Genomic DNA, 100,652 nt, shown 5'->3' with positions numbered 1-100,652 from the left:
GAGTTCTCAAGAAACGGACGCGTACCCCAAACCCGGAAACCCGCAGGTCCCTCACCCGGAGGCGTTCATTTCGTTATGCCCTAATTCTTTCAGCCGTTCAAGTCTCTGTCAAATTGACCCGACTCGCTCAACCTGCGGAAATTAAGTCGCGTCCCGATCCGGGACAACCCCTCAAACTTACCAGCCCATCCGAGCAGACGCGAACGTCTCACCGGAGTGGAAGTGTCTGGAGGTCGTCCCCGAGTGAGCCCGGCGATCATCGCCGTCCTCGCGGGACTGCTGAACTCTATGTACGCCTCCCGGAACCGTCAAATCGATGGTTCGCCCGTCCGCCGGGGGTAGGTACCGGGCGTGCGAGATCAACCAGTCCCCAGGGCGCTCATCATCCTGGTGGGCATCGCCGCCGCGGTGGTCGTCCTCTTCGGCATTCGAGAGGTCGCCTCGATCGTCGGCCCCGTGGTGCTGGCCCTCGTGCTCGTCATCGCCGTCGCCCCGGTCCGCGGCTGGCTCGACGTCAGGAAGGCTCCCATCTGGCTCCAGGTCGCGGTGCCGTTCCTCATCGTCCTGCTGGTGCTCCTGGGCATGGCCGGCATCCTGACCATCTCGGCCACCCAACTCGCCGCGCTGCTGCCGACGTACACCGGCCAGTTCCAGCAGCTCCTCACCGACGCGCAGCAGTGGGCCACCACGCACGGCCTCAGCAACGAGGTGCTCGACAGAGCGATGCAGGCGTTCGATCCCGGCAAGATCCTCGGATTGGCGCAGAGCCTGCTCGGCGGTTTGATCGGAGTTCTCTCCGGGCTCTTTCTCATTGTCGTGGTTTTGCTGGCGATGTGCCTTGACGCGCCCGTGACCGCGAAAATCCTGGCGGACGGTGAGGGGAGCAGGCCGCGACTGGTGACCGCGCTCGGCGTGTTCGCGCACAAAACCAGGCGTTATCTCATCGTCTCCACCGTCTTCGGGCTGATGAACGCGATACTCGACGTCATCGCCCTGTCATTGCTGGATGTGCCGCTGCCGCTGCTCTGGGGTGTGCTCGCGCTCATCGCCAACTACATCCCCAACATCGGTTTCGTCATCGCCCTGCTGCCGCCCGCCATGCTCGCCCTGCTGGACGGCGGTGTGCGGACAATGTTGCTCGTCATCGCCGCGTATATCGTCATCAACGTCGTCACCCAATCGCTCATCCTGCCCAAATTCCTGGGTGACGCCGTGGGTTTGTCGACGACGATGACGTTCATCTCGCTGATTGTCTGGACTTTCGTGCTGGGGCCGCTGGGCGCCATTCTCGCCATTCCGCTGAGCCTGCTGACGCGGGCGTTGCTGGTGGACAGCGATCCGAGCGCCAAGTGGGCGCAGGCGCTCATTTCAGGCAAGCTCCCGAACGGGTGAGACGAGGCTGCTCATCGGCACCCCGCTGAGCCGCTTGACGTCGTGGGACAGGTGCGCCTGGTCGGTGTAGCCCGCCGTGACGGCCACCTCGGCCAGCGGGACGCCGGCGCGGGCCAGCCGCAGCGCACGCTGGAAGCGGACGATGCGCTGGAGGGTCTTCGGGGCGTAGCCGAAGGCCGTCAGGCTGCGGCGCTGGAGCTGGCGTTCGCTGAGGCCGAGATCCCAGGCCACCGCTCCGACCGTGTGGCCCCCGCGCAGTGCCGTGGCGATGGCGGGGGCGGCCGGGTCGACGGAGGCTGACCGGCTCAGACGCCCTCTGACGGCCGAGCGCATGCCGTCGAGGCGTGACCGCATGACGGTCTCACGGCCCGCGGCGTCGAGGCGTGAAGGGATGGTGGTCTCAGGACCCGCGGGATCGAGCCAGAGCCTGAGGGCTGGGAGGTCGGACACGGAGACGCGTTGATCGCGCAGTTCCTGGAGCGGCACTCCGAAGACGTCGCCTGCCACGCCCGGTTTGAAGCGGATGCCCACGAAGGTGTCGCCCGCTCTCATGGGCGTGGGCATGGGCCCCGTGTCTGGCCCGGCCACGAACAGGCCCTCGGGACCCCAGATGAGGTCGACGCAGGCGTCGGGCACCACGAGCTGGGTGGTGTCCGCCTCGGCGACCTGGTGCCACACGCAGGCGACGCGCCCGGCGAGATCCTGGTCGGGAGGTCGTTCGAGGTACATGCCCCCAACGTACGCCTCCTCACCGACAGAGCCACCTCAGGGCAGCCGACCATACGCGCGCAGCGTCCTGAGCCTCTGTACGGTGACGTAGCCGCCCCATTCGTGCTCCACCAGCGGCGTCCACATCGGCCAGTTGCCGTTCCAGCCCCCGTCGGCGGACTGGGCGGCGGCGAGCGCGTCGAGGTGGACGTCCAGCACCTCCTGGCTGAACAGCGGCAGCCGCAGCGGCGAGGGCGCGAAGTCCAGCGGGAAGTGCGCCTCGCCCGCCTCGTCCGGGTCGAGGGCGACGGTCGCCAGGATGGCGTCACGCAGCCGGGCGAACTCCGCCTCCGCCCGGCCCCGGTCCGGCACCAGGTCCAGGAACGTCACCACGGAGCGAGCCTCGTACGGACTGGTCTCGCTCAGCGCGGCGATCCGCGACCAGCAGAAGTCAGTGGCGGTCGCCAGCCACGGATGCGTGCTGCCGTGTTTGTGCAGCAGCCCCGCGACCGACGCGGTGGGAATGAGGGTGCCCGGCGGGTCGTCGTCGGTCTGCCACCACGGCGCGCGCGGCGTGTCGCGGACGGACGGCAGGACGAACGGCACGCCGCCGTCCGAGGCGCTGACGCGGGCCAGGTAGTCGCAGGCGGCGGGCACCATCGGCGAGTCGAAGGCGTCGAGCTCGTCCAGGATCCAGAACGCCACCTCGACCGGCTCCGGCTGGCTGCCCGCGCCGCGCAGGTCGGGCTCCAGCGCGTTGCCGAACCCGCCGTCGGCGTTCTGGTAGCAGCGCAGGACGTCGAGCACCCGCTCGCGCGGCCCGTCCGCGAACAGCGCCGCGAAGCGCATCCTGTCGATCAGCCTGCCGTGAAGCTGCAGATATCTCTCTGCCCGGTCCAGCACATCCATGTCAGCGGGATCCTTCTCAAGGGGAAAGCCGGTTCTCACGGCGAAGCTATCCCCCAGCCCGCGCCGTTCTCTTGTAACAATCGGACATGTGGAGCAGGTTCACGGGCGTGAGTGACGCGGCGGCGATGTTGCCCGCCGTGCCGGGCTGTGAGGTGCTGGGCGAGCGGCTGCTACGAGGTGCGGGCGCGTGATGCCCGGCGACCCTCCGGGGATCTTCAAGTCGCACGGGCATCTCGTCAGGATCATCGTGGTCACGGAGTAGCCAGGGCCTCCGTCGGCGACATGCGCGCGGCGCGTACCGCCGGGTAGAAGCCTGCGATGCCGCCGATGATCAAGGTGGCGAAGACGCCGCCGAGCATTGCCCAGACCGGCACGATCGCGGGCCAGGTCTGGAAGCTGGCGTACGCGGCGGTGACGCCGATGCCGAGCAGCACGCCGCCGACGCCCCCGATGGCCGACAGCAGCAGCGACTCGGCCAGGAACTGGATGCGGATCTGCCCGCGCGTGGCGCCCAGCGAGCGGCGCAGGCCGATCTCCGCGCGGCGCTCCAGCACCGAGATGACCATCGTGTTGGCCACGCCCACGCCGCCGACCAGTAGCGCGACCCCGCCGAGACCGAGCAGGAGCGCGTTCAGCGTGGCGTCGGTGGCCTGCTTGGCGGCCAGCACGTCCGACGGCCTGGAGACCTCGACCTCGCTGGGTGACTCCGGGTTGGCGGTGGCGGCGAGCACGTCGCGGACCGCGACGACCGACGCTTCCTGCGCCCTGGCGTAGATCGTGGTGGCGTACCCGTCGAAGCCCAGCCGTTCCTCCGCGACCGGCCAGCCGACCAGGGCGGCCGTGTCGAGCTCGGGGGCCAGCGGCGCGGGGGCGAGCACGCCGACGACGGTGAACCACTGCCCGCCCAGCCAGACCCGCTGCTCGGGTCCCGCCTGGACGACGCCGAGCCGGTCGGCCGCCTTGGCGCCGAGCACGGTGGCGGGGTAGCGGTGGGTGGCCTCGTTCAGCCAGGCGCCGCTGACTAGGCCGGCGCCGACGTCCTTGGGCAGGTCGAGGCGGGCGGCGGTGACGGAGATGCTGCCCGTCTCCGCCTCCGGGATGTGGTCGTTGCGGTAGACCTTGGCGGGGGTGGTGCCGGTCGCGGTGACCGCGGTGACGGGGGCGATCTGGCCGATCATGCCCTCGGACTCCTCGGGCAGGTGCGACCCCTCGCCGAACAGGGTCTGGCCCGGCGACACGGTCAGCAGGTTCGTGCCGAGCGCTGCGAGTTGCCGGTTGAGGTCCTCCTGGCTGGAGGCGGAGATGCCGACGACGCCGAGCATGGCGGCGATGCCGATGGCGATGCCGAGCGCCGACAGGAACACCCGCAGCGGCCTGGCCCGCAGGCCCGACCCGCCGACCCTGATCACGTCTCGAGGTCGCATCCGGGCCGATACCAACACCGTCATATCCGCACCCCGTCCACCCGAGTCGTATTGCGCGCCTCCTGCACGACACTGCCGTCGAGCATCTCGACCTGCCGGGGCAGCGAGGCGGCGATGTCGCGGTCGTGGGTGATGATGACCACGGTGGTGCCGCCCGCGTTCAGCTCGCGCAGCAGGTCCATCACCCCGGCTCCGGAGCGGGAGTCGAGGTTGCCCGTCGGCTCGTCGGCCAGCAGGAGTTGCGGCTCGCCGACCACGGCGCGGGCGATGGCGACGCGCTGCCGCTCGCCGCCGGACAACTCGTGCGGGCGATGGCCGAGCCGGTGCCCGAGCCCCACGCGTTCCAGGGCGTCGTACGCGCGCAGCCGCCGTTCGCGCAGGGACGGGCCCGCGTACAGCAGGCCGTCGGCCACGTTGTCCAGGGCGGGCACCCCGGCGGCGAGGTGGAACTGCTGGAAGACGAAGCCGATGGCGTTCGCGCGCAGGGCGGACAGCTGCTTGTCGGTGAGCGAGAGCACGTCGTGCCCGGCGATCCGGACCAGGCCGCCGGACGGGCGGTCGAGGGTGCCGATCATGTTGAGCATGGTCGATTTGCCCGAGCCCGACGGGCCGACGATGCCGACGAGCTCGCCGTAGCCGATGCCCATCGAGACCCCGCGCAGCGCGGCGACCTCGCCGTACTCCTTGCTCACGTCGTGCAGTTCGACGATCACTTGGGCACCGCCACGGTCATGCCCTCGTCCACGCCGGTGACCTCGACCTTGCCGTCGGCGAACATGCCGGTCTCGACCGCGACGTAGCGGGTGGCGGCGCCCTCCACGACCTGTACGCCGTAGCCGCCCTCGGCCAGTGCGACCAGCGCTCCGACGGGTACGGCCAGCACGTCCTCACGCTGGTCCGAGACGATGGTGACGTCCACGGGCGCGGCGTCGAACGACTTCTTCAGCCCGCTCACCGAGACCTTCACCTCGACCGTGGTGGTGGTGTCGTTGCCGCTGGTGGTCTCGGTGGCGACCTTGCCGACGCTCGTGACCTTGCCGTTCACCGTGCTGCCGTCGGGGAGCTCGACGGTGGCCTTCATGCCCTTCCTGACCAGGTGCTCGTCGGCCACGTCGAGGTTGACGAGCACCTCGCGGGTGGTGCCGGTGGCGGAGAGCACCTGCCCGCTCGCCGCGTCGCCGAGGGTCTTCTTGAGCTCGGCGACGCGGATCTGGCCGTCGGCGACCACGACGTCGCCGGGCTGCACCTTGCCGGTGACGTCGAGCCCGAGGTCCTCCTGCCAGTCCTCGACCGCTTCCCTGGTGGTCCAGGTGAACTCGTTGTCCACGTCGAAGCCGGTGTAGCCGAGCTTGTCCAGGTTGCGTTCGAGCAGCTCGACGTCCCTGCCTTCGACGCCGTCCTCCAGGGTGCGGTAGAGGGGCATGGTGCCGTACAGGAGGGGGCGGCGGTCGGCGTCCACGCTGTAGACGCCGTGGCCCCTGGTGATGGTGGAGCCCTCTCCGGGGAGCCAGGTGATCGTGCCCTGGGATTTGCCGGTGACGGTCAAGGTGTCGCCGTAGCCGAGGGTGCCGTCCACGGTCTTGGTCGCGGTGAGGGTCGTGCGGGTCACCTTCGCGGTGGCGGGGGCTGTGCGAGTGGCGACGGCCGTACCCGTGCCGTTGCCGCCGAAGCCCACGGCGGCGGCCGCGACGGCGGCGGCGAGCAGCGCGGCGCCGCCCGTCCACGCCAGGACCCGCAGCGGGCTGCGGCGGCGTGGCGGCAACGCGCGCACGGCCCGCTCGTTCTTCTCCTTCACCTGCGTCACTTGCCCCCTCCCATCCTGGGGAACTTCTTGTTGCAGGCTTCCAGCGCCTTCTGGAACTTGGGGTCGTTGCGGTTGAGCTTGCCCACGGTGCCGTTGGCGAAGCTGCCGTCGGGGTTGGGGTCGGGCATGTTCACGCCGTTCTCGCGCATGCACTGGGCGAACTGGCGGAGCTTTTCGACGTCCTCCGGTTTGAGGTCGGCGCGGTCCTTGAACGGGGCGTAGGCCCGGCAGGCCTCGGCGGCCTCCTGGACCTTCTTCTTGTCGACGCCCTGGCCGATCGTGGTGAGACCGCCGCCGCCGTTGGGGTCGGGGTCCTCCATGGGGACGCCGTGCTCGCGCATGCACTGGGCGAACTTCCTGCCCTGCTCCTGCGGGTCGGCCGTGGTGCTCGGCGACGCGCTGGCGGAGGGCTTGGCCGAGCTCCCGGCCGCTACGGAGGCGACTCCGGTGCCGCTCTGCTGACCGCCGCAGCCGGTCAGGGCGAACGCGGCCAGTAGCCCGGTGGCGATAAGTGTCCTTCTCATGCTCCGAATGTGCCGAGCGCCGTTCAATGTGAGCTGGGAACCGCCTGGGAGTCCGGTAGGAGCACGCGGAAGGTCGCGCCCTCGCCGGGTGCGGTGTCCAGTTCGACGCGGCCGCCGTGCGCGCGGACGATCGCGGAGACGATGGCCAGGCCGAGCCCGGCGCCGCCGTCGGCCCTGGATCTGCCCGGGCTGACGCGGTAGAGGCGGTCGAACAGGCGCGGCACGTGCTCGGGCGGCACGCCCGGCCCGGTGTCCGACACCTCCAGTACGCCCATGCTGCCCGACCTGCCCACCTTGATGGAGATGGCGGCTTCGTGGGGCGTGTGGCAGAGCGCGTTGGCGACGAGGTTGGCGGCCACCTGGCGCAGGCGGGCCTCGTCGCCCACGATCGACACGGGCGCGAGCTGGTCGCCCAGGCCGGCGAGCTTGACCTGCCGGTCCGGCACGCGTACGCGGGCGTCGCGGATCGTGTCGGCGGCCACTTCCAGCAGGTCCACGGGGCGGCGGTCGAGTGGGCGTTCCTCGTCGAGCTGGGCCAGCGTGAGCAGGTCGTTGACGAGCACGCCCATCCTGGCCGCCTCGTGCTCGATCCTGCGCATCGTCTCGTCGGTGTCGCCGCCGCCCCTGCGGTGCAGCTCGGCGAAGCCGCGTACGGACGTGAGCGGGGTGCGCAGCTCGTGCGAGGCGTCGGCGAGGAAACGCCGCATCCGGGACTCGGAGTCGGTCCTGGCTGCGATCTCGGACTGGAGGCGGTCGAGCATGACGTTCATGGCTCCGGCCAGGCGGCCCGGCTCCGTGTGCGGGTCGGAGGCATGGACCCGGCGGTCGAAGTCACCGCGGGCGATGTGGCCCGCCGTGGCCTCCATCCTGGTCAGGGGCCGCAGGCCGAGGCGTACGACGGCGTCGGCGGCCAGGCCTAGCAGGAGCAGCACCAACGCGCTGACCGCGACGGCGATGCCCATGGCCGAGGTCTGGGTCTGCTCCAGCTCGGCGAGCGACTGGGCGAACACCAGGGTGCCGCCCTGGGGCAGTTCGGCGGCGCGGACCCGCCACGAGGCTCCCGAGGTGCCCGGGACGGTGTAGGAGACGCCGGTCCTGATCTCGTCGAGGACAGGGGCGGGCTGGGCCCGGTCGTCGGCGGACTTGAACTGCAGCGTGCCGTCGGGGTTGTAGACCATGACCCGCTGGATCGCCGCGAACCGCTTGGCGAGCACGTCGTTGAAGTCCGGGACGGTCGGCTTCGGGGCGAGCGCCAGGAAGCTCTTCTGCCCCGCGATCTTGGTGAGCTGCTGCAACTGCTCGTCCACGCGGCTCATCATGTTGTCGCGCAGCAGCATGACGCCGACCACGTTGGACAGCACGAGCCCGATCGTGGCGAGGCCGAGGATGGCCATGACCAGCCGGGTGCGCAGGGTCCAGGTAGCGGGCCTCATCGCGGGCTCCTCAGCGTGTAGCCGACGCCGCGCACGGTGTGGATGAGCTGCGGCTCCCATTTGTCGATCTTCTTGCGCAGGTAGTAGACGTACGACTCGACGATGCTGGAGTCGCCGTCGAAGTCGTAGCGCCAGACGCTGTCGAGGATCTGCGCCTTGCTCACCACCCGGCCGGCGTTCGTCAGCAGGTATTCGAGCAGGTTGAACTCGGTGGGCGACAGGTCGACCGGTACGCCGGCCCGGCGTACCTCGTGGGCCTGCACGTCCAGCTCCAGGTCGGCGTAGCGCAGGACGTCGTCCTGGGGTTTGGCCCCGCTGCGCCGCAGGATGGCGCGGATGCGCAACACGACCTCCTCCAGGCTGAACGGCTTGGCCACGTAGTCGTCGGCGCCCAGCGTGAGGCCCTGCACGCGGTCCTCGACCCCGTCGCGGGCGGTCAGGAACAGCACCGGGATGCGCTCGCCGAGCCGCCTGGCCACCTCGAAGCCGTCGAAGTCCTCCAGCATCACGTCGAGCACCACGATGTCGGGCTGGAACTCCCTGGCGGCCGTCACCGCCTCCGCGCCGGTGGCCGCGGTCCTGACCTCGAACGAGACCAGTCGCAGGGTCTGCGAGAGCAGGGCGCGGATGTTCGGCTCGTCGTCGACGACGAGCACCCTGGCCGGTCGGTCCATGGTTAAAGGTCTACCCGAGCCAGCTCAATGCCAGCTCAAAGCGTTTATTGCGTTGCCCGCCCCAGAAGGCGCCGCCTACAGTGACGCGCATGACATGCATGTGCTCCTGCCCGATGTTCATCCGCATCCGCCACGGCCGGGCTCTGGCCCGCTAGCGGACGCGTAACACCTGAGGCTGAGCGTCCGCACGCGCGCCCAGGGCCCTTCGAGACCTGTCAATCTCGAGGACCCGAAAGGGCAGTGCTGTGGCGCAGAATTTCGCGCACGGAAACTATTCACACACTCAGAAGAAGGCCAGGAACAGCGGTGGCGGCCGCACGCCCGCGGATCGGGCGCGACGCGCGCTGTCGCAGAATTTCCTGGTCGACAGGCATGCCGTCGACCTGGTGGTGAAGGCCGCCGCTCCGGAAGGGCTCGTGCTGGAGCCCGGCGCGGGCGAAGGCGTGCTCACCTTGGCACTGGCCGAGGCGGGCGCGCGGGTCGTCGGCTACGAGATCGATCCGCGGCTGGCCGGCCGGCTGGCCTCGCGCACCCGCGAAGATCCCAGGATCGATGTGGTCAGGGGTGACTTCACGGCCGCGCGGGCGCCGCGTGAGCCGTTCGCGGTCGTGGGCAACATCCCTTACTCGATCACGTCGAAGATCGTGGACTGGTGCCTGCGGGCGCCGGCCCTGACCTCGGCGACGCTGCTCACGCAGCGGGAGTACGCCCGTAAGCGCTCGGGCGACTACGGCCGCTGGAGCCTGGTCACGGTGGAGTCGTGGCCGTGGTTCAGCTGGCGGCTCGGCGACACGATCGGCCGGGACAGCTTCCGGCCCGTCCCGTCCGTCGACTCGGCGATCCTGCGCCTCCAGCGCAGGCCCGCGCCGCTCGTCCACGGGTCGCTCAAACACGGGCGCCGCTCGTACCAGGAGCTGGTCGAGCTGGGCTTCGGCGGGGTGGGCGGCTCGGTGCGCGCGTCGCTGAAGACCCGCTACCAAGGGGTGGACGCCGCGCTGGCAGCCGCGGGCGTCGCCCGCGACACCGTCGTGGGATACGTCCACCCCGACCAGTGGATCACGCTGTGGGGGCGCCTATGCCGTTGACTTGACCCTGGCCTGCTCGGAGGGCCCGACGATGGGAGCCAGTCCTGGGGCCGCGACCGCGATGCGGCGGCCCCAGGGCATGGCCAGCGCCAGGATCGGCAGCAGCACGATCGACGCCCTCGACCAGTAGGAGTGCTGCAGCCACCACGTGTTGACGTCGAACTGCGTCATGAAGAGATAGCCGTAGGCCGCCCAGAAGGACGCGCCGATGATGGCCGGCCAGGCGAACCTGGTGGGCCTGGCGACCAGGAACGGCATGAACCACAGCAGGTATTGGGCCCCGAGCCGGGGCGTCATGACCATGAAGACGAGCAGGATGGCCGTGGTCATGTCGACGGGGTCGGCGCGCCGCCAGTAGAGCACGACGGCCACGACGCTGAGGTAGATCAGGTTCGTGCCGAACGACGCCAGATCCGTGCGCAGGGCCCAGTCGCCGCCGGTGAACCATGGCGTCCAGCCGTACTCGCCGACGATCGGCCTGATGTCCTGGATGGTGTGGATGACCTGCGGGATCTGCTGGAGCGAGGTGCCCGCGAAGATCGGCAGCGTGACCAGGAAGAAGAGCGGCACCAGCCCCGTGGTGAACAGGGCGGCGACCCGGGAGCGCAGGTTGGGCAGGAGCAGCAGCATGCCGGGGATCAGCCAGATCGGCCAGCTCTTCGCGCACAGCGCCAGGCCCATCAGCAGGCCCGCCAGCGCGCCCCGCTTCAGACCGGCCGCGTCGTCGTCACCGGGCAGCAGGGCCCGGTGCAGCATGCCGCCCCGGCCGATCACCCGCCGGACCGAGGCACGGGCGCCGTACGCCGCCACGCCCCTGCGTACCTTGGCCACCACCTCGGTCGTCATGCCGGGACGCTCGGGCGAGCCGGGTCCGCGGGCAACCACGAAGGCGGCCACGCCGAACACGAGCGCGACCGGCTCGACCTGGCCGTGGACCGAGGCGATCAGCAGGGCCAGCGGGTTGAGCGCGTACTGGAGGGCGCGCAGCGAGGCCTTGGGCCCGCCGGCCAGCTTGGCCACCAGCGGGATCAGCACGATGTCGGCGACCACGGTGACCAGGCGGCCCGCGTATTCCCACGGGATGCCGAGCCACAGCAGGATGCCGTAGACGTAGGGGATGGTCGGCAGGAAGTGCCAGCCGCCGTCGCTGGCCAGGACCGGGTCCTGGCCCCTGAGCACGGCCTCGCCGGCGGGCTTGAAGCTCTCCATGAAGTCGACGGGCTGCCACGAGTCGATGGCCGACGTGTACATGATCAGCACGCGAACGGCCACGCCCACGAGGATCGCGACGAGAAGAGGCGGGCGCCAGTCACGCCATTGCGCGACGAGAGCGAGCACGACACCGGCGACGAGGACTATCCCCGTGAGAACTGCGTAATCCATGGCGGCCTCTAGCCTGCCGCACCGGGAGGAGTGCCGCCACCAGGGGTTCCCATTCTTATCCCCGACATGCCGACACGTAAGGCACTAGAACGTCACCGTCTGTGTTGAACTTTTTCCATGGGGGGATCGCAGGTCAACCGGGCACTGGTCAGTCTCTACTACGAGGTGCGGAATGGGCTGCGCGACCCGGTCGCGGCCTGGGCGAAACTCACAGGGAACTCACAGCAATATCGGCCGGTGAGAGGCGAGCGGCGGGTGCCGCTGGACGACGCCACGGCGGCCGAGCTGGCGGCGGCCGCGATCGTGCACACCACTGCGCGGCACGGGGCGGACCGGGTGGCGGCGCTGGCCACCTCGCCGCTGGCGCGGCTGGTCGGCGGGCTCGGTGGCGCGGTGCTGACCGAGCACCCGTGCGCGCCCGAGCAGGTGCTGGGGCCGCGCTTCTCGGGTCCGGGCGCCGACGACTGGGCGCGGGCGGCCTACGTGCTGCTGTGGGGCGAGAACAACAGGCTGGTACGCACGGCGGACACGCCCTGGGTGATCGCCGGGCGCTACAAGGGGCAGAAGGTGGTCGCGATCGGCACGCACCCGACGCGGCTGTCGGACGAGACGCTGGTCGTGCGGCCCGGCACGGACGGGGCCCTGGCCATGGCCATGGGGCACGTGCTGCTCAAGGAGTTCTTCCTGGATCGCACGCCGTTCGCGCGGCACGCCGCCGAGCGTACCGACCTGCCGTTCCTGGTGCGGTTGCGGGCCCGCGAGGAGGCGTACGTGCCGGGGAGGCTGCTGGGGCGGGTGTGCGACCGGCTGAGCGTGTACGGGGGCGAGGCGGTGGAGGTGCTGCTGCCGCGCTTCGACGACGGGCCGGGGGTGCTGCGCCGGGGCGTTCCGGTGCTGCGCGACGGCGACGAGCTGGTGACGACCGTGTTCGACCTGCTGCTGGCCGTCTACGGGGTGGCGCGGCCCGGGCTGCCGGGCGTCTGGCCCACCGGGTACGAGGACCGGCGCGAGCCGTACACGCCTGCCTGGCAGGAGTACTACACCGGCGTGGCCGCGTCGCGCACGTTGAAGATCGCGCGGGAGCTGGGCGTGACGGCCGAGAAGACCGGCGGGCGGTGCGTGATCGTGCCGGGCCGGCTGGAGACGCCGCACGCCGACACCGCCTACCGGGCGATGCTGGCGTTGCTGGTGCTCACCGGGTGCGGCAGCGGCTGGGCGCAGGCGGGCGGCGCGGGGATCCCGCTGGTGCCGTACCTGTGCCTGCACGCCTGCGGCGAGGACCGGTCCGACGTGGGCGCGCTGAGCTGGGCGTTGTCCGACGGGCTGTTCGCGAGCAGGACGTCGCGCTCGGTGCTGCTGGAGGCGGTGCGCGACGGATGGCCGATGGCGCCCTCGCCGCGCGTGCTCGCCCTGCCGCGGCCGATCTACCCGCTGCCGCCCGACGTGGATCTGCTCATCGGGCCCGACGACCACTGCGACCTGTCACCGCCGGACGCGGAGCTGGTGGCCGCCGCGGTGACGCGGCTGGCCGGCCGGGCGGCGCCGGTGGAGCCCGGCGCCGCCCCGGGGGACGGCCGCATGCGGCTGCTGGTGGACCACGCCTGGATGCACGAGTACGGCGAGGCGCTGCCCACCTACCGCCCGCCAGGGCTGGGCATCCCGCTCAAACCCACCCAGCTGGTACGCGTCACGTGAGCCCGTTCATGCGGCCCGCCCCCGGCAAGGGGGCGGGCCGCTCAGCGGGTCAGAAGCCGGCGGTGGTCCTGGTGAACTCCCAGTCGGCCTGGGCGATGCCGCTGCAGTTCGAGACCACGCCGCCGCCCGGGCAGGGACGGTCGCGGTTGACGGCCCAGTAGGCGAGCCTGGTCAGGCCCCTGGAGTTGGCGTAGTCGCGGATCTGCGTCCAGGTGGACGGGGAGGTCAGCTCCTGCTGGTCGGACAGGCCGTTCATGCCCGAGATGCCCATGTGCGCGTACGCCTGGGCGTCGCTCCAGCCGAACGCGCTCTTCAACGCGTTCTTCAGACCCTCGGAGGCGTTGACCGTGTCCTGGTACATGTTCGTGCCGCCGAAGTCGAACGGCATGATCGTGTAGTTGTCGATCGGCACGCCCAGCGCCTTGGACTGGTTGATGAGCCGGATGCCGGGAGCGCTCGGTCCCGTCTTCGTGGTGCCGAACGTGACGACGACCTTGACGTTCGGGTTGCTCTGCTTGACGATCTTGAGGCCGTTCAGGATGCGGTCCTGGACGGTGTTGTTCTCGAACTCGTCGGTGTTCTCGATGTCGAAGTCCACGACGGCGGGGCCGACGGCGTTGATGACCTGCTGCACCGCGCCCGCGAACGCCTGCGGCGTCGAGCAGTTGGGGCCGAGCTTGTTCCCGGACCAGCCGCCGAACGAGATCTGGACGCTGCCGCCCTTCGACTTGATCGTGTTGATCGCCTGCTGATCGGCGCCGCCGGTCAGCGGGCGGTTCCCGTCCCACGCCGGGTTGCAGCCGCCGCTGGCCAGGATGAACGCCATCGTGAACGACCTGACCCCGGTCGCGTCCATGACGGTGCCCGGGTTAGGCGGGTTGCCCCAGCCCATATAGAGGTAGGGAGCGCCGGGCATCTTGGAGGGGTTGCTGCACCCGGTGGTCGTGGCGGTGGCGTCCCGGCCGGCCGACTCGCCGACCGAGTTGTACGCCCGCACGCTGTAGGTGTGCGTCGTGCACGCGCCGAGCCCGGAGACGGTCGCGCTGGTGCCGGTGACCTGGGCCCGCTGGGTCGAGCCCTCGTAGACGCGGTAGCCGGTCACCGTGCCCGACGAGGCTCCCCAGCTGAGCGAGATGCTGGAGCTCGTGGCCGACGTGCTCACCGTGCCCGGCTGGCCGGGGGCGCCGGTGCCGCCCGAGGTGGTGGCCGTGACCGAGTTGCTGACGCCCGAGAGGTTCCCGGCCGCGTCGCGGGCGCGGACGGTGTAGGTGTAGCTGGTGCTCGCGGCGCGGCCCGTGTCCGTGTAGCCGGTGCCGGTCGCGGTGGTGACCAGGGTGCCGCCGCGGTAGACGTTGTAGCCGGTGACGCCCACGTTGTCGGTGGAGGCGTTCCAGGCCAGCGAGACGCTGCTGGAGGTGACTCCGGTCGAGCGGAGGTTGCCGGGCACGGAGGGCACCGTGGTGTCGGTGCCGCCGCCCGTGCCGGGCTTCCAGAGGGCGGGCACGTTCGGCGGCTCCCAGCCGGGCTGAGAGGTGTGGGCCTGGAGGCACACGTAGTCGACGCCGTTGTAGGTGACGACCGCGCCGGTGGCGTACGCGGTCCACGGGGCCCAGGCGGCGGCCAGCTGCTGCACCGCGCCGTAGGCCGCGGGCGCGCTGGTCACGAGGCCGGCTCCGGTCAGGGCGAGGGCCAGGCTTGCCGCTAAAGCGGTGAGTTTGCTGCGAAATTTCATGGCATTCCCTGGAGGTGCGGCTTGACGGTCTTGGAGAACGACCAGTTGTTGCTGGCGTCCCAGTTGATGGACCAGGTCATCGCGCCCCTGATGTCGGGGTAGGCGCGCGGTGGCACGAAGGTCCCGCAGCTGGTCCGCTTGGCCAGGCAGTCAAGCGCCTGGTTGACGAGGGCGGGCGAGACGACGCCGCTGCCCGCAGCGCCCGGTCCGGCGGGCAGGCCCAGCGCCACCTGGTCGGGGCGCAGGCCGTTCTCGAGCTGGATGCAGGCCAGCGCGGTCATGAAGTTGACCGAGCCCTGCGCGTACGCCTGGGCCTGGTCGCAGCCGAGCATGGAGCCGGAGTTGTAGAACTGCGTGTGGACGACGGTGAGGATGTCCTTGATGGACAGGGCGAGCTTGAAGTACTCCATCCCGGTCGACTGCATGTCGATGGTCTGCGGGGCCATGGTGATGATCAGTCCGGAGCCGGCCTTCGAGCGCAGCGACCTCAGGGCCTGGGCCATGTAGGTGGCGTTGAGGCCGTTCTCCAGGTCGATGTCCACGCCGTCGAAGCCGTAGCTCTGCATCAGCGCGTACACGGAGTCGGCGAACTTCGTCGCGGCCGCCGCGCCGGCGACCTGCACGCGCCCGGCCTCGCCGCCGACGGACAGGATGACCTTCTTGCCCCGCTGGTGCAGGGCCTGCACGTCGGCCTTGAACTGGGCGTCGGTGTACCCGCCCACCGCGCTGGCCAGCTCGGGGTCGAGCCCGAAGACGACCTCTCCGGCCGTGGCGGTGGCCTCGCCGAACGCGACGGCGATCAGGTCGTACTCGTTGGGGACGGCCGACAGCTTGAGCTCGACGGCGGGGTTGACGAAGTTGTGCCAGTAGCCGGTGAGGAAGTGCTTGGGCAGCGTCCCGCCGCCGCCCGTGCAGCCGGTGGTGGTGGCGGTCACCGGGTCGCCTGCCGACTCGCCCTGCGCGTTGTACGCCTTGACGGTGTACGTGTGGGTCTCGCAGGCGCCGAGCCCGCCGATCGTGGTCGTGGTGCCCGTGACCGTGGCCTTGACAACCGTGCCCTCGTAGACGCGGTAACCGGTCACCGTGCCCGAGGACGCTCCCCAGGAGAGGGTGATGGCGCTACCGGTCGTGGTGGCGGTGGCGGCGCCCGGCTTGCCGGGGACCCCGGCCGACGAGCCGCCGCAGGAGGCGCCGTTCAGCGTGCAGCCGCTGATGCCGGGGAAGTTGCCCGGGCTGCCGTTGAAGCCGAAACTGGCGCTGGCCCCGGCCGCGAGCGTGGACGCCCAGCTCGGATTGGTGAACGTGTAGTGCTGGCCGCTCCTCGACATGACCGCGTCCCAGGCGGACGGGATCGAGAAGCCCGCGGGGACGTCGAACTGGACGTTCCAGCCGGTCATGGCCGTGGTGGTGCCGTTGGTGACGGTGACCTTGCCCTCGAAACCGGAGCCCCAGTCGGAGACTTTGACGAAGGTCGCGGTGGCCGAGGCGGCCTGGGCGGGCAGGGCGTACAGGCTGAGTGCGAGGGTCGCGAGCGCTAGGAGGATCGCGCGAAGTCTCACGGGTGCTTCCTTTGGGGGGCTGGCGTGCCGTACGGCTTGCACCGGGGGGTGAGAGCGCAAGCCGTACGGCACGGGGGCCCGTGGAGGTGAGCACGGGCCCCTTCGGGGGGTGGACGCGCGGTGAGTGGCTTTGCGGGGGTTGTAAGTATTTGTCCGATTGATGATTACTTTTAGGAAAGTTTCCTAAGAGTTGTCGTGATCGTAGCTTTGACAACGCGTGCTTACAAGACCCAATCCGGTGACCCCCGGACACGGCTCCGCCGTACAAGATTGCGATCTTGTACGGCGGAGTGCGGCTCGGTTTACGGTTGCTGGGTGATTCTGACGTCGTCGACGCCCGCCTCGACCAGGGAGGCTCCTGAGGCGTCGGCCGCGTCGATGAGGATGCGGACCGTCTGGCCCGCGAAGGCGTTCAGGCCGGCGGTCGCCGTGGCCCAGGCGCCGTTGCGGTTGGTGGCCGCGCCGGCCTGGTTGAACACGGTGGTCGTGGTGTTGCCTGCCACGCGGACCCGGAAGTAGTCGGCGCTGGAGGCGTTCGAGCCGTGTGCCAGGTACCACGACAGCGACAGGTTCAGCGCGCCCGTCGATGGTAGCGTGATCGGGGGCGACTGGATCGTGGTGATGCCGCCGTCGAGGTCGAAGTCACCGGCGGCCGAGCCCGCCAGGCGGCCCGTGACCAGGTCGTTCGTGCCGCTGACCGTGGTGCCGAGCTGCTTGCCCCCCGACGACGTGGTGGCCTCGGGGTCACCGCGTTCCCAGGCGCCGGTGGTGGCGGTGTCGGTGGCGCTCGGGTTCACGGTCCAGCCCGTGGCCGTCTCGAACGTGTCGGAGTAGACGGTCACCGGCGGGGTGCCGGTGCCGCAGTACTGGGCCTCCTTGCCGATGATCCGGTAGACGCAGTCCGAGTATTCGAGGAAGCGCAGCACGGCCTCCCTGTTGCGGGTGGTCTGGGGGACGATCTGCTCGTCCGGCGGGTAGAAGCCGGGGCTGGAGCCGGTCGGGTACATCTCGAACGTGAAGCTGAAGATCTTGTAGACGCCCCACATCCAGTCGTCGATGGTCCCGTCGGTGATGTAGAGGTCGCTGGCCTGCTCGGGCGTGTAGTTGTTGGTCGAGGCCATGTTCTGGCCGAGTGTGGCGTGCGCGTCCCGGTCGTCCTGGGTCAGGCCGGGCGCGGTGTCGTTGAAGGTGTAGCCGTAGGGCCACAGGACCAGTTCGCTGTAGGTGTGCCAGTCGAGGTTCGTCTTGATCTGCTGCACGCCGCCGACGACGCGGCTGCGTACCCAGTTGGCCGCCGCCCTGATCTCGGGCGCCGACTCCGCGCTCGCGCCACGGTAGGTCTCGCTGGAGGTCGAGCTCGATGAGCCGCCGCAGCAGCCCCACTGGTAGGCCCAGTTGCGGTTCAGGTCGGTGCCGACGGCCGGGGAGCCGGAGTTCGGCTGCCTGTTCTTGCGCCAGGAGCGGTAGGAGCCGGCGGCGATGTCGTACTCGCCGCCGTCGGGGTTGAGGTCCGGCATGATCCAGATTTCCCTGGTGTTGACCAGGTTCGTGATCCTGGAGTCCGTGCCGTAGTTGTCGGCCAGCAGGTGCATGATGTAGAGCGACATCTCGACCGTGAGGTGCTCGCGGGCGTGCTGGTGCGCGGTGAAGAGCACCTCGGGCTCGGTCTCGTCCGTGCCCACGTTGTCGCTGATCTTGATCAGGCGCAGCGCCCTGCCCTCGTACGAGGTGCCGAACGTCGTCTGGCTGACGATGTTCGGATGGGCCGCGACCAGGGCGTTGATGTCCGCGGTCATCTCCGCGAAGTTGTGGTAGGCGGAGTCCGCCGGCGGGAAGTCAAGCGCCCCGACGGCGGACGGGGGTGTCGGGCGCGGCGCCTCCGACACCCGGTAGCCGAGCCGCTTGATGGCGGCGACCTCGGCTTCCGTGGCCGTGACCAGGACCGAGTCCTTGGTCACCTCCTCGATGGCCGCACCGGTGGCGGCGACGGCGCTGCGCTGTTGCGCGTTGGCCGGACCCGCCACTCGATACTGCTTGTTGGCGGGTGGCTCGGCGGAGGCCCCCGCCCCTGTCATGCCGGTCAGGCAGATCAGGCCCAGGGCGGCCAGCAGGATGACTAATCGGTGTCTCACCTTGTCTCCTCAGGCGCTCGGGATCGGGTATTGACCGGCGCCTGAACTGAGAGTGAAGACGTTGCATTCTCCAGGAAAGGCCCAAATTTCCGGACATGTCCGGACCAGCGGTTTCCGCTGGCTGACAGGTCGCGGCCCGCGCGGCCACCCCTAGCCGCGCGGGCCGTTCTCACCTACAAGCGGCGAAGCCCGCTACGCCGCCAGCCACAGCGCGAACAGCAGGTCCACCAGATTCCATGGTAAACCACTAGGGTTTAGGGGTAAAGCTCAGACCTGAACCAGGGTGATGACACCAGCGGCGACGAGGGCCGCCGCCCACATCCGGTCCACGTTGAACCAGGCGCGCCGGAGCACCGCCAGCCCGGCCACCTTGTAGACGATCACCGCGATCCCCCCGGCCACCAGGAACATGGCCAGCGTGTGGTAGGCCGCCACGGCCAGCCCTCCCGACACCGCGTGCCCCGCGTGGCCCTGGGCGCTCATTCCGGTGAACACGGGCAGCAACATCAGGCCGGCCCCGTGCGCCGACGACATCAGGAACGACCAGCCGGCCAGCTGCCACAACGACAGGCGCATGCCCACCCAGCGGAAGTGGCGGGTCGAGAGCAGCCGCCACAGGCCGAAGGCCACCAGGACCAGCCCGCCGGCCACGGAGAGCACGGTCCCGGTGACCAGGGAGCCGGTGGCGGCAACGACGAGCGCCACCAGGGCCACCGACGCCAGGTGGCCCAGGGCGATCGCCGGGATCGACTGGAGCAGCCGGTCCAGGCTGCGTTCCTGCAGGCCGCGGGCCACCGCGAAGAGCCAGCCCATGGCGGGGTTCAGGCCGTGGAAGGCCCCGAGCAGGAGCACCGCGGTCAGGGTCACGGGTAGCAGTAGGAGTCGGAGGAGGCGTCACCGCCCTGGAGGCGCACCTGGTGCGGGCGCAGGCCGCGGAAGGCGTCGCCATGCGGGAAGAAATGGGTGTCGAAGGTGAGCGTGTCCGTGTCGATCTTGGCCATCCAGGCGCCCACGCCGTCGGGGTAGAACTGGTCGTCCCAGGAGCCGTACAGGGAGTTGGTGAGGTACACGCGGCGGCCGTCGCGGCTCACCTCGACCATCTGCGGGCCGCCGCGCGGCACGAACCCGGGCTCCGCCGGGTGCGGCGTCTGCCGCACGATGCCGCCGATCCGCAACGAGGCCAGCTCGACCGGCTTGTACGGATCCGAAACGTCGTACTGCTTGAGCTCGCCGGTGCCCCAGCAGGAGACGTAGAGCCGCTGGTCGTCCACCGACAGGGCCAGGTCGGTCACCAGCGGCGGCACCGCACCGAACGGCTTGAGGACGGGCGGCAGGAGATCGGCGTCGGCCGGCTCGGCGGGGATGGAGATGACCTTGCGCGCCTGCCAGCGACCGTCCTCGTGGAACCAGGTCCAGACCGACGCCGACAGGTCCTCGACGCTGGCGACCACCCCGACGAAGCCGTACAGGCGGGTCGGGTCGTGGGCGGGGCGCAGCTCCAGCGGCATCTGGTGCTCGTCGCCCAGATCCACTTCCTGGAGGTGCGTACGCTTGCGCAGGTCCCAGAAGTGCAGCTTATGGCCGTATTTCCGGCCGAGCAGCAGCTCCCCCACCACCCCGTCCTCGACCATCGACGGCGTGCCCCACTCCGAGGTCACCAGCACGTCGTGGTTGATGTGCCACCAGAAGTCGTAGGCGAGGTACTGCGGCCCCCTGTCCACCTCCCACTGCCCGACCACCTCGAACGAGGTGTGGTCGAGCACCGCGATCCCGCCCGGCCCTTCGTGGCCGTCGGCGCCGCCGAGCGCGGACACGTACAGGCCCTCGGGGCCGCAGTGCACGGTGTGCGGGCGCGAGTAGCCGGCGCGACGGGCCAGCGTCTCCGGTTCGACGACCTTGACCAGCTCCGGGCTGGTCCGGTCCTTGGTGTCGTAGATGTGGATGCGCGAGGAGCGCAGCCCCGGCACGACGAGGTAGCGCCTTTCGACGTGCGGGTGCGGCGCGTTGGGGCACAGGGCGCTGCTGCAGGCGTTCCAGCCGAAGTGGTGCAGCTCGTCGCCCGTGTTCGGCAGGTCCGTCCAGCCCACGACCGTGCCGTAGCCAGGCGAGGACGGATCGGTGTCGAGTACGGCCAGCGCGTCGGGACGCTCGGCGGCCCGGTCGAAGGCGGCGACGTACGCCAGCTTCTCGGCGGGGGCGTCGGCCGCGTCCCGAGGGGACGGGTAGAACGTGGGATCCGGAGTCCAGAGGCTCATCTCTCCACATATAGACCGATTCCCTACACGGTCAATAGGTATTGCGCCCCCGGATTTCTTGTCGCTGGAGTTGACCCTCCGGGCGGCGGAAAGTCATCGTTTACCCGCCCTCCCTTCCGTGATGGATTCGGGAAATGACCGTGCAAGGCACTTGTGATCCCCGGTTCTCCCAGGTCGCGGCGGAGTTCGAGGCCAACCTGGCCACCCGCGGCGAGGTGAGCGCGTCGGTGTGCGTGATCGTCGGCGGCGAGGTCGTCGCCGACCTGTGGGGCGGCCAGGCCGCGCCCGGCGTCCCCTGGACGAGCGACACGATCGGGCACGTCTGGTCGTGCACGAAGGGGGCGACCGCGCTCTGCGCCCACATCCTCGCCTCGCGCGGCGAGCTCGACCTGGACGCGCCGGACGCCGCATACCGGGCGCTCGGCTACAAGCAGGTCTATGGGGGGATCTGGTACGCACCAGGCGATTAATCGCGCGATACCGTGAGCGCCATGTTCTTCGGTATCACCGATTTCTGGGCCTACGTGATCGGCGCCTTCCTGATCATCCTCCTGCCCGGCCCGAACTCCCTGTACGTCCTCAGCTTCGCCGCCCAGCACGGCGTCCGCCGGGGCTACCGGGCCGCGGCCGGCGTCTTCGTCGGCGACAGCGTGCTGATGTTCCTGGCCGCCGCAGGCGCCGCGTCCCTGCTCCGCTCGAACCCGCTGCTCTTCACCATCGTCAAGTACGCGGGCGCCGCCTACCTGGCCTGGATCGGCTTCCAGATGATCAGAGGCGCATGGCGGGCCTGGCGCATCAAGGTGACGGTCACGGAGGAGGCTCAGGCCGTGGAGCTCCAGTCGCGCCCGTTCCGCAAGGCCCTGACGATCAGTCTGCTGAACCCGAAGGCGATCCTGTTCTTCGTCTCGTTCTTCGTCCAGTTCGTGGACCCGGGCTACGCCACTCCCGCGTTGTCGTTCCTGATCTTGGGTGCGGTGATCCAGCTCTTCAGCTTCCTCTACCTGACGGCCCTGATCCTCGGCGGCACTTTCCTGGCGAGCCAGTTCCGCCGCCACAGGCGGCTCAGCGCCGGTCTGACCTCAGGCGTCGGCGCCGTCTTCCTCGGCTTCGGCGCAAAGTTGGCCACCACGTCACTCGGTTGAAACCCGGGTTCAAGGGTGTGCTGATTTGGTTGGCAACAGATGGAACGAGTCAAAAGAGGCAGTCGCACCACCCCGCCTCGGGTACGGTAGGCCACCGGCGTGCTTCCCGGGATTTCGGTGATGCCGTGCTGGTTACGGCGAGCGATCCATCTGGAAAGCCTGGTCCCCCGAAGCCCGGGTAGACGCTAGATCGTCGGCCTATCTGCGGAGCAGCCTTGAATCACCCTCCGGTCACCCTCCCACGCCTCACCGCGCTCGCCCGGCAGGCGGCCCCTCGGCTGCTCGAAGGCGTAGTCGCGCCCCTGGCCGTGTTCTACCTGGCCATGGTCGTCCTCGGCTTCAAGGGGGCGCTCGTCGCCACCGTCGCGTGGGTCTATTTGGGAGTGGGCTGGCGGCTGGTCAGGCGGGTCAAGGTGCCCGCCACCATGTATCTGGCGGCGTTCGCGATCACCGTACGCGCCCTCGTGGGGTTCTGGACCGGCACGTGGATGTGGTTCTTCATCCAGCCGGAGATGGGCACCATCTGCATCAGCATGGCCTTCCTCGCCTCCGTCCGGCTGAACAAGCCGATCGTGCAGAAGCTCACGCTCGACTACATCCACCTGCCGTCGGCGGTGCTCAAGCATGAGCGGGTACGCAGGTTCTTCGCCAGGATCACGTTGCTGTGGGCGTTCGTGCTCCTGGCGAATTCGACGGTGAGCATCCTGCTGGCGGTCTACGAGTCGCTGGCCGGGTCGCTGGGCTCGTTCATGGTGCTGCGGACCTCAGCGGTGGCCGTGATCAGCGGACTGGCGATCACGGTCTCGATCTTCGCCTTCAAGCGCCTCCTGCGGCGGCTGCACGTCGCCCACGCCTGACCGCTCGGCCAGCAGGAACGCCCCGCACATCCCCATGACCAGCCCGGCCAGCAGGCCGAACAGGTCCACCAACGCCACCGCGCCGCTCGCCTCCGTGCATCGACGGGTCGCGCATCAGGTTGGGACCGGTGACCCCGATGGAGCTCCCGGTCATTTGTTGGTCTTTGGGGGGAACGCGGGGGGCTCGCCCCCTGCGGGGAGGATCACGGCCAGCTCGAAGCCGTCGTCCGCCGGTCCCGCGGTCAAAGTGCCGCCCGCGAGCCGTACCCGCTCGCGCAGACCCGCCAGCCCCAGGCCGCCGGGCAGCGCGGTGGGCCGGGAGCGCGGCGGCCCGTTGCGCACGGCCACGCGCTGCGGCGAGACCGTGACCTCGACGGCGGCCCCCGGCGCGTGCTTGGCGGCGTTCGTGAGCCCCTCCTGCACCACGGCCCGGGCCAGGTCGGGCACCGGCCCCGGAGCCAGGTCCAGGGTGATCGACATGCCCGAGTCCCCGGCCCGGCGCACCAGTTCGGCCACGTCTTCGCCGACGGGGGACAGCGGTGACGCGTCCGAGTCCTCGCGCAGCAGCCCGATGATCTGGCGCAGCCGCTCGGTGGCGTCCGCCGCCGCGATCCGCAACTCCCCCGCCGCCTTGACCTGCGCGGAGCCGAGTCCGGGAGCCAGCTCCAGCCCGGCCGCCCGGACCGCGATCAGGGCCAGGTCGTGGCCGAGCGAGTCGTGCATGTCCCGCGCGATCCTGGCCCGCTCACGCAGCCTGGCCTGCGCCTCGACCGACAGCCTGGTCTGCCGCCGCTGCTGCAGCAGCCTGCGCCTGAGCAGCCCGAACAGGTACGGCACGAGGTAGGTGCCGACGAGCGCGGTGCCCATGGACACCCACAGGGCCAGATCGCCGCCCATGGTCAGCACCACGGTCACGCCGACGACCGCGATCAGGCAGAACGCCGCCAGGGCAGGCCGGATCCTGGGCAGACGGCGTCCGGTCAGGTAGGCGTACCAGATGATGAACGGCGACGTGGGCAGGAGCGGGAAGATCTTCACGTCGCGCCTGGGCAGCAGCCAGCTCAGGTCCACGGTCGCGAACCCCTCGCTGAACCGCCACGGCCCCAGCGGCAGCAGCAGCACCAGCGCGGCCAGCGGCCAGGGCCTGCCGACCAGCACGGCCACCGCGGCGAGCGCGATCCTGGGCGCGGTCACCATGCCGAACGCGGCCGGATCCACGAACGGATCGGGTCCCATGGCGGCGATGAAGATGCCGAGCCCGGCCCAGAGCAGCAGGTCGTAGACCACCTGGCGGCGGCTTTCCCGGCGGAGACGGCGCAGACCCTTCACCGCACCGACGGTATCCGGCCCCCGGGGCGAGGACCTCCGTCCAGAGCCGATCGTCAGGGTGGGGTGTGGTGCACCCTCACGGTAGGGCTAGCTCTACCTCGAAAGCGCCTATCTCCACTCCTGTGTTCGCCCGCGGAAACCGGTTTGATCGATGGTGTCACCCGGAGGTCGCAGCCTCTCCCCTGACGAAAGTAGGGGGTGGTGCCTGCCGATCGCCCGATGTGGCGTGACCTGCGGAGTTTCTACCTTCATGGGGAACCGGCCCTGACCCGCATAGGGGAAGTGTCCGCGTTCGACCCGGGGCATCCCCGATGTCCTCGGGCCCCTCGCACCGACACGCTGTGTGAGTGCCCTAACGATCGGAGTACACGCTTATGTCGCACGCCATCCTCGACCTGGTCGAACAGGTGATGTCGTCGCCGTGGTTGTACGTGGCGCTGTTCGCCCTGGCGCTGCTCGACGGGTTCTTCCCCGTCGTGCCCGCCGAGACGGCGGTGATCACCGCGGCGGTGTTCGCCGCGTCCGGCGACACGAACCTGCCTCTGGTCATCGTGGTCGCGGCTCTCGGCGCGTTCGCGGGTGACCACATCTCCTACCTGATCGGCAACAGGTCGGCAGGCAGGCTCCGTGGCAAGAAGGCGTTCGTCTGGGCTCGCCAGGCCCTGGCGGAGCGGGGCGGGCTCGTCCTCGTGGTAGCCAGGTACATCCCCGGCGGGCGGACCGCGACCACCCTGACCATGGGCGCGGTGCGGTATCCGCGGCGCTCGTTCACGTTCTTCGACGCGATCGCGGCGAGCTCGTGGGCGGTGTACTCGGGGCTGATCGGGTTCTTCGGCGGGATGGCCTTCGAGCACGATCCGATCAAGGGCCTGCTGCTCGGCCTGGGCATCGCGCTGTCCATCACCGCGGTCGTGGAGATCGTGAGATGGGTCAGGAAGCGACGCGCCATCCAGGCTTCCCCAGAACGTCTTCCTGCGGACACGTCCGTTTGACCCTACCTGGCAACTATCCGTCTGAAAGGAGGGCGCATGACTGTGCTGGCCGCGGTGATCGCCCTGGTCGGTTCGCTGTTCTTCGCGCTCGGAGCCGCCCTCCAGCAGTTCGAGGCGGTCGGCACCGCCAAGCCGGGGCTGCTCGCGCTGCTGCGGAAGCCGCGCTGGCTGCTCGGCGGCGCGTCCATCGTGGCGGGTGGCGGCCTGCACGTCGTCGCGCTCGGTCTCGGCCCGCTGACCATCGTCCAGCCGATGGGCGTGGCCAGCCTGCTGTTCGCGCTGCCCATCGCCGCCGGACTGCACGGCCGCCGGCCGACCCGCAAGGAGCTGTCGGCGGCGGGCATCGTGGCGGCCGGGCTGATCGGCCTGGTGCTGCTGGTCCCCGCGTCCGACGGCCCCACCCATCTCGACCCCAGCGGCGTGCTCACACTGCTCGGCGTGGCCGGCATCGCGGCGGTGCTGCTGTGGGCGGGCTCGCAGGCGGCCTCGCCCGCCGGCCGGGCGGCACTGCTGGCGACCAGCTCAGGCGTCCTGTACGGCGCCACCGCCACGCTCATGCGCGTGCTGGTGGACGGCGCCTGGAACTGGTGGTACCTGCTGGCGCTGCCGGTGCCCCTGCTGCTGGCGCTGATGATGCTCCAGCGGGCCTACGCCGTCGGGCACTTCGGCGTCTCGTTCGCCTCGCTGCAGATCGCCGACCCGCTGACGGCGGTGGCGTTCGGCGCGCTGCTGCTCGGCGAGCCGCTGCCGACCGGGATCCTGCCGATCGCGGCGGCCGCGCTGACCGCCGCGGGCACTGTCGCCCTGGCCAGGACCACGCCGCTGGAGGCCCGCCACTGATGACCTCTGTTGATCCCCGTCCGCCCTACCCGTTCTCTACCGGGCCCTCCCCTGGCCCTCGTGAAATTGGAGTCACCGTCATGGCCATGCCCCTGCACCGCGTTTCCGACGTCGCCGACCTGAACCCCACTCCCGAACCCGAGCGTCCCCGCCGCGTCCTGATCTCGACCGACACCTATCCCCCCGACGTGAACGGCGCCGCCTACTTCACCCATCGCCTGGCCGCCGGGCTGGCCGCGCGCGGCAACGAGGTGCACGTGGTCTGCCAGTCGGACGTGGGCCGGGCCAGCGCCGACGTGGTGGACGGCGTGGTCGTGCACCGGCTGCGCTCGGCGCCGATTCCGGTCCACCCCACCATGCGCTTCACCGTGCCGGCCAGGCTCGACCGGCTGGTCGCCGACATCAAGCCCGACGTGCTGCACACCCAGGGTCACTTCGTCGTCGGCCGGGCCGCCATGTCCGCCGCCCGCCGCGCCGGCGTGCCCATCGTGGCCACCAACCACTTCATGCCCGACAACCTCTTCCAGTTCTGCCACATCCCCGACCGGCTGCGCGCCAGGGCCGGCCGGCTGGCCTGGCGCGACTTCAGCCGGATCTTCAAGCGGGCCGACCACGTCACCACGCCCACCCAGCTGGCCGCCAAGCTCCTGGCCGACCAGGGCTTCGCCCTCGACGTGGAGGCCGTCTCCTGCGGGATCGACCTGGCCAGGTTTCACCCGCACGCCGAGCCCAAGGCGTGGGCGCGCAAGTTGTTCGACCTGCCCGACCGGCCCACCGCCCTGTTCGTCGGCCGCCTGGACGAGGAGAAGCGCCTGGACGAGCTCGTACGCGCGCTGCCCCTCGTGCTCAACGAGACCGACGCCCAGGTGGCGATCGTCGGCAAGGGCAACCAGCGGGCGGAGCTGGAGCGGCTGGCCAGGCGCATCGGCGTGGGCGACCGGGTGTTCTTCCTCGGCTTCGTGCCCGACGAGAGCATGCCCCAGGCGTACGCCGCCGCCGACGTGTTCGCCATGCCGGGCATCGCCGAGCTGCAGAGCATCGCCACGCTGGAGGCCATGGCCACGGGGCTGCCCGTGGTGGCCGCGGACGCGATGGCGCTACCGCACCTGGTAGCCGGCAACGGGTACCTGTTCCAGCCGGGCGACGTGGTCTCGCTGGCCAAGCACCTGACGGGCATCCTGGCCGACGACGACCTGCGGGCCAGGCTCTCCAAGGCCAGCAGGGAGCTGGCGCTCACCCACGACGACCAGTCCTCGCTCGCCCGGTTCGAGCGGATCTACGATGAGGTGACTCAATGACCCCACGGCAAAGCGTCTGGGGCACGGTGGCGGCCACGGGGGTGTCCGCGGGCGCGCTGGCGTACGCGCAGGTCGCCCTGCCCGCGCAGCCGCTGCTCAGCGACTACGCGCTGGTATCCGGCGGGCTGCTGCCGGTGCTCATCGGGATGCTGGCACTGGCGGGGGCGTGCCTGTGTCTCGCGTACGGGCTGGCGGCCGGCGACCCGGCGCGCACCGCGGCCACCAGGGTGTTGTTGCTGGCCGGGGCGGCGGGCCTGATGATGAGCGCGATCTTCCCGACCGACCCGGGCATGGCAGGCCTCAAATCGCTGTCCGGCGAGATCCACCGCTGGTCGGCGGCGATCGTCTTCACCTCGCTGCCGGTCGCCGGCTGGGTCCTGGCCAGGGGCCGGGGGGTGGCGCCCCGGTGGAACGCGGTCAGGGCCATGAGCGTGACGTCCGCGGTGACGCTGGCGGTGTACCTGGCGGCGCACCCGGCCACCTTCACCTCGCCGCTGATCAACGGCGCGGGCTACTACGGGCTGCTGGAGCGGGCTGTGGTGCTGGCCGAGATGGTCCTCATCATGGTCATGGCGCTGGCGTCCGGCGAGGGCCGTCCTGCGGTGAAGACCGAGGTGTCCCCGACGGAAACCACCGAAGCCGCGCAGCCGGACCGGCCGGAGCGACTCGCCGCCTGACACGCGCACACTTCGGCCATCGGCGAAGGAATGGCGTCCTAGCGTGAGGACATGCTGATCACACGCCATGCCGAAGCCCAGGCTGTGCTCGCCGACGCCAGGTACGTCCCGGCTCCCGTACGCCAGGACGGCAGGGAGGGGACGCTCGCCTGGCTGCGCGCCCGGGTATCCAGGTTCAGCACCGGCGAGACGCACGCGGAGCGGCGGCGCCTCCTGGTGGAGCGGCTGACCGCGCTGGACCCCGCCGAGCTGAGATCGGCCGCCAGGGCCATGACCGCGGAGCGGGACGGAGACTGGCGAGGCGTGCCCACGGCCGTGCTCGGTGCCGCGCTCGGCGTCAAGGACACGAGCGCCGTGCCCGCCGCCGCGACCGGTTACCTGTCCGGCGAGGAGAGCCCCGAGGCCGATGCCGCCGTCGCCGAGCTGCTCGCGCTGGCCGACCTACCCGCGATCACGCTGCTGCTGCAGGGGCATGCCGCCACGGAGGCGCTCATCGAGACCGCGCTGAACCACGCCGCCACGGAAGCGACCACCGAGACCCCGCTCACGCACGCCGCAGCCGGTGACGACGTCGACGCGCTGCTCCAGGAGACGCTCAGGCAGGACCCGCCGCTCAAGGCCACCCGCAGGCTCGACACCCGGACGGGCGACGAGGTGACGATCGACCTGGTGGCGGCCAACCGCGACCCGGAGGTGTTCGCGGAACCCGAGCGCTTCGACCCCTCCCGCGACCCGGCCCCGCACCTGACCTTCGGGTACGGCCTGCGCCCCTGCCCCGCGCCCGCCCACGCGCTGGCCCTGGCCGCGGGCGTGCTCGAAGCCCTGCTCGACGGGGGCCACCGATGAACTTCCACGACCTGCACCGAACGGACGACCCGCTGCTGCTGCCGAACGCCTGGGACTACGGCTCCGCCGCCGTCCTGGCCGCGCAGGGGTTCCCGGCGATCGGCACGACCAGCCTCGGCGTGGCCGCCGTGTACGGCAGGCCGGACGCGGCCGGCGTGACGAAGGCCGAGACGATCGAGCTCGCGGAAGCGATCAAGGACCTCGGCGTCATGGTCACGGTGGACGTCGAGGGCGGGTTCAGCGACGACCCGGCCGAGGTGTCCGACCTGGTCGCGAGTCTGGCAGCGCTCGGCGTGGCCGGCGTCAACCTGGAGGACGGCCGCCCGGACGGCTCGCTGCGCCCGATCGAGCTGCACCAGCGGATCATCGAAGCGGCCAAGGGGCACGGTGTGTTCGTCAACGCCCGTACCGACACGTACTGGCTGAAGACCGGCGACACCCGGGAACGGGTCAGCGCCTACGGCCACGCGGACGGGATCTTCGTACCGGGACTGAGCGATCTCGGCGAGATCGCGGAGGTGGCGGCGCGCACGCCGTTGCCGCTCAACGTGCTCTACCAGCCGGACGGCCCCACCCTGGCCCAGCTCGGCGCGGCCGGGGTGGCCAGGGTGAGCACCGGGTCGCTGCTCTACCGCGCCTCGTTCCAAGGGGCGCTCGCGACCGTGCTGGCCGCCCAGGGCAAGCCGGCACCCCAGGTGCCGACATATGGGGAGATAGCCGCGATCTTGCCGCAGCCGCGATAATCGAGACATGCGCTTCCAGATCCTCGGGCCCACCAACGTGCTGGGCGAGGACGGCGAGCCGATCGCGCTCGGCGGCCCCCGGGTGCGTGCCCTGCTCACGCTGCTCGCGCTGCACGCCGGCCACATCGTGGGCGCGGAGCAGCTCGTGGACGGCATGTACGGCCCCAGGCCCCCTGAAGGCGTGGCCAACGCGCTGCAGTCGCAGGTGTCCAGGCTGCGCCGGGCGCTGGGCAGGGATCTGGTGGAGTTCCACCCGGCCGGTTACCGGCTGGTGGCCGATCCGCAGGACGTGGACGCGCGCAGGTTCGAGCTCCTGACGCAGGCGGGCAGGCAGGCGCTGGCCGGCGGCGACCCCCACGAGGCGGCCACCCTGCTGCGCGAGGCGCTGGAGCTGTGGCGAGGCGCCGGAGCTCGGCCGCTTTCGGACGCCCCGCACGCCGAGGCCGCCGCGGCGGCGCTGGCGGAGCTGCGGCTGGCCGCCACGGAAGACCGCGTGCAGGCGGACCTCGACCTGGGCGGGCACCGCGAGCTGGTCGCCGAGCTGAGCCAGCTCACCGCCGCCCACCCGCTGCGCGAGCGGCTGCGGGCCCAGCTCATGCGCGCCCTGTACGGCAGCGGCCGCCAGGCGGAGGCGCTGACCGTCTACGACGAGGCCAGGAAGCTGCTGGACGAGGAGCTGGGCGTCGAGCCAGGAGCCGAGCTGGCCGCCGCGCACCTGGCCGTGTTGCGGGCCGACCCGGCCCTCGGCGCCCCAGCGGCTCCATCCGGGCCGAGATCGAGGCAGGGGTTGCGGGCGCAGCTCACCAGCTTCGTCGGCCGGGCGGAGGAGCTGGCGCAGGTGGGCGACCGGCTGCTGGCGAGCAGGCTCGTCACGCTGATCGGCCCCGGCGGCGCGGGCAAGACGCGGCTCGCGACCGAGGCGGCCGAGCATGCGCCGGGCGACGTGTGCTTCGTGCCGCTCGCGCCGGTCTCGGACGGCGCCGACGTGCCCAGGGCCGTGCTGGCCGCGCTCGACATCCGTGACGCCCTGCTGCACACGCCCGACCGGCCCACGGTGGGCCCGGTCACCCGCCTGGTCACCGCGCTGGCCGACCGCGAGCTGCTGCTGGTCCTGGACAACTGCGAGCATCTCGTCGCGGCCACGGCCGAGCTGACGGACCTGCTGCTGGCCTCCTGCCCCGGGTTGCGGGTGCTGGCGACCGGGCGCGAGGCGCTCGGCATCACCGGCGAGTCCATCCTGCCCGTGGCGCCGTTGCGGCTGCCGCCGCCGGAGGCGGGCAACCCGCTGGACTATCCCGCCGTCCGGCTGTTCGCCGATCGGGCCGCCGCCGTGCGGCAGGGGTTCGCGGTCGACGCGGGCAACCTCGCGCACGTGGTGGGCATCTGCCGGGCGCTCGACGGGCTGCCGCTGGCCATCGAGCTGGCCGCGGCGCGGCTGCGTACGTTGTCGGTGTCCGACATCGCGGCGCGGCTCGACGACCGGTTCAGGTTGCTGACGCGTGGCAGCCGTACGGCGCTGCCCAGGCACCAGACGTTGCGCGCGGTCGTGGCGTGGAGCTGGGACCTGCTGGACGAGAGCGAGCAGCGGCTGGCCAGGCGGCTGACGGTGTTCGTGGGCGGCGCGCGGCCCGAGGCTGCCGAGCGGGTGTGCGGACTGCCGGAGGAGGTGCTGTTCTCGCTGGCGGAGAAGTCGCTGGTGGAATTCGTGGACGGGCGTTACCGGATGCTCGAGACGATCCGGGCGTTCTGCGCCGAGCGGCTGGCGGAGTCCGGCGAGGTGGCCGCGATCCGCGACGCGCACGCCGACCACTACCTCGACCTGGTCATGCTGGCCGACCCGCGGCTGCGCACCGATGCGCAACTGGAGTGGCTGGCCAGGCTCGACGAGGAGAGCGACGACCTCAACGCGGCCGCGCGCTGGGCGACCGAGTCGGGGCGGCTGGAGCTGGGGCTGCGGCTGGTGGCCCACAGCGCCTGCTACTGGTGGATGCGCGGCCACCGCGTCACCAGCGCGAACCTGGCCGCCGACCTGCTGGACACGCTCGGCCCCACCCGGTTGGAGGGCCTGGACGAGGAGTACGTCATGTGCGTGCTCATCACCGGCTGGACCGGCGACGCCGACCGCTTGTCGCGCGAGCGGCTGGCGGAGGTGCGAGACCTGCTTCCGGTGACTTACCTGCCGGTGCGGGTGGAGTTCCTGATGATGTTGTTGTCGATGTTCACGGGGCCGCCCAGCGACTTGGACGAGGCTTACGAGCTTCTCATGAGTACCGTGGATCGGCTCCCGCCCTGGCAGCGGGCGTTGGCGTTCAGCGGCGCGGCGTTCGTGTCGCAGGTCGTCGGGCGGATCGACGAGGCGCTGGCCCAGTTCGAGCGGAGCCGGGCCGCGTTCAAGGTCATCGGCGAGCGCTGGGGCATGGTGCTGGTGTTGTCCGGGCTCGGGACCCTGTCCTACGAGCAGCGCGACTACGAGAGCGCGTACGCGCTGGCCGACGAGTCGCTGGTCCTGGCGCGGGAGCTGGGCGCGAAGACCGAGATCGCCGAAGCGCTGTGCCGGCGAGGTGACGCCCTGTTCGTCCTGGGCGACGTGACGGGCGCGCGGGCCGACTACGTGCTGGCGGCCGAGCTGTCGCGCCGGAACGGCTCGATGGAGACGCTGGCCTGGGCGCATCTCGGCCTGGGCGAGGTGGCGCTGGCCGGCGGCGACCTGGACGAGGCGCGGACCCTCCTGACCCAGGCACGCGACGAGTGCCCCGGCGACTGGTACAGCACCACGGACACCCGCACCCGCATCGACGCCGGCCTGACCGAGGTCGGCCGCCTGGCGGGCGACCGGTAGGCGGCTCGGTCAGCGAACGGTACGCGGGCCGTCAGCCGCGTTCCGGACAGTGGTCGGCATGAAGAACAAATGGTCCTGCCTGGCCATCGCCTGCCTGGCGACCCTCCTGCTCTCGCTCGACCTCACGGTCCTGCACCTGGCCCTGCCCAGGCTGGTGACCGACCTCGGCGCGAGCTCCACGCAGCTGCTCTGGATCGGCGACATGTACGGCTTCGCGCTGGCCGGCCTGCTCGTCACCATGGGCAACCTCGGCGACCGCATCGGCCGCAAGCGCCTGCTGCTGATCGGCGCGGCCGCGTTCGGCGCCGCCTCGGTGGTCACCGCGTACGCGCCGAACGCCGAGCTCCTGATCGCCGCCAGGGCGCTGCTCGGCGTGGCCGGCGCCACGATCATGCCGTCCACCCTGTCGATCATCCGCAACATGTTCACCGACCCCGGCGAGCGCACCGCGGCCATCGGCATCTGGAGCGGGATGAGCGCCGCGGGATTCGCCGTGGGCCCGATCGTCGGCGGCCTGCTGCTGGACCACTTCTGGTGGGGCTCGGTCTTCCTGATCAACGTGCCGATCATGGTGCTGGTGCTGGTGGGCGGGGCGCTGGTGCTGCCCGAGTCGCGCAACCCGCACGCGGGCCGGCTCGACCTCATCAGCGTCGCCCTGTCCTTCACCGGTGTCGTGACCGCCATCTACGCCGTCAAGGAGGCCGCGCACAAGGGGCTCGAACATGCCGACGTGCTGGTGACGGGCGTGGCCGGGGTGCTGCTGCTGGGGCTGTTCGTCTGGCGGCAGACGCGGCTGGCCGAGCCGCTGATCGACGTGCGGCTGTTCGGGCGCAGGGCCTTCAGCGCCTCCATCGTCACGAACATGCTGGCGATCTTCGCGATGTCCGCCATGATGCTGATGTTCGCCTGGTACCTGCAGCTCGTGCTCGGCTGGTCGCCGCTCCAGGCGGGCCTGGCCCAGCTCCCCGGCGGGCTGAGCGGCGCGGTGGGCGGGATCCTGGCCGCCAGGCTCATCCAGCACCTCGGCAGGAACGGCGTGGTCGCGCTGGGCCTGGCCATGAACGCGGGCACGTTCCTGTACTACAGCACGCTCGGGACCGAGCTGAACTACCTCATGCTGCTGCCCATCATGATCATCGGTGGCATGGGCGTCGGGTTCGCCTTCACGGTCAACAACGACAACGTGCTGGCCACCGCGCCCGTCCAGCGGGCCGGTGCCGCGGCCGCGGTGTCGGAGACGGCGTTCGAGCTGGGCGGGGCGCTCGGGATCGCGATCCTGGGCACCGTGCTGAACAGCGCCTACCGGGCCAACCTGGTGCTGCCCGCCGGGGTGCCGGGCGGGGCCGCGCGGGAGTCGATCGCCGGCGCGGTGAGCACGGCCGCGGCCCTGCCTCCGGACCAGGCCGAGCAGCTGGTACGGGCGGCGCAGACGGCGTTCGTCGAGGGCGTGCACCTCACCTCGCTCGTCACGGCCGGCCTGCTGGCGGTGGTGGCCCTGCTCGCCCTGGTGGGGCTGCGCGGCGTGCCGAAGGTCATCCCGGACGAGGTCCTGGCCCGCGCCCACTCCTGAGCCCGCCTGTAACGGCTTGACTTAATTCACTTCTCGTTGACTTCAACGCCGTTGAGATTTACCGTCGTGTTCAGGAGGCGGTCATGGAAATGATCCGGAAATTTGCTGATATCGACGGTTCGATGCTCGCGAAGGTCGGCGGCAAGGCGGCCAACCTCGGCGTCCTCACCAGGGCCGGGTTACCGGTCCCGCCAGGGTTCTGCGTGACAACGGAGGCGTACCGCAGGATCACCGCTGACCTCGGCGACGTGACAGACGCCGCCCTGGCCCGCAAGCACATCATCGATACTCCGATCCCCGAGGACATCGCCCGCGCCGTGGTGTCCGCCCTGCCCGAGGGCCCCGTCGCGGTCCGCTCGTCGGCCACCGCCGAGGACCTGCCGTACGCGAGCTTCGCCGGCCAGCAGGACACCTACCTCAACGTGGTCGGCGCGGAGGCGGTGCTCGACGCCGTACGCCGCTGCTGGGCCTCGCTCTGGACCGACCGGGCGGTGGCCTACCGCGACTCGAACGGCATCGACCACGGCTCCGTCCGGCTCGCCGTCGTCGTACAGGAGATGGTGCAGTCGGCGACGGCGGGCGTGCTGTTCACCGCGAACCCGGTCACCGGCCGCCGCAGGCAGGCCGTCATCGACGCCGCTCCCGGGCTCGGCGAGTCCGTGGTGTCGGGCGCGGTCAACCCCGACCACTTCACCGTGGACCCGGACACGGGCAAGATCCTCGAAAGGCGGCTCGGTGACAAGCTGCTGGCCGTGCGCTCGCTCCCGGGCGGCGGCGTCGAGCACGTCACCGGCGGCACCAACGAGCCCTGCCTGACGGACGCCCAGCTCCGCGAGCTGGGCGCGCTCGGCGCGAGGGTGGAGGCCCTGTACGGCGCGCCGCAGGACACCGAGTGGGCCTACGACGAGTCGGGCAGGCTCTGGCTCACCCAGGCCAGGCCGATCACGACCCTGTTCCCGCTGCCGGGAGAGCAGCATGACGGGCTGCGGGTCTACTTCTGCTTCAGCGTGGCCCAAGGCGTCTTCAGGCCGTTCACACCGATGGGGATGGCGGCGACCCGGGCGCTGTCCTCGGGCGTGTCGGACCTGTTCGGCTTCCCGGTCGCCGCGCCGCTGGCCGGCGCGCCGGCGTTCGCGGAGGCGGGTGGACGGCTGTTCGTCGACGTCACGGGCGTGTTGCGGAGCCGGGTCGGGCGGGCGATCGTGCCGAGGGTGTTCGACCTCATGGAGGCCAGGTCGGCGCGGATCCTGCGCGGGCTGTTCGACGACCCGCGGCTGAGCGTCACCAATCCGTCCAGGCGCCCGTTCGTGCGCCGCCTGGCCCGGATCATGACTCGCTACGGGGTCCCGATCACGCTGCTCCGCGCGCTGGCCGACCCGGTCGCCGCCGAGCGCCGCGTACGCGTGCAGGCCGACCGGCACCTCGCCAAGCTGACGCCGCCACCCGGCGCGACGGTGGCCGAGCGCATCGACCACGTGGCGACAACGCTGGTCAAGCACACGGTACCGATCGCGCCGCAGGTCATGCCGGTGGCCGCGGCCGCACTGCCCATGCTGCTGCTCGCCTCGCGACTGCTGAAGGGCCGGGCGACTCCCGAAGAACTGCAGGTCGTGCTGCGCGGCGCACCCCGCAACGTGACCACGGAGATGGACCTGGCGCTGTGGACGCTGGCGCAACGGCTGCGGCGCGACCCCGAGGTCGCGGCGCGCCTGCTCAGCGCGCCTCCGGAGGTGCTGGCCCGCGAGCCGCTGCCGGCCGGGGTGCGGGAGTTCCTGGACCTGTACGGCCACCGCGCCGTGGCCGAGATCGACCTCGGGCTGCCGCGCTGGTCGGAGGATCCCACGCACGTCATCGGCATGATCGCCAACTACCTGCGCCTGGAGGACCCGAAACTGGCTCCCGACGCGCTCTTCGCCAAGGGCGCCGCCGAGGCCGAGAACATGGTCGAGGAGCTGGCCGGACGGGCCGGCGGGCTGCGGGGCAGGCTGGTGCGCTTCGCCCTGGGCCGCGCCAGGGAGTTGGTCGGGGTGCGGGAGCTGCCGAAGTTCCTGATCGTACGGATCTTCGCCGCCCTGCGGGCGCAACTGCTGGACGTGGGCCGGGACCTGGCGGCGCAAGGACTGCTGGCCGCGCCCGAGGACGTCTTCTTCGTGACGCTGGCGGAGGCGAAGTCGGGCCGGGACCTGCGCGACCTGGTCGCCGCCCGGCGCGAGCGCCACGAGCGGGAGTTGCGGCGCAGGCACGTGCCGCGGGTCCTGCTCTCCGACGGAACGGAACCGGAGGCAGTGGCGTCCGCAGACGTGGCCGAGGGCGCGCTGACCGGCTCACCCGCGTCGCCGGGGCAGGTCACGGGCGTGGCCAGAGTGGTGCTGGACCCGGTCGGGGCGCACCTGGAGCCGGGCGAGATCCTGGTCTGCCCGTCCACCGATCCCGGATGGACACCGTTGTTCCTGACGGCGAGCGGGCTGGTCATGGAAATGGGCGGGCCGAACTCGCACGGAGCGGTCGTGGCCCGCGAGTACGGCATCCCGGCCGTGGTCGGCGTCCCCCACGCCACGGACCGCATCCGTACCGGCCAGACGATCATCGTGAACGGCACCGCGGGCACCGTGAACGAATCAGCCGAGGCAGCGGCCTAGCGGCCATTCAGGCGAAGGGGTTCCGCGGGCAGGACCGGGGGGTCGTCGGGGACAAGTCGTCGAGGCGGGTGCCGATCATCCGGGCCACCCCCTCGATGGTCTCGATCCCGGTCCCCTCCGCCGGCTGCTGATCCGTCTGCACCGACAGCAGCAGATCCCGCCCAGGCCCGACCACCCGCCCGTAACTGGTCACAGCCCACGAGTTGTGTTCGAACGGCCGCGGCGTCCACCCGTTCTTCAACGCCGCCCGATCCCCGGGCCGGGCAGCCGCGCTGACGCCCCAGGCCTGGTCGCTCTGCACCTGCCCCATCAGCCCCAGCACCAGCCGCCGATCACCGGCGGAAAGCCCCTTACCCCCCTTGATCAGCACCTTCAGCAGGCGGATGCGGTCGGCGGGGCTGGTTTTGGTGCCGCCCCAGTAGATGCCGGGACCCGGCGTGGTCTCCCGAAGTCCCACATCGCGGTAGAACTCGCTCATCGCCCCGCCCCCGCCGACCCGCGACCACATCGCGTCCGCCGCCTTGTTGTCGCTCTCCCTGATCATGCGCTCGGCCAGCTCCCGCTCCTCCTCGTCCAGCCCACCGGAACGCTGGTGCAGCAACGCGGAAACGATGTCCACCTTGGCGCCACTGGCGGTGATCATGTCGTGTTCATGATCCCCCTGGCCGAACCTCACCCCGGTGACCAGATCCAGCACGCCGTACACGACCCGCCCTGAGCGCGTGCGCACGTACTGGGATAGGTCGCGGTCAAGCCGGATCCGCGCCGCACGCCCGCCGCGCTTGTTCGGAAATTTCAGGAAACAGCGTGCCACCTTGACCGGAGCCTTCACCGCGGCAGGCACCACCGGCGCCCGCCCGGTCCCGCACCCCACCACGAGCACCAGAGCCGGACCGGCCACCCAGGAAGCCCACTCAGCACGCACCCGCCAACCCCCGTGATCTCATCGGGGGTCGTACGGATCCTGCCCCGCCCACCGGCCGGCCCCATCACACCCGGCCCATTCGTGGTCAGACCTTCAGCACGACCTTGCCGACCGATCCGCCGCGGACAAGAGCCACCGGTCGCTCAGAGATGCTCGCGCAGGAAGTCGGCGGTCGCGTCGACGGCCTGGGTGACGTACGGCTCGCGGTCGTAGAGGTCGATGTGCTGCTTGGCGTCCACCCAGACCAGCTTCTTCGGCTGGTCGAGCCGCCGGAACACCTCCTCGGCCCCCTCCGGCGAGCAGAACCTGTCGACGACCCCGTGCACGATCAGCGCCGGCTTCGGCGACAGGAAGTCCGCCCCCATCATGTTGTCCATGGTGATCAGCTCGCGCACGCCGGCCCTGGTCACCGAGTTCGACCAGTGCGGCGAGGCGCCCCGCGAGGTGCCGTAGTACGCGTACGGCTCGTCGCCCGGCATGGCGGCCTCCCCCTGCTCCGCCACGACCGGTACGTACTCGACGGGCCCGCCGAGATCCTGCCGCTCCAGCACCTCGGCGAAGCCGCCCAGCGCGGCCTGGTAGTCCATCCCCGACCGCATCGAGTAGGGGTTGTTGTACGCCCCGGCGATCCCCGCAAATATCCGCACACGAGGGTCAAAAGCAGCAAATTTCAGGGCATATCCGCCGCCGAGGCACACCCCAACCGCCCCGATCCGCTCCGAGTCCACCTCGGACCTAGACCGCAGGAACGACACCGCCGCCCGCAGATCACGCAACTTGCCCTGCGGATCCTCCTCGAACCGCGGCTCCCCGCCCGACTCGCCCCAGTTCCGATGGTCGAAGGCCAGGGTGGCGTACCCCCGCTCGGCCAGCCGCTCCGCGTAAAGCCCGGTGACCTGGTCGCGCACCCCGGTGAAGGGTCCGGTGAACACCAGCCCCGGCCACGGCCCCGCCCCGGACGGCACCCGCAGGTCTCCGGCCAGCGTGAGGCCGTCCACCACGAACTCGACTCTCATGAGTCGAACCCCAGCCCCATCCTGTCGAGCGTGCGCAGCCACAGATTGCGCCTGCCCTGGTTCTGGTCGGCCTGGGCGATCGACCACCGCGTGACCTGGATCACCCCGGAGCGCACCGGCTCAGGCGGGAACGGGATCGGCTTCTCCTTCACCATCCGCAGCTCGGTCCGCTCGGTACGCTCGCCCGACAGCAGATCGAGCATCACATTGGCCCCGAAGCGGGTGGCCCCGACGCCCATGCCGGTGTAGCCGACGGCGTAGACCAGCCGCCCGCCGTGCGCCCGCCCGTAGAAGGCGCTGAACCGGCTGCAGGTGTCGATCACGCCGCCCCATCTGTGGGTGAACCGCACCTCGGCGAGCTGCGGGAACGTGTCGTAGAAGTGCTCCGCGAGCTTGACGAACGTCTCGTCGCGCTGCTCGTACTCCGGCTTGACGAGGCCGCCGTTGTAGTAGACGGCGTCGTAGCCGCCCCACAGGATGCGGTTGTCGTCGGTCAGCCGGTAGTAGTGGAACTGGTTGCCCGAGTCGCCGACGCCCTGCCTGTTGCGCCAGCCCACCTCGGCGAGCTGGGCGTCGGTGAGCGGCTCGGTCATCAGCGCGTAGTCGTACACCGGGACCACAAAGTGCTTGAGCCGCCGCAGCAGCGGCGGGAACACCCCGGTGCCCAGCGCCACGCGGGGCGCGGTGACGGCCCCGTGCGGGGTGCGCAGGGTGATCATCGTGCCGTCGTCGTGCAGCGACCGGACCGGGCTGCGCTCGTGCACCCGCACCCCGAGCCGCAGGCAGGCCTCGCGCAGCCCCCACGCCAGCCGCGCCGGGTCGAGCATGGCGCAACCGTCGCGCTGCCAGAGGCCGCCCAGGTAGGTCGGCGAGTTCACCTCGGCCCGCACCTGCTCCTGGTCGAGTGGCCGGTAGTCGAGCCCCAGCTCGGAGATCAGGTCCAGATGCTCGCGGAGCCCGTCGAGCTGCCACGGCTCGGTGGCCACGTGCAGCTCTCCCGTGCGCTCGAACGAGCAGTCCACGCCGTAGCGCTCCAGGGTGCGCTCGATCTCGTCGAGGTTGTCCACGCCCACGCGTTCCAGCCGGCCGAGCTCGTCCGGCCACCGCTCCAGCCCGTTGGCCAGGCCGTGGGTGAGGGTCGCCATGCAGAACCCGCCGTTGCGGCCGGTGGCCGCCCAGCCGATCCTGCGGCCTTCGAGCAGGACCACGTCCAGCGAAGGGTCGCGTTCCTTGGCCATCAGGGCGGTCCAGAGCCCCGAGAAGCCCCCGCCGACGACGACCAGGTCGGCGCTCGTGTTCCCGCCGAGCCGCGGTCGCGGCTCGGGTCTGGCCGGACTGTCCAGCCAGTACGGCTTGCGCTCCGCGTCAGCCAGCGCCTTCAGCGGATCCACAAATCCCACTTCCCTACGAATGGTGTCAAGTACGACGCCGGGCCGCGACCGCATTGGCGATCGCAATCAGGACCCCGACCCCGAAGATCAGCGTACCCATGACGTTGACCTGCGGCGGGATGCCGGTCTTCACCGCGCCGACGATCCACAAGGGGAACGTGACGGTCGAGCCGTTGACGAAACTGGTGACCACGTAGTCGTCGATGGACAACGCGAAGGACAACATCGCGCCCGCCAGCACACCCGGCATGATCGACGGCAGCGTCACCTGCCTGAACGTCCCCCAGGCGGAGGCCCCCAGGTCCCGGGCCGCCTCCTCCAGCGCCGGGTCCAGCGTGACGACCCGCGCCCGCACCGTCACCACCACGAAGGACAACGAGAACAACACGTGCGAGACGATGATCGTGTTGGCGTCACGCGGCACGCTGCCGGAGACGAAGAGCGACAGCAACGACGCGCCCATGACCAGCTCGGGCGTGGAGATCGCGGCGAAGACCAGGAAGTTCGTGACCCCCTTGCCGCGGAAGCGGTGCCGCCCGATCGCCAGCCCCAGCATGGTGCCGATCACGACCGTGATGACGGTGCTGACCACCGCGATCACCAGCGAGTTGCGCAACGCCACGGTCAGGTCGGAGATGTCGAACAGCTCCGTGTACCACCGGGTGGTGAACCCCTGCCAGGAGGTGTTCGACTTGCTCTTCTTGTCGTTGAACCCGAACAGGATCATCACGGCGATCGGCGACGACAGCCAGACGATGATCACCCACGTGTAGATGTGCAGCAGCCGATCCCCGACCCTGATCCCCCTCGCGCTGACTGGTCGCTCACCACTCCTCATTCGCTTCGCGGACCCGCTCGTTCCTCGCGCGTCCACTCCGCTTCGCGACGCCCTCTGTCCGATTGCTCGCTCCGCTCGCGGGGCGTCGGGTTCGCTCATCGGGCAGCCGCCTCAAGAACGTTCTCCGTCCCCAGCGCCCTGGCGTAGACGAAGATGCCGACCAGCAGCACCGCCATCAGCGTGAACGACAGGGCGGAGGCGGTCGGGTAGTCGAGGTTCGTCAGGTACTCGGTCTGGATGATGTTGCCGATCATCGTGTTGGCCGTGCCGCCGAGGATCTGCGCGTTGATCGGATCGGCCGTGGCCGGCACGAACGTCATCAGCACCCCGGCGAACACCCCCGGCAGCGACAGCGGCAACACCACCCGGCGGAAGGCCGCCACCCGCGTCGCGTACAGGTCCTGCGCCGCCTCCACCACCCGCGGGTCCACCCGCTCCAGCGCCACGTAGATCGGCAGGATCATGAACGGCAGGAAGTTGTACGTCAGCCCGCCCACCACGGCGAACGTCGTGGCCAGCACGTGAAAGTCGTCGGGCAGCAGCCCCCAGCCCTTCAGCGTGCCGAACAGGATGCCGTTGTCCGACAGCAGGAAGTTCCACGAGATCGTACGCAGCACGAACGACACGAAGAACGGCAGCAGCAGCAGGAACAGGTACACGGACTTGCGGCTGCCGCCCTTGAAGGCGATCCAGTACGCCACCGGGTACCCGATCACCAGCATGGCCACCGTCGCGAGCCCGCCGTAGAGCAGCGAGCGCAGCAGCTGGGTGCTGTACCGGCTCAGCGCGTCGCTGTAGTTGGAGAAGCTGAACGTCATGGCGAAGCCGTCGATCGCGTTCCCGGTCTGCAGCGACACCGACGCCATCGCGACCATCGGCACGACCAGGAAGATCGCCAGCCACATCCAGCTCGGCAGCGCCAGCAGGTAAGGGGTGAGCCGCCTCATCCGCTAGGCCTGGGTGATGGACTGGAAGATCGGGTTGAACACCTGCTCCTGCTGGGTGGTCAGCTTCGTGTAGCTGCGCAGCTTGGCGTAGTCGGCCTCGGTCGGGAACATGAGCGAGCTGTCCGCCATGTCCTCGAGCGCCTTCTTGTCCTCGCCCTTGGCCGTCTTGGCCTTCTCCCTGAGCAGGTCCTGTACGGCCGGGATCGGCGTGACGTACTGGATGAACTCGTCCAGCTCGGCGGCCACGGCCGGCTGGTAGAGGTAGTCCATCAGCATGAGCGCGTCCACCGGGTTGGCGGCGCCCTTGGGGATGAGCATGTTGTCGGTCCAGATCGTGCCGCCCTCCTCGGGCACCACGAACTTGACGGGCTCGCCGGCGAGCTGCCGCTGGAAGACGTCGCCCGACCAGGCCATGCTCAGCCAGACGTCGCCCTTGGACACGGCATCGATATAGCTCTGGTCATAATATTTCCGGACAATTCCGGCCTCGCGCTGCGCCTTGAGCTTGTCCCCGGCCTTCTTCCAGTCGGCCTCGGTCGACTTCTCCGGGTCGATGCCCAGCGCGAACATGCCGAAGTTGCCGATCTCCTGGGCGTCGGCCATCATGCCGACCCGCCCCTTGTACTTGGCATCGAACAACGACTCGATGCTGGTGATGTCGTCCTTGACGTAGTCGGTGTTGTACGCGATCCCGGTCACCCCGGAGGTGTACGGAACCGTGTACTTGTTGCCCGGGTCGTAGGCGCGTTCCTTGTACTTCTGACCCGCGTTGGCCTGGAAGTTCGGCAGCTGCGCGTGGTCGAGCGGCGTCGCGTAGCCCAGCTCGATCATGTGCTGGAGCTGGACGCCGTTGGTCATGACCACAATGTCGTAGCCCAGCGACTGCCCGGCGCGCAGCACGGGGTCGGCCTTGCCGAAGAACTCGGCGTTCTCCTGGATGACCTCTTTGTACTCGTACGAGATGCCCGTGTCCTTCTTGAACTTCTCCAGGGGGGCCTTGTCCTCGGGCATGTACTCGGGCCAGTTGGCGAAGACGACCTTGCCGTGCTTGGTCTGCTTGGACCAGAAGTCCTTGACGGCGTCGGCCTTCGGCGGCGCGGCCTTCTGCCCCTGCACGCCACAGGCGGCCAGGGCGAGCCCGGCGGCCGAGAAACCGGTGACCCGGAAGAAATCACGACGGGTGCGAGGGAGGTTCAGACGGGGGTTCATGAGGTGCTATCAACTTCCAATCACATACGAGTGCTGCGCCTGCCAGGACAGCCACACGGAGTCGCCCCGCTCCGCCGTGGCCGTCGCGTCATGCGCGTTCTGCTGGAACACGGTGACCTCGGCCCCGTCAGCGAGGCTCACGGCGTAGCTGTTGTAGGTGCCCAGGTAGACCACCTCGGCGACGGTGCCGCGCACGGCGCTCAGGCCCGCGCCCGGCTCGTCCGTGCCGATGGTGATCTTCTCGGGCCGCACGGTCACGGACACGTCGCCGTCGTACCCGGGCACCAGCACCCGGCCGCCGCCGATCTTCAGCTCGCCGCCGGTCGCGGCGCCGGCGAGCAGGTTGGAGGTGCCGATGAAGCCGGCCACGAACGCGGTCGCGGGCCGTTCATAGATCTCGCGCGGCCCGGCGAGCTGCTCGACCAGGCCGTCGTTCATGACCGCGATCCGGTCGCTCATGGTCAGCGCCTCGTTCTGGTCGTGCGTCACGTACACGAACGTGATGCCGACCTCGCGCTGGATGCGCTTGAGCTCGATCTGCATGGCCTGGCGCAGCTTGAGGTCGAGCGCGCCGAGCGGCTCGTCGAGCAGCAGCGCCCGCGGCCGGTTGACCAGGGCCCTGGCCAGCGCCACGCGCTGCTGCTGGCCGCCGGACATCTCGCGCGGCCGGCGCTTCTCCCTGCCGGTGAGATCGACGATCTCCAGCATCTCGCCGACCCGCCGCCTGATCTCCTCCTGCGGCGTCTTGCGCTGCTTCAGCCCGAAGGCCACGTTGTCCCAGACGCTCATGTGCGGGAAGAGCGCGTAGGACTGGAAGACCATGTTGATGTCGCGCTTGTTCGGCGGGACGTTCGTGACGTCCTTGCCGTGCAACCTCACCAGGCCCTTCGTGCACGCCTCGAAGCCGGCGATCATCCGCATGGTGGTGGTCTTGCCGCAGCCGGACGGGCCGAGAAGGGAGAAGAACTCCCCCTCGGCGATGTCCAGCGTCACGCCCTTGACCGCCTGGACGACCTCGCCGTGCGAGAGGTACTCCTTGACGACGTCCTCTAGCTCAATGGCCGATGTTCCGGGCATCTGGGCTATTCACCGATGTAGTGCATGACGTGCTTGACCCTGGTGTAGTCATGCAGGCCGAAGACGGACAGGTCCTTGCCGTACCCGGAGTGCTTGAAGCCGCCGTGCGGCATCTCCGAGACGAACGGGATGTGCGTGTTGACCCAGACCACGCCGAAGTCGAGCCGGTTCGACATGCGCATCGCGCGGCCGTGGTCGGAGGTCCAGACCGAGCCGCTCAGGCCGTATCTGACGTCGTTGGCCTTGGCCAGGGCGTCGGCCTCGTCGGTGAACGTCTGGACGGTGATCACGGGCCCGAAGACCTCGTTCTGCACCATCTCGTCGTCCTGCCTGAGCCCGTCCACGATCGTCGGGGCGAAGAAGTACCCCTTGTCGCCGACGCGCTGGCCGCCGGTGAGGATCTTGGCGTGGGCGGGGGCCCGCTCGATGAAGCCCTGGACCCTGGCGAGCTGGTTCTCGTTGTTGAGCGGCCCGTAGAGGGCGTCCTCGTCGGCCAGGTCGCCGGTCACGGTGCCCGCGGCGGCCTCGGTCAGCGCGGCCACGAACTCGTCGTGCACGCTCTCGTGCACCAGCACCCGGCAGGCGGCGGTGCAGTCCTGGCCGGCGTTGTAGAGGCCGGCCACGGCGATGTCCTCGGCCGCCTTGCGCAGGTCCTTGACGTCCTCGAACACCACGACCGGCGCCTTGCCGCCGAGCTCCAGGTGCACCCGCTTGAGGTCGTCGGCGGCGGTCTTGGCGACCGACATGCCCGCGCCGACCGAGCCGGTGATCGCGACCATGGCGGCCGTGGGGTGGCTCACCACGAGGGCGCCGGTCTCGCGGTCGCCGGTGACGACGTTGAAGACGCCCGCAGGGAGCACCTCACCGAGGATCTCGGCGAGCTTGAGCGTGGAGGCCGGGGTGGTGTCGGACGGCTTGAGCACGACCGTGTTGCCGGCCGCCAGCGCGGGGGCGATCTTCCAGACCGCCATCATCATCGGATAGTTCCAGGGCGTGACCTGGCCGATCACGCCGATCGGCTCGTGCCGGATGACGCTGGTGTGCTCGGCCAGGAACTCGCCTGCCGTGGGGCCTTCGAGCGTGCGCGCCGCCCCCGCGAAGAAGCGGAAGTGGTCGGCGGCGACCGGGGTCTCGTCCTCGGCCATGCGGGCCCGCGGCTTGCCGGTGTTCAGGCACTCGGCCTCGTTGATCTCATCGGCTCGCGCGTCGATCGCGTCGGCGACCTTGAGCAGCAGGTTGGCCCGCTCAGCCGGGGTGGATCTGCCCCACGACTCGAACGCGGCGGCCGCGGCGGCGAAGGCGGTGTCGACGTCCTCGGGTCCCGACAGGGGGGCCTGCAGGTAGGCCTCTCCCGTGCACGGGTCGATGATGTCGGAGAATCGACCGCTCTTGGCGTCCACGAACTCACCGTTGATGAAGTTCTGTAGACGGATGGTCATGCGACCTCCTCGTGAGGTGGCTGAGATGCCGCGACTCTTACAGAGCGTATGCAGCTGGACAAGGGATTTCGTGGTGAAGATATCAAATTGCTACGAATTCGCTTGACAGACCGCCAAGAACTGACAACATGTCGCACCAGGACGGCAACCCAGCGGGAACGCCCCCGTAACGCCTGACCGCTAGGAGGATTGCTCTCGATGACGACGCCGCCGCGCGTACGCCGCACCAACTCCAACTCTGGCTCCAACTCTGGGCCGGTGGTGCTCGACGACCTGTCCAAGCAGATCATCGAGCAGCTGCAGGGCGACGGGCGCATGCCGTACGCGGCGATCGGGAAAGCGGTGGGCCTGTCGGAGGCCGCGGTGCGCCAGCGTGTGCAGCGGCTGCAGGACGCGGGCGTCATGCAGATCGTCGCGGTTACCGATCCTCTCACGCTCGGCTTCCCCCGGCAGGCCATGATCGGCGTCAACTGCGAGGGCGACCTGGAGTCGGTGGCCGACGAGCTGGCGGCCATCGAGGAGATCGACTACGTGGTGCTCACAGCGGGCTCCTTCGACGTGATCGTTGAGGTGGTCTGCGAGGGTGACGCGCACCTGCTGGAGATCCTCAGCAAGATCCGCGCCATTCCGGCCGTACGGGCCACGGAGTCGTTCGTGTACCTGAAGCTGCGTAAGCAGACGTACTCCTGGGGCACCCGCTAGCCCACCCTCGCAACGGCCCGGACCGGCGCTCCGTCGGCGCCCGCGAGCCTGATCGGCAGCATGAACACCTCGATCGGCCGGCCGCGCGCCGCCAGCAGCCGATCGAGGCCGGTCAGGTTCTCGGCGATGACGGCGTGCGCGCCGCACAGGACCCGGTGCGCCGGGAAGTCGTCGGCAGGCGTCGGATCCACGCTCAGCGCGTCGATCCCGACTGTACGGATCCCGCGCTCGACGAGCAGAGCCGCGGCCTCCTCGGTCAGGAACGGGTGCGCCTGATAGGCATCGGTCCCCCAGTGCGCTGACCAGCCGGTGGCGACGAGCACGATAGCGGGTGCATCGACCTCCTGAAAGCGGCCAGGCCCGATCGGCGAGCGCGGCGCCAGCCCCCGGGCGTCCACCACGACGGCGGGCCCGCTGAAGCGCTCCAGCGGCAACTCGTCCAGCGTGGGCAGTGAGTCGTCGATGTGGAAGGGGGCGTCCACGTGGGTGCCCGAGTGGGAGCCCAGGTGCAGCCCCAGCACATTGACGCCGTCCCGCGCCACGGTGAGCGCCGGGCCGGCCGAGACCTCCGGATCACCCGGATAGACGGGCATCCCGGTCTCGATCGGTACCGAAAGATCTACGAACTCCATCACGTGACCGGCTCGGCGGCGGCGTCGACGATGGGCAGGATCGGGGTGTCGGCCGAGCGGACCAGGCGCGGCCCCTCGGGGCCGTACACCTCGCGCGGCTCGGGGAAGGCGGCCAGCAGCGCCAGGTAGAGCAGCGCCGCGACGGCCAGCCCGAGCGGGAGCGAGATGTCCACCCCGCCCGCCAGGTCGCCGAGCGGCCCGACGAACTGCCCGGGCAGGTTCACGAACATCAACGCCAGCCCGGCCGAGACCAGCCAGGCGGCCAGCCCGCGATGGTTCCAGCCGTGCGTGAACCAGTAGCGGCCGCCGCGCTGGCGCCGGTTGAAGACCTGCAGCGCCTCCGGGTCGTACCAGCCCCTGCGGGTCACGTAACCGAGCATCATGATCACCATCCAGGGCGCCGTGCACGTGATGATCAGTGTGGCGAACGTGGAGATGCTCTGGGTGAGGTTCGCGGCGAACCGGCCGGCGAAGATGAACACGATCGACAGCGTGCCGATGAACACCGTGGCCTGCACGCGGGAGAAGCGGGGGAAGACGCTGGAGAAGTCGAGGCCGGTGCCGTAGAGGGAGGTCGTGCCGGTGGACATGCCGCCGATCAGGGCGATCAGGCAGACGGGCACGAAGTACCAGCCGGGCGAGACGGCCAGCAGGCCGCCGACGTAGTTGGGCGCGGCCGGGTCCACGAACTCAGCGGCCTTGGTCGCGATGATCGAGGCGGTGGCCAGGCCGAAGAAGAACGGCAGGATGGTGGCGAGCTGCGACAGGAACGCGGCGGCCATCACCCGCGAGCGCGGGGTGCTCGCCGGGATGTAGCGGGACCAGTCGCCCAGGAAGGCGCCGAACGAGACCGGGTTCGACAACACGATCAGGGCCGCGCCGATGAACGACGGCCAGAACAGCGGGTCGCCGGCCGCGAGCGCGCCGGGGTAGGAGGGGTCGAAGTCGCCGGCGAAGGCGAACGCGCCCAGCACGAACAACAACGACGCCGCCGCTACCGCGATCTTGTTGACGAACAACATGAAGCGGAAGCCGTACACGCAGACCACGAGCACGAGGATCGCGAAGATCGCGTACGCGATCCCGTACGAGAGGTCCGTGTCCGGCAGCCCGGCCAGCCGGTGCGCGCCGCCCACCAGCGCGTCGCCCGACGACCACACCGAGATCGAGAAGAACGCGATCGCGGTCAGCAGCGACAGGAACGAGCCGACGATCCGGCCGTGCACGCCCAGGTGGGCGGAGGAGGAGACGGCGTTGTTGGTGCCGTTGAGCGGCCCGAACAACGCCAGCGGCGCCAGGATCAGCGCACCGACCACCAGACCGAGCACGGTGGCGGCCAGGCCCTGCCAGAACGACAGGCCGAACAGGATGGGGAAGGCCCCGAGCACGCAGGTGGCGAAGGTGTTGGCACCGCCGAACGCCACCCTGAACAGATCGAGCGGGCGCGCCGTGCGCTCGGCGTCGGGGATGCGCTCGACGCCGAAGGTCTCGATCTCGGTGATGCTGTCACTGCTCATGACGTCTCCCGCATCGCCGGCCTGTTGTTCATGCGGTCAGTGTTCGCCATGCGGCTGACCTGCGACAACTGTAGCCTTCACGAAGTCTGACGGTGCGTGTTGTGGCTGACCACAACACGCACTCCGAGAGAGCCGGGGCTATCCGGACAACTGGATCGTGGCGATCTCCCAGGCCTTCAGCGGCAGCCGGACCACCCCGTCTGACACCGGCACCTCGTCCCCTGGGCGCCCGCGCAGGTCGGCGTGCCTGGCCTGCGTGAACGCCCCTTCGATCACGGCCTCCGTGTCGCGCGGGGTGAGCGCGACCACCCGCAGCTCCTGCCGGTCGTCCCGCATCCTGAGCGAGGTCATCACCACCCCGTCACCCGTCACCGACAGCCCGTGGCCGGGCTGGGGCAGCGTGAGCAGGTCGCGACCGCCCTGCCCGGGAACCACCAGCAGGTCGTGCCGGAACGTCTCCGCGTGCGGGACCACCGTCTCCCACGACCCCTGGTACGGCATCAGCGCCAGGCTCACCGAGCGCACCCCGCGAGACTGCGCCGCGGGAGTCGCCAGCTGCGGACCCGCGGGCTCGGGGCGCAGGGCGTTGCGGTTGCGGGACAGGTAGCCGACCGAGCGCAGCAACGTCAGGGCCAGCTCCCCGCCCCCGTCCACCAGCTCGTACTCCGTCACGTGCTCCAGCAGTGCCGCGACGCCCCCGGCCGCCACCCACGAGGAGGCGGGGAAGGTGGGCAGCGGGGTCTCGCCGCAACCGCCCTCGGAGCTCAGCCCGCGGGTGACGACCGCGAACTGGCCCTCGGCGTGCGACTGCGACGCCTCGGCCGGCAGCGGCACGTGCAGCCGCACCCGGTGGTCGGCGCAGCGGTTGTCGAACTCGACGTTCAGCCGCACGTACGGCTCGCCCGCCCGCAGCTCGACCCGGGTGGTCACGACGACCTCCTCGGTCCTGGGCGTGCGCGCGGCGGCGGGGATCTCCGGCGAGCCCTCGATCCCGTCGCCGGCGACCGGCCACCGGTACGTACGCCGCACGTCCACCGCCGCCACCAGCGGACCCGAGCAGACCCGCTCGAACTCGACCGACTCCGGCTCGGACACGAGCCGGTCGTCGGCGGGCGGCGCGTAGTTGTAGGTGTCGCCCACGTCGCCGCCGTCCACGATGCGGCCCGCTCCCGTGACGGTCGTGCCGTCCTCGCCGACCAGCGTCAGCGTGCCGTCCTGGGCGATCGTGACCCGCAGCAGCCCGTTGTCCAGCACCTCGTCGTCACCCTGCACCGGCTGGGGGCCCGATTCCCAGTTGCGCCAGCAGGCCGGGTCGTGACCGGTGACGGCGCGGACGGCGCTCGCGCGGTCATAGACCTTGTCGTACGGCTGGGGCCGGACGCTCGTGTGGCCCAGCGGCGGCACCTCGACCAGGGCCGCGACCGTGCGCCTCGGCTCGGCGAGGATGCGGACGCGGGTCACCCCGTCCAGCGCCTCCCGCAGCTCCGCCGTGTCGAAGACCACCGACGTCTCATGGGCGACCGTGAACGTCAGCGTCCCGTCCTCGACCGACCAGCCCGTGATGTGCTGCCCGTACAGCTCGGTCCCGTGCACGAAGGTCAGCGCCGTCGCGGGATCCATCTCCTCGTCGAGCAGCAGCGTGGCCGCGTACTCCAGCGGCTGCGTGGGCACCGGCGAGCGTGAGGGGTCGGCCAGCGGGTCCGTCCCGGCCACGTCCACGATCACGACGCCGCGCCGGGCCGCGGGCGTCGGGTTGACGACCAGCACCCCGTCAGACGGTACGGTCGCCGCCAGCCGGGTCGTCACCATGTCGCGCACGGCCTGGCCGAGCTGCTCGGCCTCGGCGATGCGGGCGGCCACCTGCTGGGCGGTGTCGTCCACGCCGCAGCCGGTCACCGAGTCGTGCCCGCTGGCGTCCACCAGCCGCCACCACGCCATGTCCAGGAACCGCGCGGGCCACTCGCCGCCCCAGAGGGTGGACAGGGGTTCGGCGTAACGTTCGACCATCCGCTCGGCGCGGCCCATGGCCTGCTTGACGTGGGCGCGGATCGAGATGACGCCGGGCAGGATGTTGGCCCTGGCGTGGGAGCGCAACTCGCCGGAGACGCGCGGCAGGCCGTCCACATCGGGCGGATATTTCGCGATATATCCGGACAAGGTGTCCATGCGGGCGCCGATCTCCGACACCATCTCCGGCAGCCCACGCACGGGCGCGGAGTGGTCGGTGCCGTACATCGCCAGCAGCGGCCCGTCGCCCGCGTGCCACTCCCGCATGGTCGCCACGAACCCGGCCGCCCGCTCGGCCAGCCCCGCGGAGTCGTAGAACAGGTAGGCCCCGTTGCCGTAGCCACCGGCGGGCAGGTACTGGGTGCGCAGCGCCGTCCCGTCGGGCGCGACCCAGGCGAAGGCGTCGGTGGTCACCGAGGACGGCACCCCGCGGTAGACGCAGGCGTGCAGCAGCCCGGCCTTGCGCAGGATCTGCGGCATCTGCGCCGTGTGCCCGAACATATCCGGCAGGTACCCCACCGGCATCGCCCCGCCGAGCTTGTCCGCCCGGTCCATGCCGAGTTCGAGGTTGCGGACGATGTTCTCGCCCGAGCACAGGAACTCGTCGAGCAGGATCTGCCACGGCCCCACCGCCAGCCGCCCCGACTCGACCAGCGCGGCGATGCGATCGCGGTTCTCCGGCCGCACCTCCAGGTAGTCGTCCACGCAGGCGAGCTGCCCGTCGAGGGTGAAGTGGTAGCCGGGCTCGCGTTCCATCGTGTCGAGCACCTCGTCGAGCAGCGCCACCAGGCGCAGCCGGAAACGCTGGAACGGTTCGTACCACTCCCTGTCCCAGTGCGTGTGCGGTACGACGACGATCTCCGTGCTCACGCTGCCTCCCCTCCAATGGGCAGATCATGCTGTACGGCGTAGCGGGCCGCGATCCGCTGGGCCGTCACGATGTCCTCGAGCCCGCCGCCCGCGTCGGTGAGCGGCGGCTTGCCATCGTTCACGAAAGCATGGAAGGCGGCCAGCTGTACCTCGAACGCCTCAGTCACATCGCGCCATTCTGCGCGGCTCTCACCGGCGGACACGACGGTGAGGGTGGTGGGGGCGTTCATCAGGTAGGGCGAGGGGAAGACCAGTTCGAGCGAGCCCTTGTCATGGTGGATGACCACGGTCTCGCGGTAGGCGGGGTAGTCCTCCAGGTAGTGCCAGCGGATCGTGAACCTGCCCTGGACCGGCAGCGGCCCGGAGATCTCGATGGACCCGGGCGCGGAGCCCCAGGTCTCAACGTACGAAATTTCCGTAGGCGACCCGGTAAAGCGCCTCAAGAGCGACAAGTCGTGACATATCGAGCCCAACGACACCCCGTACAGATTCCGCACCGCCTCCGGCGCCGATTCCCCCAGCGCCTGGGACACGAGCGCGGTCTCGGCGGAACGCAACGACGCGAGCAGCCCGGGATCCACGTCCCGCGCCTGCGTCAGGTTCGCGAACGCCAGCTGCGACTCCCCGCTCGGATGCAGCACGGTCACCTCGACCGACCTGATGATCTCGGGGCCGCCCAGCTCGGCCAGCAGTTCCTCGGCCCTGCGCACGGCCGGGTCGTACTGCTTCATGTAGCCGACCATCAGCCGCCCCTCGGGCAGCGCCGCCACCTCGGCCCTGGTCAGGGCGAGCGGCTTCTCGCAGAGCACGGCGTACCCGGCGGCGAGCGCCCGGCGCACGGTCTCGCCGTGCGAGCCGGAGGCCAGCACGAGCACGGCGTCGAAGCCGCCCGCGGCCAGCATCTCCGCCACCACGGTGTAGCGCCCGGCCGCACCCAGCCGGTCGGCCACGGCGTCGGCGAGCGTGCGCGACAGGTCGCAGACGGCGGCCACCTCGAACAGGTCGCGGCGCCTCGACAGCAGCGGCACGTACACCGCCTGCGTGACGGCGCCGCACCCGACAAGAGCGATCTTCACAATCCCAGTTCCTTCAGTTTCTGGAGGTTGGCGGCCTGGTCGGCGATGTTCTGGGCGACGGTGCGGCGGCCCGGCAGGGTGTCCTGCTCGATGATGACCCAGCCCGCGTAGTCGATCTCGCCGAGCGTGCGCACCACCGCGGGCAGGTCCAGCTCGCCCTCGCCGAGCGGGGCGAACCCGCCCCGGCCCATCAGCTCACGCAGGTCGACGCCGTCGGCCAGGGCCTGGGCCAGGATCTTGGTGTCGCCGTCCTTGATGTGCACGTGCCCGACCCGGCCCGACCACTCGCGCAGCGCCGTCACGGGGTCTCCGCCGGCCAGCAGCAGGTGGCCCGTGTCGAGGCAGAGCTGCACGTCGGTCAGCTCCAGCAGCCGCTCCACCTCCTGGGGGGTCTCGACGTAGGTGCCCAGGTGGTGGTGGAAGGCGGGCTCGAAGCCGCGGGCGCGGCACCGGTCGGCCGCCTCCTGCACGCGGGCGGCGTAACCGGGCCATTCGGACGCCGACAGCCCTGGAGCGGTCCCACCCGGGCGGGCGAACCGCTCGGGCGATCCGGAGCAGGCCAGCGTGGGCCGTGGCCCGAACCCCTCGGGCGCCGGAGGCGCGGCGGCGAACACGTCGAGCGCGGCCTCCAGTGCGGGCAGTCCGGCCTCGTACGCCCCCGCGTCGCCGTAGCGCAGGTCCACCCAGCCGCCCGCGAGCAGCAACCCGTTCCCGGCCAACCGGTCGGCCAGCTCGGATCCGGTGCCCAGGTAACCGATCGGCCCGGAGTCGATGCCCTCGTAACCGGCCTCGGACAGCGCGCGGACCATCTCGTCGGGGCCCAGCGGCGGCGGCGCGTCGCTCAGCTCGAAAACACCGAAGCTCACGGGCGCGTTGGCGACCTTCACCCGCATAGAGCGATCACCTCATTCTCATACGTTTCCAAACGGTGCCGCCCTTCGGCGGCCCGCAGCAGCACGCGCTCGCCGCGCACGACCTGCCGGGCGCCGTCGGGGCGGACCAGCACCAGTCCGTCGGCGTCCAGCGCCAGCAGTTCGTCCCCCAGCCTGAGCAGCAGCGGCGCGTCGATACCCGCCGAAACGGCGGTGCGCCCCGCGCGTACACCGTCCAGCACCGTGCTCGTGTCCTCGGCCAGCACCCAGGTCGTCGGCGCGCCGGGCAGGCCGTCATTGCCGTGGCGGTGGAAGTCGCTGCCGCCGATCGCGATCACGTCGTCGCGCCAGGCGTCGGCCCAGGCCAGCGGCGCACCCCAGCGGCGGTCCCACCAGCCGGAGTGCCAGACCTCGGCGATCCTGGGCCTGCGCTCGACCGGCTGCAGCCAGGCGCAGTCGCCGCCGAGCGGGTGGTTGATTGAGATCAGGCCGCCTGCGCGCTCGGCGTGCTCGACCCACGAGTCGACCGGTCGTCTGAAGTCCACCCAGCCGACGTCGCCGAACACGTTCGCGTGGCCCCGGTCGGTGGTGACCTCCTGGCCGGGGATGAGCGTGATGTCGCGGTCGATCTTGCCCAGCCAGGGGTGGTGGCTGACGGTGTTGTGGTCGGTGACGGTAAGGAAGTCGAGCCCGCGCCCGTGGGCCAGCTCGGCCAGCTCGGCGATGGTCAGGCTGCCGTCGCTGTGCAGGGTGTGGGCGTGGAAGTCCCCGGCGAACCACCGCAGGCCGTCGATGTCGGGAATGTCCCGCCGGGGCGGGCGCTCCCCGTGCGGCGGCTCCTCAGCCACCGGCTCTGCCGGGGCGACGGCCGAGGTGGAGATGTCCAGCGTGAAGTCGAGCCCCTGCGGCGGGATCCGGTGCAGCCGCAACCACACGTGCCAGGTCCCGGCCTCGGGCGCGCCGGGCAGGTAGCCGGGGGTCGCCCAGTCGCCGGTGACCGTGTACTCGTCCCGCGCGCCCCCCGACCAGCCACGGAAGCCATCCGGGGAGCCGCAGCCGAGGTCGAGCACCCCTTGCGACCTGTCGTACCCCAGCCGCACGGTCACGGCGGCCGTGCCCGCGGGCACCTCGAACGGCACCTCGCGCAGGATCAGCTCCAGCCGGTCGTCCAGGCTCCAGTGCCCTCTCACACCAGCTCCCCGTCGCGGTAGGCCAGGGCCCGGTCGCGCCGGGGCACCGCGTAGCCGTCGTCGCCGACCGCGGGCTCGGTGCCCTCGGGCACGACGGCCTGCACGTTCACGTCGTTGACGTCGAGGGTCACCAGGTGGGAGGCACCCAGGTTCTCCACGATGGCCACCTTCCCGCCCAGCGCGCCCTCCGCGGGCTCGGCCGAGTAGGCCATGTACTCGGGCCGCACGCCGTACACGATCTTCTCTCCGTCGGACAGCAGGCCCTCGGCCGAGGCCGGGACCGCCACCTTGCACCCTGCCACCTCCAGCGTGTCACCTCGTACGGCGCCGTCCAGCAGGTTCATGGGGGTCGAGCCGATGAATCCGGCCACGAACGTGTTGGCGGGCCGCTGGAACACCTCGGCCGGGGTGCCGATCTGCCGGATGTGCCCGGACTCCATGACGGCCATCCGGTCGGCCATGGCCAGCGCCTCCGCCTGGTCGTGGGTCACGAAGACGGTGGTGACGCCCAGCTCGCGCTGGAGCTTCTTCAGGAACGTACGCGCTTCGAGCCGCAACCTGGCGTCCAGGTTGGACAACGGCTCGTCGAACAGGAACGCCTGTGCCTGCGTGGCCATCACCCTGGCCAGCGCCACCCGCTGCTGCTGCCCGCCGGAGAGCTGGCCGGGACGCCGGTCCATGAGGTGTTCGAGCCCGAGCCGCGCCCCCACCTCGGCGGCCTTGTCGCGGCGCGCGGCCTTGGCGACCTTCTTGATCCGCAGCGGGTAGGAGATGTTGTCGGTGACGTCCATGTGCGGGAAGAGCGCGTAGTCTTGGAAGACCATCGCAACGTCCCGCGCGCCCGGCTGCACCCCCGTCACGTCGCGCTCGCCGATGACCACGGCACCGCCGGTGGCGGTCTCCAGGCCGGCGATCGTGCGCAGCAGCGTGGTCTTACCGCAGCCCGAGGGGCCGAGCAGGGCGAAGAACTCGCCGTCGGGGACGACCAGGTCGAGCGAGTCGAGCGCTTTCACGCCCCCCGGATAGACCTTGGTCAGCCCGCGTAGTTCGATTGCGGCCATTTAACGCTTGATCCCTCCGTGGAAGCGGAAGCCATACTTTTTGCTGACGAACAAGTACATGAGCACCACGGGAACCGAGTACAGCAGGCCGAACGTGGACAACATGCTGAGGTTGGCCTGACCGCCCTCGGTGTACAGCGTGTACGTGATCACCGCCGCCGGCTGCTTCTCCACATCGCTCAGCAACAGGTACGGCATCAAGAAATTTCCCCACACGTTGGCCACGGCCCAGACCCCGATGGTCGCCAGCCCAGGCCGTACGAGCGGGACCACCACGTGCCGCACGATCTGCAACGGCGTGGCCCCGAACACCCGCGCCGACTCCTCATAGGACTTGGGCGTGGAGTCCATGAAGTCCTTGAGCATGAAGATCGCCGCCGGCAGCAACCCGCCGGTCAGGATCAGGATCAGCCCGAGCTGCGAGTCGATCAGGTTGAGCTCGACCGCGAGCTGGAACAGCGGCACCATGGCCGCCGTCCCCGTGATGATCGACGACAGCAGCAACAACGTGTACAGCAGCGCGTCCCGCCCCGGCAGCCGCACCCGGCTCAGCGCGTACGCCGCCAGCGCCGCCAGGACCACCACCAGCAGGGCCGTGCCCACCGACAACACCACCGAATTCCACAACGACGGCAGCGCGTACGGATGCTCCAGGACCGCCCGGAAGTTGTCCCAGGTGAAGTCGGGCACCGACACCTCGTAGCTGGGGTCCGACGTGAACGGCGCCGTCACCAGCCAGAGCAGCGGGATCGTGAAGAAGGCCAGCAGCACCGCGACCAGCGTGTAGAAGCCGATCCGGCCCAGGACGAAACGCGTCATTTCTTGCTCCGGAGCAGCCGCAGGTAGAACACCGCCACGACCAGGTTGATCAGCAGGATGATCGTGGAGACAGCGGCGCCGTAGCCCAGCTCGCCGCCCTGCAGCGCGACCTTGTACACGTGCACGGCCAGCACCTCGGACTTGCTCTCCGGGCCGCCCGCGGTGAGCAGGAAGGGGGTGAAGTCGTTGAACGTCCACAGGCTGATCAGCAGCAGGTTCGTCAGGATGTGCCCTCTGATGTGCGGGAACACCACGTCCCTGAGCTGCTGCCAGCCGGAGGCGCCGGCCAGGCGGGCGCTCTCCAGGTGCGAAGGTGGCACGTTGCCGAGCGCGGCGCCGTACAACATCATCGAGAACGCGGTGCCGCGCCAGGTGTTGAACACGATGATCGACAACATGGGGTGGTCGAGCAGCCAGGCGAAGCCTGGCGTGCCGAGCAGCGCGTTCAGCGTGCCGCCGTCGCGGTCGAGCAGCGCCACCCACAGGAACGACACGATCGCGCTCGGCAGGATCCAGGCCAGGATGACCAGGCCCTCGACCAGCCGCTTGAGCGGACCGCGGCGGTCGCGCAGCAGCCACGCGATGGTAAAGCCGAGCCCGACCTGCCCGATCACCGCCGAGCCGAGCACGAACTGCACGGTCAGCCAGGTGGAGCTCCAGAACGCGGGGTTGGACACCGCGTCGAGGAGGTTGTCCAGCCCGACGAACTGCGGCTCGGCCGCGGCGGTCCCGGTCAGGCGGTAGTTGGTGAGCCCGAGATAGAGCACCCAGAGCGCGGGGAAGACGAGGAAGACCGCGATGAGCAGCATGGCGGGGGCCATGAAGACCCCGGCTCGCACCCTGCCCAGGCCCGCCGCGTCCGAACTGTAGCGGCGGGCCGAAGCGTCTTCCTCGCGGACCCCAGGAGGCTCAGGAGGCGATATTGCCTGCGCCACCGACGATTCCCTCAAGCTTCTTCTGGTAGTCGGCCGCCGCCTGGTCGGGCGCCGTGCCGCCCACGACCGCGGCGGTGGCCTCCTGCAGCGCCGCCGACACCTGCGGATAGGCGGCGACCGGCGGCCGGTAGGCCGTCAGCGGCAGCACCTTCTCCGAGATGAACGTCAGCAGCGGCTCACCGGCGAGGATCTCCTTGTTGACGTCGGTACGCGGCGTGATGCGTACGTTGCCGTCCTTGGTCTCCTCCTTCAGCGCCTCCGGCGAGAGCGTGAAGGCCGCCAGCTCGAAGGCCTCCTTCGGGTGCTTGCTGTTGGGGTTCACCGTACGCAGGGCGCCGCCGGACATGCTGACGAAGTCCTGGCCGCGCAGGCCCTTGCCGGGCTCCATGGCGGGGATCAGGGCGTAGCCGACCGTCTGGTCGCGGTCGGCCATCTTGGCCACGCCGTCCTTGGGGTTGACGACGCCGCGCCAGAAGTAGTCGCCCTCCATCAGGATGCCGATCTTGCCCTCGGCGAACTGCTGGAACGACTTGTCGCGACCCTTGGCCTCCTGCTGGAGCTTGGGGTCGCCGAGCCCGCCGCCGTAGATCTTCTGGTAGAGGCCGAGGGCGTCCTTCAGCGGCTGGGACGCGCCGGTCCACTTGCCGTCCTTCTGCACCTCGCCGCCCGCGCCCGCGAGCAGCGGCAACACGCCCTGCATCGAGGTGGCCTCACCCATCGCGGTGCCGGCGTTGATCTGGATCGGCACGGGCACGCCCGAGGACTTCAGCTTGGTCCCGGCGTCCAGGACCTCCTGCCAGCTCTTCGGCTGCCAGTCGGACGGAAGCCCGGCCTTCTGGAAGAGCGTCTTGTTGAAGTAGAGCACCCGGCCGTCGGTGCCGACCGGCAGGGCGTACTTCTTGCCGTTGAACTGGGTCATGCCCTGCACGGCCTCGGGGATCTGCGCCCAGCCGTCCCAGCTGTCGGCCTCGGCCCCGACCAGCTCCGGCAGCGGCTTGATGTAACCCGCCTCGGCGAACTCGCCGGCCCAGATGCCGTCGATGTCGATCACGTCCGCGCCCTTGCCTGACTTGAGGTCGAGGGAGAGCTTGGTCTTGTACTGCTCGTCGTCGACGCCGCTGGGGACGAACTTGACCGTGACGTCCTTCCCCTTCGCCTTCTGGGCCGCCTCGAACTTGGGGATCACCCAGTTGGCGATGAAGTCCGCGGCGGCCGCGTTCTTTCCGCCCGCGATGGCGTTCTGGGCGATCGTCAACTCGATGGCGTCACCACTCCCGCCGGACGACTGGCCGCAGGCGGCCAGCCCCAGCCCGGTCGCTGCGAGGACCGCGACCACACCCATCGACCGTTTCCGCAATGCCATGCAAACCCTCCGACATGTCCTTAAAGGGAGGAAGCCATGCGCCAATATGTCATGACATGCATATGACGTAAAGGCCTGGCCATATTTCGAGGATGTGCCCGCATGCTGCGTCTTTGCTCGGACAAGAGCCATTCAACTGACCGAGACTATGCGATGGCCGTCACCGAAGTTTCGGAAGGGGCACGTCAGGTAACATAGCGGACATCCGAATGTCATGACAATATGCCATAGTGTCGAACCTAAGATCCGTCCTGGAGGTGCGTTAGGTGCAGACCCCGCTACCTGCGGAGGGCCGCTGGGCGCGGCCCGCCGTGTACGACCTGATCACGATCGGCCGCTGCGGTGTCGACGTCTACCCGCTGCAGACCGGTGTCGGCCTGGCCGACGTCGAGACCTTCGGCAAGTTCCTCGGCGGCAGTCCGACCAACGTCGCCGTCGCCGCGGCGCGCCACGGGCTGCGCTCCGCCGTGATCACCGCCGTGGGTGCGGACCCGTTCGGAGAGTTCGTACGGCGGGCGATCCGCGGCTTCGGCGTGGACGACGCCTACGTGAGCACCATCGAGGGGCCACCGACGCCCGTCACATTCTGCGAGATCTTTCCTCCCGACCACTTCCCGATCTACTTCTACCGCGGCGAACACCCGCCTGACCTGCAGATCTCCCCTTCCTTCCTGGACCTGGACGCGATCGGCGACGCGGGCCTGTTCTGGTTCTCGCTGACCGGCCTGAGCCAGGAGCCGAGCGCCGCCGCCCACGCCGCCGCGTTGTCCGCGCGCAGGTCGGGCTGGACGGTGTTCGACCTGGACTACCGGCCCACGTTGTGGCCCTCGCGCGAGGCGGCCCACGAGGCGGCCCGGCAGGCGTTGCCGTACGCGAACGTGGCCGTCGGCAACCTGGACGAGGTGGAGACCGCGGTCGGCGTACGCGATCCGGAGGCCGCCGCGCAGGCGCTGCTGGACGCCGGGGTGAAGGTGGCCATCGTGAAAATGGGCCCCGAGGGGGTTTTCGCGCGTACCTCTGAGGAGAGCGCATTGGTGGAACCGGTGGAGGTGAAGGTGGTCAACGGGATCGGCGCGGGTGACGCGTTCGGCGGCGGCGTCTGCCTCGGGCTGCTGCGCGGCTGGCCGCTGGAGCGCACGATCCGCTTCGCCAACGCGGCCGGCGCCTTCGTGGCCGCCCGCCTGGCCTGCGCCGACGCCATGCCCACTACTCCTGAGGTAGAGCAACTGCTGAACGGGGTGCGTTCTTGAGCGACATCACGCTGCCCAGGGCCGCCGGATACGAGCGGCTCACCCACATCCGCGCCACCAGGCCGGAGGAGATCGCCGAGGCCGCGGCCCGGCGGCAACGGCGCGGCCTGCCCGGCGAGGGTGAGCGGCTGCTGATCATCGCCGCCGACCACCCGGCCCGCGGCTCCCTGGCCGTCCGCGACCGCCCGCTGGCCATGGCCAGCCGCACGGACCTGCTCGACCGCCTCCAGGTCGCACTGGCCCGCCCTGGTGTGGACGGCATCCTGGCCTCGCCCGACGTGCTGGAGGACCTGCTCCTGCTGGGGGCTCTGGAGGGCAAGCTGGCCTTCGGCTCCATGAACAGGGGCGGCCTGCAGGGCTCGGTGTTCGAGCTGGACGACCGCTTCACCGGCTTCGACGCGGCCTCGATCGACGCGATGCGCCTGGACGGCGGCAAGATGCTCTGCCGCATCGACCCGGGCGACCACGCGACCGTGACCACGCTGGAGTCGTGCGCCCACGCGGTCACCGACCTGGCCCGCCGGCGGCTGGTGGCCATGGTGGAGCCGTTCTGGTCACTCCGCTCCGAAACGGGCGCGGTCCGCAACGACCTCTCCCCTGACGCGGTGATCCGCTCGATCAGCATCGCCCAGGCGCTCGGCGTCACCTCGGCCTACACCTGGCTCAAGATCCCGGCCGTGGCCGAGATGGAGCGCGTGATGGCCGCCACCACCCTCCCGGCCCTGCTCCTCGGGGGCGACCCGCCGGACATCGACGCCGCCTACGCCGACTGGCACCGCGCGTTGAGCCTGCCCGGCGTGCGCGGACTCGTCGTGGGCCGCGCCCTGCTCTACCCTCCGGACGACGACGTGGCGACCGCCGTGGACGGCGCCGCCGCCCTGGTTCGAGAGGTACGCGCATGACCTACCTTCCGTACGGCAAGTCCGCCAACGGCCCCTGGTCGGTGGAGGTCACCCCGTCCCTGGCGGGCTGGACCTACTCCGGGCTGCGGATCGTGGACCTGACGGACGCCCCGGTGTCCTTCGACACGGGCGACGAGGAACTGCTCGTCCTCCCCCTGTCGGGCTCCTGCACGGTCACCATCCCCACGGAGACGTTCGTGCTGGCGGGGCGTGCCTCGGTGTTCGACGGCCCCTCCGATTTCGCCTATATCCCGATTTCTACGCAGGTGACCCTCCAGGGGGCCGGGCGCATCGCGTTGCCGTCCGCCCGCGCCACCCGCGCGCTGCCGCCCCGTTACGTGTCCGCCGCCGAGGTCCCGGTCGAGATCAGGGGCGCGGGCCAGGCCAGCCGCCAGGTGAACAACTTCTGCGCCCCCGGCGTCTTCGACTGCGACAAGCTCATGGCCGTCGAAGTCCTCACCCCGGACGGGAACTGGTCCTCGTACCCGCCGCACAAGCACGACACCGACAACCCGGGCGAAGCCGTACTCGAGGAGATCTACTACTTCGAGGTGGCCGACCAGGGAGTGGGCTACCAGCGGGTCTACTCCTCCGAGCGCGGCCAGATCGACACCCTCGCCGAGGTGACGTCGGGCGACGTGGTCCTGGTGCCCTACGGCTACCATGGCCCTTCCATGGCCGCACCCGGCTACGACCTCTACTACCTGAACGTCCTGGCAGGCCCCGCGGAGCAACGTTCGATGGCGTTCTGCGACGACCCCCGCCACGCCTGGATCCGCTCCTCCTGGGACGCACAGCCCATCGACCCCAGACTGCCGTTCGGGAGGACTCCATGATCCGGCTGACCGTCGCGCAGGCCGTCGTACGCTTCCTGGCTCAGCAGTGGACCGAGCGCGACGGTGTGGAGCGCAGGTTCTTCGGCGGCTGCTGCGGCATCTTCGGCCACGGCAACGTCGCCGGACTGGGCCAGGCGCTGGCCACCTCCACCGAGGACCTGCCCTACCACCTGAGCCGCAACGAGCAGGCGATGGTCCACACGGCCGCCGCCTACGCCAGGGCCGGCAACCGGCTGTCCACCCTGGCCTGCACCACCTCGATCGGCCCCGGGGCCACCAACATGATCACCGGCGCGGCGGGCGCGACGATCAACCGGCTGCCCGTGCTGCTGCTGCCCGGCGACATCTTCTCCACCCGCGTGGCGGGCCCGGTGCTCCAGGAGCTGGAAGACCAGCGTTCCTACGACATCTCGGTCAACGACTGCTTCAAGCCGGTCTCCCGCTTCTGGGACCGCGTCAACCGCCCCGAGCAGCTCCCGTCCGCGCTGCTGGCCGCCATGCGGGTGCTCACCGACCCGGCCGAGACCGGCGCGGTGACGCTGGCACTGCCGCAGGACGTGCAGGCGGAGGCGTACGACTGGCCGGACGAGCTGTTCGCCCGCCGCGTCTGGCACATCCCCAGGCCGCGCCCCGAGCGGGCCGCCCTGGTCAGGGCCGCCGAGCTGGTCAAGTCCGCGGTACGCCCGCTCATCGTCGCGGGCGGCGGCACGATCTACAGCGAGGCCACGGAGCAACTGCGGATCTTCGCGGAGACGTACGGCATCCCGGTGGCCGAGACGCAGGCGGGCAAGGGCGCGCTCCCCCATGGGCACCCGCTCGCCGTGGGTGCGATCGGCGCCACGGGCACCACGGCCGCCAACGCGCTGGCCCGCGAGGCCGACCTGATCATCGGCGTCGGCACCCGCTACAGCGACTTCACCACCGCCTCCCGGACGATCTTCGCCCCCGGCGCCCGCTTCCTCAACCTCAACATCACCGGCTTCGACGCCGCCAAGCTGTCCGGCCTGCAACTGGTCGCCGACGCCCGCGAAGGGCTGGCGGACCTGGCCGAGGCGTGCGCGGGCTGGAGCGCTCCGGCCGCCTACCGGGAGCGGGCGGCCGAGCTGACGCGGGCCTGGGACGCGGCCGTGGACGCGGCGTACGGGCTCGACGGCTCGCCGCTGCCGCAGTCCGCGGTGATCGGCGCGGTCAACGCGGCGGCGGGCGACGACGGCGTGGTGGTGTGCGCGGCCGGGTCGATGCCCGGCGACCTGCACAAGCTCTGGCGGCCCAGCGGCCCGGGCAGCTACCACGTCGAGTACGGCTACTCCTGCATGGGCTACGAGATCGCGGGCGGCCTGGGCGTCAAGATGGCGGTCCCGGAGCGCGAGGTGTTCGTCATGGTGGGCGACGGCTCGTACCTGATGATGGCCCAAGAGCTCGTCACGGCGGTCTCCGAGGGGATCAAGGTGGTCGTCGTGCTGGTGGACAACTCCGGCTTCGCCTCCATCGGCCGCCTGTCGGAAAGCGTCGGCGCGGAACGCCTCGGTACCTCCTACCATTACCCCGACGGGGGCCCGCTGCCCGTGGACCTGGCCGCCAACGCGGCCAGCCTGGGCGCGACGGTGTTGCGCCCCGAATCGGTCTCCGACCTGCGCAAGGCGCTCGACGCGGCCCGCTCGGCCGCCGAGACCACGGTGATCTACGTCCGCACCGATCCCATGGCCGACGACGCGCCCTCCTCGGAGGCGTGGTGGGACGTGCCCGTGGCGCAGGTGGGCACGACGAGCGCCACGTACGCGGCGCGGGAGGCGTACGAGGCGAACAAGCGGTCCCAGCGCCCGCACCTCACCCCACCCGCCTGATCAGGGTTGCTGCCGATCACCTGGGGGAACTCCTCTGACCAGGCGTGATTGGGGGGCAGCGGATGGGGCCGTGGCGGGTGCTGGGGTGGCTCGCGGTCATCGCGGTGGCCCTGTTCTGCCTCTACCACGTGCGCACGGTGGCCATCTCGATCATCATTGGCGTGTTCATCACGGCGCTGCTGCTGCCCCCGGCCCGCTGGCTCAGGTCACGCGGGCTGAACCGCGCCCTGGCCACCGCGATCGTCTTCGCCGGCGGGCTGGTGTTGTTCGGGGCGCTGGCCGCGCTGCTGGTGCCGCCGACCGTGGACAGCCTGTCCGAGCTGCGGGCGAGCGTCGGCAAGGTGCTCGATGACCTGCACCACCTGACCGCCAGGTTCGGGCTCGACGACCGGCGGCTCATCGCGCAGGCCAGGGACTACCTGGCCGGCCAGGGGGGCCAGATCACGACCGGGGCGCTGGCCGGGGTCAAGACCGTGGGCGAGATCGTGGTCGGGGCCGTGCTGGCGGTCATCCTGTCGGTGTACTTCGTGCACGGCGGCGACCGGCTCTTCCGCTGGCTCGTGGACCTCGTACCCGCCTCGGCGCGGACGCGCGTCGCCGACACCGGTCACCTGGTCTTCTCGGTGATCGGCCGGTACATCCGCGGGGTCGCGATCGTGGGGGCGGTCGACGGGTTCTTCATCGGGACGGCGCTGTGGATCCTGGGGGTGCCGATCGCGTTGCCGCTGGCGGTGCTGACGTTCGTGGGGGCTTTCCTGCCGGTGGTGGGGGCGTTCATGGCGGGGCTGCTGGCGGCGGTGGTGGCGCTCGTGGCAAAGGGCTGGCTGGTGGCGCTGATCGTGGTCGGGGTGACCGTGGCGGTGCAGCAGATCGAGGGGCACGTGCTGGCGCCGCAGATCTACGGCAAGGCCCTCGACCTGCCCGGGGCGGTCATCCTGGTGGCGATCACGGTGGGCAGCGTGATCGCCGGCATCACCGGCGCGTTCCTGGCCGCCCCGGTGACGTCGGTGATCGTGGCCCTGCTGCGGACCCGCCTGATCACCCCCGCGCGGCCGCTGCCGCCTCCAGCACCTCCAGCGACCACGTGAGCCGCCCGGCCCGCAGGTCGTCGATGACCGCGCGGAGCCACCTCGTCTCCGCGGCCGTGACCTCGCGCAGAACCGGATTCTCCACTGACCCCGCCCCGGCCCCCGGCCCGCACGTCCGGGGGCCGTTCCTTGGGCGGTCAGAGGATGAGCTCCAGCTCCAGCTCGTGCCTGATCGGGATGCCGTCGGACTCTTCCGGGATGCCCGGCTTGAGCTTGCGAGCGCCGTCCACGGCGTTCCTGTGCAGGGCGACGAGGTCGAAGCCGTACCGCTGGTAGAAGCGCAGGGCGTGCGTGTTGTCGTTGGTGGTGATGAGGGTGAGCCTGGCCATGCCGCGGTCGACCGCGACGGCGCGAACGGCGTCCAGCAGCGCCTTCCCGACACCTTTGCCGGGGATCACGGCGTCGATCGTGATGACCTCCACCGACCCGTCGCGCTCGGCGTAGGTGATCACGCCGGCTACCTCGCCGTCGATCTCCGCGACGAATCCGGGCAACCGTGCCGCGTCCACCAGCTCGCCCCAACCCAGGGACACCACCGTGGTGCCGCCCCAGCTCTCGGTGAGCACGTGCCGGACGATCTGCACGTCTCCGGCCTCGATGGGACGCACGGACATCGCCATGACCCTCATTATGAGACGTATGCGATGGGTTACGTTCGACTGTTTCGGAACTCTTGTCGACTGGCGGCACGGCATCCACACCAGTGCCGATCTGATCGCGCCGGGCCAGGGGGCGCGGTTGCTGGAGGCGTACAACCGGCACGAGCACGCCGTGCAGACCGAGTCACCGGCACTCCGCTACCGCCACGTGCTGGCCGAGGCGCTGCGCCGGGCGTGCGCGGAGGAGAAGGTGGAGCTCAACGACGACGACGCGTCCGTGCTGGCCACGACGCTCCCGTACTGGCCGGTCTTCCCCGAGGTCGGCGCCGAGTTGTCGGCGCTGCGCGCGGCGGGGTGGAACCTGGCGCTGCTCACCAACTGCGACCGCGACCTCATCGCGGAGACGCTGCGGCGGCTGCCCGTGCCGTTCGAGGCGGTCGTGACGGCTGAGGACGCGGGCGCGTACAAGCCGGCGTCGGCGCACTTCGACCGCTTCAAGCGCTCGTACGAGCCGGACGCGTGGGTGCACGTGGCCCAGAGCTACTTCCACGACATGGTCCCCGCGCACCGGCTGGGCATCCGCCGCGTGTGGATCAACCGCCTGGGCGAGCGGCCGCCGGACGAGACGATCATCCAGCAGAGCCTCCCCGACCTGCACGGCCTTGTCTCCGCCGTCCAGCACCGCTAGGAGCGCGTGGAGGCGTTGCTCGGGGACGCCTAGACGCGCTGCTCCAGCACGTCGGCGATGCCCGCCAGGAACGAGTCCACGTCCGCGATCAGGTATCCGGACTTGAGCATCACGGTCGAGAACTTGACGTCCCGCACGTCCTTGGCCGTCACGGGGTATTCCGTCGTGCCACGCAGGGTGGCCACGATCCGGTCGAGAAAGGCGTCGATCTCGTCCTCGTTGTAGCCGGTGCCCATGCGACCGGGGCGAAAGGCCACCCGTTCGACGCGGGTCGCCTGGGTCTCGAACCACTCCTCGCGCAGCATGTCACCGGTGGGCTCGGCCATGGCCAGCCGTACCGGGCGCTTGGTCTGGGTCTCCAGCGCCACCACGAACGCTTCCAGCGCGAAGTCGACCGCGGTCTCGTGATAGCCGCCGCGCTTGGCGCGGAACGTGGCTCTGCGCACCTCGTCGGCGGTGACGGGCTCGAAGGTGTGCGAGCCTCTGCCCAGGGTCGACTCGATCCGCTCGATCAGGGCGTCGACTTCGCCGGGGTCATAGCCTGAACGCATACCCATGACGCGTGGAAAGCGGTTCAAGCGTCACTCCTCTGGAAATGTGCCGGGGGTCCCTCCATTGTCGGGCCTTTATCACGGCCATGCGACACGACATATACCGTTACAGCACCATGCGTCTGTCCAAGGTCTCTTTCCGCTACCGAAGGCGTGAACCTTTCGTCATCCAGGACGCCGACGCCCGCCTCGACCCCGGCGACGTGATCGAGCTGACCGGCGTGAACGGGGCCGGCAAATCGACACTGCTCCGGCTCCTGGCCGGCCTCGCCCGGCCGACGACGGGCACGATCGCCGACCGCCCGCCGATCGTCGGCTTCGCCCCCGACCGCTTCCCGGCGGGCCAGCCGTTCACGGTCACGGCGTACCTGCACCATATGTCCCGCGTACGCGGGGGCGCCCGCTGGGAGCCGTGGGCCGAACGCCTCAACATGGGCCACCTTCTCGGGCTACCCCTGGGCGAGTTGTCGAAGGGCAGCGCGCACAAGGTCGGCCTGACCCAGGCGCTGATGGCCGAACCGGGGCTGCTGATCCTCGACGAGCCCTTCGCCGGCCTCGACGCAGACACCCGTGAGGAGCTCCCCTCGATCGCCACGGAGATCGTGGGCAGGGGCGGCATCGTCATCGCCAGCGACCACCAGGGCGGCCTACGCGCTTTACCGGCCGTCCGCCACTGGTCGGTCGTCGACGGCCACCTCAAGGAAAGCACGACGAAGCCCTTGCTCACCGACCATCCAGCCGTCACGTCCGAACGCCCGCAGGCGACCGTGGCGGTCACCTTACCCGCCGCCGAGCTCCAGCACTTCCTGGCCAGGATGCGCGGCGAGGGCTACCAGGCAGAGGAGACCGGATGATCCCCCTGGCCACCTTCCGCCTGGCCGCCTACATCCGCTCGCACCGCGTCTACCAGGCCCTCCTGCTCGCCCTGGCCATGCTGGCGATCCTGTACGGCAGCCGGGCGCCGAGGGGCGAGGAGGCCGGCGTGCTCACGGACGGCGCCGTACTGATCATCCCCATCCTGGCCTGGGCCGCCAGGAGCCTCCTTGACACCGAGCCCGACCAGCAGCGCGAGCTCTCAGCGATCCAGGCGGGCGGGCGGGGCAAGGAGGTGGCCGCGGGGCTAGCGGCGGCGTCGGCGGCGTGTGTCGCGCTCTCGGCGCTGGGCCTGGGCGCGGCGCTCCTGCTCGGCGTGAGTCAACCCCCGCCGACCGGCGTACTGGCGGCCGCCGTCCTCCTGCACGCCCTGGCCGCACTGACGGGAACCGCCCTCGGCGCCCTCACCAGCCGCGCGATCCTGCGCTCCCCGGCCGTCTCGATCATGGCCCTGCTGCTCGGCTTCCTGGCGATGCTGCTGCTCAGCACCTCGCCCCTCTACTGGCTCACCGTCCCGGTCGTCGCCTGGATGAAGGCCGCGAACGCCGGTCACCTCATCGACCAGCTCCCCCAGCTCGGCACGCTCTCCCTGGCCTGGTGCGTCATCGGCCTGGGCGTATACCTGTGGCGCCGGCTCAGGGTGTAGGTCTCAGTTACTCGGCGGCGGCGAGCTGGCCGCAGGCGCCGTCGATCTCGCGCCCGCGCGTGTCGCGCACCGTCACGGGAACGCCGTGGAACTCCAGCCGCCGCACGAACGCCCGCTCGTCCTCGGGCCGCGAAGCCGTCCACTTGGAACCCGGCGTGGGGTTGAGCGGGATCAGGTTGACGTGCACCAGTTTGTTCCTGACCAGCTTGCCGAGCAGGTCCGCCCGCCACTCCTGGTCGTTGATGTCCTTGATCAGCGCGTATTCGATCGAGACCCGCCGCTTGGTCTTCGCCGCGTACGCCCACGCGGCGTCGAGCACCTCCGCCACCTTCCACCGGGTGTTGATCGGCACCAGCGTGTCGCGCAGCTCGTCGTCGGGCGCGTGCAGCGACAGCGCCAGCGTGACCGGCAGCCCCTCGTCGGCGAGCTTGCCGATGGCGGGCACCAGGCCGACGGTGGAGACCGTGACGCCGCGGGCGGAGATGCCGAGCCCGTGCGGAGAGGGCTCCACCAGGCGGCGGACCGCGCCGATCACCTGCTTGTAGTTGGCCAGCGGCTCGCCCATGCCCATGAACACGACGTTGCTCACCCTGCCGGGCCCGCCCGGCACCTCACCCGCCGCCAGCGCCCGAGCCCCGGCGACGACCTGCTCGACGATCTCCGCGGTGGACATGTTGCGGGTCAGGCCCGCCTGGCCGGTGGCGCAGAACGGGCAGTTCATGCCGCAGCCGGCCTGCGAGGACACGCACATCGTGACCCGGTCGGGATAGCGCATGAGCACCGACTCGACCAGTGCCCCGTCGAACAGCCGCCACAACGTCTTGCGGGTGGTGCCGCCGTCGGTGGTCAGCTCCTTGACCGGGGTGAGCAGGCCGGGCAGCAGCGTGGACAACTTCTCCCGGGCCGCCGCCGGCAGGTCGGTCATCGCGCCGACGTCAGTGGTGAGGCGCTCGAAGTAGTGACGCGAGAGCTGGTCGGCCCGGAACGCCTTCTCGCCCAGCTCGGTCACCGCGGCCCGCCGCTCGGCCATCGACAGGTCAGCCAGGTGCCGTACGGGCTTGGCCCGCCGGGGCGCGACGAAGGTGAGCTGACCTGGGGGCTGGGACACGTTACTGCCTTTGCTTGAAGGGTTGTCGACCAGGGTACTGAACGTCCGGAACGGAGGTGGCATTCCTGGTCGCGGACCGGCTCGCATCGGGCTCACCACCCGATCTACAGTCATCTCGTATGGCGATTTTTCGGTCGGCATCTGGCGAGGGTGGCACCGAGGTCGTGCTCGCCGCCGGTAACCCGTACGGGAGCCGGACGCTCGTGGTCGAGCGGGACGAGGACTCCTCGGTAGCTTACCTGTGCTCGCCCGACGGGGCGGTGCACGGCGCCGTCTGGCTGGCCAACCACCGCCCGGCCCCGCCTGTGGTGGACCTGGCCAGGATCAACGCCGGCCTGCCGCCGCTGATGCCCAGGGCCGGCACGCTGCACCCGGACGGCCGGCGGCCGCTCGGGCAGCTCAGCGCGTTGTGGTTCGAGGAGGGCGACGGGGTGGCCCTCTACGAGGACGACGACCTGCTGGCGGTCATCCCCGGCTGGGCCGACATGAGCAGGGGCATGCCGGGGTACGCGCGGGACGCGGTGGGCGAGTCGCCGTTCGCCTGGGCGCTCTCGGAGGCGCTCGAAGGGCTGCGGCCCCGTATCTCCAACGCCAGATCCTACTGGCGCTGGCGGCACGGTGAGGGGTCGTGGCCGTCGTTCCAGCAGTTCGTGATGGGGCATCTGGACCGGGTGCTCGGGCCCGCGGGCCGCTACTGGGACGCCAGCGGCGAGCGGCTGCCGACCGTGGGGATCACCGAACGCCCACCGCACCATGACCGCGGTTTCACCGTGTTGTCCACGGTCGGGATGAGCTGCCAGCGGATGCCCACGGTCGAGCAGTGGATCGACAAGCCGGGGGCGTACGCGCGGATCGAGCTGGCCGTGGCCACCCGCGAGGACCCCAGGGACGCGGCGCTGCTGCTGGTGTGGTTGTCGCAGTATCCGTGGCACTCGGTCACCTGGCTGGGCCACGGGCACACGGCGAAGTGGTATCACGAGCCTTCGACGTTCCCGCTGGGGCCGCGATATTCGGGGGTCCTGATGACGGCCAACGCACCACACATGCCTGACATGTCGGGATTCGCGTTCGGCGGTGAGGCCGTACGGTGGCTCTGGCTCTCACCGATCACCGTCGAGGCGCTAGAAGAACAGCGTCATTAGCAGCCAGACCGGCACCAGCGTCGTCACCAGCGAGTCGAGCCGGTCCATCAGACCGCCGTGGCCGGGCAGGATCGTGCCCAGGTCCTTGATGCCGAGATCTCGCTTGATCATCGACTCGATCAGGTCGCCCAGGGTCGCCAGCAGCGCCGCGAGCCCGCCGATCAGCGCGCCCTGCCAGATCGCGCCGCCGAGCAGCCAGGCCACCAGCCAGGCCCCCACCGCCGTGCACGCGACGAACGACCCGGCGAACCCCTCCCACGTCTTCTTCGGGCTGATCACCGTCATCTGGTGCCTGCCGAACAGCACCCCCGCGATGTAACCGCCGATGTCGCTGGCCACGGTCACCGCGAGGAAGATCAGCACCCGGTGGTCGCCGTCGTCGGCCCTGAGCAGCAATGCCGCGAACGCGGTCAGCATCGCGGGATAGAACAGCGTGAACACCGACGCCGAGGCGTCCCGCACGTATCCGTCCGTGCCGTCGCTGAACATCCGCCAGCCCAGCAACACGAACGCGAAGATCGCGAACGTCGCCAGCAACCAGAGCGGCCCGCCCCAGTACGCCCCCGCCTGCATCGCCACCAGGCCCGCGAGCACGGGCACGGCGGGCACCTTGATGTCGCGGGTCGCGAATGCCTTGGTCAGCTCCAGCACGCCGACGCCCACGGCCGCCACCATGACCAGAAGGAAGAGCTCCTTGATCGTGTAGAGGGAGCCGATGGCCAGCGCGCCCAGCACCACGCCGACCGCGATCGCGGCAGGCAGGTTCCTTCCGGTACGGCTGCCGCCGCTCGAGCTGGTGCCAGCCGTACGTTCTTCCACAGAGTTCTCCAAGAGCCACGGCCCCCGCCACCGGGGCGAGGGCCGTGTGGCGTGCCGCTCAGACTTCGAGCAGCTCGGCTTCCTTGTGCTTGAGCAGCTCGTCGATCTTGGCGACGTGCTTCTGGGTGAGGTCGTCGAGCTCCTTCTCGGCGCGGCGCACCTCGTCCTCCCCCGCTTCACCATCCTTGATCATCTTGTCGAGGATCTCCTTGGCGGAGCGGCGGATGTTGCGCACCGACACCTTGGCGTGCTCACCCTTGTTCCTGGCGACCTTGATGTACTCCTTGCGGCGCTCCTCGGACAGCTCCGGGAACGTCACGCGGATCACCTGGCCGTCGTCGGTCGGGTTGACGCCGAGGTCGGAGTCGCGGATGGCCCGCTCGATCGCGCTCATCGAGCTCTTGTCGTAGGGCTGGATGAGGACCATACGCGCCTCAGGCACGTGGAACGACGCCAGCTGCTGGATCGGCGTCGGCGTGCCGTAGTATTCGGCGTTGATCTTGTTGAACATCGAGGGCGTGACTCGGCCCGTACGGATGCTCGCGAAGTCCTCCTTCGCGACCGAGACGGCCTTGTCCATCTTGTCCTCGGCTTCGAGGAGGGTTTCGTCGATCACAGCGGCTCCCTGTCTTCTAGCTGGCGGTGTCGGGCTCGCTCCCTCATTTACCTGCGGGACTCACCAGCGTGCCGATTTTCTCACCGCGGACCGCCCGCAGGATGTTGCCCTCGCCCATGAGGTCGAAGACCACGATCGGCAGATCGTTGTCCTTGCACAGGCTGATCGCGGTGGCGTCCATGACCGCGAGGTCTCGGAGCAGCACCTCGCCGTAGTCAAGGTGATCAAACCTGACCGCATCCGGATTTTTACGTGGATCGGAGTCGTAGATCCCGTCGACCTGCGTGCCCTTGAGCAGCGCCTCGGCGCCGATCTCCAGGGCCCGCTGGGACGCCGCGGTGTCGGTGGAGAAGAACGGCGAGCCGAGTCCCGCGCCGAAGATGACCACGCGCCCCTTCTCGAGGTGCCTGATCGCGCGGCGCGGCAGGAACGGCTCGGCCACCTGCTGCATGGTGATGGCGGTCTGCACGCGTGTCTCCACGCCCCGCCGCTCGAGGAAGTCCTGTAGTGCCAGGCAGTTGATGACCGTGCCGAGCATGCCCATGTAGTCGGCCCTGGCCCGGTCGATGCCGCCCTCCGAGAGGGTGACGCCGCGGAACATGTTTCCGCCACCGACCACGACCGCCACCTGCACGCCCTCTTTGACCGCCTCGGCGATCGAATCGGCCAGATGATCGACGACCTCGGGATCGATGCCCAGCGGCTCGCTGCCGGCGAACGCCTCCCCTGACAGCTTCAACATGACCCGCTTCCACCTGAGTGGACTCTGCGGGTTTTGAGATGAGGAAGCCGCCGTCCGTGTGGATTCGTGGGCTGGCTCCCGGTGGTCCTGCACGGCGGCGGCCTCCTTCATTCGGCGGATCGTTGACCTGGCGGCTTGCTCAAGCCTAAGCCTGACCGACCTTGAAGCGGACAAAGCCGAGGACCTCGACGCCGTTCTCGTCGGCGTACTTGCCCACGCTCTTCTTGTTGTCCTTGACGAAAGCCTGCTGCAGCAGCGTGAAGTCCTTGTACCAGCCATTGACGCGACCCTCGACGATCTTGCCGACGGCGGCCTCGGGCTTGCCCTCCTCGCGGGTCATCTCCTCGAAGAGCTTGCGCTCCTTGTCGACGACCTCGGCGGGCACGGAGTCGGGCTTGAGGTACTGCGGCGCCATGGCCGCGGCGTGCTGCGCGATGTCCTTGGCGACCTCGGCGTTCGGCTTGTCGAGCTGGACCAGCACGCCGACCGCGGGCGGCAGCGCGGGGTCGGTGCGGTGCATGTAGGCGCCGATGTAGCCGCCCTCCAGCACCGCGAACCGGCGGATCTCGATCTTCTCGCCCAGCGCGGCGTTGGCCAGGTCGAGGTGCTCCTTGACGGTCTTGCCGTCGAAGGAGGACTCGAGCAGCGTCGCCACGTCGGCGGGCTTGGTCTCCAGGATGTGCGCGACCACCCCGGCCGCCAGCTCCTGGAAGCGCTCGCCCTTGGCCACGAAGTCGGTCTCGCAGTTGAGCTCGACCAGCGCGGCGGAGGAGTCGCCGTCCTGCTTGAGCGCGACGAGGCCGTTGGAGGCGGTGCGGGCCTCGCGCTTGCCCACGTCCTTGGCGCCCTTGAGGCGCAGCAGCTCGATGGCGCGGTCGAAGTCGCCCTCGGACTCCTCCAGCGCCCTCTTGCAGTCCATCATGCCGGCAGCGGTGATCTCGCGAAGCCGCTTGACGTCGGCCATGTTCACGGAAGCCATTGCTCTTATTCCTTGTGGGATTTCGTCGTGGATCGGGTGGGTGCCCGGGATCCGGTTCACCCACCCTTGGTTGGTACGGCAGACGCTTGCCGTGCCAGGAGCCTTTGTCTTGCTCGGGGCTCGGGTCAGGCTTGGCTCTGCTGCTACTTCGCTCGGCCTACTGCCCAGCCTCGTCTCGGCTTACCACCTCGACCGGGATGGGACCTCACCTCGGCTTCCACCTCGGTTCGGCTGCCACCTCGCCTCGGCTTTCCGCCCGGGCTCGGTGGCCGCCTCGCCTTGGCCCGGCTTACGCGGCCTGAGCCTGATGTGACCTGCCCCGGCGTGCCGTCCCGGCCAGGCCGTCTGTCCACTCGGGACCCGTACCTTGCCCGGTCGGCCACCGGGGCGCTCAGCGGCCGGTGTGGTTCGCGTTATTCAGCTGTGCGGCCGTGCTCGTGCTTGGGCGCCTGACCCGAGCCTGGAGCAATCGCCCTTGCCTTGGCCGTCAGGCCTGCGGCTCGGTCTCACCCTCGGCGGCGGCCTCGGCGGGAGCGGCACTCTCCTCGGCAACGACCTCGGGCGCGGCCTCGGGGGCAGCGGCCTCAGCAGCAGCCTCAGGAGCGGCCTCAGGAGCGGCGGCCTCAGCAGCAGCCTCAGGAGCAGCGGCCTCAGGAGCAGCCGCCTCCGCCTCGTCGGCCGTACGCTCGCCGGTGCCCTGCTCGATGAGCTCACGCTCCCACTCGGCCAGCGGCTCGGCGGCGGCCGGCTTCTCGTCACCGCGCGCGGCGCCGGAGCGAGCCATCAGACCGGCGGCGACGCCGTCGGCGACGACCCTGGTCAGCAGGCCGACGGCGCGGATGGCGTCGTCGTTGCCCGGGATCGGGTAGTCGACCTCGTCGGGGTCGCAGTTGGTGTCGAGGATCGCGACGACAGGAATGCCAAGCTTCTTGGCCTCGCTGATCGCGATGTGCTCCTTCTTCGTGTCGACGATCCACACCGCGCTGGGCACACGGCCCATGTCGCGGATGCCGCCGAGCGTACGCTCGAGCTTGTCCTTCTCCCGACGGCGCATGAGGAGCTCCTTCTTGGTGAGCCCCGAGGCGGCGACGTTGTCGAAGTCGAGCTCCTCGAGCTCCTTCAGACGCTGCAGCCTCTTGTGCACGGTGGAGAAGTTGGTGAGCATGCCACCCAGCCAGCGCTGGTTGACGTACGGCATGCCGACCCGGGCGGCCTGCTCGGAGATGGCCTCCTGAGCCTGCTTCTTGGTGCCGATGAACAGGATCGTGCCGCCGTGGGCGACGGTCTCCTTGACGAAGTCGTAGGCACGGTCGATGAACGACAGCGACTTCTGCAGGTCGATGATGTAGATGCCGTTGCGCTCGGTGAAGATGAAGCGCTTCATCTTCGGGTTCCAGCGCCGGGTCTGGTGACCGAAGTGAACGCCGCTTTCGAGCAGCTGTCGCATGGTGACGACGGGGGCCATGTGCTGGTCCTCCAGGTCTGGGCGCCCTGCGGATGGGCGCGGTTCTCGGTTGTGCCGCGGCAGCGCGTCGTCTGCCGCCCTGATGCCCCGAAACCGCTCCCGCCGGACACGTGGCCCGGACCGATGGCGCGGTCCGCAATGGGGCATGCGAAGTCGGCCTGTGTCACAGGCCACCGAAAAGTCTACCTCCCACACCACCCCAGCCTGACCGTCTACCGTCAAACGGACATCCCGCCCCTCCCCCACAACGAAGCGGCGGGATTGAGCACACATCACGCCCTCCGGTCCAACCGGCACCGCGACCCTCCGGCCCCGCCCGTACCACGAGCCCCGGCTCAGCGCGCATCGTGATCCTCGGTAGGCAACCCGGGTGCCGCCCTCTTCACGACCGGGAACAGATTGATTTGCGCCTCAGCGATCCTGGCCCCACTCGGCGCCTCCTTCTCGCCGCGGTTCCGAGCGACGTAAGGCTCGAGCAACTTCTCGATCGCCTCGCTGAGCCGGGCCAGCTCCTCCGCGTCGACCCTGATCCGAGTACGGCTGAAGCGCGTCACATCACGCCACTCATCCGGCTCCCTGTCGACATGGGCCATGGCCCGCCCCGCCGCTTCGTTGGCCTCCCGGAGAAACGCCGTCATCACCGAGACCTTGGCATCCCGCACCTCTGGCTGATCATCAGGGTGAACCCCGACGCTGAGCGGCGCGTCCACGGACTGCCACAACCGCTCCCTGCCGTCGCCCCGGGGCGGCGCATCCTCCACGAACCCGTACTTGGCCAACATCCGCAGGTGGTAACTGGCAGCGCTGGGCGTGATCCCCGCGCCCTCCGCCACCTCGGTAGCGGTAGCGCTCCCCTCGACAGCAAGCCTGTCGAGGATCATCAACCTCGCCGGATGAGCCAGCGCCCGCATCGCCTTGGGATCACTGAGCCCGTCGCTGTCCTGCGTCATGTGCCAAAGGTACCCGCGTTCGATATGAAGCATTGCCTTCATAACTGTGAAGGGATACCTTCACAGTTATGAAGCGTTCCCTTCACAACCAGGATGCAGCCCGCCCGACGAGGGATTCCACCCCCGTACGACCCGAGCACACCAGCGGCCCCGACCTCGATCCCGGCTTGGCACTGTCAGACGTTGCGCCCATCCCCCTCCGAAAGCAACCTGACTACCGTTTGTTGTGGACAGCCCGGACGATCTCAGTCACCGGCTCAGAGGTGTCCAAGCTGGCCATCCCCCTGACCGCGATCACCATGCTGACCGCATCCCCCTCCCAGATGGGATTGCTGACCGCGGCCGCCTCGGTGCCCGCCCTCGTGTTCGGCCTCCAGTCGGGCGCCATCGCCGACCGGCTCACCCGGCACCGTCCCCTGATGATCGCTTGTGAACTCGTCTCCTGCGCGGCCGCCGCCACAGTCCCCATAGCCTGGCTCCTCGGCCTCCTGAACATCATCTGGTTGATCACGGTAGCCCTGGTGATCGGCACAGCCGGAGTCCTGTTCAGAGCGGCGAACTTCCCCCATGTGGCAGCGGTCGTCTCCCCCGCACAGCGAACCGAGGCGATGGCGGGCTTCCACGCCTCCTACTCGGTGGCCTCGGTGAGCGGTCCCGGCCTGGCCGGCCTCCTTGTGCAGCTCCTCACGGCCCCGCTGGCCGTACTGGCGGAGGCGCTGTCGTTCCTGACCTCAGCCCTGTTGCTCCGCGCCATCAGAACCCCGGAAAGGAACGAGCCCGCGGCTTCCCGAGGCATGTGGCGTGACGTCGTGGAAGGCCTGAGGGCCAGCGTCACCCACCCCGTACTCCGGGCGCTACTCGGCGCGGGTGTCACGATCAACTTCTTCGCCATGGCGTACACAGCCGTCTACATGCTCTACATGGTCAACACGCTCGGCATCCCCAAAGCCCTGATCGGCGTACTCATCGCCCTGGGCGGCCTCGGCGGCCTGCTGGGCGCCTGGATCACCGCCCGCCTCTCCAAGCGCTACGGCGAGAACCGCATCCTGCTCGTCTCGGTGCTGTTCTTCCCCATGGAAATCCTCGCCGTAGGCCTGCTCACGGGCCCTCTTTGGTGGAAGCTCTCCCTCCTGGCCCTGACCGGTACGATCACCGGCGGCATAGTCGTAGCCTTCGCCACCTGCATGGGCGCGATCATCCTCCGCGAAACCACCCCAGAGCTCCGGGGCCGGGTGAACGCGACCACGACGTTCGCGGTGCAGGGCGTCCTGGCCATCGGCGGCCTCGTCGGCGGCGTCCTGGCCGAATTCCTGGGCCTACGCCCGGTGATCCTCATCTGCGCGGCGGGCATAGCCCTGAGCGCCATCTGGATCTGGACCTCCCCCCTACGCCCAAACCGCCCCCGCCCTCAAGTCCCACCACCTCCAAGCCCCGACGTAGCCCTCTCCCAGGCCCTAGACCATGTGATCTACTCCAAGCGCCACCGCCCGATCTGACTCAAGCCCCGTCCGCTCTCCAAGCACCCGTCCCCTCTCGAAAGCCCCGCCCTCTCGAATCCCGAACGCCAACGGCGACTGATCCGCACGCGCCACGGCCGTCACATCCAGGCTCGGACACTCTCGCCCTCATCCAAACCATCACCGAGCCAGTTATCCACAGCCCGTCCGGCCACTCCCCGCTTCATCAACAGAACGAAGTTCACCGCCTCGCGACCCCAAGCACCTCAACCAAACTCGCGCCATGAACTTCCACCGAAGTCCGCACCCGAAACGACCCACGTCCTCGCCGCCGAACCGCCGTACCCCTCATATGGCCAGGAGAGCCCTGACAGCCCTCCTCGTCGTTGCCGTAACCCTGGCCATCCCCGCTCCCCCAGCAAGAGCCTCACCGCCGGCATGGCGCTGGCCGCTGGACGGCCACCCCCGCATCCTGCGCCGCTTCACCCCACCCCCCAAGCCCTGGCTCGCCGGCCACCGCGGCCTCGACCTGGCCGCCCCCACAGCCACCCCAGTCCTGGCAGCGGGCCCAGGCACCGTCCGCTTCGCCGGCCCTGTGGCGGGAAAAGGCGTGGTCACCATCGAGCACCCAGACGGCCTACGCACGACCTACCTGCCAGTCACAGCATCCGTACGCCGAGGCCAACCGGTCACACCAGGAGCCAAACTCGGCGTCATAGAGGCCACCAAGGACCACTGCCAGGAGTCCTGCCTACATTGGGGCCTCCTAAGAGAAACCCTCTACCTAGACCCCCTACTACTCCTGACCCAAGCCCCCATCCGCCTCCTCCCCTACTGGCTCGCCACCCCCACCAACCCGGCGACACCAATCACCGGCTCTCCGTCCAACACCGCCCCAACTCCCAGCACCGCCTCGGACCTCAGCACCGGCGCATCCCCGACCTCCGACCCACCGTTCAACACCACGCCGCCGCTCAACACCGACTCACCGCCCAGCACCGGGACGCCGCTCAGCACTACCCCAGGGCTCAGGACCGCCTCCACACTCAGTGCCAACCGCTCGCCAGCCCAACCAACGCCCCAGTTCCTGACCCTCTCGGCCGCAACGCCCGCAGCACCGGCCATCGGCCTGGGCACACTGCTGGCTACCGTCCTTCTGATCACGGCCCTACGCCGACGACGGCGCTCCAGAACGAACGGTCACAGCCCAAGACGAGGCCAGCACCGCAAACGGCGTCACAGAGGGCGAGCCCGCAAACGCCGCCCGCCAATCTCACCGCCATCGCGTTGAGACATCACGCCCTTGGATGTGCCTGCCGATACGCGGCCCGGAGACGCTCGATCGAAACATGTGTATAGATCTGCGTGGTGTTCAGAGATGCATGACCGAGCAACTCCTGAACACTACGTAGATCCGCCCCGCCTTCGAGCAGGTGAGTCGCCGCACTGTGCCGCAACCCATGCGACCCCATGTCCGGCGCCCCTTCCACCTGCGCCAGCCGGGCATGCACCACTCGCCGAACAGTCCCCGCGTCGATGCGACCACCGCGTACCCCCAGAAAGAGCGCGGGCCCCGACCTTGCCCGAACCCACAGCGGCCGCCCGTGAATACACCACCTGTCCAGCGCTCGAAGGGCAGGCGACCCGAACGGTACGGACCGTTCCTTACGCCCCTTGCCCATCACCCTGATGACATGCCGATCCCGGTCCACGTCGTCAACATCGAGCGAACACAACTCGCCGACCCGCACCCCCGTGGCGTAGAGCATCTCGAGGAGGGCCTGATCTCGAAGTTCCTTGGGCTCCTCGGTCGAGGGCACATCCAAGACGGCCTGCGCCTGCTGCTGATCGAGTACGGAGGGCAAGGGCCGAGCCGCCTTGGCACTTCCAAGCAGCAACCCGGGATCCACCGGCAACCAGCCACGGCGATGGCAGTAGGCGGTGAAGGTGCGAGCACAGGCAGTCCGGCGCGCCAGAGTAGTCCTGGCCTTCCCCGCCCCATGCTGATCGGCCAGCCACTCTCGGAGCATCCCGATATCCAGACGCTCAAGCTGCCCATTCATGTAGTCGAGCAGGGAGTTGACGTCAGACAGATAGGCCCGGACCGTATGCGGCGAAAGATCACGCTCGAACCGCAGATACCGCCCGAACTCGCCCACCACCTCATCCCTGTCCACGCCCATACTCCCGCCCACAGCCACCTCACCAGCGCCCACGAAACACCTCCACCATCCCACCTAAATCCAAACGCCCACCCAGAAACAACCTCCCCTGACCTCCCCACCCACGCGCCCACAAACTTGACTACCCACCCAACTTCCGAAACCCCTACTGCCATACTCAGCCAGACAGTCGGCAGTGGTTGGCTCCTTCCTCCGCTCGGGCGTGATCCTCCGGCTACAGGGAGTTTCCTCCGGTGGTTCTCTGTGGGCAGCCTTCCAGCCGCTGGCGGGCGGCTTAGCCAGTGGGACATGGACGTCCAGTTTGTGAGACGCGACCCTCCAGTCGGTGGTGGCATTTCTCCGGTCGCGGGCTGAGTGTGCTCGAGCCGGTGGTGGCAAATGCCCGCCCGTACCGGCGGCGGGCATCCGATGTCACTCGATCGGCAGCCCCAACCGAGGGACGTCACTCCTAAGCCCAATAGCCGCTGAAGCCCCAGTCGCCACTGATCCACCGACCAGGCGGCGGCAACCCCTCGGTGGAAGTAGGGCCCCCTCAGCTCAACCGTGCTCAGTCAGGTCGTCTGGGCTTGGGCAGTCGTCGTCTGCGAACAGAGGGTCCTGGGTTGGGTCGGTGGGCTCCGGGGTGGGTGGGGGCTCCAGGGCGGCGGAGTCCGGGACCTTTGGGTACGTGGTTGTCTGCTTGCGGAGGCGCCAGCCGTTTGTGGTTCGTTCTATGTAGCCGGCGGCTGCCAGGCCACCCAATGCGCTCAGGGCGGTGTCCAGGCCTACGCCCGCCGCGACCGCTATGGAGGCTGGGCCTGCGCCGCCGCGCGAAGGGATCGCGTCCAGGACTCTTCTGGTTGTTTCGTTGAGTTTGTCTCTGGGGACCGCCGGGGCTCGGGAATGTGCGGCCAGGTCGTCGCCTATTACGCCGACGAGGTCGATCATTTCTTCTGGTGAGGTGATGCATACCGCCTTGCGCTCGCGGAGGAGCCTGTGGCAGCCGGCCGACATGCCTGATGTGACTGGGCCTGGGACCGCTCCGAGGTGTCTGTTGAGGGTCAGGGCGTGGGCGGCTGTGTTGAGTGCGCCGCTGCGTAGGGCGGCTTCCACCACCACCGTGCCTCTGGACAGGGCGGCTATCAGGCGGTTTCTGATGAGGAAGCGGGCTCGGGTGGGGTGCACGCCGGGTGGGCATTCACTGATCACCACGCCCTGGTTCCTCGCTGCGGTGAACAGGGTGTCGTGGCCGCTTGGATAGCAGACGTCGACACCGCAGGCCAGGACGACCACCGTTGGCGAATCGGCCGCCAGCGCTCCTCGGTGAGCCGCGCCGTCCACGCCGAATGCGCCGCCTGACACGACGGTCCAGCCCGACTCGCTGAGGCCGACGCCGAACTCGGCTGCGATGTGCGCGCCGTACGCCGTGGCGGCTCTGGCACCTACCACTGCCACGGATTTGAGGCAGGAGAAGCGGAGGTCTGCCGTGCCGTGGAGCCACAGTCCGAGAGGGCGGCTCGGACCCAGTTGGTCCAGTTGGGTCGGCCATTCGGGGCTGCCTGGGATGATCAGTCTGGCCCCGGACCTTTCACCTGCTTCGAGGTCGGCGGCGGGGTTGGCGGCCGCCAGGCGGGCGTACCAGGTGTTCAAGCGGGCGGTCAGGTTTGGTGGGCGCTCTTGCTGAGCTTCCTGCGCTATGAAGTCCGGAGGCAAGGTTCGGGCGCGAATCACCTCCACCGCCCCAGGAGCGCCGTACTGCGTCACGAGGCGGCCCATGATGGCGTCGCCCACGTCGGCGGCCCGCATGAGAGCGGCCCTGGCCTCATGCTCCGCACTGGTGCCACTCCCTCCGGATGGAGCCTCCCCCGTGACACTTCCCCCTCCGACCGGGCTTGTGGCGGTCTTCTCAGCGAGTATGCCGGTCACGGTGGCTGGAGAGGGGACTGCGACTCCTTCGGGCGGGCCGTGAACCGCGACTCCCCCGGCCTGAGCAGGCGCGGCCGCTCGCTCAGCCGGGGCAGGCGTAGCGGCTGGTGGGGCGAACTCGGCGGCTCCTGAGGGCGGGCTGGTCATACGGGCTCCCGGGGGTGGATGGGGTGTTGTGGTTGTCCTCTTGGGGCTGGGCGGGCGAGGGAGTGGTTGTGTAGGGGCGGGGTGCATTACGACTTCACCCCTAGCCAGAAGCTGAGGGCGGCGGTGGTTTCCTCTTCGCCCGGACCGGCCTTGTTCGCCAGGTCCGCCAGAGTCCAGGCGACCCGGACCACGCGGTCGAGGCCGCGAGCGGTGAGGGTGCCCGAGTCCAGGCAGGACGTCATGGGCTTCATGGCCGCCGGGGAAGGGCGAAAGTCGGCGTGGAGGATGGAGGAGGGGATTTCGGCGTTCGTCCGCCAGGAGGTGCCCGCCAGGCGTTTGGCGGATCGTTCGCGGGCTACCAGCACGCGTTCGGCCACCGTCTTGCTGGTCTCCACGAACTGGCGGTCGGCCATGAGCTCGCGTCTGGACGAGCGGACCACGGGGACCTTCATGTCCACGCGGTCGAGGAGTGGGCCGGAGAGCCTGCCCAGGTAGCGGCGCCTGACCGTGGGGGTGCATTTGCAGTTTTCGCCCTGGTCCTCGGCCTGGGCGCAGGGGCAGGGGTTCGCGGCCATGACGAGCATGAATCTGGCAGGGAACGTGACCGAGCCCATCGACCTGGAAACGGTCACGCGGCCCGACTCCAGCGGCTGCCTCAGCGAGTCGAGCACGTGGCGGGGGAACTCGGGCGCCTCGTCCATGAAGAGGACCCCGCGGTGAGCGAGTGAGACCGCGCCCGGGCGCACGACCGTGCTGCCGCCGCCGATGATCGCGGCGGATGTGGCCGTGTGGTGCGGGCTGACGAACGGCGGTCTGCTCATCATGGGCGCGTTCGGCGGCAACACGCCCGCGACCGAATGGATGGCCGTGACCTCCAGGGCATGGTCGAGCTCCAGGTCCGGCAGGAGGGTGGGGAGGCGTTCGGCCAGCAGAGTCTTGCCGGTGCCCGGCGGGCCGAGCATCCAGAGGTTGTGGCCGCCCGCCGCGCACACCTCCAGGGCTCGGCGGGCGAGTGGCTGGCCCACGACGTCCGCCAGGTCGACCGCGGGCTCCGTGGTGGGTTTGGGCGGCTCCACGCACTCCTCGATCGGGAGCTCGGGCGGGTCGTCTCCAGTGCGCAACCACTCGACCAGCTGGCGCAGGTGCGCCACCGGGACCACCTTCACGTCGGGCACCAGGGCGGCTTCGGCCGAGTTCGCGGATGGGATGACGACCGTGACCTCCCCGTGTTTGGCCGCGCCGAGGATCGAGGGCAGTACGCCGCGTACCGGTCTTATGCGGCCGTCGAGGCCGAGCTCTCCCAGGAAGAACGTCTCCGTGATGCGTTCGGTGGGAACCACACCCGCGGCGCCCATGATCGACATGGCTATGGCCAGGTCGAACTGGGACCCGCGTTTGGGCAGGCTGGCCGGGAAGAGGCTGACGATGATGCGGGCGTCGGGCCACGGGTAGTTGCTGTTGACCAGCGCGGATCTGACCCGGTCACGGGCCTCGCTGAGCGCCGTGTCGGGAAGGCCGATGAGGTGGATGCCCGCCAGGCCGTTGCCCACGTCGGCCTCGACCTCGACAGTGCGGCCTGTCACGCCCACCAGGGCTACGCTGCGGGTGCGGGCCACCGCCATCTAGATCGCCCCCCGTACGTGACGGAGCGCGAAGTCCCCGGCGAAACGCTCCAGGGCGATCACGTCTACCCTTACGGCCTCGAACGTACGGGGCTGCGCGGCCAGCCACTTGGCCGCGAGCATCTGGAGCCTGGCGAGCTTGGCCGGGCGTACCGACTCCAGAGCTGTGCCGTGGGATCTGCCCGATCGGGTTTTGACCTCGACGACCACCAGGTTGGGACCTTCTTCGGCGATGATGTCGATCTCGCCGTGGCGGCAGCGCCAGTTGCGTTCGATGATCTTCATCCCCTCGGCCTCCAAGTAGGTCACGGCTATTTGTTCGCCGTGCTTGCCGAGTTCGTTCTTCGCGGCCATGTGCCCCTCCGTCCCGTCCGGTCCGCTGCGGTCCGGCACCGACCTTCGTGGATGAGGGGTGGTGGGGGTCGGCCCGAACGGAGTTCTGGGGATGACGACGGTGGGTTACCGACGAGTTGTGGATAAGGAGGGCTCTGCGGCGGCCTCTCGCGGCTGACGCCGGTCATGCGCGTAACGCGGCTGATGCGCTGGTGCTGGACACGGTGGTGCCCGCCTCACGCGCCCAGCATGCGGAGGCCGACCGTCGTGGCGCCGTCTCACACGGCCGGCCCTGCGGGGCTCGGCGTGATGGCGCTGTCACATACGGCTACCACTGAGAGGTCGGCGCTGCCGATTGGGCGGCGACTGATCGGGGCAACCCTGGGCACAAGAGAGTGACGTCCTGCCACCGTGCAGGCCGCCGATTCGCCCCCTCGCCAGTGCTACCCCTGTTCAGGCGCAGAACGCGAAGGGGCGGCGCCGATGCCGACGACTTACCCCGAGAACCCTTCCTTGGGCATCTCCAGATCTGCCTTGGCCAGCTCTTCCACGTTTACGTCCTTAAACGTGACCACCCGCACGTTCTTCACGAACCGCGCCGGCCGATACATGTCCCAAACCCAGGCGTCCTGCATCTTGACGTCGAAGAAGACGTCGCCGTTCTCCGCGGTACGGACGTCGAGGTCGACCGAGTTGGTCAGATAGAACCGCCGCTCAGTCTCCACGACATATGTGAACAACCCGACGACATCGCGGTATTCGCGGTAAAGCTGCAGCTCCATCTCGGTTTCGTACTTTTCGAGATCTTCTGCGCTCATCGCGGTCCTCCTGTCGTACCGGTCCCCCGGTTCGCCTGGTCAGGCAACCCCGGCCCCCATTTCATTTTCACCCATCTCCCTCGCCACCGTGACGAAGGAGTAACGGTGTTCAGGACACGGGCCGTGCGTTTCCAGTGCCAGCCGGTGTCCTGGTGTGACATACCCCTTGTGCTCCGCGAAGCCATACTGCGGGTAGCGCGCGTCCAGCGCGACCATCAGGCGGTCCCTCGTCACCTTGGCCACGATCGACGCGGCCGCCATGCACGCGGCCACCTGGTCCCCCTTCCACACGGCCAGCGACGGCGCCGGCAGCCCCGGCACCGGGAAGCCGTCCGTCAGGATGTACTCCGGGTCACAGGGCAACTGTGCGACAGCTCGCCGCATTCCTGAAACGTTGCATTTGTGAAGACCTTTAGCGTCGATCTCCCCCGGCGGGATGATCACGATACCCACGTGTGAGGCGGGCATGATCTGGTCGTACAGGCGTTCGCGCACCACCGGGGCTATCAGTTTCGAGTCACTGAGGCCGTCGATCTCCTTGCGCAGGATGACGGCCGCGACGACCAGCGGCCCCGCGCACGCGCCACGCCCGGCCTCGTCGACGCCCGCGATGGGAGTGAGGCCGCGGCGGGCCAGCGCCCGCTCGTAGGCGTAGAGTCCGGAATCGCGCCGGACGACGCTCGGTCGAGGGCGGAACGCAACTGTCATGACACAGGAAGCGTACGCCCCATTCGCCGCAAACCGCGACCGAAAGCCTCCTCTACTTGACCTTGTCGAAAGTATCCGGACGGGAGAAGAGATAGCCCCGGGACAACGGCCAATAACGCACCACGGCCTTGCCGATCATCGCGTCCTCCGAGATGAAGCCCTTACCGGGCTCCTCCGTGTGGGCCCGTGAGTCGGCAGACGCGCTGCGGTGGTCGCCCATGAGCCAGAGCTTGCCGGGCGGCACCGTGATGTCGAACTTATCGCCGGAAGCGAAATCGCCGGGGTAGAGGTAGGACTTCTCCTCCAGCGGCGTACCGTTGACGCTGATGCGCTTCTGGGAGTCGCAGCACACCACCTTGTCGCCGCCCACGCCGATCACCCGCTTGATGGTGTCCTCGCCGTTCCAGCCCTTGAAGACCACGATGTCGCCGCGCTCCGGCTTGCCCGCGAGCTTGTTGACGAAGACGCGATCGTTGACCAGCAGGGTGTTCTCCATCGACACGGACGGGATGTAGAACGAGCCGACCACGAACGCCTGCAGCAACAGCGCGATCCCCACGCCCAGGACCAGCAGCAGGACGGTCTCGCGGAAGCCGCCCTTCTTCTTCTCTTTCCCCACGCCCTCCGCCTTCTTGGTGACGGCCATCAACGCCTCCTCCCCCGCCGGCGCCGACGAACCAGCACCAGGGGTACGGCGAGCCCGAACCCGGCGACCAGCGGCACGGACTCGCCGAGCGCCTGGAGCGCGGGCTGCGCGAACGTGTCGGGGATGTCGATCGAGGCCGCCCGGTTGAACGGCCAGACGATCACGAAGGCCCGCCCGATGACCTGGCCCTCGGGAATGGAGCCGCCGCCCGCGTCACCGGTGTGGGAGCGCGAGTCGAGCGAGACCGAGCGGTGGTCGCCCATCACCCACAACCGCCCGGGCGGCACCGTGATGTCGAAGAACTTGTCGGAGGGCACGTTGCCTGGGTAGAGATAGCCCTCTTCGTCGATGGCCGTGCCGTTGACCGTGATGCGCCCCTTGGAGTCGCAACACTTGACGTGGTCGCCGCCGACGCCGATGACCCGCTTGATGTAGTCCTTCTCGCCGGGCACGATGCCGAACGCGGTGCCGACCCACCGGAAGAACGCCGCGACCGGGTTGGACGGCTCCTCCAGCTGAAACTCGCCGTCCCAGGAGTCGACCCCCGAGAACACCACCACGTCGCCGCGCTCGATGTCGCGCGTGTGGTATACGAGCTTGTTGACCAGGACCCTGTCGTTTGTCAGCAGGGTGTTTTCCATCGACTCCGATGGAATGTAGAAGGCCTGGACCACAAACGTCTTGATGATCAGTGCCAGCACCAGGGCGACGACGACAAGAACGGGAAGCTCTTTCCAGAACGACCCCTTCTTCTCCTTTTTCCCGCCCTTGGTCGGCTGCTGAGTCTCTTCGGCGACCACGTCCACCTCGTCCTCGACAGGGCGGCGCGCCGCGCCGTGCTCCTGGTTCTCGCTAGTCATCGCTGACGAGCCTAGATGATGCATCGGCTCGACAAGCCTCGACCGACGTTACACCCATGCACGAGTCGCTCCACATAAAGGAAACGGCCCTGTAAAGCCGAATGGCCCGCGCAGGGCGCGGACCATTCGGAAAAACCGGAGAGACTTCGCGAACCTCGGCTACTTCGCGGCCGTCGTCTCGCGCTTCTCACGGATGCGGGCAGCCTTGCCGCGCAGGTCGCGCATGTAGTAGAGCTTGGCGCGGCGCACGTCGCCGCGGGTCACGAGCACGATCTTATCGATGACCGGGCTGTGCACGGGGAAGGTACGCTCGACGCCGACGCCGTAGCTCACCTTGCGGACCGTGAAGGTCTCGCGGGCGCCGCTGCCCTGCCTGCGCAGCACGAAGCCCTTGAAGACCTGGATGCGGGAGCGGCTTCCTTCGACGACTCGGACGTGGACCTCGAGCGTGTCACCGGGGCGGAAGCCCGGCACGTCGCTGCGAAAGGTCGCCTTCTCGAGCTCCTGGATCTTCGTGTGCATGAGAGTTTCCTCAAAGTCTCGCGAGCAGGCGGAGGTCCACCCGGCCGCGCTCGAATCGAGCACGGCATCAGAGAGGACACGCTTGCTGTCTCCTGGGGTCCGGGGGTCGCTCTTCCCGGGCACGCAACACCGACCGCATGATGGTCGGCAGCGATTCAGTTTGCCATATCTTCCGGCCCGACGCGAAACGACAGCTCCTCGAGGAGTTTCCTGTCGTGCTTGTCGAACGTCGCGGGGTCGAGCGCCGCCGCCAGCTCGGGCCTGTTCGCCACAGTACGCCGCAACGCCTCGTCCCGCCGCCATCTGGCGACTTTACCGTGATGCCCGGACAGCAGCACCGCGGGCACCTCGTGCCCCCGCCAGACGGGCGGCTTGGTGTAGACGGGACCTTCGACCAGATTCCGCATCGACCCGGGCGCGAACGAGTCGTCCACGGCCGACTGCGCGTTGCCCAGCACGCCGGGCAGCAGCCTGCCGATGGCCTCCACCATCACGAGGACCGCCACCTCGCCGCCCGCCAGCACGTAGTCACCGATGCCGACCTCGTCCACCCGCAACCGCGCGGAGTACTCCGCCATGACCCGCGCGTCGATGCCCTCGTAACGCCCGCACGCGAACAACAACCACGGCTCCCCCGCCAGCTCCTGCGCGAGCTCCTGGGTGAACGGCCGCCCGCTCGGCGTCGGAACGATCAGCCGCGGCGAGCCGTCCCCGGCCACCGCGTCGATGGCCTCGCCCCACACCTCGGGCTTCATGACCATGCCGGGCCCCCCGCCGTAGGGGGTGTCGTCGACGGTCTTGTGCACGTCGTGTGCCCAGTCGCGCAGCTGATGCACGCGTACGTCGAGCGTGCCGCGCTCACGAGCCTTGCCGATCAGCGACACGTCGAGCGGCGCGAAGTATTCGGGAAAGATCGAGATGATGTCGAGCCGCATCACAGCAGGCCCTCTGGCGGATCGACGACCAGCCGGCCCGCCTCCAGGTCCACCTCGGGCACCAGGGCCTTGACGAACGGGATGAGCGCCTCGTCCGCCCCGTTCCTGCGTACGACCAGGAGGTCCTGACCGTGGTGCAGGACGTCGGTGACCTCGCCCACGGCCTCGCCTGAGGCGGTCTCCACCGCCAGGCCGATGAGCTGGTGGTCGTGGAACTCGTCGGGGTCCTCGGACGGCGCGACGTCGGCCGAGTCGATGACCAGCATGGTGCCCCGTAGCTCGTCCGCCACGTCGCGGTCGGTGACCCCGGCGAACGACAGCAGCAACATGCCCTTGTGCCAGCGGCGCCCCTCGATGACCAGCGGCCCCCTGTCGGCGGGGTCGGTCTCGATCGACGTGCCGACGGCGAGGCGCAGCTCGGGATCGTCGGTGCGCACCTCCACGGTCACGTCACCGCGTACCCCGTGCGGGCGGCCTATCCGGCCGACGACCAACTGCACGTGAACCTTCCTTCTCTAACGCAAGCGCCCCCATCGGTCAGCAAACCGATGAGGGCACAGAAACCTGACGCTAACGGACTGCTTCGTGCAGATCGAGCAGATCGACTCGCACGTATTTCCCGTCGGCCAGGGCGTTCACGACCGTGCGCAGCGCCTTGGCGGTGCGCCCGCCGCGTCCGATGACCTTGCCCAGGTCCTCGGGGTGCACCCGGACCTCCAGGACGCGCCCGCTGCGAATGCGGCGTGCGCGGACCCGGACATCGTCGGGATGTTCGACGATGCCCTTCACGAGGTGCTCGAGAGCCTCCTCGAGCACGTCAGGCCTCGCCCTCGGTCTGGGTCTCGGCGGGGGCCGGGGCGGGGGCCGGGGCCTCGGCCTCGTCCTTCTTCCTGGCCCTCTTCGGCGTGGTGGCGGCCGTGCCGGTGTCGCCACCGGACAGGGCCTCCTTGGCCGCGGCTTCGTAGAGAGCGTGACGGTCGGGCGCGGGCTCGGCGACCTTGAGCGGTGCAGGGGCGGGCTCGCCCTTGAACTTCTGCCAGTCACCGGTGAGCTTGAGCAGCTTGAGCACCGGCTCGGTCGGCTGCGCGCCGACGCCCAGCCAGTAGGCCGCACGCTCGGCGTTGACCTCGATGCGCGAAGGGTCTTCCTTCGGGTGGTAGAGGCCGATCTCCTCGATCGCCCGGCCGTCACGCTTGGTGCGGCTGTCGGCGACGACGATGCGGTATTGCGGGTTGCGGATCATGCCGAGCCGCTTGAGTTTGATCTTGACTGCCACGGGTGTGGTCTCTCCTGCATTCGAGCGTGGGTGAACGGCGACCTCACCGAGTGGGGCACGATGAGAACGACGCTCCAGGGACAGGCGCGTCCGGCGGGAGGTGAGAGGGCACCCGCCTGGTCACGGTGTTCCAACATGCCATTGTGCCAGATCGAGGGCACTGCCTTCGACCTCCTGCAGCAAGCCACCGCAAAGGGTCGGCAAGGACCACACGCCCAGCCGCGGCGAGCGCGCGGATGGCGGCGCAGGACGACGGCGCGGGCGGCGTGTTGGCGGCAGGAGGCTGAGGCCGGGGGCTCGGCGGCAGCGCAGAGCGGTGCGGGCTACTTCTGGCCGGGCAGCCGCAGCTTGGACGGGTCGAAGCCCGGTGGCAGCTCCATGCCCGGCGGCAGTTTGCCGCCCAGGTTGCCCAGCACGCCTCCCTGCTTCGGCTCGGCGGGCTCCTCCTCCGAGGACGACGCCTTGCCCAGGGCCGCCTTGCGCGGGTCGCCGCTGACGCGCCGCCCCTTCTTGGCCTTCTTCTGGGCCTTGGACGCCTTGCCCCGCCCGCCCGGCATGCCGGGAATGCCCATGCCGCCCGCCATCCGCTTCATCATCTTCTGGGCCTCGAAGAAGCGGGTGACCAGGTTGCTCACCGCGCTCACCGTGACGCCGGAACCGCCGGCGATGCGGGCGCGGCGCGACCCGTTGATGATCTTGGGGTCCTGGCGTTCGGCCGGGGTCATCGAGCGGATGATGGCGGCGATGCGGTCGAGGTCGCGGTCGTCGATGGAGTCGAGCTGGTCGCGCATCTGGCCCATGCCGGGCATCATGCCGAGCAGGTTTTTGATCGGCCCCATCTTCTGGACCATCATCATCTGCTCGAGGAAGTCCTCGAGCGTGAAGTTTTCGCCCGACGTGAGCTTGCCGGCCATCTTGGCGGCCTGCTCCTCGTCGAACGTCTTCTGGGCCTGCTCGATCAGGGTGAGGATGTCACCCATGTCGAGGATGCGGGAGGCCATCCGGTCGGGGTGGAAGGCGTCGAAGTCTTCCAGCTTCTCACCGGTCGAGGCGAACATGATCGGCCGGCCCGTGATGTGCCGGACCGAGAGCGCCGCGCCGCCGCGGGCGTCGCCGTCGAGCTTGGTCAGCACGACGCCGTCGAAGCCGACCCCCTCCATGAACGCCTGCGCCGTCGTGACGGCATCCTGGCCGATCATGGCGTCGACCACGAACAGGACCTCGTCGGGACGGACCGCGTCGCGGATGTCGGCGGCCTGCTTCATCATCTCCTGGTCGATGCCCAGGCGGCCGGCCGTGTCGATGATGACGACGTCGTGCTGGAGGCGCTTGGCCTCGTCGATCGACGTGCGGGCGACCGCGATCGGGTCGCCCACGCCGTTGCCGGGCTCGGGCGCGTAGACCGCGACCTGGGCGCGCTCACCCACGACCTGGAGCTGCTGGACGGCGTTGGGCCGCTGCAGGTCGGCGGCGACGAGCATGGGCACGTGGCCCTGCTCGCGCAACCACCGCGCCAGCTTGCCGGCCAGCGTCGTCTTACCCGCGCCCTGCAGGCCCGCGAGCATGATGACGGTCGGCGGCGTCTTGGCGAGGCGGATCCTGCGGGTCTCGCCGCCGAGGATCCCGATCAGCTCGTCATTGACGATCTTGACGACCTGCTGCGCCGGGTTGAGCGCCTGGGAGACCTCGGCGCCGCGGGCACGCTCCTTGATCTGGGCGACGAACGCCTTGACCACCGGGAGCGCGACATCGGCCTCGAGCAGCGCGATGCGGATCTCACGGGCGGTGGCGTCGATGTCGGCATCGGACAGCCGACCCTTGGCTCGGAGGGAGGAGAAGACCGATGTCAACCGGTCGGATAGCGTCTCGAACACGTGGTTGGCCAGTCCTCGATGCGAATGTACGTCTAAGCCTCCAGCCTATCCGCTCCGCTAGCCGCTCCAGCCTGGCACGGCCATCCGAACCGTGAGCGCGTGCTCGACCAGGTTGATCAGCGCGCTCTTGACCGAGTCCTTCGACCTGGCGTCCAGGCGGACCATCGGGATGTGCGGGGCCAGGGTGAGCGCGTCGCGAACTTCGGCGTCGCTGTGGGCGTACTGGCCGTCCCAGCCGTTCACCCCCACGATGAACGGCAGCTGGGCCTCCTCGAAGTAGTCGATCGCGGGGAAGCTGTCGGCCAGGCGGCGGGTGTCCACCAGCACGACCGCGCCGATGGCGCCGCGTACCAGGTCGTCCCACATGAACCAGAACCGGTGCTGTCCGGGCGTGCCGAACAGGTACAGGATCAGGTCGCGGTCGAGCGAGACGCGGCCGAAGTCCATCGCGACGGTGGTGGTCGACTTCAGCGGCGTCATGCCCAGATCGTCGATCCCGGCGGAGGCGTCGGTCATGACGGCCTCCGTGGTCAACGGCATGATCTCCGACACCGCGCCGACGAACGTCGTCTTGCCCACCCCGAACCCGCCGGCGACCACGATCTTCGTCGAGGTCAAACCGGGGCTAGAGCCTGCGAAGTCCACTGAGCACCCTTTCCAGCAGGTTGACGTCCGGCCTACCCGCATCCAGCTGCGGCTGATGCACCCGAACCAGGCCCTCGGCAGCCATATCCGCGATCAGAACACGCACCACACCGAGCGGGATCCGCAGCAGGGCCGACACTTCGGCCACCGACCTGACCTGCAGGCACAGCTGGCTGATGGCTTTGTACTCGGGCGTGATGTGGGAGAACTCCCGGTGCTCGGCGGTCGCCGAGGACACCAGGGCCTCCATGGCCAGCTTGACCTTGGGCGCGGTCCGCCCGCCTGTCACGGCGTAGGGCCGCACCGGCGAGGCGGGGTCAGAGCCGGCGGGCGGCGGCGGGGGTGGGGGCTCCCAGCCACCGCTGTTGTGGGAGTCCCAGCCGCCGCTGTTCCATCTCGGGTCTGTCACCTGCATCACCTGGTCTGGCTGGCGCGCAGCTCCGCGCGCACAGCCGGAGTCAGCACCTGACCGGCGCGATCGACCATCAGCGTCATCTGGTACGCCACCAAACCCATGTCACAGTCCGGAGCCGCCAGCACCGCCAAACACGAACCATCACTGATCGACATGATCAGCATCAGCCCACGCTGCATCTCCACAATCGTCTGATTAACCGCACCACCCTCGAACACCCTGGCCGCACCCTGCGTCAAAGAAACCAACCCCGACGCGATCGCAGCCAACTGATCAGCCCGGTCAGCCGGAAAACCCGACGAAGCCGCCAACGGCAACCCATCAGACGATACGACCACCGCGTGCGCGACCCCCGGAACCGTACTGACGAAGTCGGTGATTAACCAATCCACCCCGCGTGCCGCGTGGCTCAGATCGTTCATACGCCCTCCTTCGTCGGTCGCATGAACGACAGTCGGCTGTGTTCGATTGGCCGCTCGCTTCGCTCGCTCATGCGCCCTCGTCCCTACTGTCACTCCTGGGGCCGGACGGGTACGTCCTGCCCTCGCTGATGTCGTCGCGTGCGGCTCGGAAGCCTTGTTGGAAGCTCGAAAGCCGGCTGCGCACCCGGTCGGGCGAGACCGACGGCATGGGAGCGACTCCCTTCGGCGCCGATACGGTGTCGGCCGATCCCGGCACCAGGTTGGCCTTCGGCACCCGCTTCGGCAGCCCGGCCGCCGTCGAACCGTCGCGTACCGGCTCCACCACGGCTTCGGCGGCGCTCCAGCCCGCGTCCGCCTTGGCCGAGCCCCAGGTGGCGCCGCTTTCGGCGCCGTGGTCGAACCAGGCCGACTCGACCGAGGCGAAGATCGGCAGGTATTCGTCCCCGGCCGAAGCGGGCTTCACCACCGGGATCGGGCCCGTGGCCTGCGACTCCGTCTCGGGGAAGTCGTACCGGTTCTGCATGGGGAGTTGCTGCTCGGGGCCGCGCGTCCAGGGGCGGGTCTCGTCGGGCAGGGCGCCGCGCTGGGGCAGCGCGTGCTCTCCCGTCACGGGCCCGCGCGAGGGCACCCACACATCTGAGGAGGAGTCGGACGAAGGCGCGGACGGCGGTGCGGACGGGGGTGATGACGGGGACGACATCCAGCCGCCGGCCTGGGCGGGCCACGCCGGCACCGACGGCCAGGAGCCGCTCTGCGGCACCGGCTCGGACGGGTACGACGGATACGACGGGTGTCCGGGGGCCAGCTGGTAGGACGAGGCCGGCCACGGGCTGGCGGCCGCGGGCTGCGGCGTGTTGTACGCCTCCTCGCGGGCGCCGTTCGCGGGCGCGGAACCGGCGTACGAGGGGGCCTGGGCGGCGCCGAGCAGGGACTCGGGGATGAGCACCATCGCGGTCAGACCGCCCGAGCCGTGCGGGCGGAGCTGCACCCGGATGCCGTGCCGGTGCGCCAGCCTGGCCACCACGAACAGTCCCATGCGGCGCGAGACGGAGACGTCCACGGTGGGCGCGTCGGTCAGGCGCTCGTTGGCCTGGACCAGCTCCTCCCCGGTCATGCCGATGCCGGAGTCGCTGATGGAGAGCATGATGCCGCCGCCGTCGATCCTGCTGCCGGAGACGGGCACGCGGGTCTCGCGCGGCGAGAACGACAGGGCGTTCTCGATCAGCTCGGCGAGCAGGTGGATGACGTCGTTGACGGCCTGTCCCGCGATGGAGACGCCTTCCGGCACCTCCAGGACGACCCGCTCGTAGTTCTCGACCTCGGACAGCGAGGCGCGGGCGACGTCCACCAGCTTGACCGGCTGGCTCCACCGGCGCGGCGGGTCCTGCCCTGCGAGGACCAGCAGGTTCTCGCTGTTACGGCGCATGCGGGTGGCCAGGTGGTCCAGCTTGAACAGGTTCCCGAGCCGCTGCTCGTCCTGCTCGCCCTGCTCCAGCCCGTCGATCAACGTGATCTGCCGCTCCACCAGCGTCTGGCTGCGGCGGGAGAGGTTGACGAACATCGAGTTGACGTTGCTGCGGAGCCGGGACTCCTCGCCCGCCAGGCGGACCGCCTCACGGTGGACCTCGTCGAAGGCGCGGGCGACTTCACCGATCTCGTCTCTGGAGGAGATCTCGATGGGCGGCACGCGTAGCTGGTCGGGGGCGACGTCGCTGTTGCGGAGCTGGCGGACGAGCTCGGGCAGCGTCTGGCCGGCGATCTTCAGGGCGTCGCCGCGCAGGCGCCGGAGCGGCCGTACGAGCGAGCTGGCCATGAGGGCGGTGATCGCGAGGACCAGGACGAGCAGCACGACGACGAGACCGATGTTGATCGCGGCCAGTTGCCGGTCGCCGCTGGCGACGTCGGCGCTGCGGGTGGCCACCTGCTCACCCAGCGACTTCTGCACCTGGTGGAGCCGGTCGACGGTCTCGGTGATGGAGTCGAACCAGCGGTCGATGTCCCTCGTGGTGGAGCTGTCGAGCCGGCGCAGGGACTGGTTCTGGTTGTTGAGCAGGATGGCCCGGCTGATGTAGAACTCGGCGCGACCGATCTTCTGGCTGGCGACCGTGTTGTCGAAGTTCTGGCGCTGATCCGCCGTGGCTACCGCGCTGAACGTGGCCCGCTCGCTCTCGCGCCGCGACCGGGCGTCGATGAAGGCGTCGAACTCCGGCTCTTCGAAATCGCCTCTGATCAGCGCGATCGCCAGCAGGGCCCGCTGTTTGGAGGCCTGTTCCTCGGCGCGGGCGATGGCGCTCAGGGCGGAGCTGGTGGAGATGAGCTCGTCGTCCGTGGAGCCCTGGCCGAGCTCGTCGTAGAGCTGCAGCATTTCGGCGATGGTCTCGGAGTACTTCTCCACCGTCGGCAGCGGCGGCAGCGAGGATTCGGAGACAGTGCCGCGCAGTGAAGGGAGCTGGCCGAGCCGGGTCCTGATGCTCTCCAGGTTCCTGCGGCCGATGTCGGACAGTGACGGCTCGGCGGTCTTCGCGGTCGACAGCGTACGGCTGACGCTGGCGTCCACGATCGCCTGCTGGCTCTTGAGCCGCGACGCCTCGGCCGACCGCTTGCCGGACACGACGAAGCGGCTGGCGAGGTCGCGTTCGAGGCCGAGGTCGCGGGAGAGCTCGCCGAGCTGCGTGACCAGCGCGCCCACCTCGCTGATCTGCTGGTATTGCTGGGCGCTGCTGATCGAGGTGGTGACGCGCAGGCCGCCCAGGATGACACCCACGATCGTCGGAATGGCGATGAGAGCGATGAGACGGGTGCGCACACGCCAGTTGCGCAGCGCAAGCGAGCTGCCCGACCTGGGCAGCCGCATCTCCGGCACCTCGCCGCCGCCCACAGACTGCTCCGGCATTTCCGGAGCCTTACCACGACCGTGGCCGGTCGTTGTTGTCTTCACTGGTGGCAACCTCTCGCCATGGCCTGCTTTGGGGGTTCAGCGCCTTCGTCGCGCGGACGAGTGATCGCAGGCAAGTTCGAGGCCCAATTTGAGCACAAACCTCATACTTGAGCCAACGTCTCGGCGGTTTTCAACCGTTCCAAGTGACACATTGTTCATCTCGCAAACCCTTGTACACGGAGTGCAACCACCACACTAATCCGGACAAATAGTCACTAACGGGCATTTATATCCATATTTACTGCTATAGCGGTGGACAGTCATATTTAGCAGATAAACTGCGTATATGCGGCAGGGTTGCTGCCGATCCGATCTCCCCTCCGGTACGCTTCACGACCGGCTATCTTGTGCCGATCTCCAGAAGCTTCCCCCCTGGTAGGAGAACCCCCCATGACACGCAAACTGCGCTGTCACGCCATTGTCATCGGCGTCACAGTCGCTCTCACCCTTGCCGGCTGCGGCGGTGGCGGCGAGTCCTCGAACTCGTCGGCCAACACCAACGGCTTGGAGAAAACCACCATCAAGGTCGGGGCTCTCCCCATTCCGGACCCTGTATCGCTCTATATCGCCAACGCCAAGGGCTTCTTCAAGGAAGAGGGCCTGACGGTGCAGCCGACCATCATCACCGGCGGCGCCGCCGCGCTGCCGCAGATCGAGAGCGGCGCGCTGGACATCTCGCAGACCAACTACGTCTCCACGTTCGTGGCCGTCGGCCAGGGCAAGAAGATCAAGCTGGTCGCGGACTGTTACCAAGCGGGTCCGAACACGTTCAACATCATGGTTCCGCAGGACTCGACGATCAAGACGGTGGCGGACCTGAAGGGCAAGACCATCCTGGTCAACAACCTCAACAACATCGCCACGCTGGCGGTGGAGACGCAGCTCAAGGTGGCCGGCCTCACCAAGGACGACGTCAAGTTCTCGGAGAAGCCGTTCCCCGACATGGGCAATGCGATCAAGGGCGGCCAGGCCGACGCGGGCTGGATCACCGAGCCGTTCATCACGGCCAACCAGAGCGCGAACGGCTTCCGCAAGCTCGCCGACACGATGACCGGCCAGACGGAGAACCTGCCCATCGCCGGCTGGATGGCCACCGAGGAGTGGTCCCAGAAGTACCCGAAGACGCTGGCCGCGTTCCAGCGGGCGATCGCCAAGGCGCAGCAGCTCGCCTCGACCGACCGTAAGGAAATCGAGGCCATGCTGCCGACGTACACGAAGATCGACGCGAAGACCGCGTCGGTGATCACGCTGGGGACCTACCCGAGCGAGCTGAACGCGAACCGGCTGCAGAAGGTGGCCGACCTCATGCTCGAGTACGGCTACCTCAAGAGCCCGATCGACGTGAAGTCCGTCATCACGGCGCCGGCCAGCGGATGACCGGTGCACGACTGCTCCGCGGCGCCGCCGGCGCCGCGGGGTTCCTCGTCATCGGGGAGCTCGTCATCCGCTTCGGGCTGAGCGATGACCTGACCTTCCCCGCGCCTTCGACCGTCCTGTACGAGGCCGCGGGCCTGCTGGCCGACCCCGAATTCCTGACCGGGGTCGGCACCACGCTCACGAACTGGGTGCTCGGCCTGCTGATCGCGATCGGGATCGCCGTGCCCCTGGGTGTGCTGCTCGGCGCGCTGGCGCCGGTGGAGCGGGCGATCAGGCCCGTGCTGGAGTTCATGCGGCCGATCCCCTCCGTGGCCATCATCCCGCTCGCCATCCTGCTGATCCCGGTGGACGAGATGATGAAGGTCTCGGTCATCGTGTACGCCTCCATCTGGCCGATCCTGATCAACACCCTCTACGGCATGCACGACGTGGACCCGCTGGCCAAGGAGTCCCTGCGCAGCTTCGGATTCGGCTCACTGGCCGTGCTCGCCAGGGTGAGCCTGCCCAGCGCGGCCCCGTTCGTGGCCACGGGGGTCAGGATCGCCGCCGGGATCGCGCTCGTCCTGGCCGTCAGCGCCGAGTTGCTGGCCGGCGGCGTCGCCGGGATCGGCGTCTACGTGAACGTGGCGGGCAGCGGCAACAGAACGGACCTCATGATGGCGGCCACGTTCTGGGCCGGCGTCTTCGGCGTGCTCGCGAACCTGGTCCTGCTGGCCGGTGAGCGCCGCCTGTTCCACTGGCACCGGATGCGGACGGGGGCGACGGAGTCGTGAAGGCCATCGCCAGGCTCTGGGTGATCCCGCTCCTGCTCGTCGTCTGGGAGCTCTTCGGACGCGCGCTGGAGGACACCGACTTCCCGCCGCCCACGACGATCGTCGCCCGCATGTACGAGTTGTGGTTCTCCGGCCCGGCCGCCCGCGTCTTCCTCACCGACGACGCGATAGAGAACATCCTGCCGAGCCTCGGCCGCATGTTCGGCGGCTGGATCCTGGCCGCGGTGATCGGGATCGCGCTGGGCATGGTGCTCGGGCGCTCGCGGTCGGCGACGGACTACGTGGACCCGCTGATCGAGTTCGGCCGGGCCCTGCCTCCCCCGCTGCTGCTGCCGCTGTTCCTCGCGCTGTTCCAGGCGGGGCTGGCCACGCAGCTGGCCACGATCGTGTTCGGCGTGATCTGGCCGGTGCTGCTCAACTCGATCGACGGCGTCAGGGCGGTGGACCGCACCTACACCGAGACGGCGACCGTCTTCAACCTGTCCAGGCTGCAGCGCCTGCGCGTGGTCGTGCTGCCCGCCGCCTCGCCCAAGATCTTCGCCGGGCTGCGGCTGAGCCTGTCGCTGGCGCTGATCCTCATGGTGATCACCGAGCTCATCGGCGGCACCGACGGCATCGGCTACCAGTTGCTGCAGGCCCAGCGGAGCTTCGACGGCGCCGGGGTCTGGGCGACGATCGCGCTGCTCGGCCTGCTCGGCTACGTCGTGAACTCCCTGTTCGTGCTGGCCGAGCGCCGCGTGCTCGTGTGGCACCGGCAGGCGACCCGCAATCCGTGAACCCCCTGGAAGGGACATATGCCGCACTCCGATGACCTCCTTTGGGGAGCCGTAGGCGATATTTCGCGTTTCGCGGCTCTGTTGACCATGGCGGAGCTCGGCCTGGCCGACCACCTGGCGCACGGGGCGCTCGACACCGGCGAACTGGCCAGGCGCTGCGGGGCGCACGCCCCCTCGCTGCGCCGGGTCCTGCGTGAGCTGGCCGGCATGGACGTGGTCCGCCCGGCCGGAGCCGACGCCTACGACCTGACGGAGAAGGGCACCGCGCTGCGTTCGGACGTCCCCGACTCCGTCCGCTCCTCGATCCGCATGCTCGGCGAAGAGGGCTTCTGGTACGCCATCGGCATGCTGCCGACGACGGTCCGCGACGGCAGCTCGGCCTTCGTGAAGCGCTACGGGCACCTCTACGACCATCTCGCGAAGAACCCGAGGTCGGGCCGGCTGTTCGACGAGTACATGACCGCCAGGGCCATCCCGTTCACCGAGGGCCTGGCCAAGCGCTACGACTTCCCCGCGACCGCGACCATGGTCGACGTGGCCGGCGGCAAGGGCCACATCCTGGCCACGGTGCTGCACGCCAACCCGCACATGCGCGGCATCCTGTTCGACCTGGAGCACGTGGTGGACGGGGCCAGGCAGACGCTGGCCGCGGAGGGCCTGGCCGGCCGCTCGGAGGTCGTCTCGGGTGACTTCTTCGCCGAGGTGCCGGCGGGCGGGGACGTCTACCTGCTGGCCAGCGTCCTGCACAACTGGGACGACGAGGACGCGCTCAAGATCCTGCGCAACGTCCGCCGGGCCATGGACCCCGGTGGGCGCGTACTCGTGCTGGAAGTGGCACTTCCTGACGACGAGGAGCCACACCTGGGTAAAGACCTCGACATGCGGATGCTGGCGATTTTCAACGGCGGCACCGAGCGCAGCCGCGACGAGTACGCGGACCTGCTCGGCCAGGCGGACCTCACGCTCACCGAGGTCGTCGAGCTGGGCGCGGGCGCGAGCCTCATCGAGGCCAGGCCCCGCTGAAGCCCTCTCCCCAGCCTCCACCTGATGACGGACCCAGAAAGGCAGTGGCGATGAAGCTGGCCAGGATCGTAGTCGCGGGTATGGCGATCGCGCTCACGCTGAGCGCGTGCGGCGGAGGAGGGGGAGAGAGCGGCACCGGCGGCACCGCGTCCTCGGGCGGGCTGGAGAAGACACAGCTCCTGGTCGGCGTGGTGCCGGTGCCGTCGGCCGCGCCGCTGTTCATCGCGGAGAAGCGCGGGTTCTTCAAGGCCGAGGGACTGACCGTCAAGACGGAGATCATCCAGGCTCCGCAGGCGGTCATGCCGAAGATCCTCAACGGCAGTATGGACGCGTTCCTGACCAGCTACGTATCCCTCATGGCGATCAACGACTCGGGCGCGGCCAAGCTCAAGCTCTTCCAGCACAGCCAGGAGGCCGCCCCCAACGTCGCCGGTGTCGTGGTGGCCAAGGGCTCGCCGATCAAGACGGCCGCCGGCCTCAAGGGCAAGACGATCGCGGTCAACGTGCTGAAGGCGCTCGGGCAGACGCTGACCAACGCCCACCTGCAGGAGGCCGGGCTCAAGCCGGAGGACGTCAAGTACGTTCCCGTGCAGTTCGCCGACCAGCTCGGCGCGCTGTCCTCGGGCACGGTGGACGCGGCCTGGCTGGTCGAGCCGTTCCTGACCGCGGCCAAGAAGGGCGGCGCCACCCAGGTGATCGACACCACCGACGGCGTGACGGCCGGCGTGCCGATCGACGGGTGGGGCGTCACCGAGGAGTGGCTGGCCAAGAACCCGAAGACGGCCGCCGCCTTCCACCGCGCCCTGGCCAAGGCCCAGCAGGTCGCGGGGGCTGACAGGAAGGCGCTCGACGAGGTGGTGCCGACGTACACGCAGATTCCCGCGGACGCGGCGGCGGCGATGACGCTCGGCAAGTTCTCGCTGGAGGCCGACAAGGCGAGCGTGCAGAAGCTGGCCAACCTGCTGACCGGCTATGGCTACCTCAAGGCCAAGGTGGACGTGGCCCAGCTGTTCGCGCCGCAGGTGGGATGAGTCGGCTGGAACGCGGGGTCCTCGGGGTCGCCGGGGTCGCGGGATTCCTCGCCGCCGCCGAGCTGGCCGGGCGGAGCGGGCTGATCCCGGCCGAGGTTCTGCCGCACATGTCGCAGGTGCTCCTCGCCGCGGCGACACTGCCGCTGGAGGAGCAGTTCAGGTCCGACGTGCTGGCCACGCTGCAGGCGTGCCTGAGCGGGCTGGCCATCGCGATCGCGATCGCCGTGCCCGCGGGCCTGCTGCTGGGCAGCGTGCCGTTCCTGGAGCGGTCGGTGCGGCCGCTGGTGGAGTTCCTGCGGCCGATCCCCTCGGTGTCGCTGATCCCGCTGGCCATGTTCCTGTTCCCGGCCAGCCAGGACGCCAAGACCGCGCTGGTCGTCTACACCTGCTCGTGGCCGCTGCTGATCAACACGCTGTACGGCCTGAGCGACGTCGATCCGCTGGCGAAGGACACGTTGCGGAGCTTCGGGTTCGGCCCGCTGGCGGTGGTGGTGCGGGTGA

93 protein-coding genes (1 of these 93 only partly in view) are annotated in these 100,652 nt (G+C 69.6%); 33 read left to right on the top strand and 60 right to left on the bottom strand.

All coding sequences use genetic code 11. The features are described from left to right. The first annotated feature begins 351 nt into the window (after positions 1-351). Complete coding sequence (locus tag ACFLIM_RS31475; RefSeq protein WP_393171641.1) at positions 352-1,392, top strand: AI-2E family transporter; 1,041 nt, start codon at positions 352-354, stop codon at positions 1,390-1,392. Here the strand turns inward: ACFLIM_RS31475 and ACFLIM_RS31470 are convergent. From ACFLIM_RS31470 to ACFLIM_RS31435, 8 genes are all read right to left on the bottom strand, one after another. Next, a complete protein-coding gene (locus tag ACFLIM_RS31470) occupies positions 1,369-2,121 on the bottom strand; it encodes a DUF6597 domain-containing transcriptional factor (protein WP_393171639.1) in 753 nt (250 codons plus the stop codon). The two genes, ACFLIM_RS31475 and ACFLIM_RS31470, sit on opposite strands and share 24 nt — an antisense overlap. A 36-nt stretch (positions 2,122-2,157) precedes the next feature. Next, the gene (locus tag ACFLIM_RS31465; RefSeq protein ID WP_393171637.1) at positions 2,158-3,009 is read right to left on the bottom strand and encodes a hypothetical protein; all 852 of its coding nucleotides are present in this window, start codon (positions 3,007-3,009) and stop codon (positions 2,158-2,160) included. Between the two features lie 251 nt (positions 3,010-3,260). Next, a complete protein-coding gene (locus ACFLIM_RS31460) occupies positions 3,261-4,457 on the bottom strand; it encodes an ABC transporter permease (RefSeq protein ID WP_393171635.1) in 1,197 nt (398 codons plus the stop codon). Then, entirely contained in the window at positions 4,454-5,143 is a 690-nt protein-coding gene (locus ACFLIM_RS31455) for an ABC transporter ATP-binding protein (protein WP_393171646.1), read from the bottom strand. Before ACFLIM_RS31455 ends, ACFLIM_RS31460 begins: the two co-directional genes overlap by 4 nt. Further along, a complete protein-coding gene (locus ACFLIM_RS31450) occupies positions 5,143-6,237 on the bottom strand; it encodes a peptidoglycan-binding protein (RefSeq protein ID WP_393171633.1) in 1,095 nt (364 codons plus the stop codon). Before ACFLIM_RS31450 ends, ACFLIM_RS31455 begins: the two co-directional genes overlap by 1 nt. Beyond that, entirely contained in the window at positions 6,234-6,761 is a 528-nt protein-coding gene (locus tag ACFLIM_RS31445; RefSeq protein ID WP_393171631.1) for a hypothetical protein, read from the bottom strand. Before ACFLIM_RS31445 ends, ACFLIM_RS31450 begins: the two co-directional genes overlap by 4 nt. A 23-nt stretch (positions 6,762-6,784) precedes the next feature. After that, entirely contained in the window at positions 6,785-8,194 is a 1,410-nt protein-coding gene (locus ACFLIM_RS31440) for a sensor histidine kinase (protein WP_393171630.1), read from the bottom strand. Continuing rightward, positions 8,191-8,868: a response regulator transcription factor gene (locus tag ACFLIM_RS31435; RefSeq protein ID WP_393171628.1), complete on the bottom strand. Its 678-nt coding sequence runs from the start codon at positions 8,866-8,868 to the stop codon at positions 8,191-8,193. Before ACFLIM_RS31435 ends, ACFLIM_RS31440 begins: the two co-directional genes overlap by 4 nt. Positions 8,869-9,113: 245 nt before the next feature. Between ACFLIM_RS31435 and erm the strand changes: the two genes are divergently transcribed. Next, positions 9,114-9,953 (top strand): ErmE/ErmH/ErmO/ErmR family 23S rRNA (adenine(2058)-N(6))-methyltransferase, encoded by an 840-nt coding sequence (gene erm, locus ACFLIM_RS31430; protein ID WP_393171626.1) that lies wholly within the window; start codon positions 9,114-9,116, stop codon positions 9,951-9,953. On the opposite strand, the gene ACFLIM_RS31425 is transcribed toward erm, so the two are convergent. Next, positions 9,942-11,336 (bottom strand): hypothetical protein, encoded by a 1,395-nt coding sequence (locus ACFLIM_RS31425; RefSeq protein WP_393171624.1) that lies wholly within the window; start codon positions 11,334-11,336, stop codon positions 9,942-9,944. The genes erm and ACFLIM_RS31425 overlap by 12 nt on opposite strands. 117 nt (positions 11,337-11,453) lie before the next feature. On the opposite strand from ACFLIM_RS31425, the gene ACFLIM_RS31420 reads away from it, so the two are divergent. Next, a complete protein-coding gene (locus ACFLIM_RS31420; protein ID WP_393171622.1) occupies positions 11,454-13,031 on the top strand; it encodes a molybdopterin-dependent oxidoreductase in 1,578 nt (525 codons plus the stop codon). Between the two features lie 49 nt (positions 13,032-13,080). On the opposite strand, the gene ACFLIM_RS31415 is transcribed toward ACFLIM_RS31420, so the two are convergent. The 5 genes from ACFLIM_RS31415 to ACFLIM_RS31395 form a co-directional block, all read right to left on the bottom strand. After that, the gene (locus ACFLIM_RS31415) at positions 13,081-14,763 is read right to left on the bottom strand and encodes a carbohydrate-binding protein (RefSeq protein WP_393171620.1); all 1,683 of its coding nucleotides are present in this window, start codon (positions 14,761-14,763) and stop codon (positions 13,081-13,083) included. Beyond that, positions 14,760-16,322, bottom strand: coding sequence for a chitinase (locus ACFLIM_RS31410; protein ID WP_393171618.1), 1,563 nt, complete (start codon positions 16,320-16,322; stop codon positions 14,760-14,762). Before ACFLIM_RS31410 ends, ACFLIM_RS31415 begins: the two co-directional genes overlap by 4 nt. Before the next feature lie 302 nt (positions 16,323-16,624). Further along, on the bottom strand, positions 16,625-18,454 hold the full coding sequence (locus ACFLIM_RS31405) for a M14 family zinc carboxypeptidase (protein ID WP_393171616.1): 1,830 nt from the start codon (positions 18,452-18,454) through the stop codon (positions 16,625-16,627). A 267-nt stretch (positions 18,455-18,721) separates the two neighbouring features. Further along, the gene (locus ACFLIM_RS31400; RefSeq protein ID WP_393171614.1) at positions 18,722-19,321 is read right to left on the bottom strand and encodes a hypothetical protein; all 600 of its coding nucleotides are present in this window, start codon (positions 19,319-19,321) and stop codon (positions 18,722-18,724) included. Further along, positions 19,318-20,709 (bottom strand): selenium-binding protein SBP56-related protein, encoded by a 1,392-nt coding sequence (locus ACFLIM_RS31395; protein WP_393171612.1) that lies wholly within the window; start codon positions 20,707-20,709, stop codon positions 19,318-19,320. The genes ACFLIM_RS31400 and ACFLIM_RS31395 overlap by 4 nt, the downstream gene beginning before the upstream one ends. 134 nt (positions 20,710-20,843) lie before the next feature. On the opposite strand from ACFLIM_RS31395, the gene ACFLIM_RS31390 reads away from it, so the two are divergent. The 3 genes from ACFLIM_RS31390 (at position 20,844) to ACFLIM_RS31380 (ending at position 22,708) form a co-directional block, all read left to right on the top strand. Next, positions 20,844-21,179, top strand: a complete 336-nt coding sequence (locus ACFLIM_RS31390; RefSeq protein ID WP_393171611.1) for a serine hydrolase — start codon at positions 20,844-20,846, stop codon at positions 21,177-21,179. 21 nt (positions 21,180-21,200) lie between these two features. Further along, positions 21,201-21,851, top strand: coding sequence for a leucine efflux protein LeuE (gene leuE, locus ACFLIM_RS31385; RefSeq protein ID WP_393171609.1), 651 nt, complete (start codon positions 21,201-21,203; stop codon positions 21,849-21,851). Between the two features lie 215 nt (positions 21,852-22,066). Then, on the top strand, positions 22,067-22,708 hold the full coding sequence (locus tag ACFLIM_RS31380) for a VC0807 family protein (RefSeq protein WP_393171608.1): 642 nt from the start codon (positions 22,067-22,069) through the stop codon (positions 22,706-22,708). 150 nt (positions 22,709-22,858) lie between these two features. On the opposite strand, the gene ACFLIM_RS31375 is transcribed toward ACFLIM_RS31380, so the two are convergent. Beyond that, entirely contained in the window at positions 22,859-24,037 is a 1,179-nt protein-coding gene (locus tag ACFLIM_RS31375; protein ID WP_393171606.1) for a sensor histidine kinase, read from the bottom strand. A 374-nt stretch (positions 24,038-24,411) separates the two neighbouring features. Between ACFLIM_RS31375 and ACFLIM_RS31370 the strand changes: the two genes are divergently transcribed. The 9 genes from ACFLIM_RS31370 to ACFLIM_RS31330 all read left to right on the top strand — a co-directional run bounded on the left by ACFLIM_RS31370 (position 24,412) and on the right by ACFLIM_RS31330 (position 36,481). After that, positions 24,412-25,029, top strand: a complete 618-nt coding sequence (locus ACFLIM_RS31370; protein WP_393171605.1) for a DedA family protein — start codon at positions 24,412-24,414, stop codon at positions 25,027-25,029. Between the two features lie 36 nt (positions 25,030-25,065). Beyond that, the gene (locus ACFLIM_RS31365; protein ID WP_393171603.1) at positions 25,066-25,869 is read left to right on the top strand and encodes a DMT family transporter; all 804 of its coding nucleotides are present in this window, start codon (positions 25,066-25,068) and stop codon (positions 25,867-25,869) included. Between the two features lie 80 nt (positions 25,870-25,949). Next, positions 25,950-27,167 (top strand): glycosyltransferase, encoded by a 1,218-nt coding sequence (locus tag ACFLIM_RS31360; RefSeq protein WP_393171601.1) that lies wholly within the window; start codon positions 25,950-25,952, stop codon positions 27,165-27,167. After that, a complete protein-coding gene (locus ACFLIM_RS31355; protein ID WP_393171599.1) occupies positions 27,164-27,844 on the top strand; it encodes a DUF998 domain-containing protein in 681 nt (226 codons plus the stop codon). Before ACFLIM_RS31360 ends, ACFLIM_RS31355 begins: the two co-directional genes overlap by 4 nt. A 51-nt stretch (positions 27,845-27,895) precedes the next feature. Next, the gene (locus tag ACFLIM_RS31350; protein WP_393171597.1) at positions 27,896-28,690 is read left to right on the top strand and encodes a cytochrome P450; all 795 of its coding nucleotides are present in this window, start codon (positions 27,896-27,898) and stop codon (positions 28,688-28,690) included. Continuing rightward, the gene (locus ACFLIM_RS31345) at positions 28,687-29,433 is read left to right on the top strand and encodes an isocitrate lyase/PEP mutase family protein (protein WP_393171596.1); all 747 of its coding nucleotides are present in this window, start codon (positions 28,687-28,689) and stop codon (positions 29,431-29,433) included. Before ACFLIM_RS31350 ends, ACFLIM_RS31345 begins: the two co-directional genes overlap by 4 nt. Positions 29,434-29,440: 7 nt before the next feature. Then, complete coding sequence (locus ACFLIM_RS31340; RefSeq protein ID WP_393171594.1) at positions 29,441-32,272, top strand: BTAD domain-containing putative transcriptional regulator; 2,832 nt, start codon at positions 29,441-29,443, stop codon at positions 32,270-32,272. Between the two features lie 58 nt (positions 32,273-32,330). Then, positions 32,331-33,842: a DHA2 family efflux MFS transporter permease subunit gene (locus ACFLIM_RS31335; RefSeq protein WP_393171592.1), complete on the top strand. Its 1,512-nt coding sequence runs from the start codon at positions 32,331-32,333 to the stop codon at positions 33,840-33,842. 83 nt (positions 33,843-33,925) lie between these two features. Then, entirely contained in the window at positions 33,926-36,481 is a 2,556-nt protein-coding gene (locus ACFLIM_RS31330; RefSeq protein WP_393171590.1) for a PEP/pyruvate-binding domain-containing protein, read from the top strand. Positions 36,482-36,488: 7 nt separating this feature from the next. Here ACFLIM_RS31330 and ACFLIM_RS31325 read toward each other — a convergent pair whose 3' ends face one another. The 8 genes from ACFLIM_RS31325 to ACFLIM_RS31290 form a co-directional block, all read right to left on the bottom strand. After that, positions 36,489-37,406, bottom strand: a complete 918-nt coding sequence (locus tag ACFLIM_RS31325; protein WP_393171588.1) for a serine hydrolase — start codon at positions 37,404-37,406, stop codon at positions 36,489-36,491. Positions 37,407-37,549: 143 nt separating this feature from the next. Continuing rightward, positions 37,550-38,422, bottom strand: coding sequence for an alpha/beta hydrolase (locus tag ACFLIM_RS31320; RefSeq protein WP_393171586.1), 873 nt, complete (start codon positions 38,420-38,422; stop codon positions 37,550-37,552). After that, positions 38,419-39,813, bottom strand: a complete 1,395-nt coding sequence (locus tag ACFLIM_RS31315; RefSeq protein WP_393171584.1) for an NAD(P)/FAD-dependent oxidoreductase — start codon at positions 39,811-39,813, stop codon at positions 38,419-38,421. Before ACFLIM_RS31315 ends, ACFLIM_RS31320 begins: the two co-directional genes overlap by 4 nt. 25 nt (positions 39,814-39,838) lie before the next feature. After that, entirely contained in the window at positions 39,839-40,651 is an 813-nt protein-coding gene (locus tag ACFLIM_RS31310) for an ABC transporter permease (RefSeq protein WP_393171582.1), read from the bottom strand. A 95-nt stretch (positions 40,652-40,746) separates the two neighbouring features. After that, positions 40,747-41,598: an ABC transporter permease gene (locus ACFLIM_RS31305; RefSeq protein WP_393171580.1), complete on the bottom strand. Its 852-nt coding sequence runs from the start codon at positions 41,596-41,598 to the stop codon at positions 40,747-40,749. 3 nt (positions 41,599-41,601) lie between these two features. Continuing rightward, on the bottom strand, positions 41,602-42,807 hold the full coding sequence (locus tag ACFLIM_RS31300) for a polyamine ABC transporter substrate-binding protein (protein WP_393171578.1): 1,206 nt from the start codon (positions 42,805-42,807) through the stop codon (positions 41,602-41,604). Positions 42,808-42,816: 9 nt separating this feature from the next. Then, complete coding sequence (locus tag ACFLIM_RS31295; RefSeq protein WP_393171576.1) at positions 42,817-43,884, bottom strand: ABC transporter ATP-binding protein; 1,068 nt, start codon at positions 43,882-43,884, stop codon at positions 42,817-42,819. Positions 43,885-43,889: 5 nt separating this feature from the next. Further along, positions 43,890-45,323 (bottom strand): gamma-aminobutyraldehyde dehydrogenase, encoded by a 1,434-nt coding sequence (locus tag ACFLIM_RS31290; protein WP_393171574.1) that lies wholly within the window; start codon positions 45,321-45,323, stop codon positions 43,890-43,892. Between the two features lie 198 nt (positions 45,324-45,521). Here ACFLIM_RS31290 and ACFLIM_RS31285 point away from each other — a divergent pair, with 198 nt between their 5' ends. Continuing rightward, positions 45,522-46,025 carry an Lrp/AsnC family transcriptional regulator gene (locus tag ACFLIM_RS31285; protein ID WP_393171572.1) on the top strand — a complete coding sequence of 168 codons (504 nt, stop codon included), beginning with the start codon at positions 45,522-45,524 and terminating at the stop codon, positions 46,023-46,025. On the opposite strand, the gene ACFLIM_RS31280 is transcribed toward ACFLIM_RS31285, so the two are convergent. The 10 genes from ACFLIM_RS31280 to ACFLIM_RS31235 form a co-directional block, all read right to left on the bottom strand. Further along, the gene (locus ACFLIM_RS31280) at positions 46,022-46,657 is read right to left on the bottom strand and encodes a cyclase family protein (protein WP_393171570.1); all 636 of its coding nucleotides are present in this window, start codon (positions 46,655-46,657) and stop codon (positions 46,022-46,024) included. The genes ACFLIM_RS31285 and ACFLIM_RS31280 overlap by 4 nt on opposite strands. Then, entirely contained in the window at positions 46,657-48,174 is a 1,518-nt protein-coding gene (locus tag ACFLIM_RS31275) for a purine-cytosine permease family protein (RefSeq protein ID WP_393171568.1), read from the bottom strand. The genes ACFLIM_RS31280 and ACFLIM_RS31275 overlap by 1 nt, the downstream gene beginning before the upstream one ends. Before the next feature lie 138 nt (positions 48,175-48,312). Then, the gene (locus ACFLIM_RS31270; protein ID WP_393171566.1) at positions 48,313-51,051 is read right to left on the bottom strand and encodes a glycoside hydrolase family 38 N-terminal domain-containing protein; all 2,739 of its coding nucleotides are present in this window, start codon (positions 51,049-51,051) and stop codon (positions 48,313-48,315) included. Next, complete coding sequence (locus tag ACFLIM_RS31265) at positions 51,048-52,127, bottom strand: Gfo/Idh/MocA family protein (protein WP_393171564.1); 1,080 nt, start codon at positions 52,125-52,127, stop codon at positions 51,048-51,050. Before ACFLIM_RS31265 ends, ACFLIM_RS31270 begins: the two co-directional genes overlap by 4 nt. Next, positions 52,124-53,020 (bottom strand): TIM barrel protein, encoded by an 897-nt coding sequence (locus ACFLIM_RS31260; protein WP_393171562.1) that lies wholly within the window; start codon positions 53,018-53,020, stop codon positions 52,124-52,126. The genes ACFLIM_RS31265 and ACFLIM_RS31260 overlap by 4 nt, the downstream gene beginning before the upstream one ends. After that, positions 53,011-54,189 carry a CehA/McbA family metallohydrolase gene (locus tag ACFLIM_RS31255; protein ID WP_393171560.1) on the bottom strand — a complete coding sequence of 393 codons (1,179 nt, stop codon included), beginning with the start codon at positions 54,187-54,189 and terminating at the stop codon, positions 53,011-53,013. The genes ACFLIM_RS31260 and ACFLIM_RS31255 overlap by 10 nt, the downstream gene beginning before the upstream one ends. Next, a complete protein-coding gene (locus ACFLIM_RS31250) occupies positions 54,186-55,250 on the bottom strand; it encodes an ABC transporter ATP-binding protein (protein WP_393171558.1) in 1,065 nt (354 codons plus the stop codon). The genes ACFLIM_RS31255 and ACFLIM_RS31250 overlap by 4 nt, the downstream gene beginning before the upstream one ends. After that, on the bottom strand, positions 55,251-56,069 hold the full coding sequence (locus ACFLIM_RS31245) for a carbohydrate ABC transporter permease (protein ID WP_393171556.1): 819 nt from the start codon (positions 56,067-56,069) through the stop codon (positions 55,251-55,253). Further along, entirely contained in the window at positions 56,066-57,004 is a 939-nt protein-coding gene (locus tag ACFLIM_RS31240) for a carbohydrate ABC transporter permease (RefSeq protein WP_393171554.1), read from the bottom strand. Before ACFLIM_RS31240 ends, ACFLIM_RS31245 begins: the two co-directional genes overlap by 4 nt. Further along, positions 56,979-58,367: an extracellular solute-binding protein gene (locus tag ACFLIM_RS31235; RefSeq protein ID WP_393171552.1), complete on the bottom strand. Its 1,389-nt coding sequence runs from the start codon at positions 58,365-58,367 to the stop codon at positions 56,979-56,981. The genes ACFLIM_RS31240 and ACFLIM_RS31235 overlap by 26 nt, the downstream gene beginning before the upstream one ends. Positions 58,368-58,633: 266 nt before the next feature. Here ACFLIM_RS31235 and iolC point away from each other — a divergent pair, with 266 nt between their 5' ends. The 5 genes from iolC to ACFLIM_RS31210 are packed head-to-tail and all read left to right on the top strand — an operon-like array spanning position 58,634 to position 64,287. Next, positions 58,634-59,617, top strand: coding sequence for a 5-dehydro-2-deoxygluconokinase (gene iolC / locus ACFLIM_RS31230; RefSeq protein ID WP_393171550.1), 984 nt, complete (start codon positions 58,634-58,636; stop codon positions 59,615-59,617). Continuing rightward, complete coding sequence (locus ACFLIM_RS31225; RefSeq protein WP_393171548.1) at positions 59,614-60,519, top strand: Cgl0159 family (beta/alpha)8-fold protein; 906 nt, start codon at positions 59,614-59,616, stop codon at positions 60,517-60,519. Before iolC ends, ACFLIM_RS31225 begins: the two co-directional genes overlap by 4 nt. Next, positions 60,516-61,355, top strand: a complete 840-nt coding sequence (iolB, locus tag ACFLIM_RS31220) for a 5-deoxy-glucuronate isomerase (RefSeq protein WP_393171546.1) — start codon at positions 60,516-60,518, stop codon at positions 61,353-61,355. Before ACFLIM_RS31225 ends, iolB begins: the two co-directional genes overlap by 4 nt. Next, positions 61,352-63,199 (top strand): 3D-(3,5/4)-trihydroxycyclohexane-1,2-dione acylhydrolase (decyclizing), encoded by a 1,848-nt coding sequence (iolD, locus tag ACFLIM_RS31215; protein ID WP_393171544.1) that lies wholly within the window; start codon positions 61,352-61,354, stop codon positions 63,197-63,199. The genes iolB and iolD overlap by 4 nt, the downstream gene beginning before the upstream one ends. Before the next feature lie 44 nt (positions 63,200-63,243). Beyond that, positions 63,244-64,287 carry an AI-2E family transporter gene (locus ACFLIM_RS31210; RefSeq protein WP_393171542.1) on the top strand — a complete coding sequence of 348 codons (1,044 nt, stop codon included), beginning with the start codon at positions 63,244-63,246 and terminating at the stop codon, positions 64,285-64,287. 137 nt (positions 64,288-64,424) lie between these two features. On the opposite strand, the gene ACFLIM_RS31205 is transcribed toward ACFLIM_RS31210, so the two are convergent. After that, the gene (locus tag ACFLIM_RS31205) at positions 64,425-64,907 is read right to left on the bottom strand and encodes a GNAT family N-acetyltransferase (protein WP_393171540.1); all 483 of its coding nucleotides are present in this window, start codon (positions 64,905-64,907) and stop codon (positions 64,425-64,427) included. A 19-nt stretch (positions 64,908-64,926) separates the two neighbouring features. Between ACFLIM_RS31205 and ACFLIM_RS31200 the strand changes: the two genes are divergently transcribed. Further along, positions 64,927-65,574, top strand: a complete 648-nt coding sequence (locus ACFLIM_RS31200) for an HAD-IA family hydrolase (protein ID WP_393171538.1) — start codon at positions 64,927-64,929, stop codon at positions 65,572-65,574. 29 nt (positions 65,575-65,603) lie between these two features. Here the strand turns inward: ACFLIM_RS31200 and ACFLIM_RS31195 are convergent, their stop codons facing one another. Next, complete coding sequence (locus tag ACFLIM_RS31195; protein WP_393171536.1) at positions 65,604-66,131, bottom strand: DivIVA domain-containing protein; 528 nt, start codon at positions 66,129-66,131, stop codon at positions 65,604-65,606. A 110-nt stretch (positions 66,132-66,241) separates the two neighbouring features. On the opposite strand from ACFLIM_RS31195, the gene ACFLIM_RS31190 reads away from it, so the two are divergent. Together ACFLIM_RS31190 and ACFLIM_RS31185 are read left to right on the top strand one after the other, a co-directional pair. Beyond that, positions 66,242-66,979 (top strand): ABC transporter ATP-binding protein, encoded by a 738-nt coding sequence (locus ACFLIM_RS31190; protein WP_393171534.1) that lies wholly within the window; start codon positions 66,242-66,244, stop codon positions 66,977-66,979. After that, the gene (locus ACFLIM_RS31185) at positions 66,976-67,644 is read left to right on the top strand and encodes a hypothetical protein (protein ID WP_393171532.1); all 669 of its coding nucleotides are present in this window, start codon (positions 66,976-66,978) and stop codon (positions 67,642-67,644) included. The genes ACFLIM_RS31190 and ACFLIM_RS31185 overlap by 4 nt, the downstream gene beginning before the upstream one ends. Positions 67,645-67,651: 7 nt before the next feature. Here ACFLIM_RS31185 and rlmN read toward each other — a convergent pair whose 3' ends face one another. Next, entirely contained in the window at positions 67,652-68,752 is a 1,101-nt protein-coding gene (rlmN, locus tag ACFLIM_RS31180; RefSeq protein WP_393171530.1) for a 23S rRNA (adenine(2503)-C(2))-methyltransferase RlmN, read from the bottom strand. 119 nt (positions 68,753-68,871) lie between these two features. Between rlmN and ACFLIM_RS31175 the strand changes: the two genes are divergently transcribed. Next, complete coding sequence (locus ACFLIM_RS31175) at positions 68,872-69,894, top strand: suppressor of fused domain protein (protein ID WP_393171529.1); 1,023 nt, start codon at positions 68,872-68,874, stop codon at positions 69,892-69,894. On the opposite strand, the gene ACFLIM_RS31170 is transcribed toward ACFLIM_RS31175, so the two are convergent. The 6 genes from ACFLIM_RS31170 to ACFLIM_RS31145 all read right to left on the bottom strand — a co-directional run bounded on the left by ACFLIM_RS31170 (position 69,874) and on the right by ACFLIM_RS31145 (position 75,465). After that, positions 69,874-70,713 (bottom strand): phosphatidate cytidylyltransferase, encoded by an 840-nt coding sequence (locus ACFLIM_RS31170; protein WP_393171527.1) that lies wholly within the window; start codon positions 70,711-70,713, stop codon positions 69,874-69,876. The genes ACFLIM_RS31175 and ACFLIM_RS31170 overlap by 21 nt on opposite strands. A gap of 58 nt (positions 70,714-70,771) precedes the next feature. After that, positions 70,772-71,329 (bottom strand): ribosome recycling factor, encoded by a 558-nt coding sequence (frr, locus tag ACFLIM_RS31165; RefSeq protein ID WP_393171525.1) that lies wholly within the window; start codon positions 71,327-71,329, stop codon positions 70,772-70,774. A 43-nt stretch (positions 71,330-71,372) separates the two neighbouring features. After that, positions 71,373-72,071: a UMP kinase gene (pyrH, locus tag ACFLIM_RS31160; RefSeq protein WP_393171523.1), complete on the bottom strand. Its 699-nt coding sequence runs from the start codon at positions 72,069-72,071 to the stop codon at positions 71,373-71,375. Positions 72,072-72,216: 145 nt separating this feature from the next. Then, positions 72,217-73,050, bottom strand: a complete 834-nt coding sequence (tsf, locus tag ACFLIM_RS31155) for a translation elongation factor Ts (protein WP_393171521.1) — start codon at positions 73,048-73,050, stop codon at positions 72,217-72,219. 487 nt (positions 73,051-73,537) lie between these two features. Next, entirely contained in the window at positions 73,538-74,515 is a 978-nt protein-coding gene (gene rpsB, locus ACFLIM_RS31150) for a 30S ribosomal protein S2 (RefSeq protein ID WP_393171520.1), read from the bottom strand. Between the two features lie 335 nt (positions 74,516-74,850). Beyond that, positions 74,851-75,465, bottom strand: a complete 615-nt coding sequence (locus tag ACFLIM_RS31145; RefSeq protein WP_393171518.1) for an ArsR/SmtB family transcription factor — start codon at positions 75,463-75,465, stop codon at positions 74,851-74,853. Between the two features lie 167 nt (positions 75,466-75,632). Between ACFLIM_RS31145 and ACFLIM_RS31140 the strand changes: the two genes are divergently transcribed. Continuing rightward, the gene (locus ACFLIM_RS31140) at positions 75,633-76,961 is read left to right on the top strand and encodes an MFS transporter (RefSeq protein WP_393171645.1); all 1,329 of its coding nucleotides are present in this window, start codon (positions 75,633-75,635) and stop codon (positions 76,959-76,961) included. 244 nt (positions 76,962-77,205) lie between these two features. Then, positions 77,206-78,213, top strand: a complete 1,008-nt coding sequence (locus ACFLIM_RS31135; protein WP_393171516.1) for a M23 family metallopeptidase — start codon at positions 77,206-77,208, stop codon at positions 78,211-78,213. 4 nt (positions 78,214-78,217) lie between these two features. Here the strand turns inward: ACFLIM_RS31135 and ACFLIM_RS31130 are convergent, their stop codons facing one another. The 18 genes from ACFLIM_RS31130 to ACFLIM_RS31045 all read right to left on the bottom strand — a co-directional run bounded on the left by ACFLIM_RS31130 (position 78,218) and on the right by ACFLIM_RS31045 (position 95,126). Continuing rightward, the gene (locus tag ACFLIM_RS31130; RefSeq protein WP_449291487.1) at positions 78,218-79,099 is read right to left on the bottom strand and encodes a tyrosine recombinase XerC; all 882 of its coding nucleotides are present in this window, start codon (positions 79,097-79,099) and stop codon (positions 78,218-78,220) included. 543 nt (positions 79,100-79,642) lie between these two features. Continuing rightward, a complete protein-coding gene (gene dprA, locus ACFLIM_RS31125; protein WP_393171515.1) occupies positions 79,643-81,010 on the bottom strand; it encodes a DNA-processing protein DprA in 1,368 nt (455 codons plus the stop codon). 233 nt (positions 81,011-81,243) lie between these two features. Then, the gene (locus ACFLIM_RS31120) at positions 81,244-82,779 is read right to left on the bottom strand and encodes a YifB family Mg chelatase-like AAA ATPase (protein ID WP_393171513.1); all 1,536 of its coding nucleotides are present in this window, start codon (positions 82,777-82,779) and stop codon (positions 81,244-81,246) included. Next, positions 82,780-83,133 (bottom strand): YraN family protein, encoded by a 354-nt coding sequence (locus tag ACFLIM_RS31115; RefSeq protein WP_393171511.1) that lies wholly within the window; start codon positions 83,131-83,133, stop codon positions 82,780-82,782. 473 nt (positions 83,134-83,606) lie between these two features. Further along, positions 83,607-83,930 carry a DUF2469 domain-containing protein gene (locus tag ACFLIM_RS31110; protein WP_026215037.1) on the bottom strand — a complete coding sequence of 108 codons (324 nt, stop codon included), beginning with the start codon at positions 83,928-83,930 and terminating at the stop codon, positions 83,607-83,609. A 39-nt stretch (positions 83,931-83,969) separates the two neighbouring features. After that, a complete protein-coding gene (locus ACFLIM_RS31105; protein WP_393171508.1) occupies positions 83,970-84,638 on the bottom strand; it encodes a ribonuclease HII in 669 nt (222 codons plus the stop codon). A 52-nt stretch (positions 84,639-84,690) separates the two neighbouring features. Further along, a complete protein-coding gene (gene lepB / locus ACFLIM_RS31100; RefSeq protein WP_393171507.1) occupies positions 84,691-85,284 on the bottom strand; it encodes a signal peptidase I in 594 nt (197 codons plus the stop codon). Further along, positions 85,284-86,144 carry a signal peptidase I gene (gene lepB / locus ACFLIM_RS31095; protein ID WP_393171505.1) on the bottom strand — a complete coding sequence of 287 codons (861 nt, stop codon included), beginning with the start codon at positions 86,142-86,144 and terminating at the stop codon, positions 85,284-85,286. Before lepB (ACFLIM_RS31095) ends, lepB (ACFLIM_RS31100) begins: the two co-directional genes overlap by 1 nt. Positions 86,145-86,303: 159 nt before the next feature. Further along, positions 86,304-86,666: a 50S ribosomal protein L19 gene (gene rplS / locus ACFLIM_RS31090; protein ID WP_393171503.1), complete on the bottom strand. Its 363-nt coding sequence runs from the start codon at positions 86,664-86,666 to the stop codon at positions 86,304-86,306. A gap of 155 nt (positions 86,667-86,821) precedes the next feature. Beyond that, positions 86,822-87,601 (bottom strand): tRNA (guanosine(37)-N1)-methyltransferase TrmD, encoded by a 780-nt coding sequence (trmD, locus tag ACFLIM_RS31085; RefSeq protein ID WP_393171501.1) that lies wholly within the window; start codon positions 87,599-87,601, stop codon positions 86,822-86,824. Continuing rightward, on the bottom strand, positions 87,601-88,101 hold the full coding sequence (gene rimM / locus ACFLIM_RS31080; RefSeq protein ID WP_393171499.1) for a ribosome maturation factor RimM: 501 nt from the start codon (positions 88,099-88,101) through the stop codon (positions 87,601-87,603). The genes trmD and rimM overlap by 1 nt, the downstream gene beginning before the upstream one ends. Positions 88,102-88,171: 70 nt before the next feature. Next, on the bottom strand, positions 88,172-88,417 hold the full coding sequence (locus tag ACFLIM_RS31075) for an RNA-binding protein (protein WP_043634919.1): 246 nt from the start codon (positions 88,415-88,417) through the stop codon (positions 88,172-88,174). A 1-nt stretch (position 88,418) separates the two neighbouring features. After that, positions 88,419-88,877: a 30S ribosomal protein S16 gene (rpsP, locus tag ACFLIM_RS31070; protein WP_393171497.1), complete on the bottom strand. Its 459-nt coding sequence runs from the start codon at positions 88,875-88,877 to the stop codon at positions 88,419-88,421. Between the two features lie 323 nt (positions 88,878-89,200). Further along, a complete protein-coding gene (ffh, locus tag ACFLIM_RS31065) occupies positions 89,201-90,751 on the bottom strand; it encodes a signal recognition particle protein (protein WP_393171495.1) in 1,551 nt (516 codons plus the stop codon). A 57-nt stretch (positions 90,752-90,808) separates the two neighbouring features. After that, positions 90,809-91,369 (bottom strand): GTP-binding protein, encoded by a 561-nt coding sequence (locus tag ACFLIM_RS31060; RefSeq protein WP_090935927.1) that lies wholly within the window; start codon positions 91,367-91,369, stop codon positions 90,809-90,811. A 7-nt stretch (positions 91,370-91,376) separates the two neighbouring features. Continuing rightward, positions 91,377-91,700, bottom strand: coding sequence for a DUF742 domain-containing protein (locus tag ACFLIM_RS31055; protein WP_138667107.1), 324 nt, complete (start codon positions 91,698-91,700; stop codon positions 91,377-91,379). A 110-nt stretch (positions 91,701-91,810) separates the two neighbouring features. Continuing rightward, positions 91,811-92,233, bottom strand: a complete 423-nt coding sequence (locus ACFLIM_RS31050) for a roadblock/LC7 domain-containing protein (RefSeq protein ID WP_020546542.1) — start codon at positions 92,231-92,233, stop codon at positions 91,811-91,813. Between the two features lie 67 nt (positions 92,234-92,300). Then, complete coding sequence (locus ACFLIM_RS31045; RefSeq protein ID WP_393171493.1) at positions 92,301-95,126, bottom strand: sensor histidine kinase; 2,826 nt, start codon at positions 95,124-95,126, stop codon at positions 92,301-92,303. Positions 95,127-95,561: 435 nt separating this feature from the next. Here ACFLIM_RS31045 and ACFLIM_RS31040 point away from each other — a divergent pair, with 435 nt between their 5' ends. The 6 genes in view from ACFLIM_RS31040 to ACFLIM_RS31015 are tightly spaced (at most 50 nt apart) and all read left to right on the top strand, a layout consistent with a single transcriptional unit that may run on beyond the window. Further along, the gene (locus ACFLIM_RS31040; protein ID WP_393171491.1) at positions 95,562-96,548 is read left to right on the top strand and encodes an ABC transporter substrate-binding protein; all 987 of its coding nucleotides are present in this window, start codon (positions 95,562-95,564) and stop codon (positions 96,546-96,548) included. Beyond that, positions 96,545-97,321: an ABC transporter permease gene (locus tag ACFLIM_RS31035; RefSeq protein WP_393171489.1), complete on the top strand. Its 777-nt coding sequence runs from the start codon at positions 96,545-96,547 to the stop codon at positions 97,319-97,321. The genes ACFLIM_RS31040 and ACFLIM_RS31035 overlap by 4 nt, the downstream gene beginning before the upstream one ends. Beyond that, complete coding sequence (locus ACFLIM_RS31030; RefSeq protein WP_393171487.1) at positions 97,318-98,097, top strand: ABC transporter permease; 780 nt, start codon at positions 97,318-97,320, stop codon at positions 98,095-98,097. Before ACFLIM_RS31035 ends, ACFLIM_RS31030 begins: the two co-directional genes overlap by 4 nt. Before the next feature lie 18 nt (positions 98,098-98,115). Beyond that, complete coding sequence (locus tag ACFLIM_RS31025; RefSeq protein WP_449291486.1) at positions 98,116-99,120, top strand: methyltransferase; 1,005 nt, start codon at positions 98,116-98,118, stop codon at positions 99,118-99,120. 50 nt (positions 99,121-99,170) lie between these two features. Continuing rightward, the gene (locus ACFLIM_RS31020) at positions 99,171-100,151 is read left to right on the top strand and encodes an ABC transporter substrate-binding protein (RefSeq protein ID WP_393171484.1); all 981 of its coding nucleotides are present in this window, start codon (positions 99,171-99,173) and stop codon (positions 100,149-100,151) included. Next, positions 100,148-100,652: the 5' portion of an ABC transporter permease gene (locus ACFLIM_RS31015; protein ID WP_393171482.1), read on the top strand. It continues 272 nt past the right edge of the window; 505 of the gene's 777 nt are visible here — the first part of the coding sequence; its start codon is at positions 100,148-100,150; its stop codon lies off the right edge, out of view. Before ACFLIM_RS31020 ends, ACFLIM_RS31015 begins: the two co-directional genes overlap by 4 nt.

The organism is Nonomuraea marmarensis (assembly GCF_043197025.1).
GTDB lineage: Bacteria > Actinomycetota > Actinomycetes > Streptosporangiales > Streptosporangiaceae > Nonomuraea > Nonomuraea marmarensis.
Note: the sequence above shows the minus strand (reverse complement) of the source record. Positions and strands in the feature narration are given on the sequence as shown.

Excerpts from the sequence above, each read along its gene's own strand:
- rplS (WP_393171503.1), bottom strand. The coding sequence starts at position 86,666 with ATGCACACGAAGATCCAGGAGCTCGAGAAGGCGACCTTTCGCAGCGAC.
- ACFLIM_RS31345 (WP_393171596.1), top strand. The coding sequence starts at position 28,687 with ATGAACTTCCACGACCTGCACCGAACGGACGACCCGCTGCTGCTGCCG.
- leuE (WP_393171609.1), top strand. The coding sequence starts at position 21,201 with ATGTTCTTCGGTATCACCGATTTCTGGGCCTACGTGATCGGCGCCTTC.
- ACFLIM_RS31420 (WP_393171622.1), top strand. The coding sequence starts at position 11,454 with ATGGGGGGATCGCAGGTCAACCGGGCACTGGTCAGTCTCTACTACGAG.
- ACFLIM_RS31300 (WP_393171578.1), bottom strand. The coding sequence starts at position 42,807 with ATGAACCCCCGTCTGAACCTCCCTCGCACCCGTCGTGATTTCTTCCGG.
- ACFLIM_RS31260 (WP_393171562.1), bottom strand. The coding sequence starts at position 53,020 with ATGCGGGTGAAGGTCGCCAACGCGCCCGTGAGCTTCGGTGTTTTCGAG.
- ACFLIM_RS31185 (WP_393171532.1), top strand. The coding sequence starts at position 66,976 with ATGATCCCCCTGGCCACCTTCCGCCTGGCCGCCTACATCCGCTCGCAC.
- pyrH (WP_393171523.1), bottom strand. The coding sequence starts at position 72,071 with ATGTTGAAGCTGTCAGGGGAGGCGTTCGCCGGCAGCGAGCCGCTGGGC.
- ACFLIM_RS31350 (WP_393171597.1), top strand. The coding sequence starts at position 27,896 with ATGCTGATCACACGCCATGCCGAAGCCCAGGCTGTGCTCGCCGACGCC.
- ACFLIM_RS31290 (WP_393171574.1), bottom strand. The coding sequence starts at position 45,323 with ATGACCATCCGTCTACAGAACTTCATCAACGGTGAGTTCGTGGACGCC.
- ACFLIM_RS31415 (WP_393171620.1), bottom strand. The coding sequence starts at position 14,763 with ATGAAATTTCGCAGCAAACTCACCGCTTTAGCGGCAAGCCTGGCCCTC.
- ACFLIM_RS31105 (WP_393171508.1), bottom strand. The coding sequence starts at position 84,638 with ATGACAGTTGCGTTCCGCCCTCGACCGAGCGTCGTCCGGCGCGATTCC.
- ACFLIM_RS31280 (WP_393171570.1), bottom strand. The coding sequence starts at position 46,657 with ATGGAGTTCGTAGATCTTTCGGTACCGATCGAGACCGGGATGCCCGTC.
- ACFLIM_RS31425 (WP_393171624.1), bottom strand. The coding sequence starts at position 11,336 with ATGGATTACGCAGTTCTCACGGGGATAGTCCTCGTCGCCGGTGTCGTG.
- ACFLIM_RS31120 (WP_393171513.1), bottom strand. The coding sequence starts at position 82,779 with ATGGCGGTGGCCCGCACCCGCAGCGTAGCCCTGGTGGGCGTGACAGGC.
- ACFLIM_RS31195 (WP_393171536.1), bottom strand. The coding sequence starts at position 66,131 with ATGGGTATGCGTTCAGGCTATGACCCCGGCGAAGTCGACGCCCTGATC.
- ACFLIM_RS31250 (WP_393171558.1), bottom strand. The coding sequence starts at position 55,250 with ATGGCCGCAATCGAACTACGCGGGCTGACCAAGGTCTATCCGGGGGGC.
- ACFLIM_RS31335 (WP_393171592.1), top strand. The coding sequence starts at position 32,331 with ATGAAGAACAAATGGTCCTGCCTGGCCATCGCCTGCCTGGCGACCCTC.
- ACFLIM_RS31440 (WP_393171630.1), bottom strand. The coding sequence starts at position 8,194 with ATGAGGCCCGCTACCTGGACCCTGCGCACCCGGCTGGTCATGGCCATC.
- ACFLIM_RS31285 (WP_393171572.1), top strand. The coding sequence starts at position 45,522 with ATGACGACGCCGCCGCGCGTACGCCGCACCAACTCCAACTCTGGCTCC.
- ACFLIM_RS31035 (WP_393171489.1), top strand. The coding sequence starts at position 96,545 with ATGACCGGTGCACGACTGCTCCGCGGCGCCGCCGGCGCCGCGGGGTTC.
- trmD (WP_393171501.1), bottom strand. The coding sequence starts at position 87,601 with ATGCGGCTCGACATCATCTCGATCTTTCCCGAATACTTCGCGCCGCTC.
- ACFLIM_RS31205 (WP_393171540.1), bottom strand. The coding sequence starts at position 64,907 with ATGGCGATGTCCGTGCGTCCCATCGAGGCCGGAGACGTGCAGATCGTC.
- ACFLIM_RS31470 (WP_393171639.1), bottom strand. The coding sequence starts at position 2,121 with ATGTACCTCGAACGACCTCCCGACCAGGATCTCGCCGGGCGCGTCGCC.
- ACFLIM_RS31445 (WP_393171631.1), bottom strand. The coding sequence starts at position 6,761 with ATGAGAAGGACACTTATCGCCACCGGGCTACTGGCCGCGTTCGCCCTG.
- ACFLIM_RS31145 (WP_393171518.1), bottom strand. The coding sequence starts at position 75,465 with ATGACGCAGGACAGCGACGGGCTCAGTGATCCCAAGGCGATGCGGGCG.
- ACFLIM_RS31390 (WP_393171611.1), top strand. The coding sequence starts at position 20,844 with ATGACCGTGCAAGGCACTTGTGATCCCCGGTTCTCCCAGGTCGCGGCG.
- ACFLIM_RS31395 (WP_393171612.1), bottom strand. The coding sequence starts at position 20,709 with ATGAGCCTCTGGACTCCGGATCCCACGTTCTACCCGTCCCCTCGGGAC.
- ACFLIM_RS31460 (WP_393171635.1), bottom strand. The coding sequence starts at position 4,457 with ATGACGGTGTTGGTATCGGCCCGGATGCGACCTCGAGACGTGATCAGG.
- ACFLIM_RS31020 (WP_393171484.1), top strand. The coding sequence starts at position 99,171 with ATGAAGCTGGCCAGGATCGTAGTCGCGGGTATGGCGATCGCGCTCACG.
- lepB (WP_393171505.1), bottom strand. The coding sequence starts at position 86,144 with ATGACTAGCGAGAACCAGGAGCACGGCGCGGCGCGCCGCCCTGTCGAG.
- ACFLIM_RS31200 (WP_393171538.1), top strand. The coding sequence starts at position 64,927 with ATGCGATGGGTTACGTTCGACTGTTTCGGAACTCTTGTCGACTGGCGG.
- ACFLIM_RS31135 (WP_393171516.1), top strand. The coding sequence starts at position 77,206 with ATGAACTTCCACCGAAGTCCGCACCCGAAACGACCCACGTCCTCGCCG.
- ACFLIM_RS31370 (WP_393171605.1), top strand. The coding sequence starts at position 24,412 with ATGTCGCACGCCATCCTCGACCTGGTCGAACAGGTGATGTCGTCGCCG.
- ACFLIM_RS31050 (WP_020546542.1), bottom strand. The coding sequence starts at position 92,233 with ATGAACGATCTGAGCCACGCGGCACGCGGGGTGGATTGGTTAATCACC.
- ACFLIM_RS31435 (WP_393171628.1), bottom strand. The coding sequence starts at position 8,868 with ATGGACCGACCGGCCAGGGTGCTCGTCGTCGACGACGAGCCGAACATC.
- ACFLIM_RS31190 (WP_393171534.1), top strand. The coding sequence starts at position 66,242 with ATGCGTCTGTCCAAGGTCTCTTTCCGCTACCGAAGGCGTGAACCTTTC.
- ACFLIM_RS31245 (WP_393171556.1), bottom strand. The coding sequence starts at position 56,069 with ATGACGCGTTTCGTCCTGGGCCGGATCGGCTTCTACACGCTGGTCGCG.
- ACFLIM_RS31310 (WP_393171582.1), bottom strand. The coding sequence starts at position 40,651 with ATGAGGAGTGGTGAGCGACCAGTCAGCGCGAGGGGGATCAGGGTCGGG.
- ACFLIM_RS31365 (WP_393171603.1), top strand. The coding sequence starts at position 25,066 with ATGACTGTGCTGGCCGCGGTGATCGCCCTGGTCGGTTCGCTGTTCTTC.
- ACFLIM_RS31465 (WP_393171637.1), bottom strand. The coding sequence starts at position 3,009 with ATGGATGTGCTGGACCGGGCAGAGAGATATCTGCAGCTTCACGGCAGG.
- ACFLIM_RS31040 (WP_393171491.1), top strand. The coding sequence starts at position 95,562 with ATGACACGCAAACTGCGCTGTCACGCCATTGTCATCGGCGTCACAGTC.
- ACFLIM_RS31355 (WP_393171599.1), top strand. The coding sequence starts at position 27,164 with ATGACCCCACGGCAAAGCGTCTGGGGCACGGTGGCGGCCACGGGGGTG.
- ACFLIM_RS31175 (WP_393171529.1), top strand. The coding sequence starts at position 68,872 with ATGGCGATTTTTCGGTCGGCATCTGGCGAGGGTGGCACCGAGGTCGTG.
- iolB (WP_393171546.1), top strand. The coding sequence starts at position 60,516 with ATGACCTACCTTCCGTACGGCAAGTCCGCCAACGGCCCCTGGTCGGTG.
- ACFLIM_RS31340 (WP_393171594.1), top strand. The coding sequence starts at position 29,441 with ATGCGCTTCCAGATCCTCGGGCCCACCAACGTGCTGGGCGAGGACGGC.
- ACFLIM_RS31305 (WP_393171580.1), bottom strand. The coding sequence starts at position 41,598 with ATGAGGCGGCTCACCCCTTACCTGCTGGCGCTGCCGAGCTGGATGTGG.
- ACFLIM_RS31115 (WP_393171511.1), bottom strand. The coding sequence starts at position 83,133 with ATGGCCGCGAAGAACGAACTCGGCAAGCACGGCGAACAAATAGCCGTG.
- ACFLIM_RS31045 (WP_393171493.1), bottom strand. The coding sequence starts at position 95,126 with ATGCCGGAGCAGTCTGTGGGCGGCGGCGAGGTGCCGGAGATGCGGCTG.
- tsf (WP_393171521.1), bottom strand. The coding sequence starts at position 73,050 with ATGGCTTCCGTGAACATGGCCGACGTCAAGCGGCTTCGCGAGATCACC.
- ACFLIM_RS31320 (WP_393171586.1), bottom strand. The coding sequence starts at position 38,422 with ATGAGAGTCGAGTTCGTGGTGGACGGCCTCACGCTGGCCGGAGACCTG.
- ACFLIM_RS31275 (WP_393171568.1), bottom strand. The coding sequence starts at position 48,174 with ATGAGCAGTGACAGCATCACCGAGATCGAGACCTTCGGCGTCGAGCGC.
- ACFLIM_RS31025 (WP_449291486.1), top strand. The coding sequence starts at position 98,116 with ATGCCGCACTCCGATGACCTCCTTTGGGGAGCCGTAGGCGATATTTCG.
- ACFLIM_RS31360 (WP_393171601.1), top strand. The coding sequence starts at position 25,950 with ATGGCCATGCCCCTGCACCGCGTTTCCGACGTCGCCGACCTGAACCCC.
- iolD (WP_393171544.1), top strand. The coding sequence starts at position 61,352 with ATGATCCGGCTGACCGTCGCGCAGGCCGTCGTACGCTTCCTGGCTCAG.
- ACFLIM_RS31330 (WP_393171590.1), top strand. The coding sequence starts at position 33,926 with ATGGAAATGATCCGGAAATTTGCTGATATCGACGGTTCGATGCTCGCG.
- rpsB (WP_393171520.1), bottom strand. The coding sequence starts at position 74,515 with ATGGCCCCCGTCGTCACCATGCGACAGCTGCTCGAAAGCGGCGTTCAC.
- ACFLIM_RS31110 (WP_026215037.1), bottom strand. The coding sequence starts at position 83,930 with ATGAGCGCAGAAGATCTCGAAAAGTACGAAACCGAGATGGAGCTGCAG.
- ACFLIM_RS31235 (WP_393171552.1), bottom strand. The coding sequence starts at position 58,367 with ATGGCATTGCGGAAACGGTCGATGGGTGTGGTCGCGGTCCTCGCAGCG.
- lepB (WP_393171507.1), bottom strand. The coding sequence starts at position 85,284 with ATGGCCGTCACCAAGAAGGCGGAGGGCGTGGGGAAAGAGAAGAAGAAG.
- ACFLIM_RS31295 (WP_393171576.1), bottom strand. The coding sequence starts at position 43,884 with ATGCCCGGAACATCGGCCATTGAGCTAGAGGACGTCGTCAAGGAGTAC.